This is a genomic window from Saccharothrix sp. HUAS TT1, assembly GCF_040744945.1.
Taxonomy (GTDB): Bacteria; Actinomycetota; Actinomycetes; order Mycobacteriales; family Pseudonocardiaceae; genus Actinosynnema.
In genome coordinates this window covers 7695485-7809873 of the sequence record NZ_CP160453.1, presented here as the reverse complement: position 1 = coordinate 7809873, position 114389 = coordinate 7695485, and the positions used below count along the sequence as shown (strand labels likewise).

General features: G+C 72.9%; 104 protein-coding genes and 4 pseudogenes (2 of these 108 running past the window's edge). 71 read left to right on the top strand and 37 right to left on the bottom strand.

What is annotated here, in order from left to right:
• Positions 1–942: the 5' portion of an alpha/beta fold hydrolase gene (locus tag AB0F89_RS34210; protein WP_367130110.1), read on the bottom strand. Its footprint begins 417 nt before the window's first position; the window shows 942 of its 1359 coding nt (coding positions 1–942); it begins with the start codon at positions 940–942; its stop codon lies off the left edge, out of view.
• A 90-nt stretch (positions 943–1032) separates the two neighbouring features.
• On the opposite strand from AB0F89_RS34210, the gene AB0F89_RS34205 reads away from it, so the two are divergent.
• Both AB0F89_RS34205 and AB0F89_RS34200 read left to right on the top strand, forming a co-directional pair.
• Positions 1033–2100: a sensor histidine kinase gene (locus AB0F89_RS34205; RefSeq protein ID WP_367130108.1), complete on the top strand. Its 1068-nt coding sequence runs from the start codon at positions 1033–1035 to the stop codon at positions 2098–2100.
• Positions 2097–2726 carry a response regulator gene (locus tag AB0F89_RS34200; RefSeq protein WP_367130106.1) on the top strand — a complete coding sequence of 210 codons (630 nt, stop codon included), beginning with the start codon at positions 2097–2099 and terminating at the stop codon, positions 2724–2726. Before AB0F89_RS34205 ends, AB0F89_RS34200 begins: the two co-directional genes overlap by 4 nt.
• A gap of 44 nt (positions 2727–2770) precedes the next feature.
• Here the strand turns inward: AB0F89_RS34200 and AB0F89_RS34195 are convergent, their stop codons facing one another.
• Positions 2771–3964: a serine hydrolase domain-containing protein gene (locus AB0F89_RS34195; protein WP_367130104.1), complete on the bottom strand. Its 1194-nt coding sequence runs from the start codon at positions 3962–3964 to the stop codon at positions 2771–2773.
• 135 nt (positions 3965–4099) lie between these two features.
• Here AB0F89_RS34195 and AB0F89_RS34190 point away from each other — a divergent pair, with 135 nt between their 5' ends.
• A complete protein-coding gene (locus AB0F89_RS34190) occupies positions 4100–5212 on the top strand; it encodes a sensor histidine kinase (RefSeq protein ID WP_367130102.1) in 1113 nt (370 codons plus the stop codon).
• On the top strand, positions 5209–5883 hold the full coding sequence (locus AB0F89_RS34185) for a response regulator (RefSeq protein ID WP_367130100.1): 675 nt from the start codon (positions 5209–5211) through the stop codon (positions 5881–5883). Before AB0F89_RS34190 ends, AB0F89_RS34185 begins: the two co-directional genes overlap by 4 nt.
• Here the strand turns inward: AB0F89_RS34185 and AB0F89_RS34180 are convergent.
• Positions 5855–6991: a glycosyltransferase gene (locus AB0F89_RS34180; protein WP_367130098.1), complete on the bottom strand. Its 1137-nt coding sequence runs from the start codon at positions 6989–6991 to the stop codon at positions 5855–5857. The genes AB0F89_RS34185 and AB0F89_RS34180 overlap by 29 nt on opposite strands.
• 73 nt (positions 6992–7064) lie before the next feature.
• Here AB0F89_RS34180 and AB0F89_RS34175 point away from each other — a divergent pair, with 73 nt between their 5' ends.
• Complete coding sequence (locus tag AB0F89_RS34175) at positions 7065–7445, top strand: hypothetical protein (RefSeq protein ID WP_367130096.1); 381 nt, start codon at positions 7065–7067, stop codon at positions 7443–7445.
• A gap of 44 nt (positions 7446–7489) precedes the next feature.
• Here the strand turns inward: AB0F89_RS34175 and AB0F89_RS34170 are convergent, their stop codons facing one another.
• Positions 7490–8518 carry a LacI family DNA-binding transcriptional regulator gene (locus AB0F89_RS34170; RefSeq protein ID WP_367130095.1) on the bottom strand — a complete coding sequence of 343 codons (1029 nt, stop codon included), beginning with the start codon at positions 8516–8518 and terminating at the stop codon, positions 7490–7492.
• A gap of 389 nt (positions 8519–8907) precedes the next feature.
• Here AB0F89_RS34170 and AB0F89_RS34165 point away from each other — a divergent pair, with 389 nt between their 5' ends.
• The 4 genes from AB0F89_RS34165 (at position 8908) to AB0F89_RS34150 (ending at position 13469) form a co-directional block, all read left to right on the top strand.
• Positions 8908–10203, top strand: coding sequence for an ABC transporter substrate-binding protein (locus AB0F89_RS34165; protein ID WP_367130093.1), 1296 nt, complete (start codon positions 8908–8910; stop codon positions 10201–10203).
• A complete protein-coding gene (locus AB0F89_RS34160) occupies positions 10200–11126 on the top strand; it encodes a carbohydrate ABC transporter permease (protein ID WP_367130091.1) in 927 nt (308 codons plus the stop codon). The genes AB0F89_RS34165 and AB0F89_RS34160 overlap by 4 nt, the downstream gene beginning before the upstream one ends.
• Complete coding sequence (locus tag AB0F89_RS34155) at positions 11117–11956, top strand: carbohydrate ABC transporter permease (RefSeq protein ID WP_367130089.1); 840 nt, start codon at positions 11117–11119, stop codon at positions 11954–11956. Before AB0F89_RS34160 ends, AB0F89_RS34155 begins: the two co-directional genes overlap by 10 nt.
• Positions 11957–12047: 91 nt before the next feature.
• Positions 12048–13469: an alpha-N-arabinofuranosidase gene (locus tag AB0F89_RS34150; protein ID WP_367139125.1), complete on the top strand. Its 1422-nt coding sequence runs from the start codon at positions 12048–12050 to the stop codon at positions 13467–13469.
• Positions 13470–13514: 45 nt separating this feature from the next.
• On the opposite strand, the gene AB0F89_RS34145 is transcribed toward AB0F89_RS34150, so the two are convergent.
• The 4 genes from AB0F89_RS34145 to AB0F89_RS34130 are packed head-to-tail and all read right to left on the bottom strand — an operon-like array spanning position 13515 to position 17841.
• Positions 13515–15881, bottom strand: a complete 2367-nt coding sequence (locus AB0F89_RS34145; RefSeq protein ID WP_367130087.1) for an ATP-binding cassette domain-containing protein — start codon at positions 15879–15881, stop codon at positions 13515–13517.
• Positions 15882–15926: 45 nt separating this feature from the next.
• Positions 15927–16337, bottom strand: coding sequence for a VOC family protein (locus AB0F89_RS34140; protein WP_367130085.1), 411 nt, complete (start codon positions 16335–16337; stop codon positions 15927–15929).
• Between the two features lie 5 nt (positions 16338–16342).
• On the bottom strand, positions 16343–16786 hold the full coding sequence (locus tag AB0F89_RS34135; protein ID WP_367130083.1) for a helix-turn-helix transcriptional regulator: 444 nt from the start codon (positions 16784–16786) through the stop codon (positions 16343–16345).
• A 29-nt stretch (positions 16787–16815) separates the two neighbouring features.
• Positions 16816–17841, bottom strand: coding sequence for a sigma-70 family RNA polymerase sigma factor (locus AB0F89_RS34130; protein WP_367130081.1), 1026 nt, complete (start codon positions 17839–17841; stop codon positions 16816–16818).
• Between the two features lie 76 nt (positions 17842–17917).
• On the opposite strand from AB0F89_RS34130, the gene AB0F89_RS34125 reads away from it, so the two are divergent.
• Together AB0F89_RS34125 and AB0F89_RS34120 are read left to right on the top strand one after the other, a co-directional pair.
• The gene (locus tag AB0F89_RS34125) at positions 17918–18727 is read left to right on the top strand and encodes an alpha/beta fold hydrolase (protein WP_367130079.1); all 810 of its coding nucleotides are present in this window, start codon (positions 17918–17920) and stop codon (positions 18725–18727) included.
• 190 nt (positions 18728–18917) lie between these two features.
• On the top strand, positions 18918–19430 hold the full coding sequence (locus AB0F89_RS34120; protein WP_367130077.1) for a hypothetical protein: 513 nt from the start codon (positions 18918–18920) through the stop codon (positions 19428–19430).
• Positions 19431–19457: 27 nt separating this feature from the next.
• On the opposite strand, the gene AB0F89_RS34115 is transcribed toward AB0F89_RS34120, so the two are convergent.
• The 4 genes from AB0F89_RS34115 to AB0F89_RS34100 form a co-directional block, all read right to left on the bottom strand.
• The gene (locus tag AB0F89_RS34115) at positions 19458–20660 is read right to left on the bottom strand and encodes an MFS transporter (protein WP_367130075.1); all 1203 of its coding nucleotides are present in this window, start codon (positions 20658–20660) and stop codon (positions 19458–19460) included.
• A 143-nt stretch (positions 20661–20803) separates the two neighbouring features.
• On the bottom strand, positions 20804–22219 hold the full coding sequence (locus AB0F89_RS34110; RefSeq protein WP_367130073.1) for an MFS transporter: 1416 nt from the start codon (positions 22217–22219) through the stop codon (positions 20804–20806).
• A gap of 73 nt (positions 22220–22292) precedes the next feature.
• Entirely contained in the window at positions 22293–22781 is a 489-nt protein-coding gene (locus AB0F89_RS34105; protein WP_367130071.1) for a MarR family winged helix-turn-helix transcriptional regulator, read from the bottom strand.
• Positions 22782–22828: 47 nt separating this feature from the next.
• Positions 22829–24169, bottom strand: a complete 1341-nt coding sequence (locus AB0F89_RS34100) for a glycoside hydrolase family 6 protein (RefSeq protein ID WP_367130069.1) — start codon at positions 24167–24169, stop codon at positions 22829–22831.
• A 153-nt stretch (positions 24170–24322) separates the two neighbouring features.
• Here AB0F89_RS34100 and AB0F89_RS34095 point away from each other — a divergent pair, with 153 nt between their 5' ends.
• Genes AB0F89_RS34095 through AB0F89_RS34085 form a run of 3 tightly spaced genes read left to right on the top strand, consistent with a single transcriptional unit; the run spans position 24323 to position 27462 of the window.
• Positions 24323–25813 carry a serine hydrolase domain-containing protein gene (locus AB0F89_RS34095; protein WP_367130067.1) on the top strand — a complete coding sequence of 497 codons (1491 nt, stop codon included), beginning with the start codon at positions 24323–24325 and terminating at the stop codon, positions 25811–25813.
• A gap of 18 nt (positions 25814–25831) precedes the next feature.
• Complete coding sequence (locus AB0F89_RS34090; RefSeq protein WP_367130065.1) at positions 25832–26809, top strand: sensor histidine kinase; 978 nt, start codon at positions 25832–25834, stop codon at positions 26807–26809.
• Positions 26806–27462: a response regulator gene (locus AB0F89_RS34085; RefSeq protein ID WP_367130063.1), complete on the top strand. Its 657-nt coding sequence runs from the start codon at positions 26806–26808 to the stop codon at positions 27460–27462. Before AB0F89_RS34090 ends, AB0F89_RS34085 begins: the two co-directional genes overlap by 4 nt.
• Here AB0F89_RS34085 and AB0F89_RS34080 read toward each other — a convergent pair.
• Positions 27432–28133 carry a MerR family transcriptional regulator gene (locus AB0F89_RS34080; RefSeq protein WP_367130061.1) on the bottom strand — a complete coding sequence of 234 codons (702 nt, stop codon included), beginning with the start codon at positions 28131–28133 and terminating at the stop codon, positions 27432–27434. The genes AB0F89_RS34085 and AB0F89_RS34080 overlap by 31 nt on opposite strands.
• Before the next feature lie 126 nt (positions 28134–28259).
• On the opposite strand from AB0F89_RS34080, the gene AB0F89_RS34075 reads away from it, so the two are divergent.
• Both AB0F89_RS34075 and AB0F89_RS34070 read left to right on the top strand, forming a co-directional pair.
• Entirely contained in the window at positions 28260–29144 is an 885-nt protein-coding gene (locus AB0F89_RS34075; RefSeq protein ID WP_367130059.1) for an ABC transporter ATP-binding protein, read from the top strand.
• On the top strand, positions 29141–29992 hold the full coding sequence (locus AB0F89_RS34070; protein ID WP_367130057.1) for an ABC transporter permease: 852 nt from the start codon (positions 29141–29143) through the stop codon (positions 29990–29992). Before AB0F89_RS34075 ends, AB0F89_RS34070 begins: the two co-directional genes overlap by 4 nt.
• A gap of 96 nt (positions 29993–30088) precedes the next feature.
• On the opposite strand, the gene AB0F89_RS34065 is transcribed toward AB0F89_RS34070, so the two are convergent.
• Positions 30089–31021 (bottom strand): hypothetical protein, encoded by a 933-nt coding sequence (locus tag AB0F89_RS34065; RefSeq protein WP_367130055.1) that lies wholly within the window; start codon positions 31019–31021, stop codon positions 30089–30091.
• A gap of 81 nt (positions 31022–31102) precedes the next feature.
• Positions 31103–31735: a hypothetical protein gene (locus AB0F89_RS34060; RefSeq protein WP_367130053.1), complete on the bottom strand. Its 633-nt coding sequence runs from the start codon at positions 31733–31735 to the stop codon at positions 31103–31105.
• A 17-nt stretch (positions 31736–31752) separates the two neighbouring features.
• Here AB0F89_RS34060 and AB0F89_RS34055 point away from each other — a divergent pair, with 17 nt between their 5' ends.
• The 5 genes from AB0F89_RS34055 to AB0F89_RS34035 all read left to right on the top strand — a co-directional run bounded on the left by AB0F89_RS34055 (position 31753) and on the right by AB0F89_RS34035 (position 35444).
• Positions 31753–31911: a hypothetical protein gene (locus tag AB0F89_RS34055; RefSeq protein ID WP_367130052.1), complete on the top strand. Its 159-nt coding sequence runs from the start codon at positions 31753–31755 to the stop codon at positions 31909–31911.
• 60 nt (positions 31912–31971) lie between these two features.
• A complete protein-coding gene (locus AB0F89_RS34050; RefSeq protein ID WP_367130050.1) occupies positions 31972–33465 on the top strand; it encodes an amidase in 1494 nt (497 codons plus the stop codon).
• Positions 33466–33499: 34 nt separating this feature from the next.
• A complete protein-coding gene (locus AB0F89_RS34045; protein ID WP_367130048.1) occupies positions 33500–34354 on the top strand; it encodes an NAD(P)-dependent oxidoreductase in 855 nt (284 codons plus the stop codon).
• Between the two features lie 99 nt (positions 34355–34453).
• Entirely contained in the window at positions 34454–34984 is a 531-nt protein-coding gene (locus AB0F89_RS34040; protein ID WP_367130046.1) for a hypothetical protein, read from the top strand.
• Between the two features lie 106 nt (positions 34985–35090).
• Positions 35091–35444 carry a DUF6292 family protein gene (locus AB0F89_RS34035; RefSeq protein WP_367130044.1) on the top strand — a complete coding sequence of 118 codons (354 nt, stop codon included), beginning with the start codon at positions 35091–35093 and terminating at the stop codon, positions 35442–35444.
• A gap of 170 nt (positions 35445–35614) precedes the next feature.
• Here the strand turns inward: AB0F89_RS34035 and AB0F89_RS34030 are convergent, their stop codons facing one another.
• The 3 genes from AB0F89_RS34030 to AB0F89_RS34020 all read right to left on the bottom strand — a co-directional run bounded on the left by AB0F89_RS34030 (position 35615) and on the right by AB0F89_RS34020 (position 36480).
• The gene (locus AB0F89_RS34030; RefSeq protein ID WP_367130042.1) at positions 35615–35908 is read right to left on the bottom strand and encodes a hypothetical protein; all 294 of its coding nucleotides are present in this window, start codon (positions 35906–35908) and stop codon (positions 35615–35617) included.
• A 57-nt stretch (positions 35909–35965) separates the two neighbouring features.
• Positions 35966–36145, bottom strand: a complete 180-nt coding sequence (locus AB0F89_RS34025) for a hypothetical protein (protein WP_367130040.1) — start codon at positions 36143–36145, stop codon at positions 35966–35968.
• Positions 36146–36285: 140 nt separating this feature from the next.
• On the bottom strand, positions 36286–36480 hold the full coding sequence (locus tag AB0F89_RS34020) for a hypothetical protein (protein WP_367130038.1): 195 nt from the start codon (positions 36478–36480) through the stop codon (positions 36286–36288).
• Here AB0F89_RS34020 and AB0F89_RS34015 point away from each other — a divergent pair.
• Positions 36466–36814 (top strand): annotated as a pseudogene (locus AB0F89_RS34015) (cation transporter); the annotation flags it as partial. The gene AB0F89_RS34020 and the pseudogene AB0F89_RS34015 sit on opposite strands and share 15 nt — an antisense overlap.
• 140 nt (positions 36815–36954) lie before the next feature.
• On the opposite strand, the gene AB0F89_RS34010 reads toward AB0F89_RS34015, so the two are convergent.
• Positions 36955–39210, bottom strand: a complete 2256-nt coding sequence (locus AB0F89_RS34010; RefSeq protein WP_367130037.1) for an Ig-like domain-containing protein — start codon at positions 39208–39210, stop codon at positions 36955–36957.
• 208 nt (positions 39211–39418) lie between these two features.
• On the opposite strand from AB0F89_RS34010, the gene AB0F89_RS34005 reads away from it, so the two are divergent.
• From AB0F89_RS34005 to AB0F89_RS33990, 4 genes are all read left to right on the top strand, one after another.
• Positions 39419–40450, top strand: coding sequence for a GDSL-type esterase/lipase family protein (locus AB0F89_RS34005; protein ID WP_367130036.1), 1032 nt, complete (start codon positions 39419–39421; stop codon positions 40448–40450).
• 139 nt (positions 40451–40589) lie between these two features.
• On the top strand, positions 40590–41597 hold the full coding sequence (locus tag AB0F89_RS34000) for an efflux RND transporter periplasmic adaptor subunit (RefSeq protein ID WP_367130035.1): 1008 nt from the start codon (positions 40590–40592) through the stop codon (positions 41595–41597).
• Positions 41594–42343, top strand: coding sequence for an ABC transporter ATP-binding protein (locus AB0F89_RS33995; RefSeq protein WP_367130034.1), 750 nt, complete (start codon positions 41594–41596; stop codon positions 42341–42343). The genes AB0F89_RS34000 and AB0F89_RS33995 overlap by 4 nt, the downstream gene beginning before the upstream one ends.
• On the top strand, positions 42340–43647 hold the full coding sequence (locus tag AB0F89_RS33990; RefSeq protein WP_367130033.1) for an ABC transporter permease: 1308 nt from the start codon (positions 42340–42342) through the stop codon (positions 43645–43647). Before AB0F89_RS33995 ends, AB0F89_RS33990 begins: the two co-directional genes overlap by 4 nt.
• 7 nt (positions 43648–43654) lie before the next feature.
• Here the strand turns inward: AB0F89_RS33990 and AB0F89_RS33985 are convergent, their stop codons facing one another.
• Entirely contained in the window at positions 43655–44206 is a 552-nt protein-coding gene (locus AB0F89_RS33985; RefSeq protein WP_367130031.1) for a DUF4232 domain-containing protein, read from the bottom strand.
• Positions 44207–44568: 362 nt separating this feature from the next.
• Between AB0F89_RS33985 and AB0F89_RS33980 the strand changes: the two genes are divergently transcribed.
• Positions 44569–45381, top strand: a complete 813-nt coding sequence (locus tag AB0F89_RS33980) for a nitroreductase/quinone reductase family protein (protein ID WP_367130029.1) — start codon at positions 44569–44571, stop codon at positions 45379–45381.
• A gap of 139 nt (positions 45382–45520) precedes the next feature.
• On the top strand, positions 45521–46984 hold the full coding sequence (locus AB0F89_RS33975) for a trypsin-like serine protease (protein ID WP_367130027.1): 1464 nt from the start codon (positions 45521–45523) through the stop codon (positions 46982–46984).
• A gap of 350 nt (positions 46985–47334) precedes the next feature.
• Here AB0F89_RS33975 and AB0F89_RS33970 read toward each other — a convergent pair whose 3' ends face one another.
• On the bottom strand, positions 47335–47907 hold the full coding sequence (locus AB0F89_RS33970) for a TetR/AcrR family transcriptional regulator (RefSeq protein WP_367130026.1): 573 nt from the start codon (positions 47905–47907) through the stop codon (positions 47335–47337).
• A 75-nt stretch (positions 47908–47982) separates the two neighbouring features.
• Here AB0F89_RS33970 and AB0F89_RS33965 point away from each other — a divergent pair, with 75 nt between their 5' ends.
• From AB0F89_RS33965 to AB0F89_RS33935, 7 genes are all read left to right on the top strand, one after another.
• Positions 47983–49128, top strand: coding sequence for a hypothetical protein (locus AB0F89_RS33965; RefSeq protein ID WP_367130024.1), 1146 nt, complete (start codon positions 47983–47985; stop codon positions 49126–49128).
• 194 nt (positions 49129–49322) lie between these two features.
• On the top strand, positions 49323–50489 hold the full coding sequence (locus AB0F89_RS33960) for a trypsin-like serine protease (RefSeq protein ID WP_367130022.1): 1167 nt from the start codon (positions 49323–49325) through the stop codon (positions 50487–50489).
• Between the two features lie 150 nt (positions 50490–50639).
• Positions 50640–51938 (top strand): FAD-dependent oxidoreductase, encoded by a 1299-nt coding sequence (locus AB0F89_RS33955; RefSeq protein WP_367130021.1) that lies wholly within the window; start codon positions 50640–50642, stop codon positions 51936–51938.
• A gap of 131 nt (positions 51939–52069) precedes the next feature.
• On the top strand, positions 52070–52297 hold the full coding sequence (locus AB0F89_RS33950; RefSeq protein WP_367130020.1) for a hypothetical protein: 228 nt from the start codon (positions 52070–52072) through the stop codon (positions 52295–52297).
• A 200-nt stretch (positions 52298–52497) separates the two neighbouring features.
• The gene (locus tag AB0F89_RS33945; RefSeq protein ID WP_367130018.1) at positions 52498–53256 is read left to right on the top strand and encodes a hypothetical protein; all 759 of its coding nucleotides are present in this window, start codon (positions 52498–52500) and stop codon (positions 53254–53256) included.
• A complete protein-coding gene (locus tag AB0F89_RS33940; RefSeq protein WP_367130017.1) occupies positions 53253–54398 on the top strand; it encodes a hypothetical protein in 1146 nt (381 codons plus the stop codon). Before AB0F89_RS33945 ends, AB0F89_RS33940 begins: the two co-directional genes overlap by 4 nt.
• Before the next feature lie 138 nt (positions 54399–54536).
• Positions 54537–55685: a DUF418 domain-containing protein gene (locus AB0F89_RS33935; protein WP_367130015.1), complete on the top strand. Its 1149-nt coding sequence runs from the start codon at positions 54537–54539 to the stop codon at positions 55683–55685.
• Positions 55686–55871: 186 nt separating this feature from the next.
• On the opposite strand, the pseudogene AB0F89_RS33930 reads toward AB0F89_RS33935, so the two are convergent.
• Positions 55872–56018, bottom strand: a pseudogene (locus tag AB0F89_RS33930) (hypothetical protein); the annotation flags it as partial.
• Between the two features lie 532 nt (positions 56019–56550).
• On the opposite strand from AB0F89_RS33930, the gene AB0F89_RS33925 reads away from it, so the two are divergent.
• Positions 56551–57408, top strand: coding sequence for a maleylpyruvate isomerase N-terminal domain-containing protein (locus tag AB0F89_RS33925; RefSeq protein ID WP_367139123.1), 858 nt, complete (start codon positions 56551–56553; stop codon positions 57406–57408).
• A gap of 129 nt (positions 57409–57537) precedes the next feature.
• On the opposite strand, the gene AB0F89_RS33920 is transcribed toward AB0F89_RS33925, so the two are convergent.
• From AB0F89_RS33920 to AB0F89_RS33905, 4 genes are all read right to left on the bottom strand, one after another.
• On the bottom strand, positions 57538–59742 hold the full coding sequence (locus AB0F89_RS33920; RefSeq protein ID WP_367130013.1) for a discoidin domain-containing protein: 2205 nt from the start codon (positions 59740–59742) through the stop codon (positions 57538–57540).
• A gap of 127 nt (positions 59743–59869) precedes the next feature.
• On the bottom strand, positions 59870–60913 hold the full coding sequence (locus tag AB0F89_RS33915) for a LacI family DNA-binding transcriptional regulator (protein ID WP_367130011.1): 1044 nt from the start codon (positions 60911–60913) through the stop codon (positions 59870–59872).
• 40 nt (positions 60914–60953) lie between these two features.
• A complete protein-coding gene (locus tag AB0F89_RS33910) occupies positions 60954–63311 on the bottom strand; it encodes a glycoside hydrolase family 3 C-terminal domain-containing protein (protein WP_367130009.1) in 2358 nt (785 codons plus the stop codon).
• A 183-nt stretch (positions 63312–63494) separates the two neighbouring features.
• Positions 63495–64721 (bottom strand): ROK family protein, encoded by a 1227-nt coding sequence (locus tag AB0F89_RS33905; RefSeq protein ID WP_367130007.1) that lies wholly within the window; start codon positions 64719–64721, stop codon positions 63495–63497.
• A 187-nt stretch (positions 64722–64908) separates the two neighbouring features.
• Here AB0F89_RS33905 and AB0F89_RS33900 point away from each other — a divergent pair, with 187 nt between their 5' ends.
• Genes AB0F89_RS33900 through AB0F89_RS33875 form a run of 6 tightly spaced genes read left to right on the top strand, consistent with a single transcriptional unit; the run spans position 64909 to position 72130 of the window.
• On the top strand, positions 64909–66567 hold the full coding sequence (locus AB0F89_RS33900; protein ID WP_367130005.1) for an ABC transporter substrate-binding protein: 1659 nt from the start codon (positions 64909–64911) through the stop codon (positions 66565–66567).
• Positions 66564–67697: an ABC transporter ATP-binding protein gene (locus AB0F89_RS33895; RefSeq protein ID WP_367130003.1), complete on the top strand. Its 1134-nt coding sequence runs from the start codon at positions 66564–66566 to the stop codon at positions 67695–67697. The genes AB0F89_RS33900 and AB0F89_RS33895 overlap by 4 nt, the downstream gene beginning before the upstream one ends.
• Positions 67694–68674, top strand: a complete 981-nt coding sequence (locus tag AB0F89_RS33890; RefSeq protein WP_367130001.1) for an ABC transporter permease — start codon at positions 67694–67696, stop codon at positions 68672–68674. Before AB0F89_RS33895 ends, AB0F89_RS33890 begins: the two co-directional genes overlap by 4 nt.
• A 3-nt stretch (positions 68675–68677) precedes the next feature.
• Positions 68678–69664, top strand: a complete 987-nt coding sequence (locus tag AB0F89_RS33885) for an ABC transporter permease (protein WP_367129999.1) — start codon at positions 68678–68680, stop codon at positions 69662–69664.
• Positions 69661–70671, top strand: a complete 1011-nt coding sequence (locus AB0F89_RS33880; protein WP_367129997.1) for an ABC transporter ATP-binding protein — start codon at positions 69661–69663, stop codon at positions 70669–70671. The genes AB0F89_RS33885 and AB0F89_RS33880 overlap by 4 nt, the downstream gene beginning before the upstream one ends.
• A 46-nt stretch (positions 70672–70717) precedes the next feature.
• Positions 70718–72130, top strand: a complete 1413-nt coding sequence (locus AB0F89_RS33875) for a GH1 family beta-glucosidase (RefSeq protein WP_367129995.1) — start codon at positions 70718–70720, stop codon at positions 72128–72130.
• A 125-nt stretch (positions 72131–72255) separates the two neighbouring features.
• On the opposite strand, the gene AB0F89_RS33870 is transcribed toward AB0F89_RS33875, so the two are convergent.
• Entirely contained in the window at positions 72256–74391 is a 2136-nt protein-coding gene (locus tag AB0F89_RS33870; RefSeq protein ID WP_367129994.1) for a discoidin domain-containing protein, read from the bottom strand.
• 186 nt (positions 74392–74577) lie between these two features.
• Here AB0F89_RS33870 and AB0F89_RS33865 point away from each other — a divergent pair, with 186 nt between their 5' ends.
• From AB0F89_RS33865 to AB0F89_RS33845, 5 genes are all read left to right on the top strand, one after another.
• A complete protein-coding gene (locus AB0F89_RS33865) occupies positions 74578–75492 on the top strand; it encodes a DUF1996 domain-containing protein (protein ID WP_367129993.1) in 915 nt (304 codons plus the stop codon).
• On the top strand, positions 75489–76028 hold the full coding sequence (locus AB0F89_RS33860; protein WP_367129991.1) for a DUF305 domain-containing protein: 540 nt from the start codon (positions 75489–75491) through the stop codon (positions 76026–76028). Before AB0F89_RS33865 ends, AB0F89_RS33860 begins: the two co-directional genes overlap by 4 nt.
• Positions 76029–76225: 197 nt before the next feature.
• The gene (locus tag AB0F89_RS33855) at positions 76226–76975 is read left to right on the top strand and encodes a DUF427 domain-containing protein (protein ID WP_367129990.1); all 750 of its coding nucleotides are present in this window, start codon (positions 76226–76228) and stop codon (positions 76973–76975) included.
• 78 nt (positions 76976–77053) lie between these two features.
• The gene (locus AB0F89_RS33850) at positions 77054–77656 is read left to right on the top strand and encodes a uracil-DNA glycosylase (protein ID WP_367129988.1); all 603 of its coding nucleotides are present in this window, start codon (positions 77054–77056) and stop codon (positions 77654–77656) included.
• 58 nt (positions 77657–77714) lie between these two features.
• Positions 77715–78191 carry a TspO/MBR family protein gene (locus AB0F89_RS33845; protein WP_367129986.1) on the top strand — a complete coding sequence of 159 codons (477 nt, stop codon included), beginning with the start codon at positions 77715–77717 and terminating at the stop codon, positions 78189–78191.
• A 21-nt stretch (positions 78192–78212) separates the two neighbouring features.
• On the opposite strand, the gene AB0F89_RS33840 is transcribed toward AB0F89_RS33845, so the two are convergent.
• Positions 78213–79268, bottom strand: a complete 1056-nt coding sequence (locus AB0F89_RS33840) for an ATP-dependent DNA ligase (RefSeq protein WP_367129984.1) — start codon at positions 79266–79268, stop codon at positions 78213–78215.
• 115 nt (positions 79269–79383) lie between these two features.
• Here AB0F89_RS33840 and AB0F89_RS33835 point away from each other — a divergent pair, with 115 nt between their 5' ends.
• Positions 79384–79893, top strand: coding sequence for a DinB family protein (locus AB0F89_RS33835; protein ID WP_367129982.1), 510 nt, complete (start codon positions 79384–79386; stop codon positions 79891–79893).
• Positions 79894–79916: 23 nt separating this feature from the next.
• Here the strand turns inward: AB0F89_RS33835 and AB0F89_RS33830 are convergent, their stop codons facing one another.
• Entirely contained in the window at positions 79917–80363 is a 447-nt protein-coding gene (locus AB0F89_RS33830) for a cupin domain-containing protein (RefSeq protein ID WP_367139121.1), read from the bottom strand.
• Positions 80364–80376: 13 nt separating this feature from the next.
• The gene (locus tag AB0F89_RS33825) at positions 80377–81900 is read right to left on the bottom strand and encodes a diguanylate cyclase (protein ID WP_367129980.1); all 1524 of its coding nucleotides are present in this window, start codon (positions 81898–81900) and stop codon (positions 80377–80379) included.
• A gap of 181 nt (positions 81901–82081) precedes the next feature.
• On the opposite strand from AB0F89_RS33825, the pseudogene ruvC reads away from it, so the two are divergent.
• The 8 genes and pseudogenes from ruvC to AB0F89_RS33785 form a co-directional block, all read left to right on the top strand.
• Positions 82082–82630 (top strand): annotated as a pseudogene (ruvC, locus tag AB0F89_RS33820) (crossover junction endodeoxyribonuclease RuvC); the annotation flags it as partial.
• 233 nt (positions 82631–82863) lie between these two features.
• Entirely contained in the window at positions 82864–83451 is a 588-nt protein-coding gene (gene ruvA, locus AB0F89_RS33815; protein ID WP_367129978.1) for a Holliday junction branch migration protein RuvA, read from the top strand.
• Positions 83448–84515 (top strand): Holliday junction branch migration DNA helicase RuvB, encoded by a 1068-nt coding sequence (ruvB, locus tag AB0F89_RS33810; RefSeq protein WP_367129976.1) that lies wholly within the window; start codon positions 83448–83450, stop codon positions 84513–84515. Before ruvA ends, ruvB begins: the two co-directional genes overlap by 4 nt.
• Positions 84516–84612: 97 nt before the next feature.
• Entirely contained in the window at positions 84613–84972 is a 360-nt protein-coding gene (yajC, locus tag AB0F89_RS33805; protein WP_367139119.1) for a preprotein translocase subunit YajC, read from the top strand.
• Between the two features lie 140 nt (positions 84973–85112).
• Entirely contained in the window at positions 85113–86963 is a 1851-nt protein-coding gene (gene secD / locus AB0F89_RS33800) for a protein translocase subunit SecD (protein WP_367129974.1), read from the top strand.
• A 1-nt stretch (position 86964) separates the two neighbouring features.
• Entirely contained in the window at positions 86965–88146 is a 1182-nt protein-coding gene (gene secF / locus AB0F89_RS33795; RefSeq protein ID WP_367129972.1) for a protein translocase subunit SecF, read from the top strand.
• Complete coding sequence (locus AB0F89_RS33790) at positions 88143–88661, top strand: adenine phosphoribosyltransferase (RefSeq protein WP_367129970.1); 519 nt, start codon at positions 88143–88145, stop codon at positions 88659–88661. The genes secF and AB0F89_RS33790 overlap by 4 nt, the downstream gene beginning before the upstream one ends.
• Positions 88662–88903: 242 nt before the next feature.
• On the top strand, positions 88904–91204 hold the full coding sequence (locus AB0F89_RS33785) for a bifunctional (p)ppGpp synthetase/guanosine-3',5'-bis(diphosphate) 3'-pyrophosphohydrolase (RefSeq protein WP_367129968.1): 2301 nt from the start codon (positions 88904–88906) through the stop codon (positions 91202–91204).
• A 154-nt stretch (positions 91205–91358) separates the two neighbouring features.
• Here the strand turns inward: AB0F89_RS33785 and AB0F89_RS33780 are convergent, their stop codons facing one another.
• Positions 91359–92219, bottom strand: coding sequence for a peptidylprolyl isomerase (locus AB0F89_RS33780; RefSeq protein ID WP_367129966.1), 861 nt, complete (start codon positions 92217–92219; stop codon positions 91359–91361).
• A 145-nt stretch (positions 92220–92364) separates the two neighbouring features.
• On the opposite strand from AB0F89_RS33780, the gene AB0F89_RS33775 reads away from it, so the two are divergent.
• From AB0F89_RS33775 to AB0F89_RS33765, 3 genes are read left to right on the top strand one after another with little or no spacing between them, the layout of a single operon-like run.
• Complete coding sequence (locus tag AB0F89_RS33775) at positions 92365–93069, top strand: MBL fold metallo-hydrolase (protein WP_367129964.1); 705 nt, start codon at positions 92365–92367, stop codon at positions 93067–93069.
• 5 nt (positions 93070–93074) lie between these two features.
• Positions 93075–94355, top strand: a complete 1281-nt coding sequence (hisS, locus tag AB0F89_RS33770; RefSeq protein ID WP_367129962.1) for a histidine--tRNA ligase — start codon at positions 93075–93077, stop codon at positions 94353–94355.
• Positions 94352–94984, top strand: coding sequence for a hypothetical protein (locus AB0F89_RS33765; RefSeq protein ID WP_367129960.1), 633 nt, complete (start codon positions 94352–94354; stop codon positions 94982–94984). Before hisS ends, AB0F89_RS33765 begins: the two co-directional genes overlap by 4 nt.
• Before the next feature lie 447 nt (positions 94985–95431).
• On the opposite strand, the gene AB0F89_RS33760 is transcribed toward AB0F89_RS33765, so the two are convergent.
• Positions 95432–96295, bottom strand: a complete 864-nt coding sequence (locus tag AB0F89_RS33760; protein WP_367129958.1) for a spermidine synthase — start codon at positions 96293–96295, stop codon at positions 95432–95434.
• A gap of 75 nt (positions 96296–96370) precedes the next feature.
• Here AB0F89_RS33760 and AB0F89_RS33755 point away from each other — a divergent pair, with 75 nt between their 5' ends.
• On the top strand, positions 96371–96733 hold the full coding sequence (locus tag AB0F89_RS33755) for a DUF1304 domain-containing protein (RefSeq protein ID WP_367129956.1): 363 nt from the start codon (positions 96371–96373) through the stop codon (positions 96731–96733).
• On the opposite strand, the gene AB0F89_RS33750 is transcribed toward AB0F89_RS33755, so the two are convergent.
• Positions 96660–98099, bottom strand: coding sequence for a YibE/F family protein (locus tag AB0F89_RS33750; protein ID WP_367129954.1), 1440 nt, complete (start codon positions 98097–98099; stop codon positions 96660–96662). The two genes, AB0F89_RS33755 and AB0F89_RS33750, sit on opposite strands and share 74 nt — an antisense overlap.
• 172 nt (positions 98100–98271) lie before the next feature.
• Here AB0F89_RS33750 and AB0F89_RS33745 point away from each other — a divergent pair, with 172 nt between their 5' ends.
• Positions 98272–98898, top strand: coding sequence for a nitroreductase family protein (locus AB0F89_RS33745; RefSeq protein ID WP_367139117.1), 627 nt, complete (start codon positions 98272–98274; stop codon positions 98896–98898).
• Here AB0F89_RS33745 and AB0F89_RS33740 read toward each other — a convergent pair.
• Positions 98877–99974: an AAA family ATPase gene (locus AB0F89_RS33740; RefSeq protein WP_367129952.1), complete on the bottom strand. Its 1098-nt coding sequence runs from the start codon at positions 99972–99974 to the stop codon at positions 98877–98879. The two genes, AB0F89_RS33745 and AB0F89_RS33740, sit on opposite strands and share 22 nt — an antisense overlap.
• Complete coding sequence (gene pnuC / locus AB0F89_RS33735; RefSeq protein ID WP_367129950.1) at positions 99971–100612, bottom strand: nicotinamide riboside transporter PnuC; 642 nt, start codon at positions 100610–100612, stop codon at positions 99971–99973. Before pnuC ends, AB0F89_RS33740 begins: the two co-directional genes overlap by 4 nt.
• Positions 100613–100658: 46 nt before the next feature.
• Between pnuC and AB0F89_RS33730 the strand changes: the two genes are divergently transcribed.
• Together AB0F89_RS33730 and AB0F89_RS33725 are read left to right on the top strand one after the other, a co-directional pair.
• Entirely contained in the window at positions 100659–102041 is a 1383-nt protein-coding gene (locus AB0F89_RS33730) for a hypothetical protein (protein ID WP_367129948.1), read from the top strand.
• A 90-nt stretch (positions 102042–102131) separates the two neighbouring features.
• Positions 102132–102782 carry an epimerase gene (locus tag AB0F89_RS33725; protein ID WP_367129946.1) on the top strand — a complete coding sequence of 217 codons (651 nt, stop codon included), beginning with the start codon at positions 102132–102134 and terminating at the stop codon, positions 102780–102782.
• Here the strand turns inward: AB0F89_RS33725 and AB0F89_RS33720 are convergent.
• The gene (locus AB0F89_RS33720; protein ID WP_367129944.1) at positions 102779–104167 is read right to left on the bottom strand and encodes an FAD-binding protein; all 1389 of its coding nucleotides are present in this window, start codon (positions 104165–104167) and stop codon (positions 102779–102781) included. The genes AB0F89_RS33725 and AB0F89_RS33720 overlap by 4 nt on opposite strands.
• Before the next feature lie 106 nt (positions 104168–104273).
• Between AB0F89_RS33720 and AB0F89_RS33715 the strand changes: the two genes are divergently transcribed.
• The 8 genes and pseudogenes from AB0F89_RS33715 (at position 104274) to AB0F89_RS33680 (ending at position 113875) form a co-directional block, all read left to right on the top strand.
• Positions 104274–104663, top strand: a complete 390-nt coding sequence (locus AB0F89_RS33715) for a nuclear transport factor 2 family protein (RefSeq protein ID WP_367129942.1) — start codon at positions 104274–104276, stop codon at positions 104661–104663.
• A gap of 203 nt (positions 104664–104866) precedes the next feature.
• Entirely contained in the window at positions 104867–105394 is a 528-nt protein-coding gene (locus tag AB0F89_RS33710; protein ID WP_367139115.1) for a TetR/AcrR family transcriptional regulator, read from the top strand.
• Positions 105391–106140, top strand: a complete 750-nt coding sequence (locus tag AB0F89_RS33705) for a TIGR03084 family metal-binding protein (RefSeq protein ID WP_367129940.1) — start codon at positions 105391–105393, stop codon at positions 106138–106140. The genes AB0F89_RS33710 and AB0F89_RS33705 overlap by 4 nt, the downstream gene beginning before the upstream one ends.
• A gap of 56 nt (positions 106141–106196) precedes the next feature.
• A pseudogene (locus AB0F89_RS33700) lies at positions 106197–107695 on the top strand (acyclic terpene utilization AtuA family protein).
• The gene (locus AB0F89_RS33695) at positions 107692–108843 is read left to right on the top strand and encodes an acyl-CoA dehydrogenase family protein (protein ID WP_367129938.1); all 1152 of its coding nucleotides are present in this window, start codon (positions 107692–107694) and stop codon (positions 108841–108843) included. The pseudogene AB0F89_RS33700 and the gene AB0F89_RS33695 overlap by 4 nt, the downstream one beginning before the upstream one ends.
• Positions 108840–110435 carry an acyl-CoA carboxylase subunit beta gene (locus AB0F89_RS33690; protein WP_367129936.1) on the top strand — a complete coding sequence of 532 codons (1596 nt, stop codon included), beginning with the start codon at positions 108840–108842 and terminating at the stop codon, positions 110433–110435. The genes AB0F89_RS33695 and AB0F89_RS33690 overlap by 4 nt, the downstream gene beginning before the upstream one ends.
• Before the next feature lie 408 nt (positions 110436–110843).
• Positions 110844–112715: a biotin carboxylase N-terminal domain-containing protein gene (locus AB0F89_RS33685; protein WP_367129934.1), complete on the top strand. Its 1872-nt coding sequence runs from the start codon at positions 110844–110846 to the stop codon at positions 112713–112715.
• Between the two features lie 2 nt (positions 112716–112717).
• Positions 112718–113875: an acyl-CoA dehydrogenase family protein gene (locus AB0F89_RS33680; protein WP_367139113.1), complete on the top strand. Its 1158-nt coding sequence runs from the start codon at positions 112718–112720 to the stop codon at positions 113873–113875.
• A gap of 1 nt (position 113876) precedes the next feature.
• Here AB0F89_RS33680 and AB0F89_RS33675 read toward each other — a convergent pair whose 3' ends face one another.
• Positions 113877–114389, bottom strand: partial view of a hypothetical protein gene (locus AB0F89_RS33675; protein ID WP_367129932.1) — the 3' portion only. It continues 417 nt past the right edge of the window; the window shows 513 of its 930 coding nt (coding positions 418–930); its start codon lies off the right edge, out of view; the stop codon is at positions 113877–113879.

Below are 114389 nucleotides of genomic sequence, written 5' to 3'. Positions count from 1 at the left end.
CGGGTCCGCCCGGCCGGGCGGGACGAAGCCGGACGCGTCACCGGCGTCGGCGGCCGTGATGGCGTCCAGCACCGCGCCCCACCGGTTCGGCCCCGGCCGGAGCATGGTGGAGAACAACGCCTGGAGCTGCGTGCCGTCGTAGGCGGCGTTCGCCGCGACGGCCGGGACCGGCTCGCGGTCGGCCCTGGCCACCAGCGCCTGCCAGCGCCGCTCGACGTCGGGGCCGGCCCGGTCCAGGAACCGCCGCGCGAACGCCTCGTTGTCCCGGGCGATGGCGTCGAGCTCGCGGTCCCAGTCGCGCGCGCTGTGGTTGCCGGTGCCGTCGACGTAGACCGCGCGCACCCGGTGCGGGTGCCGCCGGGCGTACGCCTGCGCGATCACGCCGCCGTACGAGGTGCCGATGAAGTTCACCCACCGCTCGCCGAGGGCGACCCGGATCGCCTCGACGTCCCGGGCGTCGGCGCCGGAGTCCATGTGGTCGAACAGGTCCGGGTCGGTGTCGCGGCACCGGTCGCCGCGCTCGCGGTTGGCGGCGGCCAGCCGGTCGAACCCGGCCTGGTCGGCGGGGAAGCGCGGGGTGCGCAGGAAGCTCCAGTCGCAGGCCAGCGCCGGTGCGCTGAGGCCGGGGTAGCCGCGCGGGTCCCACGTGACGACGTCCATGGACTCGCGAATCCGGTCGAAGATCGGCGTTCGGGAGGCCAGGAAGGCGATCTGACCGCCCTGGGGACCGCCGAAGTTGACCATCACGGTCCCTCGGCGGACGCCGGTGGCGGGCAGGCGGGCGACCTTCAGCGTGATGGTCCGGTCGGGGGACGCGGCGACGGGCAGGTCCGCGCACTCGACGGCGACCACGTCGGGGCACGGTCGCCAGTCGGGGGTGCGCGGTGGTGGGCCGGCCGGTGGCGGCGCGACCAGCAGCAGCGGTAGCAGGAGTTTGATCACCCGGTCGACGCTAGGAGGACCAGGCGGCCGGCCGCTGTCCACGATCGTCGTCGGCGTCGTCCACCTGAGTGGATGGCTAGGGTGGCGGCCATGGCGAGGACTGCTCTGCTGCTCGCAGTGGTGGTGGCCGACACCGGGTTGGCGTGGCTGGGCGGCACGGCGGGCCCGGCGTTGGCCGGCGCGGCCGTGCTGACCGCCGTGGTGCTGGTCCTGGCCGCGCGCCGGCCGCTCGCGGCGTTCCCGGTGGCGGTCGCGATGGCGCTGGTGACCGGTGGCTCGCCGGCCCTGCTGGCGGTCACGAGCTACCAGGCCGGTCGACGCGTCGCGTCCCGCCGCGACCTGACCCTGGTGGTGGCGGCCGGGTTCGCGTACCCGGCGTTCCTGGCGCTGTCGACGCAGCGGCCGGCGACCGAGCCGTGGCCCGCGCTGGCCAGGGCGGGGCTGCTGGTGGCCCTGCCGCTGGCCGCGGGCGTGCACTTCACCAGGCAGGCCGAGTGGGAGCGGACGCGGGAGCGGCTGCGCATCGCGGTGGACATGCACGACTCGCTGGGCCGGTGGCTGAGCCTGGTCTCGGTGCAGGCGGCGGCCCTGGAGGTGGCGCCGCTGCCGGACGACCAGCGCCCGGTGGCGCGCGACCTGGCCCATGCCGCTCGCAGCGCGGTGGACGAGCTGCACGCCGTGGTGGCGACCCTGCGCGCCGGCCCGGGGTTGGGCGGGGTGGACGAGGTGGTGGCGCAGTTCCGCCGGGCGGGGGTCCGGGTGGTGGTGGAGCGGTCGGGCGGCGCGCGGCCGATGGCGGGCGACGCGGAGCACGCCGCTTACCGGGTGGTGCAGGAGGGCCTGACCAACGCCGCCCGCCACGCGCCGGGTGCGCCGGTGGCGGTTTCCCTGGCCTGGCAACCGGATGCGCTGCTGGTGGGCGTGACCAACCCGGTGGTCGACGCGGAGGCCGGCGGCTCGGTGGGCGTTCCCGGCGGCGGCACGGGGTTGGCGGGCCTGACCGACCGGGTCCGGTCCGCCGGTGGCCTGCTGCTGGTGCGCGCCGAGCCGGACGCCTTCCGGCTGACCGCGATGCTGCCCCTCGCCCCCGACCGACTCGCCCCCGACCGATCCACCCCCGACCGATCCACCCCCGACCGGCTCGGCGCCGTCACGTGATCAAGGTCCTGATCGCCGACGACGAGCCGCTGATCACCGCGGGCATCCGGACCGTCCTGGAATCGGCCGGTGACATCGAGGTGGTGGCCATCGCCGCCGATGGCCGCGCCGCCGTCGAAGCCGCCCGCCGCCACCACGTGGACGTCGCCCTGCTCGACCTCGCGATGCCGGTGGTGGACGGCCTGACCGCCGCCGCCGCGCTGACCGGCCCCCGGGTCGTGGTGCTGACCGCGTTCGGCGACGAGGCCAACGTCCGCGCGGCCCTGCGCCAGGGCGTCGACGGCTTCGCGCTGAAGAACTGCGCCCCCGACGAGCTGATCCGCGCGGTCCGCGCCGTGCACGCCGGCGAGGCTTACCTGTCGCCCGCCGTGGCGCGGCACGTCCTCGGGATGGTCTCGATCGACGTCCGCGCGGAACCCGCCGCCCGCAGGCTCGCCGCCCTCACGCCCCGCGAGTCCGACATCGTCGCCCTGCTCGCGGAAGGGCTGTCGAACGCCGAGATCGGCCGCCGCGTCCACCTGAGCGAGGCGACCATCAAGACCTACGTCAGCCGCGCCCTGGCCAAGCTCGGCTGCCGGAACCGGGTCGAGGCGGCGCTGCTGGTCCGGGACGCGGCCGGGCGGTAGCGCCGGTGAGGTGGTGGAGCACCGCGCCCCACCACCTCGCCGGATCACCGCAGACCGCAGAGGGCGTGGTCGATCAGGTCCACCGTGACGTCCTTGTCCACCTTGGGCGCACCCGGCCGGGCGACCATGGAGTCCGTGTTGACCGACACCGTGACGCTGCGCGTGCCGTCGGGCGTGACGCCGTTACGGGTCATGAAGCCGTGGATGTTGCCGCCGTGCGACCACTGCCCGCCGCACGAGTTCGGCGTCCACATGATGCCGAGCCCGTACCGGGCACCGGGCCACGGGCCGTCGAACGCGGGCGCGGGCACGGTCTTCGTCATCTCCGCGAGCTGCGCGGGCCGCAGCACCTCGCCGCTCATCAACGCCCTGAGGAACCGGTTGCCGTCGTCGGTGGTGCCGATCATGTCACCGGCCGCGCCGCCCCACGACGGGTTGTAGGTCGTCACGTCGACCGGGTCGCCCCAGCGCGGGTCGTCCGGGTCGGCCTCGATGCCCTTCTCCGCGAACCGCTGGTAGGCGACGGCGTGCGGCCTCGGCACGAACGGCGACGTGCCGGGCAGGTGCGTGTCGCGCAGGCCGAGCGGCTCGACGATCCGGGTCCGCACCTCGTGCTGCCAGGTGTTGCCGGTCACCCGCTCGATGATCATGCCGACCAGGGCGTAACCGGTGTTGGAGTAGCTCCAGTCCTCGCCGGGCGCGAAGTCCGGCGCCTCGGTCATCGCCAGCGCGACGGCCCGCTCCGGCGTCACCGTCCGGAACCTGGACTGCTGGAACCGGTCCTCCAGGAACAGCTGCGGCATCTTGCCGACGTAGTCGGCCAGGCCGCTGGTGTGCTGCAACAACTGCCGCACGGTGATCTTCGACCCGTCGTTGCCGTTGCCCCGCACCACACCGGGCAGCCAGCGCTCGACAGTGTCCTCAAGGGACATCCGCCCCTCGGCGACCAGTTGCAGCACGGTCGCCGCGACGTAGGTCTTGGTGTTGCTGCCGATGCGGAACTTCGCCTCCCACGGCACCGGGGTCCGCCGGTCGACGTCGCCGAAACCGCTGCGCACCTCGACGTCGCCGCGCGGTGTGTCCACTTCGACCAGGACGCCCGGGGCGCCCTGCAGCAGCAACCCGTCCGCGTGCCGCTGGAGGGTCCTGGTGTCGACGCGGGGCCCGGCGCCGGCCGTGCCCGTCGCCGCCGTGAGGCCCAGCACCGCGATCACCACTGTCGCACAGAGTCGTTTCATGTCACCGAACGCTAGGCACCGCGGGCGCCGTCGTCGTCGCCCCACGACGGGATCTTCAGCTACCTCCGAGGGGGTAGCGGCAGATCCTCCTCCGGGGTGGCGACGGGTGAGGCGGTGCGCGACTACCTTGGGCTGGTGCTGGCGAAACTCACACCGATCCGGTTGGACCTGCTGCTCGCGGCGGTGCTGACCTGGTTGGCCGTGGCCACCGCGGTGGAGTACACCGGTGGCGAGCTGACCCGGGTGGCGTACGTGCTGGCCGCGCTGACGGTCGCGCCGATCGCCCTGCGCCAGCTCGCGCCGGTCGCCACGATGGCCGTGATGCTGGCCGCGCTGGCGGTGTACAGCGCGTTCGAGTACGGCGGCCTGCCCAGCGCCGGCGTCGGCGCGCTGGTCGGCATGTTCAGCGTGGCCACCCTGCGGTCCCGCCCCGTGGCCGCGGTCGTGTTCGTGGTGACGCTGGCGGTGGTGGCCGGCGCCCTCGTCCGGGTCGGGGACGCGGTCGCGTGGTCGGAGGTCGTGCAGTCGGTGCTGATCCTGTCGGGCGCCTGGATGCTGGGCGAGGGCACCAGGCGCTGGGCGCACCGCGTCGAGCAGGTGGCCGAGGAGGCGGCGCGGGCGGTCGCCGACGAACGGGTGCGCATCGCGCGGGAGCTGCACGACATCGTCGCGCACCACATGTCGGTGATCTCCCTCCAGGCCGGGGTGGCGCAGTACGTGCTGGACACCGACCTGAAGACGGCCCGCGCGGCGATCACCACCGTCGGCGACACCAGCCGCGAGGCGTTGACCGAGATGCGCAGGCTGCTCGACGTGCTGCGGGTCGACCACGACGACGACTTCCGACCGCAGCCCGGCCTGGCGGCGCTGGACGACCTGGTGGAACGCGCCCGCGGCGCGGGCCTGCCGGTGGACGTCGTGATCACCGGCGAGGCGCGGGAGCTCCAGCCGGGACCGGACCTGTGCGCGTACCGGGTGGCGCAGGAGTCGCTGACCAACGTGCTCAAGCACGCCGGACCGGCCAGGGCGCGGATCGACGTCGACTACGGGGAGCAGACCCTGGTGCTGAAGGTGACCGACAACGGCCGCGCGGCGCCCCAAGAGGGCGCCGACCACCCGTCGCACGGCATCCGCGGCATGCGTGAGCGCGCCGAGCTGTACGGGGGCGTGCTCACCGCGGGCCGGACGGCGGACGGCGGGTTCGGCGTGGTGCTGCGGCTGCCGATGGCCGAGGTGGCGGCCCGGTGACCATCCGCGTGCTCGTCGCCGACGACCAGGCGCTGATCCGCGCGGGCCTGGTCGCCCTGTTCACCGCCGCGCCCGGGTTCGACGTCGTCGGTGAGGCCGCCGATGGCGAGCAGGCCGTCGCCGCGGCGGCCCGGACCTCGCCCGACGTGATCCTGATGGACATCCGGATGCCCGTGCTGGACGGCATCGGCGCGACCCGCCGCATCCTGGCCGAGCACCGCGAGGACCCGCCGCGGGTGATCGTGCTGACCACGTTCGACCTGCCCGAGTACGTCTACACGGCGTTGGGGGAGGGCGCGTCCGGGTTCCTGGTCAAGGACACCCCGCCGGATCGGATCATCTCCGCGGTCCGCACCATCGCCGCGGGCGACATCCTGGTCGCGCCGCACATCACCCACCGGCTGATCGAGACCTACGCCCAGCACCACCGGGCGACCGCCGTCGGCGCGCCGCAGCTGGAGGCCCTGACCGCGCGGGAGACCGAAGTGCTGCGCCTGGTCGGCAACGGGCTGACCAACGGCCAGATCGCGCAGCGGCTCGTGCTCAGCGAGGCGACGGTGAAGACGCACGTCAAGCGGCTGATGGGCAAGCTGGGGCTGTCCAGCCGGGCGCAGGCCGTCGTGGTGGCCTACGAGACCGGCCTCATCGTGCCGACCGGTGGGACCCGGTGACCAGCCGCTCCAGCAGCGGCACCACGGCCGCGGGTTCGGGCAGTTCCAGCATCTCCTGCCGCACCCGTTCGGCGGCCTGCCGGTAACCGGGCTCCGCCAGCACCTCGGCGACCGCGTCCCGCACGTCCCGCGGGGTGGCGGTGACCGGGTGCAGCGCCTTGCCCACGCCCAGGCGCGCGCACTGCTCGGCGTTGTGCGGCTGGTCGGCGCCCATGGGCAGCAGCACCGCGGGCAGGCCGTGCCCCAGCGCGCCCATGACGCTGCCCGAACCGCCGTGCGAGACGACCAGGTCGCAGCGGGGGAGGACGTCGGCCTGCGGCAGGAAGCGGGCGATGCGCACACCGGGCCGCTGCGGGCCGAACTCGGCCGGGTCGACGTGCTCGCCGACCGTGGCGACCACGTCGACCGGCAGGTCGCGCAGCCCGGCCAGGACCCGGGAGAACAGGTCGCCGGACTCCGTGTTGAAGACCGTGCCCAGGGTGAAGTACACGGTCGGCCTGTCGGACCGGCCGGACGGCCCCACGGGCGGCCGGATGGGCACCGCGGTGTCCGGCAGCGGGAAGGCGGGGTCGCGGAAGCTCGGCGGGAACGGCGAGAGCAGCAGGTGCCGGTGCAGCATCACCAGGTCGGGGTCGGGCGGCAGGCCGCGCTCGGCGCGCAGCTCGGCGACGGCCTCCCCGATCACCTCCGGCCGCACGAACGAGCCGGACGCGATCACCTGCGCGTTGGCGTGCGGCAGGCCCAGTTCCTCGGCGGCCAGCACGCTGCCGAAGTCGACCTCCTCGCAGACCACCACGTCCGGCTGCCACCGCTGGAACAGCTCCAGGTAGTCCGGCAGCGCCCGGGCCGCGCCGTGCCGGACGAAGCCCTCGCGCAGGTCGTGCGCCTCCCGTTCCGGGTCGGGCGCCAGCAGCGGACGGCGTTCCGGGGGCCCGTCGCGCCGCTCGCCGACCCCGATCGCGGTGAACCCGGCCGCCTCGATCGCCGCCCGCCGACCGGGGTTCGCCGCGACCGCCACGGTGTGCCCGGCCGCGGCGACCGCCTCGGCCAGGGGGACCAGCGGCCGGAAGTGCCCCAACCCGCCGGCGAAGGTGAACAGCACGCGCATCGGGCCACTGTACAAATCCGGTCGGGCGCCACCCGCCCGACCGCCGCCGCCCGCTTGACCTAGCATCCGGGCCGTGGACAAAACTCGGGTCGGGTGCTGGTCGGTGATCGCGCTGCTCGTCGCGCAGGTGCTCGCCACCCTGCTGTCGGGCGGACCGACCGAACTGCTGATCGTCGGCGTGGTCCTCAACGCCGCCGCGGCGTTCTCCACGTCCCTCATCCTCCGCCGCCCCGACCGCAACCGGTGGCCGCTGGTCGCCTGGACGGCCGCCTTCTTCGGCTGGCACGTCACCGGCATGCTCAGCCTGGCGGGCGTCGCCACGACCGGCCTGGACGCCCTCTTCACCGTCGGCAGCGACCCGCGGCTCTCGATCCTCTACCAGGTCGTGCTCACCACCGTGGCGGCCTTCGCCGTGCACCTGCTCCTCCCCCGCCCGACCCGCACCAACCCCTGAACGCAGGACTCTCGCGAGAGTCCTGCGTTCAGGAGCGCCGAGTTCTACGGTCGGGTGTGGTTGCCCAGAGTGCTCTGGCGGGCGATCAGCCGGTGGGTGGCGCGGACCTCGATGCCGGGCAGCGGCGTGGGGTGGGCGATGCGGGCCAGCAGCCGGTCCACGGCGGTGGCGGCTATGGTCACCTTGTCCGGCGAGATGGTGCTGATCGTCGGGTTGGAGTAGCGGCCTTCCTCGATGTCGTCGTAGCCGATGAGCGCGACGTCCTCCGGCACCCGCAGCCCGCGCTCCAGCACCTCGTGCAGCGCGCCGAGCGCGACCAGGTCGCTGTAGCAGAACACGGCGTCCGGCGGGTCCGGCCGGTCCAGCAGCAGCCGCATGGCGCCCGAGCCGTCGGCCCGGTTGAACCGCGGCGTGCGGATGATCAGCGACTCGTCCACCGGCACCCCCGCCTCGGCGTGCGCCTGCCGGTAGCCGAGCGTGCGCAGCTGGGCCGCCTCACCGGTCGGGTACGGCTGGTCGCCGATCGCCGCGACGCGACGCCTGCCCAGGCCGATCAGGTGCGCGGTCGCCTCGCGCGACGCCGCCACGTCGTCGATGCCGACGTGGTCGAACGTGCCGTTCGACGCCCGTTCGCCGAGCACGACCAGCGGCAGCGCCGGGTCGCCGTCGTCCAGGTCCGCCTGCGCCAGCCCGAGCGGGCTGAAGATCATGCCGTCGAACAGCAGCGCCCGCGCGCCGCGCCGGATCAGCTCGCGCTCGTGCGCCGGGTCGCCGTCGGTCTGGTCGATCAGCACGTTGTAACCGCGCTCCCGCGCCCTGGGGATGATCGCCTGCAGCAGCTCCGCGAAGTACGGCGTGTCCAGGTACGGCACGACCACGGCGATCTGCCCGGACCGGCCGTTGGCCAGGTTGCGGGCCAGGACGTTGGGCCGGTAGCCGAGTTCCGCGATCGCCCGCTCGACCTTCGCCCGGGTCCGCTCGGTCACCCGCGCGTACCCGTTGACGACGTTCGAGACCGTCCGCGCGGACACGCCCGCCAGCTCGGCTACGTCACGCAGCGTGGCGTCGCGCATCGTTCTCCTCCGTCGGACCGGCGCGGCGGCCCCACCGCTACAGCGCTGCGAAGGAGTGTGCACGGCGACCCCAACCGCGACAACCCGGTCGGACGATGATCCGCAACGGTCTCAAATTTCGGGTGGATTAAGTTCGAGTGAGGTCTTGCAGCGCGGCAAAACGGCGTTCATAGTGCTTTGCAGCGCAGCAAGACCCAGTGCCACGGCGACAGCTACCCCCGAACCCGCCGACCCTGGCGCAGCAGCCCGACCGACCGCGGGACACCGGATCGCGCCCCGCCGGTCGCCGCACGCCCCCGCACGTCTCGCTCACGCACCGTGATGGCGATTCCGCACGCCCGGACACGTCCCGCGACGGAAAGGCACACCCAATGCACGGCAGGACATGGTTGACGAAGTTCGGGAAAGCGCTTGCCGCCGGCGGTCTCCTGGCGGTGGCCGCGTGCGGCGGGGCGGCCGACGACGACGGCGGACCGGTGAAGGTGTCCGTCTGGGCCTGGTACCCCGAGTTCAAGGGCGTGGTCGAGGCGTTCAACGCCTCCCACACCGACGTCCAGGTCGAGTGGACCAACGTCGGCACCGGCCCGGACCAGTACGCCAAGCTCAAGACCGCGTTCACCGCGGGCAAGGGCGCGCCGGACGTGGCGATGGTGGAGTTCCAGCAGATCCCGACGTTCGTCATCCTCGACGCCCTGGTCGACATGGGCGAGCACGGCGCCAACGAGGACAAGGGCCTCTACGCCGAATGGGCGTGGAGCCAGGCGTCCGACGGCGACAAGGTCTACGCGATCCCGGTCGACGGCGGTCCCATGGCCCTGATGTACCGCAAAGACCTCTTCGACCAGCACGGCATCCCGGTGCCGACCACGTGGGCGGAGTACGCCGACGCGGCGGCGCGGATCAAGGCGGTCGACCCGGCCGCGCACATCGCGAGCTTCGGCAGCGACGGCGGCTGGATCAACGGCCTGATGTGGCAGGCGGGCTGCCGGCCGTACGGCTACTCGCACGCCGAGGCCAAGACCGAGGTGAAGATCAACCTGACCGCGCCGGAGTGCAAGAAGGTCTTCGACCTCTACGGCGACCTGGTCGACAGGGGCCTGATGGCCAAGGACCCGTTCTTCACCGCCGACGCCACCGCCGCGCTGGACTCGGGCAAGTACTGGACGTGGGCCGCCGCCGGCTGGACGCCCGGTTACGTCGCCGGCTCGCTGAAGAACACGGCGGGCAAGTGGGCGGTCGCGCCGATGCCGCAGTGGACCGCGGGCGCCGACGAGCAGGGCGACTGGGGCGGCTCGACGTTCACCGTGACCAAGCAGGCCAAGAACCCGGCGGCCGCCACCAAGGTCGCCCGCGAGCTGTTCGGCAGTTCGGAGCAGGCGTGGGACATCGGCCTGAACAAGGCCTTCCTGTACCCGCTGGTGAAGGAGGTCGCGGCCGATCCGGCGTTCACCGGCAAGGCGTACGAGTTCTTCAACGGCCAGAAGGTGAACGAGATCTTCGTGCCGGTGTCGGAGAAGCTGGGCGAGTTCCAGTACACGCCGTTCCAGGACTTCGTCTTCGGCGAGCTGAACGACCGCAGCGCCGAGGCGATGTCGGGCAGCAGGCCGTGGAGCACGGTGCTGGAGCAGACGCAGGAGAACGTCGTCGCGTACGCCGAGCAGCAGGGCTTCAAGGTCGGCACGTGACGACGCGGATCGAGAGGTCTCCAGCGGGGCGGCGCGGTGGCCGCCGGGTCACCGCGCACCCGGTGGCGGGCGCGCTGTTCGTCCTGCCGTTCTTCCTCGTCGTGGTCGCGTTCCTGGTGGTGCCGCTGGGTTACGCGTTCTGGCTGAGCCTGTCCAGCAAGAGCCTGGCCCTCGGCACCCGGTTCAGCGGGCTGGACAACTACGCGCGGGCGTTCACCGACCCGCTGCTGCTCGACGGCCTGCTGCGGGTCGTCCTCTTCGGGCTCGTGCAGATCCCGGTGATGCTGGGCATCGCGCTGGCGGGCGCGCTCGCGCTGGACGCCGTCACGACGAAGTTCGCCCTGGCGTTCCGGCTGATCGCGTTCATGCCGTACGCGGTGCCGGCCGTGGTCGGCGCGTTGATGTGGGGCTTCCTCTACAGCCGCACGTTCGGCCCGTTCGCCGACCTGCCGACGCTGGTGGGCGGCGAGCCGATCGACTTCTTCGGCGCCTCGCTGCTGCTGGTGTCGCTGGGCAACGTCGTCACGTGGGCGTGGACCGGCTACAACATGATCATCCTGTACTCGGCGCTGCAGGGCGTGCCGCGCGACCTGCACGAGGCCGCGGTGATCGACGGCGCCACGCCGGTGCAGATCGCGCTGCGGGTCAAGGTGCCCGCGATCAAGCAGGCCATCTCGCTGGCCGCGACCTTCACCGTCATCGGCACCATGCAGTTCTTCACCGAGCCGCAGGTCATGGCCCGGTTCGCGCCGCAGGTCTCGGCCGGGTACACGCCGAACCTCTACGCCTACAACCAGGCGTTCGCCTACTCGGACTTCCACTACTCCGCCGCGATCTCCTTCGCGCTCGGCTTCGTGGTGTTCGTGGCGGCTTACGCGTTCGTGTTCGTCAACCGCAGGAGGGGCAGGGGCAGATGGAGGTGAAGACCCGGCTGCCGCACCTGCTGATGGGTGTGGGCGTCCTGTACTTCCTGGTGCCGCTGCTGTGGGTGGTGATCGCGGCCACCAAGAGCCAGCCCGACCTGCTCGACAGCCCGGCGCTGTGGTTCGCCGAGTTCAACCTGGTGGAGAACGTCCGGCTGCTGTTCCAGGAGGACGACGGCGTCTACGGCCGGTGGTTGCTCAACACGGCGCTGTACTCCGGCCTGAGCGCCCTGGGCGCGACCGCGCTGGCCGCCGCCGCCGGGTACGGCCTCGCGCGGTTCCAGTTCTTCGGCAAGCGGTTGTTCGAGACGGCGCTGTTGGGCATGATCATGGTGCCGGCCACCGCGCTGGTGCTGCCGACCTACCTGATCCTGTCCGAGGTGGAGCTGGTCGACACGATGTGGGCGGTCATCCTCCCCTCGCTGCTCAGCCCGTTCGGCGCGTACCTGGTGCGCGTGTACGTGGCCGAGAGCGTGCCGGTGGAGCTGATCGACGCCGCCCGCGTCGACCGCGCGGGCGAGCTGCGGATCTTCTGGCAGATCGCGGTCCCGCTGATGCGGCCGGCGATCGTCACCGTCTTCCTGTTCACGCTGGTCGCGACGTGGAACAACTACTTCCTGCCGCTGGTGATGCTCAGCGACGCCGAGCTGTACCCGCTGACCGTGGGGTTGACCACCTGGTTCAACACCGCGCAGCAGGAGGCAGGGACCCGGATGCTGTTCAACCTCGTCGTGACCGGCTCGCTGCTGGCCATCGTCCCCCTGATCGTCGCCTTCGTGCTGCTGCAGCGGTTCTGGCGCAGCGGCGCGGCGGCAGGCGCCCTGAAATAGGAGAACAGTGCTCAACGCCTCCCTGGTCCTCAGTCCCGACTACGTCATCGCGCCGGTGCGCCGCCGCCTCTTCGGGTCGTTCGTGGAGCACATGGGCCGCTGCGTCTACACCGGCATCTACGAACCCGGCCACCCGACCGCCGACGAGGACGGCTTCCGCGGCGACGTGCTGGAGCTGACCCGCGAGCTCGGGGTCGAGCTGGTCCGCTACCCCGGCGGCAACTTCGTGTCCGGCTACCGCTGGGAGGACGGCGTCGGCCCGGCGGCGCAGCGCCCGGTGCGCCGCGAGCTGGCCTGGCACAGCATCGAGACCAACGAGGTCGGCGTGGACGAGTTCGCCCGCTGGGCGCGCAAGGCCGACGTCGAGGTGATGTACGCGGTGAACCTCGGCACCCGCGGTGTCGCCGAAGCGCTCGACGTGCACGAGTACCTGAACCACGAGGGCGGCACGCACCTGTCCGACCTGCGCCGCGCCAACGGGACCGAGGCGCCGCACGGGGTGAAGCTGTGGTGCCTGGGCAACGAGCTGGACGGGCCGTGGCAGCTCGGCCACAAGACCGCGCACGAGTACGGCCGGTTGGCCGCCGAGACGGCACGCGCGCTGCGGCAGGCGGAGCCGGACCTGGAGCTGGTCGCGTGCGGCAGCTCCAGCTCGGCCATGCCGACGTTCGGCGAGTGGGAGTCCACCGTCCTGGAGCTGACCTACGACGAGGTCGACCACATCTCGCTGCACGCCTACTACGAGGTCGTCGACGGCGACGTGGACAGCTTCCTGGCGTCGGCCGTGGACATGGACCACTTCATCGACAGCGTGGTGGCCACCGCGGACGCGGTCGGCGCGCGGCTCAAGAGCAGCAAGAAGATCACGCTCTCGTTCGACGAGTGGAACGTCTGGTACATGAAGCGGTTCCAGGCGTCGCCGCGCACCGAGTGGGAGGTCGCGCCGCGGGTCATCGAGGACCAGTACGACGTCACCGACGCCGTGGTCGTCGGCAACCTGCTGATCTCGCTGCTGCGGCACAGCGACCGGGTCGCGGTGGCCTGCCAGGCGCAGCTGGTGAACGTCATCGCGCCGATCCGCAGCGAGCCGGGCGGCGCGGCGTGGCGGCAGACGACCTTCCACCCGTTCGCCCTGACGTCCCGGCTGGCGCGCGGGCAGGTGCTGCGGGTCGAGACGTCCTCGCCGACCTACGAGACCGGGAAGTTCGGCGCCGTCCCGGTGGTCGACGCGGTCGCCACGCACGACGCGGAGACCGGCGCGACGGTGGTGTTCGTGGTCAACCGGCACCGGTCGGAGCCGGTCGACCTGCGGGTGGGCCTGGCCGCGTTCGGCGACGTCGAGGTGGCCGAGGCGTGGGTGGTGCACGACCCGGACGGCTCGGCGACCAACACCGAGGCCGATCCGGACCGCGTCGTGCCCAGGCCGCAGGAGGCCGACGTGGTGGACGGCGAGCTGCGCGCCGTCCTGCCACCCGTCTCGTGGACCGCCGTGCGGCTCGCCCGCCGTTCCTGACACCCCGGACCGAGCGGCACGCCCACGAGCCGCTCGGTCGCGGGTTCAGCCGACGTAGGCCGCCAGGTGCTCGCCGGTCAGCGTGGAGCGCTTGGCGACCAGGTCGGCGGGCGTGCCCTCGAAGACGACCGAGCCGCCGTCGTGCCCGGCGCCCGGACCGAGGTCGATGATCCAGTCCGCGTGCGCCATGACCGCCTGGTGGTGCTCGATGACGATGACCGACCGGCCCGAGTCCACCAGCCGGTCCAGCAGGCCGAGCAGCTGCTCGACGTCGGCCAGGTGCAGGCCCGTGGTCGGCTCGTCCAGGACGTAGACCTCGCCCTTGTCGGCCATCTGGGTGGCCAGCTTGAGCCGCTGCCGCTCACCGCCGGACAGCGTGGTCAGCGGCTGCCCCAGCGACAGGTACCCGAGGCCGACGTCGACGAGCCGGTCCAGGACCTTGTGCGCGGCCGGCGTGCGCGCCTCGCCCTCGGCGAAGAACGCCTCGGCCTCGACCACGGACATCGCCAGCACCTCGGCGATGTTCCGACCGCCCAGCGCGTACTCCAGCACCGCCGCCTGGAACCGCTTGCCCCCGCAGTCCTCGCACGTGGTCTCGACGGTCGCCATCACGCCGAGGTCGGTGTAGATGACGCCCGCGCCGTTGCACGTCGGGCAGGCGCCCTCGGAGTTGGAGCTGAACAGCGCGGGCTTCACGCCGTTGGCCTTGGCGAACGCCTTGCGGATCGGCTCCAGCAGCCCGGTGTAGGTCGCCGGGTTGCTGCGCCGCGAGCCGCGGATCGCGCCCTGGTCGATGACCACGACGCCGTCGCGGCCGGCCACCGAGCCGTGGATCAGTGAGCTCTTGCCGGAGCCCGCCACGCCGGTGACGACGCACAGCACGCCAAGCGGCACGTCCACGTCGACGTCGCGCAGGTTGTGGGTGTTGGCGCCGCGCACCTCCAGCGCGCCCGACGGCGCCCGCACCGACGACTTCACCGACGACCTGTAGTCCAGGTGCCGCCCGGTGAGGGTGTCGGCGCGCCGGAGCCCGTCGACCGTGCCCTCGAACACCACCTCGCCGCCGCCCGTGCCCGCCTTGGGCCCGAGGTCCACCACGTGGTCCGCGATGGCGATCACCTCGGGCTTGTGCTCGACCACCAGCACGGTGTTGCCCTTGTCCCGCAGCTGCCGCAGCAGGTCGTTCATCCGCTCGATGTCGTGCGGGTGCAGGCCGATGGTCGGCTCGTCGAAGACGTAGGTGACGTCGGTGAGCGACGAGCCGAGGTGGCGGATCAGCTTGGTGCGCTGCGCCTCGCCGCCGGACAGCGTGCCCGACGGCCGGTCGAGCGAGAGGTAGCCGAGGCCGATGTCCACGAAGGAGTCCAGCGTCCGCCGCAGGTTCGCCAGCAGCGGCGCCACCGACGGCGCGTCCAGGTCGCGCACCCAGTCGGCCAGGTCGCTGATCTGCATCGAGCAGACGTCGGCGATGTTGCGCCCCTCGATCTTGGACGAGAGGGCTTCCTTGGCCAACCGGGTGCCACCGCAGTCGGGACAGGTCGTGAACGTCACCGCCCGCTCCACGAACGCGCGGATGTGCGGCTGGAGCGAGTCGACGTCCTTGGACAGGTAGGACTTCTGGATCGACGGGATCAAGCCCGAGTAGGTCAGGTTGATGCCCTCGACCTTGATCTTCGTCGGTTCCCTGTGCAGCAGGTCGTGCAGTTCCGTCTTCGTGTACTCGCGGATCGGCTTGTCCGGGTCGAAGAAGCCGGAGCTGCGGAAGATGCGCCCGGACCAGCCGTCCGTGCTGTAGCCGGGGATGGTGAGCGCGCCCTCGTTGAGCGACTTGCTGTCGTCGTACAGCGCCTTCAGGTCGACGTCGTTGACCGACCCCATGCCCTCGCACCGCGGGCACATGCCGCCGAGGCGGTTGAACGTCGCCTTCTCGGCCTTGGTCTTGCCACCGCGCTCGACCGTGATCGCGCCGCTGGCCTTCACCGACGGGACGTTGAACGAGTACGCGTTGGGCGGGCCGATCTGCGGCGTGCCGAGCCTGCTGAACAGGATGCGCAGCATCGCGTTGGCGTCGGTGACGGTGCCGACCGTCGAGCGCGGGTTCGCGCCCAGCCGCTCCTGGTCCACGATGATCGCCGTGGTGAGCCCTTCGAGGACGTCGACCTCGGGCCGCGCCAGCGTCGGCATGAAACCCTGCACGAACGCGCTGTAGGTCTCGTTGATCATCCGCTGCGACTCGGCGGCGACCGTGCCGAACACCAGCGAGCTCTTGCCCGAGCCGGAGACGCCGGTGAACACCGTCAGCCTGCGCTTCGGGATCTCGACGCTGATGTCCTTGAGGTTGTTCACCCGCGCGCCCTGCACCCGGATCAGGTCGTGGCTGTCCGCGACGTGGGGCGCGGTGGCCCTGCTCATCGTGTCTCCATCTGTTGTGCTCGGTGCGGCGTGGTCCGTCCGGACTCAGCGCAGTTCTTGGACCCGGACCAGGTTGCCGGCGGGATCGCGGAAGGCGCAGTCGCGCACGCCGTAGGGCTGCTCGGTCGGTTCCTGGACGACGTCCGCGCCGCTCGCCGCTAGCTTCGCGAACGTGCCGTCGAGGTCCTTGGTGGCGAGGTTGATGGCGGCGTAGGTGCCCTTGGCCATCATCTCGACGACGGTGCGGCGCTCCTCCTCGGTGATGCCGGGGTCGACGGCGGGCGGGTGCAGCACGACGGACGTGCCGGGCTGGCCGACCGGGCCGACGGTGATCCAGCGCAGGCCCTCGTAGCCGACGTCGTTGCGCACCTCGAAGCCGAGGGCGTCGCGGTAGAAGCCGAGGGCGGCCTCCGGGTCGTCCTGGGGGAGGAAGGTCTGGTGAATGGTGATGTCCATGGCGATCACGCTAGGTGCGCCCCGCCGCCGGGCGCTTCTTGATTCCTGACCGGTCTGGTGACCTGCTTGGCCACGCACGCGGGCATGCCCGCCGCGGCGGTCGACCCCTGCCGCCGGTAGGCGCTGGGCGGCATGCCGACCAGTTCGGTGAAGCGGGTGCTGAAGGTGCCGAGCGACGAGCAGCCGACCTCGAAGCAGACCTCGGTGACGCTGAGGTCGCCGCGCCGCAGCAGCGCCATGGCGCGCTCGATCCGCCGGGTCATCAGGTACGAGTACGGTGACTCGCCGTAAGCGCGCCGGAACTGCCGGCTGAGGTGCCCGGCCGACATGCTCACGCCGCGGGCCAACGCCTCGACGTCCAGCGGCTGCGCGTACTCCCGGTCGATCCGGTCGCGGACGCGGCGCAACCGCGCCAGGTCGGTGAGGCGTTCGGCGGGCGTGCTGGTCACCTTGGCGATCGTGCCACACGGACGGCCGGTCACGGCAGCGAAGCGGGCAGGTCGAAGGCCGGGAAGTGCTCCGCGCCGACGAACGACGTGACCTCGCGGATCAGGTGCCCGCGCAGGGTCAGCACGTTGATCGACCACGCCAGGTGCGCGCCCGCGCCCTCGTCCCACAGGTAGCAGGCGACGGCGGGCTGGCCGTTGGCGCCGGTGGGCAGGTGCCGCCACGGCGGGCAGGCGGAGGTGGGCACCCGCGCGACGAAGTCGGTGACCGCCTCGATGCCGCGGTACCAGTGCGGCAGCGGCGGCATGGACCAGGTGACGTCCTCGGTGAGCAGCGCGACCAGGGCGTCGGCGTCGCCGCGTTCCAGCGCGGTGGCGAAGTCGGTCACGACCTGCTTCAGGCGCGCGTCGTCCAGCGCGCGCAACGCCCGCTGCTGCGTGCTCGGCGGCACCCTGTCCGCGACGACCCGGCGCGCCCGCGCCAGCGCGGAGTTCACCGACGTGGTCGTGGTGCCCATCATCCCGGCGATCTCGGCGACCGGGAAGCCCAGCACCTCGAACAGCAGCAGCGCCGCCCGCTGGTTGCCCGGCAGGTGCTGCAGCGCGGCGACGAAGGCCAGCTCCACCGCCTCGCGCTGCGCGTACCGCCCGGCGGGCCCGCTGTCGACCAGGCCCGCGTCCGGGTACGGCCCGAGCCACGCCACGTCGGTCAGCGGCGCGTCGTCGAGCACGGCGCGGTCGCTGGACGGTCCCAGGTCGACCGGCAGCGCCCGCCGGCCGCGGCTGCGCACGGCGTCCAGGCACGTGTGGGTGGCCACTGTGTACAGCCAGGACCGCAGTGAACTGCGGCCCTCGAAGCGGTCCAGCCCGCGCCACGCGCGCAGCAGCGCGTCCTGGAGGGCGTCGTCGGCGTCGTGGGTGGAGCCGAGCACGCGGTAGCAGTGGGCGTGCAGCTCGCGGCGCAGCGGTGCGACGAGGCGGGTGAACGCGGCGGCGTCGCCCCCGCGCGCCCGGTCCAGGTCGGGGTCCTCCACCGCCGCCGGAAGTTGTTCGTCCACGAGCGACGATTCTGCCCCACGGCGGGAGTCACCACCGGCGATCGAGCAGTCCAGCGGAGTTCCAGGAGGTTCCACCATGACCCGCACCGCCGACACCCTGCGCGTGCCGGACGCGCTGCTGCACTACGAGGTGCGCGGCCGGGGTCCGCTCGTCGCGCTGGTGGCCGCGCCGATGGACGCCAGGGCGTTCGAGCCGCTGGCCGACCTGCTCGCGGTCGACCACACCGTGCTGACCACCGACCCGCGCGGCATCTTCCGCAGCCGGGTGGACGACCCGGACCGGGACGCGACGGTCGAGCTGCGCGCCGACGACCTGGTCCGGCTCATCACTCACCTGGACGCGGGCCCGGCGACGGTCCTGGGCTCCAGCGGCGGCGCGGTCACCGTGCTGGCGCTCGTGCAGGCGCGCCCGGACCTGGTGCGCACGGCGATCCCGCACGAGCCGCCGCTGGACCGGCTGGTGGCGGACGGCGAGGACCTGCTCCGGCGCACCGACGAGATGATCGCGACCTACCGGTCCGGCGACCCGGTCGGCGCGTGGCGGCAGTTCATGGCCATCGCGAACATCCGGATGCCCGACGAGGTGGTCGAGCACGTGTTCGGCGGGGAGCGCGACCCGCAGGACCTCGCCGACGAGCGCTTCCAGTACGAGCACATGCTGCGGCCGACCGTGCGCTGGGTGCCGGACTTCGAGGCGCTGCGGTCGGCGTCGACCCGGATCGTGGTCGGCATCGGCGAGGACTCGGGCGGCGAGCTGTGCGAGCGCACGTCGGAGGCGTTGGCCGCGGGGCTGGGCGTCGAGCCGACCAGGTTCCCCGGCGGGCACCTCGGGTTCGCCGACGACCCGACCCGCTTCGCCGCCCGGCTGCGGGAGGTGCTGGGCTGACCGTGCCGGCGCTTGGTCCCGGCGCTCGGGGCCAAGCGCCGGCCGCGGACCCGCACGACATCACCGGGAACGCCGAGCGGAAGTCGAACCCGGGAAAACCGGCGAGGGTCTTCGCCGAACTCCCCCCGTCGGACGATTACCCTGCGCTGAGCGGGCGTTACGCTGCCGATATTCGACCAGGGGAGCGGTCATGGCATTCCGTGAAGTGGTGGCGGCACTGTCCACGTCCGTCGTCGCCGTGGCCGCTCTGGTCGTGGCGGCGCCATCGGCTTCGGCGGCAGCGAAGTACTGCAACTACAACCTGTCCGCGGACGCCGGCGAGTGCTTCTACTCCCACCACGCGTTGGCGCAGCGCAAGGCGGCGCTCGCGCAGGTCGACTACATCCACGTCGTGAACTGGGTCAACTACAACACCGGCGCCGGCGTCCTGGAGATCGGCGGGTCGAGCGCGTGCACCCTGGCGATCGACAACGAGGGCAAGAAGCTGCCCGACCTGACGAAGCTGCGCTACCGGTTGCCCGACGGGAGTGCGGGCGCGACGCTGAACAACTCCATCAGCTCGGTCAAGGTCTACAACGGTTGCGTCGTCCAGTTCTTCGACGGGGTGGGGTACTCGGGGGCGGTTTCCCCGTGGACGGGGGCGAACCCCGACCTGAGCTACATGGGGTTCTACGACCGCGCTTCGTCCCTGGACATCACCTGACGCGCGACCGCGGTGCGCCGGTTCGGATCAGGCGGGCACGCGGCGGCGGTCGACCACGACCGACAGGGCGGCCACCGCCAGCCCGGCCAGGCTCAGCGCCACCCCGACCCAGGCGGTCGACGTGAAGCCCCAGCCCGCGCCGATCGCCAGCCCGCCCAGCCACGCGCCGGCGCCGTTGGCGATGTTCAACGCCGAGTGGTTGGACGACGACGCGAGCGACGGCGCGTCCGGCGAGGCGTCCATCAGCCGCACCTGCAACGCCGACGCCAGCACCTGCGACACGAGCCCGAGCAGGAACACCGTGCCGAACGCCATCACCGGCGAGGTGGCGGTCAGCGCGAACACCACCAGCACCACCGTCACCGCGACCAGCCCGCCGAACACCGTCCCCATCACCGAGCGGTCGACGAACCGGCCGCCGACGGTGGCGCCGAGCGTCATCCCGAGCCCGAACACCGCGAGCACCCACGGCACGGCGGACGCGGACAGGGCGGTGACCTCGGTGGTGATCGGCGAGATGTAGGAGTAGACGGCGAACATGCCGCCGAACCCGACCATGCCGGTGACCAGCGCGAACCACACCTGCGGACGGCGGAACGCGCTCAGCTCGGCGGCCACGCTCGCGTTGCGGGGCGCCGGGACGCGGGGCAGCCACCTGGCCACCGCCAACGCCGTCACGACCTCGATCACCGCCACCGCGAGGTAGGCGACCCGCCACCCGATCTGCTGACCGGCGGCGGTGGCGACCGGCACGCCGACCAGGTTGGCGACGGTCAGGCCGACCATGATCCGGGCGACCGCCGTGCCGCGGCGCTCCGGTGGCACCAGCGTGGTCGCGACGACCGCCGCGATGCCGAAGAACGCGCCGTGCGGCAGCCCGGCCACGAACCGGGCGACCATCAGCAGCCCGGTGTTCGGCGCGACGGCGGACAGCCCGTTGCCGAGGGCGAGCGCGACGGCCAGGGCGATCAGCAGGCCCTTGCGCGGCAGCTTCGCGGCCAGCCCGGCGATGAGCGGCGCGCCGACCACGACGCCGAGCGCGTAGAGGCTGATCGCGTGGCCCGCGGTCGGGATGGAGATGTCGAACGTGGCCGCCACCTGCGGCAGCAGCCCCATGGTGGCGAACTCGGTCGTCCCGATGCCGAAGCCGCCCAGCGCGAGCGCGACCATGGCCGCGCCGCCGTTCTTCCCCCGGCGGCGGGTCGCGGTGGGTTCGACGGTCGCCGTCATGTGCGTCGCTCCTGATCCTCTGTCCCGAGTCGACAGTGACCGCGCGACTGGTTGCTTAGCTACTGAAACGATTTTACCGCCCGAGCACGTCCAGCCCGAACCCCCGACGCGTGCCGCTGCTCACACGCCGTGGGCGGGCGTGGTCAGGGGCGGGACGGCTTGCGCAGCACGACCAGCGCGGCCAGGAACGCGGCGGCCAGCAGGCCCGCGGCGACGGTGAAGGCGACGCGGTAGCCGGCGGTGAGCGCGGCCGGTTCGGCGACGCCGGCCGCCAGGTCCGCCCCGGTCCGGGCGGCGGCCAGCGTGGACAGCACGGCGACGCCCACCGCCATGCCGACCTGCTGCGTGGTGTTGAACAGCCCGGACACCAGGCCCGCGTCGTCCGGCCCGGCGCCGGACATGCCCAGCGACGCCAGGGCGGGCAGCACCAGCCCGGCGCCCGCGACCAGCAGCATGACCGGCAGCAGGTCGGTGGCGTAGTCGGCGCGCACCGGCACGGCGGTGAGCTTCAGCATCGCCCCGAACAGCAGCGCGAGTCCGGCCAGCAGCACCGCGCGCTCACCGAACCGGGTGTTCAGCCTGGCCGAGGCGAACAGCGACACCCCACCGATCGCGACTGCCGCCGGCAGCATCGCCAGGCCGGTGGCCAGCGCGCCGTAGGCGAGCACCTCCTGCATGTAGAGCGCGACGATGACCTGGAAGGCGAACATCGCGGACAGCGTGAGCACCTGCACCAGGTTCGCCCCGACCACGGTGCGCGAGCGCAGGACCCGCAACGGCATCAAGGGCGTCCGCGCGCGGGCCTGGCGGGCGGTGAACGCGGCCAGCAGCGCGGCCGACAGCGCGCCGAGGCCGAGCGTGCGCGCACCGGTCCAGCCGTGCTCCTCGACCTTGACGACGGTGTAGATGCCGAGCATCAGGCCGCTGGTGACCAGTGCCGCGCCGAGCACGTCGGCCCCGGCGGCCAGGCCCGTGCCGCGGTCGGCCGGCAGCACCCGGATCGCCAGCAGCACGGTGGCCACGCCGATGGGCAGGTTGATGAAGAAGATCCAGTGCCAGCTCAGCGCGTCGGTGAGGACGCCGCCGAGCACCTGGCCGAGGGACGCGCCCGCCGCGCCGGTGAAGCTGAAGACGCCGATCGCCCTGGCCCGCTCCGCCGGGTCGGTGAACAGCGTGACCAGGATGCCGAGCACGACCGCCGAGGCCATCGCGCTGCCCGCGCCCTGGAGGAACCGGGCGGCGATCAGCAGGCCGGGGGTGGTGGCCGCGCCCGCCAGCAGCGACGCGGCGGTGAACACGGCGTTCCCGACCAGGAACACGGTCCTGCGGCCGACCAGGTCACCGAGCCGCCCGGCGAGCAGCAGCAGGCCGCCGAACGCGATCAGGTAGGCGTTCACCGTCCAGCTCAGGCCGGCGGGGGAGAAGCCGAGGTCGGCCTGGATGGCGGACATGGCCACGGTGACGATGCTGCCGTCGAGGACGGTCATCAGCATCGCGGCGGACAGCACGACCAGCGCGGACCAGCGGTTCGCGCGGGGCGTTTCGAGCGTGGGCGGCATCGGTCTCTCCTGTCCCGGTGGGTGCAGGAGGAACCGTAGCGGATGGTTTTGTTGTAGACAATCCCTCTCGGACTTACCGGCTGCCCTCGCGGGCCCGGCGAGCCGTCTGGGGAGCCGGCACGGGGGTGGACAGGTGCCCGGTGGCCAGCAGGTTCAGCGCGTGCAGCAGCGCGTCGCGGTCCTCGTCGGGCAGCGAGCCCAGGGCGTCCCGGTGCACGCCGTCGACCACCGCCTGGCTCCGCTCGGCCAGCTCGGCGCCCTTCTCGGTGACGGCGACGATCCGGGCCCGCCGGTCGGTGCCGGAAGGCCGGCGCTCGGCGAGGCCGGCCTTCTCCAGCGCGTCGACGGTGACCACCATCGTGGTCTTGTCCATGTCGCCCAGCTCGGCCAGCTGGATCTGCGTGCGCTCCTGCTGGAGGGCGTGCACGAGCACGCAGTGCATGCGCGCGGTCAGCCCGATCTCGGCCAGCGCCGCCGCCATCCGGGTGCGCAGCACGTGCCCGGTGTGGTCCAGGAGGAACGACAGGTCGGACTCGGTGCGGGCTGGGGCCATGGCGGACATGGCCCCAGTCTAGCTACCGGGACAGCGCTGGATTATCCGCAGAAGACCTAGTTGACCGGCGGGTGGGCGTTGCGCAGCAGCTCCTGGAACTGCGCGGAGTGCCACTGACCGGCCGGCGGCGCGTTCCGCCACGCCCCGGACGGGTCCGGCGTCGAGTCCGGCCGACCGGTGTAGTCGGGGTCGCACATCCGGTTGTGGATCTCGTCGCCGATCGGCAGCGGGATGCTGGCGCCGTCCGACTCGCCCGGCGGCTTCATCCACACGTACGCGTCGACGTTCGGCGCCGGCGCCGCGACCGGCCGCTCGCCCAGACCGGCGCCGGTCTGGTTGCACCAGTTCCCGATCCGCAGCCGGCGGTCGATCCGGCCCTGGTCGACGTAGGTGTCGACGGTGGTCTCCGGGCCCGGTCCGGTCGGCCGGTTCGGGCCGCCCCAGCCGTTGCGCGAGGTGTCGACCAGCACGCCGGCGCGCGCCGGGAAGCCGGCGGCGACCGCCTCGGCCCGGAAAGCCTCCACAAAGGACAGTTCGTCGAGGAACGGGTTCCAGTCCACCCACCTGGTCTGCCGGATGTGCGTGCCGTTGATGACCGTCTTGACGATGTTCACCTCGCGCAGCGCCGAGTAGTCGCGGGTGTTGGCGATGAAGCCGTGCACGCGGTCCAACCCGCTGCCGCCCGAGGTCGCCGCCTTCACCAGCAGCCGCAGCGTCGGCTCGCGCCAGTCGTCCCACCCGATCCGGCCGTGGTGGGCGATGTCGAGGTAGCTGTAGACGTTGCGGATCGCGCCGAACTTCGCCAGCGCGTAGCCGATGCCCTCGGTGTAGGAGCCCGCCGCCTTGACCTGCTCGCAGCTCAGCGTGTACTCCGAGCTGGGCAGGGTGTGCGTGACCAGGAACGGCAGCGAGTCGGGCTCCACCACCGCGACGATCCGCAGCCGCGCGTACGCCGGGTCGGCCAGGATCGCGGCGATCGGGTCGATGAACTCCTGCTTGTAGCGGGGCAGTTCGCCGAAGGCCAGCTCACCGTTGGTGGTGAGCCGGCCGCAGTCGCGGCCGGGCAGGTTCCACAGGGCGAGCTGGACCAGGTTCGCGCGTTGCCGCAGGGCTTCGTCCAGGTGGGCGCGCAGGCCCATCCTCCCGTTCGTGCCGTCGACGGACGCGATGCGGTCCAGCCACACGCCGGTGGGCTGGTTCGCGACGGCCGCGCCACCCGGTTCGGCGGCGGCCCGCGCGGACCACTCCGGGTTCACGTAGGGGCGGGCGCCCAGGTACGGGTTGTCCAGGCGCGGGGTCCAGTGCGGGGCCGCGTCGGCCGGACCGGTGACCGCGAGCCCGGCGGCCGCGACCGCGACCGCCGTCAGCACGCGGCCGACGCGTTTGAGAGACCTCATGAACTGCTACCTCCGGTGATCACGACGATGCGAGGGAGGCGGTGTGCTCCCACCGTACCGCCCGCGCCACCCCGACCCCCGACTTTCGTCAGGGGTGGGCGCCGGTCCGCGGCGTGACGCCCGGGCACGCCACCGGTCCCTAGGTTCGCCGGCATGAGGAAAACCCTGATTGGCGCGGTGATCGTGGCAGCGACCGCGCTGACCCCGGCCGCACACGCCGCCGCGCCGTCGCCGACTGCCGTGCGCGCCGCCGCGCCGTTGCCCACCGCCGCGTACACCGCCGCGTCCTCGCCGCCCGCCGAGCCGTCGCCCGCCGCTATCGACGACTACCTGCGCCAAGTCGTGGCCGACACCGGTCTGCCCGGCCTCTCGGTCGTCGTGACCCGGGGCGATCGGGTCGTGCACGCCGCCGGTTACGGCGAGGACTCCGAGGGCGCGCCGGTCACCGCGGACACGCCGATGCGGATCGCCTCGGTCAGCAAGTCGTTCACCGCCATGGCGGTGATGACCCTGGTGGAGGACGGGCGGATCGCGTTGGACCGACCGGTGGCCGACCAGCTGCCCGGTTTCGCCCTGGCCGACCCGAGGTTCGCCGACGTGACGGTCCGGCACCTGCTGAACCAGACGTCCGGCTTCTCCGACACCACGGTCGACGTGACGGCGCTGGAGTCCGCGACCTCCCTGGCGGACTACGCCGACGGCCTGCGCCCGGCCGCGCTGGCCGCCGACCCCGGCGCCCGCTACGAGTACTGCAACGTCAACTACGACCTGGCCGCCCGCCTGGTCGAGGTCGCGAGCGGCCGGTCGTTCGGCGACTACCTGCGGGCGGAGGTGTTCGGGCCGCTGGGCATGGGGCGCAGCGCGGTGTCGGCGGCCGAGGTCCGACCGGCCGACGGCTACAACTCGGTGTTCGGCGCCTGGCTGAGCCGCCCGGAGCTGCCCGGGTTCCTCGACTCCAGCGGCGGTGGCGGCGTCATCACCACCGCCGCCGACATGGGCCGGTGGCTGATCAGCCAGAACGGGAACGGCGTGCAGCTGGTGTCGCCGGAAGGGCTGCGCACGATGCACACCCCCTCGGCGGTGGACGACTACGCCATGGGCTGGGTCCCGGAGGACGGCGGCGCGCTGGTGCACCCCGGCAACCTGTTCACCTACTCGGCGGTGCAGGCGGTCGTCCCCGAGACCGGGTACGGGTTCGCGGTGCTCACCAACAGCGCGGCGCTGCACGACGACACCTACGACGTCCTCCTGGGGCTGATCGCGCTGAGCGAGGGGCGGCAGCCGGACGCCGCCGGCGGCAGTCGACAGGTGTTCGAGCTGGTGCTGGGCCTGATCCTGGTGGCGGCCGCGGGGCTCGCCGTGCTCGGCGTGCGGCGGTCGGCGCGGTGGGCGCGACGTCGCGCGGACGCCCCGGCGTGGCGGGTGGGACCGCGGTTCCTGCCGCTGCTGGCGCCGGTGGCCGTGCTCGCGGCGTTCCCGGACCTGCTGTCGATCCTGACGAACGGGCGGACCATCACGTGGGAGCAGCTGACGTACTTCGCCGCGCCGTTGACGATCACGGTGGTCGTGGTGGCGCTGGCGGGTGCGGCGACGGCGGTGGCGCGGCTGCTGGGGCTGCTGCGGCTGCGCTCGTCGGTCCACTGAGGACGTAGGGTGCGGGCTGTGCGGAACGGCTTGGTGCTGGCGGTGGTCGCGGGCGCGGCGCTGGCCAACGGCGTGGCCACGGACGCGCTGCCGGCGTGGCGGCAGGTGGCGTACCCGGCGCTGGCGGTGCTGGCCTACCTGATCGGCAGGCGGCTGCCGGCGCCGCGCGGCTGGCTGGTGGTCGGCGCGGCGGCGGCCGGTGGGCTGGTGATCGCCGCGGTGCGGTTGTGGGAGGGCGTCGGCGCGTTGGCGAGCCTGGGCCTGGTGGTGGTGCTGCCGTGGCTCGCCGGCCTGTCCCGGCGGCAGCAGGCCGAGCTGATCGAGGCGGGACGGGAGCGGATCGCGCAGTTGGAGCGGGCGCAGGAGCTGGTCGCGGACCGGGCCGGGCTGCGCGAGCGGGCCCGGATCGCGGCGGACGTGCACGACTCGCTCGGCCACGAGCTGGCGTTGATCGCGCTGCGCGCCGGCGCGCTGGAGCTGACCGCCGCCACCGAGCCGGACCGCCGGGCGGCGGCGGGGTTGCGCGAGTCGGCGGTGACCGCCACCGACCGGCTGCGGCGGACGGTGGGCGTGCTGCGGGAGGGCGCGACGCCGGTGGACCCGCCGGACGAGGCGGTGGAGACCTTGGTGGAGCGGGCCGCGCGGGCCGGCCTGCCGGTGGCGCTGACCCGGACCGGCGACCCGGCCCCGCTGCCCCCGCTGGTGGACCGCGCCGTGCACCGGGTGGTGCAGGAGGCCCTGACCAACGCCGCCCGGCACGCGCCCGGCCTCCCGGTGACCGTGCGGCTGCACCACGCGGCCGACGAGGTCTCGGTCACGGTCGAGAACCCGGTGTCACCCGGTGGTGGGTCACCGGACGGGGCCGGTGACGGCAGTGGGTTGGCGGGTCTGGCCGAACGGGTCCGGCTGGTCGGCGGCACGTTGCGCTCGGGCGCGGCGGCGGGCCGGTTCACCGTGGCGGCGCGGTTCCGCGTCGGGGGAGGCGGGGCGTCGTGATCCGGGTGCTGCTGGCCGACGACGAGGCGATGGTCCGCGCGGGCGTGCGGGCGATCCTCGCCACCGACCCGGGCATCGAGGTGGTCGCCGAGGCCGTGGACGGCCGGGAGGCGGTCGAGCTGGCTCGCGAGCACCGGCCGGACGTCGTGCTGCTGGACGTCCGGATGCCCCGCCTGGACGGCCTGGCCGCCGCCGCCGAGCTGCGCCGCGTCGCGCCGGAGGTCGCGGTGGTCGTGCTGACCACGTTCGACGAGGACGAGCACGTGGCGCGGGCGTTGGCCGAGGGGGCCAGCGGCTTCCTGCTCAAGGCGGCCGACCCGAGGGAGCTGCTGATCGGCGTGCGCGCCGCCGCCGACGGCGCGGCGTACCTGTCGCCGAAGATCGCGCACCGGCTGGTGGCCGACCTGCGCGGTGGGCGGTTCGGCCGCCACGACGACGCCCGCAAGCGGGTGGCCGCCCTCACCGCGCGGGAGCGCGACGTGCTGGCGCTGGTGGGAGAGGGCCTGACCAACCAGGACATCGCCCGCCGCCTGGACGTCGTCGAGGGCACGGTGAAGGCGCACGTCAGCGCGATCCTGCAGCGGCTCGGCGTGGCGAACCGCGTCCAGGCCGCGATCCTCGCCTACGACGCCGGGCTGACCACCTCCAGGTAGCCGTGCAGGGCGGTGGCGGCGGCCAGCATCGCCCTCGCCCGCAGGACCAGGTCGGCCTCCCGGGCGGCGATGGCGGCCCGCAGCGCGTCCGCGCCGCCGGAGCTGCGGAACTCGTCCATGATCGGCTTGATCGCGGGCAGCGGGTAGCGGCCCTGCCGCAGCATGGCGACCAGCCGCGCGTCGCGGACGTCGGTCGGGCCGAAGCGGCGGTGGCCGTCGGTGTCGCGGCCCGGCGCGAGCAGCCCGGCGGCCTCCCACACCCGCAGCGCGGACGGCCGCACGCCCAGCCGGGCGGCCACCTCGCCGACCCGCAGCCCGGTCCGCGGCACGCTGTCCGGCGGGTGCCCGGCCACCGCCTCCAGCGCGACGGCCGTCGCCCGCAGCGCCTGCCGCTGCTCGTGCGCCGCCGCGTGCACCGCGTCGACCCCGGCCAGGGCCACGTCGGGCGAGCCGGTGTGCAGGGCGCGCATGATGGCCTTGGCGGCGTCCCAGCCGTACCCCCGGCCCAGCGCCCGGTACGTCGTCACCGCCTGCCGGTGCCGCTCGTCGAGCACCCGGTACCCGGCGGGCGACCGCTCGGCGGGCGGCAGGACGCCGGCGTCGAGGTAGTTGCGCACCTGCTGGGCCGAGATGCCCGCCGCGCGGGCCAGGTCCACCGGGCGAAGCCCCACGAGCAGTCCTCCGCACGAGCCGACGGGTTCAACGGGAATTTGAAGGTTGTCCGACAGCTCGGACGACTAGCCAGGGACTCACTCGCGCAACCTTAAACAGGGTACTTCAACGATACGGTTGAAGTCATGAATCACGACGACGACCAGCGGGAACAGGTGGTGGTGCACGTGCGGGACCTGCGCATGCGCTACGGCTCCGCCGACGTGCTGAAGGGGGTGGACCTGACCGTCGCGCCCGGCGAGGTGGTGGTGCTGCTCGGGCCCAACGGCGCGGGCAAGACCACCACCATCGAGATCCTGGAGGGCTTCCGCAAGCGGTCGGCCGGCGACGTCCGGGTGCTCGGCGTCGACCCGGACGAGGGCGACGAGGCGTGGCGCGCCCGGCTGGGCGTGGTCCTCCAGTCGTGGCGGGACCACGGCCGGTGGCGGGTGCGCGAGCTGCTGTCCTACCTGAGCCTGTTCTACCGGCCCTACCGCGAGCGGGTGTTCGACCCGGACGAGCTGATCGGGCTGGTCGGCCTCACCGACCACGCCGACCGCCGGGTCGGCGCGCTCTCCGGCGGGCAGCGGCGGCGGCTGGACGTCGCGGTCGGCCTGGTGGGCCGGCCCGACCTGCTGTTCCTGGACGAGCCGACGGTCGGCTTCGACCCCGAGGCGCGGCGCGGGTTCCACGAGCTGGTGCGCCGGCTCACCGGCACCGCGATCCTGCTCACCACGCACGACCTGGCCGAGGCGGAGAAGCTGGCCGACCGGATCGTGGTGCTGGCGGCCGGCCGGGTGGTCGCCGACGGCACGGCGGCGGAGCTGGCCGCCCGGATCGCGGGCGAGGCCGAGGTGCGGTACCGCCTCGACGGCCGCGAGCACGTGCTGTCCGTGGCGGACTCCACCGGTTACGTGCGAGAGTTGTTCGCCGAGCACGGCAGGGCGGTGGACGACCTGGAGGTGCGCCGGGCGAGCCTGGAGGACGTGTACCTGGCGCTGGTGCGCGAGTCCGAGGCGGTGACCGCGTGAACCCCAGGGCGGTGGCGGTGCGCGCCGGTGTGCGGCGCGGCCGGATCGAGTTCGGCCAGACCCTGCGCAACCCCGGCGAGCTGATGGGCTGGCTGTGGATGCCGGTGGTCGCGCTCCTGGTGATGCACGCGTTCGGCGACGGCGCGACGCCCGGCGCGGACTTCCCGCTCGGCGCGCAGGCGGTGCCCGGCATCCTCGCCATGGGCGTGGTCTTCACCGGCCTGATGGGGCTGGCGCTGGCGCTGACCATGGACCGCGAGGACGGCACGCTGCTGCGGGCGCGGGCCACGCCGAACGGCGTGCTCGCCTACTTCGTCGGCCGGGTGCTGGGCAAGGCGGCGCTGACGGTGACCGTGCTGCTGGTCGTCCTGGCGCCCGCGCTGCTGCTGTTCGACGGCCTGGAGCCGGGCCGGGTGTCGACGTGGCTGACGCTGGTGTGGGTGCTGGCGCTCGGGCTGCTCGCGATCCTGCCCATCGGCGCGGTCCTGGGCGCGGTGTTCGGCAGCACCCAGAGCCTCGGCTTCGTCACCCTGCTGATCATGGTGCTGGTGGTGGTGTCGGGCGTGTTCTACCCGATCACCGCGCTGCCGGGGTGGCTGCAGCAGGTCGGCCAGGCGTTCCCGCTGTACTGGACGGGGCTCGGCCTGCGGTCGGCGCTGCTGCCGGACTCGGTGGCGGCGGCCGAGGTCGGCGGCTCGTGGCGGCCCCTGTGGACCGCGGTCGCGCTGGGCGCGTGGGCCGCGGCGGGCCTGGTCCTGGCGCCGGTGGTGCTGCGCCGGATGGCCCGGCGCGAGTCGGGTTCCTCGGTGGCGGCCAAGCGCGAGCAGGTCGCGCAGCGGTTCGACTGAGCGGGGTCGGCCGGACATCGCGGACCAGCTGGACAGCGCGGGTCGGCCGGACAGCGCGGGTCGGCCGGACAGCGCGGGTCGGCCCAACAGCGCGAGTCAGCTGAACAGCGCGGCCAGCTCACCGCGTTGCAACGCCGCGAGCGCCCGGCCGGGCTTGACCTCCGGCGCGGTCGGCGCGAGCACCCGCACCACGCCGGTCTGGTCGGCGGGCAGCTCGACCGCCGCGCCGGGCAGCGCGGTCGACCACGGCGCGGCGTCCAGGTTGGTGCGCACCAGGTCCTCCAGCGCCTTGGGGTTCTCGTCGGGCACGCACACGACCTCGGTGGCCTCGCCCGCCGGGGTCGTGCGCACGCCCGCCGCCACCGGCAGCCCGCTCCGCGGCTTGCTGATCAACGCCGCCGTCACCTCGCCGAGGCACCGGGCCAGCTCGCCGATCATCGGGTCGGCGGCCAGCGACTTCGCGCCCGGTGGCTCGGTGACCCACGTCAGCGCCTCGCCGCCGGGCGCGTGGGCCACCGCGCCCGCCTCGACCCGCACCCGCTGGAACCCGGTCACGATGCCGGCCGCCGCCAGCGGGCCGTCCCGGTCGACCTCGTTGTCGCGGGCGGTCGTCCAGGAGCCGCCGTCGTCCCGCCGACCGCCGAGGGCGGCGAGCTTGGCGTCCACCGCGGCCACGTCGACGTCCATCCGCAGCACCGCGGCCCACGTCGGCGGCTGCCCGACCCGCAGCGCCGTGGTCGCCAGCGCCGGGTCGAAGCCGAGCAGGTCGGGCAGCACCGGGCCGCGCGCGGCGAGGTCGGAGTAGCCGTGGCCGAGCAGCCCGGCGAAGCGCTCGGGGTCCCGCTGCCGCAACGACCGCACCGCCGCCACGTCGCCGTACTCGACCAGGGCGGACGACTCGTCGGTGGCCCGCACCCCCGCCAGCGCGCCCAAGAGCCCGGTCGCCGGCGGCGGCGCGGGCACGTCGGCCTCGGCCGTGCAGCCGACCAGCAGGAGCGCCACCAGCGCCACACCCGAACGGTTGATCACCGGTCGGATGGTAGGGCGACCCGGCGGGCGTTGCGCCTGTTTTCCGGAAGCGGGGGCGTCCGACCGCGCCGGGGCGCGGGTTCAGGCCGGGATCTCCACCGCGATCTCGTCGCCCAGCCGCGCACCGCCCAGCAGGTCCAGCTCGTCACCGCTCCAGAACCGGCCCGGGTCGTACCAGTTGGCCCGGCGGCCCGCGGGCAGCAACCCCATCGCCTCGTACGTCACCGCCACGACCTCCGCGCAGTACGCCGTCTCCAGCGCGGCGTCCGCGGTCCGCCGCACGTTCGGCAGCCGGCCGCGCAGCCACCTGCCCGCCAACCGCGCGGTGGACGGGAACGGCGTGCCGTTCAGCCGCGCCACCGTCTTCAGCACGGCGTCGTCCTCCTCCTGCGTGGTGGCCCGGTCGAGCTGCCGCAACCACGCCCGCTGCCCGTACTTGCGCGCCCACACCAGCACCGCGTCGCGCAGGTCGTGCAGCTGCACGCCCCGGTGGTGCGTGCCGGTCCACACGTCCGGCAGCGAACGGCCCAGCTCGGCGTGCCACATCAGCGGCGGCAGGTCCTCGACCGCGACGGTCATGCCCACGTGGTTGACCGGGCTGTTGGTGGTCACCCGGATCGCGCGGTCGGCCACCGAGCTGCCGCGGAACAGCCACACGTCGCCGGTGCGGGTCAGCTCGACCGCCTCGTCCAGACCGATCTTCGTTCCAGCCATCCCGGTAGCCTAGGCAGATGCGCTGGTGGAAGCTGCTCGGCCTGGCCGGTGTCGCGGGTGTGGCGGCGACCGGGGTGGTGATCGCCCGCGCGGAGCGCAAGCGCCGCGCCTACACACCGGACGAGATCCGCGAACGCCTGCACGCCCGGGTGAACCGCGACGGTGCGGCCGGGTGACCCGAAGTCGCCGACGAACGGCGGGTTGACCCGACCGGCCGGCGGGGCTGGGGTACCAGCATGCGCTCCCTGCTCGCCGCCCTGCTGTGCGTGCTCGTCGTCGCACCGCCGGCCGGCGCCACCACCCGACCGGTCGAGAACCTGGACGCGGCCACCATCCCGCAGCTGGTCCGCCGGATGGACGCGGGCACGCTCACCGCCGTCGACCTGACCCGCGCCTACCTGCGCCGCATCGAGGTGGTGGACCGCAAGGTCGGCTCCGTGGTCGCGGTGAACCCCGAAGCGCTCGCGCAGGCCGCCGAGAGCGACCGCCGACGTCGGCAGGGACGTGCGCGCGGGCCGATGGACGGCATCCCGGTGCTGCTCAAGGACAACATCGACACGAAGGTGATGGGCAGCACGGCTGGGTCGCGCGCCCTCCGCGTGCCGCCGCGCGACGACGCCGAGCTGGTGCGCCGGCTGCGGGCCGCGGGCGCGGTGGTGCTGGGCAAGACCAACCTGTCGGAGTGGGCGAACTTCCGCTCCACCTCCTCCACCTCCGGCTGGTCCGGGATCGGCGGGCAGACCAACAACCCGCACGTGCTCGACCGCAACCCGTGCGGCTCGTCGTCCGGCTCGGGCGCGGCGGTGGCGGCGTCGCTGGCGCAGGTCGCGGTCGGCACCGAGACGGACGGCTCGATCGTCTGCCCGGCCGGGCAGAACGGCGTGGTCGGCCTCAAGCCCACGCTCGGCCGGGTCAGCGGCGACGGCGTCGTGCCGATCTCGGCGCGGCAGGACACCGCCGGTCCGATGGCCAGGCACGTGGTGGACGCCGCGATCCTCATGTCCGCTCTGGAGGGCAGGGGCTTCGACTACGCGCGCGACCTCGGTTCGGCGACGTTGAGCGGCAAGCGGGTCGGCGTGTGGCGCAAGGCGGGCCGCAACGCCGAGGCCGACCGGGTCGTGGAGGAGGCCGTGCGGGTGCTGCGGCGGTCCGGCGCGACCGTGGTCGAGGTGGAGCTGCCCTACCAGGACCAGGTGGACGCGGCCGAGTTCCCGGCGCTGATCACCGAGTTCAAGCACGACCTGGAGCGGTACCTGCGGACCCGGCCGGGCGCGCCGCGCACGCTGGCCGAGCTGATCGCGTTCAACGAGGCCGACCCGGTCGAGCTGAGCCGGTTCGGCCAGGAGCTGTTCCTGGCGGCGGAGCAGGCGCCGCCGATCACCGACCCGGTGTACGTCGAGCAGCGCCGCACCGCGACCTCGCTCGCCCGCCGGTCCCTCGACGAGGTGCTGGCCGCGCACCGGCTGGACGTGGTCATGGCGCCGACCAACGGACCGGCGTGGAAGACCGAGTACGGCCGCGGGGACGCCTACGAGCTGGGCTCCTCGACACCGGCGGCGGTGTCCGGCTACCCGAACGCCACCGTCCCGGCCGGGTTCGCCGGACCGCTGCCGATCGGGGTGTCGTTCATGGCGGGCCACCGCGCGGACGCCGAGGTGCTGCGGTTCGCCGCCGCGTTCGAACGGGCCGCGCCCGCCCGCCGCGCACCGGCGTACCTGCCGACTTCGTGATGCGGCATCCCGCGCGCGGTGGGATCTTGTGCCCATGCGCGTGGTGGTGTTGGGAACGGGCCTGATGGGTGCGGGCATGGCGCGGAGCCTGCTGCGCGCCAAGTTCGACGTGGTCGTGTGGAACCGCAGCCCGGCCAAGGCGCGGGCGCTGGCCGACGACGGCGCCCTGGTCGCCGAGGACCCGAAGAACGCGGTCGTCGGCGCGGACGTCGTGCTGAGCATGCTGTTCGACGCCGACGCGACCGCCGGGGTGATGGCCGAGGCGCTGCCCGCCGTCGAGGACGGCGCGGTGTGGGCGCAGTGCGGCACGGTCGGCCTGGACGGGGGCGCGCACCTCGCCGAGCTGGCCGGGAAGCACGGCGTGCCGTTCGTCGACGCGCCGGTGCTCGGCACCCGCGCGCCCGCGGAGCAGGGCAAGCTGACCGTCCTCGCGGCCGGTCCGGTCGAGCTGCGCGCCGCCGTGGCGCCGGTGTTCGACGCCATCGCCATCCGCACGGTGTGGGCGGGGGAGCGGCCGGGCGACGGCCAGCGGCTCAAGCTGGCCGCCAACTCGTGGGTGCTGTCGATCACCGCCGCCACCGCGCAGGCCGTCGCGCTGACCCGGGGCCTCGGCCTGGACCCGGAGGCGTTCTTCGAGGCCATCGCGGGCGGACCGGTGGACAGCACGTACGCGCAGGTCAAGGGCCGCGCGATGATCGACGCCGAGTTCCCGCCCGCGTTCGGCGTCGACGGGGCGGTCAAGGACAGCGAGCTGATCCTGGCCGCGATGGGCGTCGCGGGCACGGACGACCGGCTCATGCGGCTGCTCAACGAGCACTACCGGACCGCGGCCGAGCGGGCGGGCGACGGCGTCGACATGGCGGCGGTGATCACGGCGTTCGGCTCGTGAGGTGGGGTGACCCGGTCCTGTCCCGCACGACCGGGTGAGGTTTACCGTCTGAGCGGGTACCAGTGGTTGACGGTGCCGGTCGGCGGTGGAGGTGGCTGCGTGGGATCGGGCGGGGTGATCGCCGCCGCGGCGCTGGCCGGGGTGGTCGCCGCGGGCGCGGGCGGGCTCGCCGCGCCGGAGGACCCGGACGAGATGTGGCGCGACCGGGGGCTGCGGGTGGTCGACCGGGCGTCCCGCGCCGACGGCGAGTGCGTCCCGCACTCGTTCGGCCAGGTCCAGGAACTGCTTCGGGCGGTGCCGTGCGTCGCGCTGGACCGGATGCTGCTCACCGTGACCGACGACGAGGGCGGCACGGCCGTGGTGTTCGTCGCCTGGGTCGAGTTCGCCGACCGCGACCAGGCGCGCGAGTTCAAGCGACTGGAGGACGTGCACGGCACCGGCGACATCACACCGCTGTCCGGGTCGTTGCTGCAGGTCGCGGAGGTGCCGTTCACCGCGCTCAACTACGACTCGGACGTGGTCGACGGCGTGACCGTGGTGATCGCCGAGGCGGAGAACGTGGCCGGCGGGTTCACCGCCGAGTACCTGGACGACATCGCCGCCATCGCGGTCGACACCCCTCGTCCCTGACGCGCTGTGACGGCCGGACGAGGAAACGACACTTCCGTGTTTCGACATCCCATGATCGGGCTATCCACGACCTGGTTCGGCACATCGGGGTCAAGGACGGTGGTGCGTGGTGGACTGGGAGTTCGACGATGAGATCGCGGTGCGCGCTCTTCTGGCCTACGTCTCGAACGTGACCCGCGCGCTCGGCCTCAGCGGTGAGTGCTCGTGCATCCAGACCGACGGCTCCCGCCTCGGCGCCTACCTCGCCCTCGACGGCCACCTGCCCGGTTTCGCCGACCGGGACGTCGCCCTGCTCTGGGACGAGGGCCGCGGTTGGGCCGTGGCGGTGGAGAGCGACAGCGCCGAACCGCCGTTCGTGCTGGCCAGGCTGCGCGGCCCGATCCGCCCCGAACCCGCCGCCGTCGCCCGCTGGGTCGACCAGCTGGGGTTGATGCAGGACGAGCTGCTCGCCGCCGGCTGATCTTCGCGCCCCCGGCTGATCTTTGCGCCCCAGTACCTGCCTCTTCGCCCATGTCGCGCGGCCACCGGGGCCCGGTGTGCTCGGCTGTCGCGGGTCCTGTCGAGGTGGCGCACGGGATCGGCCGCACCTCCGCGCCCCCCGGCGACCTCCGGACGCAGGCCGAGGTGCCGTCACCGAGCCCTCGGCCACGGGCGGGAACCGACCGCTCGACGTGCGCCGCCCGCCCCGGTGACCGTCCCCACCCGCTCCAGCTCGGGGTGCTCGGACACCGGCCGGTGCGCCATCACACCCTTGAACCCAACCCCAGACCACGCCCCCGGTGCGCCGACCACTTCCTCCCGACCCGGCGGCAGCTGGTCCGGCTCGTCGACGACGTGGCTGTCCCGCACCACCCGGTAGTACCCGCTCAGGTCGTCCGCGCCCCCTCGCTCCTCGTGGTCACACCCGATCTTCTTGCGCCACAACGAGAACGGGGTCGCAGGCCGTTGCCTGCGACCCCGTCGGGGGACTTCCGACACCTTTCACCGGCCGACCGGTTCGAGGACGCGACCGGACGCCGTCAGGTGCTCCCAGGTCCGACCGCGCTGGCTGGGTGGCGCCTCACCGTCCGCGGTGCAGGTCGGGTAGACGAGGCCGTAGGGAACGGGTTGGTGGAAGAGGTCTCCGCTGCGGATGTCGATCAGGTCGCATGACTGTGCCATCACGACCTCCCGCCGGAAGAGTTGGAGGTGCCCATGTCTCGCTCCTCGCTGAACGGGGGTGGGGAGCCTTCGGATACCCGTTGAGCTGCGGTGATATGCGGTCGGCGCTGCGACGTAAGGGTGAAAACGGACCGTGTCGATCAACGCTCGTGGTGAGCGACTTCCTTCTCGGCGTCGTCGGCGTGGAAGAGTGCTTGCGCCAGAAGGGATTTCACGTGGGCGTTGGCTGCGGAGTAGTAGACGAACGTGCCTTCGCGGCGACCCTTCTCCAGGCAGGCCAACGAAGACTCGCCCTGGAGGGCGGCAAGCGGGGGATGCGAGCTCTGGTTCTTCACCGGCTGGCCGCCACCCGCCGGTTCACCTGCGGGCTGAGCCGGGCGGACACGAGTCGATCTGCGGGCTCCTGGACCCGCAACCGGTGCGGCACCTCTGGGTCGTGGCGGCCGGCGGTGTCGTCGGCTTCCTGGGCAACGAGCTGGTCGCGCGCTACCGGGTGCATGTGGGCCGGGCCATCGGCTCCGCCGCCTTGATCGCCGACGCCTCCACGCCCGCACGGACGGCTTCACGTCGTTGGCCGTGGTGCTGGGCGGCATCGGTGTGGCCCTGGGCTTCCCCGCCGCCGACCCGCTGGCCGGCCTGGGCATGACGGCGGTGATCCTGTTCGTTCTCGGCGGTGGCGCGGCACGTGCCCGGTCGGGGCCGTCGGCGGCGTGGTGATGGGCGAGGTCGTGGAAGAGGTCTTCGAGGACGACGGCGGCTTCGAGGAGTGGTCGGGAAGGGGTGCGGTGGGCGGGGAGCCCGCCGCACCCTCAGACCGCCGGTCGCAGCAGGGTGATCCGGTTCGCGCCCAGCTCGGTCACGTACAGGTAGCCCGTGGTCGGGCTCTGGGCGATGTCCAGCGGCTGGTTGAAGCCGGTCAGGCCGGTGGTGCCGGTCGTCCGGTTCGACAGGGCGCCGGTCGGGGCGACGTCGAAGTGCTGGACGTCCTGCCCGGACGAGTAGCGCACCACCAGCAGCCGCCCGTCCAACCGGCCGCCGAACGCGCCGCCCCGGTACTCGACGGCCCCGTTCGGCGACGCGTGCAGGCCCGCGTCGTACGTGCCCGCCAGGTCGAGGTTGCGGTCCGGCGCGACGCCGACCGGGTACGCCGAGGTCTGGAACGGGTCCGCGCCCGACGTCGGGTTGCCGCCCGCCAGCACCCACTCGCAGCGCACCGGCGCCGGGTGCCCGTAGTACCTGCCCGGCTTCACGTCGAACACGTAATCCGTCTCGGCGCTCGGGTTGTTCGTCACCGCCGGGACCGCCGGGCCGGTGTACGGGCCGTCACGGCGGGACGCGCACGCGGCCGGCAGGGGTGACGGGGTCGCCGGCGCGTTACCGCCCGCCGCCGAACCGTTCGTCGGCACGTACAGGTGCCCGTTGCGGTGCCACACCAGGTCGTACGCGTTGCGCACGCCGGTCGCGTGGATCGTCACGGGCGCGTCGGCCGCATAAGGGTCGTACGAACCGCCCGCCTCGGTGCGCACGTCCACCGGCAGCGCGGCGGGCAGCCGGTCCGGGTGGATCTTCAGCACGGCGGCGCTGAGCAGGTGCTCGGCCCGGTCGCCCCACGTGGTGTCGGGCGCGCCCATGGCGTTCATCGAGCCCTGCGCCAGGTACAGCGCGCCGTCCGGCCCGAACGCGAGCGAGTTCGACTCGTGGTCCTTGACCGAGCGCGGCAGGCCGGTGACGACTTCGGTGTAGACGCCGAGGTCCGGTCCGCTGAGCCGGGCCACCTTGCCGGACCAGTCGGGCGCGTTCGACGTGCCGCCGTGGTTGTCGGTCACCCACAGCACCGGCGCGACGGCGGTGGACGCCGGGTCGAACGCCAGGCCGATCACGGTGCGGTTCGGCGCGCCGGGCAACCCGGCCGCGGTGGCGTGCGCGCGGACGGTCTCGATGACCGCGGCCGGGCCGAGAGTGCCGTCGGCGCCGACCGGGAAGCGGCGGAGCTGCCCGGTCAGCGTGGCCGCGTACAGCCTCCCGTCCGGCCCGAACGCCACGCTGGTGAACGGCGCCCCGGTCGCCACCCCGAACACCTGCTGGAACGCGATGGGCCCGCCGGACGACCCGGCGCCCGTGGTGAACACCGACGAGAACGGCTGGAACGCGTTGCCCGCCACGTCCCGCACGCCGGACGTCACGGTGAACCGGTAGGGCGTGGTCGGCGCGAGCGGCGCCAGCGGCGACAGGTTGACCACGTCACCGCCGCCGCTGGTGATCGCGTTGGCGGGCACGGCCGCGCCGTCCGCGACGCGGGTCAGCCGGACCGTGGCGGACGACAGCGTGGCCGGGTCCACCGCGCCCGCGGGCAGCCGCAGGTCGGCCACCACCGACGTGGTCGGGTCCGCGGCGGTCGCCAGGTTCGCGGGCGTCACGGCGCGCACCGAGGGCGCGCCGTCCGGCAGGCCGTCGACGTCGACATGGTTGAGCTTGGTGTTCGCGCCCGAGCGGGGGGACAACGTCAGCTGGCCGTCGGTCACGGTGACCACACGGGTGGCGGTGGCGTGCTTCGCGGTGGAGGTGGGCTTGAACGCGGCGACGGCGTTCTGGTCCTCGACGCTGAGCCAGTGCGCGCTGTCGGTGGCGGTCCCCGCGTCGCCGACCGCGACCGTGACGGTGTACGAGCCGTTGGGCACGGCGATCTCCCAGCTGCCCGGCGTCGGCACGCCGGGGGAGGTGGCCGGGAGTTGGGCGTGCACCAACGTCGCCAACCGCGGATCACCCGTGCCGCCGCGGTTGCGGCCGTTGCCGACCAGCGAGAGCGGTGTGGTGGCGCCGAGGGACACCCAGCCGTAGGTCCCGCCGGTGGCCCGCGGGCCGTAGGGCTCGCCGAAGTCGCGCGCGTAACCGGCGGCCGGCGTGGTGGCCTGGTCGGAGAAGTCGATCCGCGCGGAGAACGCGGCGGCGTGCGCGACCCCGGCGTGCGCGATCCCGATGTGCACGGCCCCGGCGTGCGGGACCCCGGCGGCGGTCAGGGCGATGACGGAAGCTGTGGCGGAAGCGGTGGCGGCGAGAACTCGCACGGCGGCCCCCAGGCGACGACCTCGGACAGCGGAGTCGACCAGCTTCCCAGGTCACGCCGGCGGGACGACCGCCGAAGGGCGGCCCCGGCGTGCGGACCACCGAAGAAGCCGCGGAACCAGCCGTTCGGCTTGTTGTCGCGGTGTGAACGCGCCTTTACGGTCGGTTGACGTCCCGCCCCGGTCGACGATCACCCTGTGGAGGTCCGCGGTGTCGAGGAAACGAATCTGCGCCGCCGTCGGCGCCCTGCTGCTGACCGGCACCGCGCTGGTCACCGTCCCCACCACCGCCGGCGCGGTCGACGACCGGCCCACCGCGGTCGTGTCGCTGGGCGACAGCGCCATGTCCGGTGAGGGCGCCGGTTCCTACGAGCCGGGCACCGCGGGCGAGAACGGCAACTGGTGCCACCGCTCGACCCAGAGCATGATCCACCGCACCCAGCTGGCCCAGCGCACGATCAACCTGGCCTGCTCGGGCGCGGACTCGGCGAACGTGTCGCTGGCCGACACCGTGCACTACACCGAGGGCTCGCAGGCCCGCCGGCTGATCGACATCGCCCGCCAGTACCGGGTGACCACGGTCGTCGTGCAGGTCGGCGCGAACGACGACGTGCGGTTCGCCGACACCATGGTCGACTGCGTCGCCGCGTGGGCGAACCCGTTCGGCTCCAGCTGCCGCTCCAAGCTGGAGCGCGAGTGGCCCGGCCGGTTGGCCGCGATGGCGCCCAAGGTGGAGAACGCGCTGAGCGACGTCCGGTCCGCGATGTCCCAGGCGGGCTACGCCGCGTCGTCCTACAACCTGGTCCTCACCTCGTACGCCTCGCCGGTGACCGAGAAGATGGACCGCATCCTGCACGGGCCGCAGGGCTGCCCGCTGCGCTTGGCCGACGCGGGCTACGGCCGCACCACCGCCGTGCCGCAGCTGTCCGACGCGCTGCGCGGCGTGGCGTCCCGGGCGGGCGTGAAGTTCCTCGACTTCGCCCGCGCCACCGAGAACCGCGAGGCGTGCAGCAAGGGCGACAGCTCGTCGGGCGAGTGGCAGCGGCGGCTGACCGTCGACCCGTACGCGCTGGTGACCGGTGGCCTCGACGCGATCGGCCTGCACCTGGCCCAGCAGTCGTTCCACCCGAACGCCGCCGGGCACGAGCAGATGGGTCGCTGCATCACCGAGTTCATCAACTCCGGCACGGGTTCGGCCCGCTGCCTGGCCGGGGCGGACGGCAACCTGCACGCCGTCGCCTGAGGTCCTGACCACCGGGAACCGCCCTCGTCCGATTCCGGGCGAGGGCGGTTCTTCCCGTTGGCGCGCAACCCGGTCATCCCCACCGGCGTCATATGGGTAAGTTGACGGAACCGGATAGGGATTCGCTTTGGGGGGACCGGTGTCCAGAAAAACCTTCGTCCGCGCGTGCGGACTGGTCGCGGCGGCGTTGACCGCGGCCTCGTGCACGTCGAGCGGGGCCGAACCGCTCGCCCCGGAGCTGGCTCCGCGCGGCACCGTGCAGACCACGGCCAAGCCCACCCGGCAGGACCTAACGAACAAGGTCAGCCTGACCGGCGCGGTCACGATGAACCCGCTGTTCGGGATCGTGGCCCCGGTCGCGGGCCAGGTGCGGTACTGGACCGTGGCCGAGCCGACCGGCACGCCGACCAGGCCGACCCGGGTCGCCACGGTCTGGGCGGACGGCAAGCCGAACAACGTGGACGTGCCCGCCGGCGCCACGTTCGGCGGCCGTCTGGTCGACGACCTCGCGACGGTCACCGCCGGGATGCCGATCGCGTCGGCGAAGCACGCGGGCTACGGCATCGTCGCCGAGATCAGCGGCGAGCAGGCGTACCAGATCTCCGACGCCGTGCAGGGCGTGGTGCAGGCGCAGATCAAGAACGGGCCGGGCCCGTTCGCGTGCGCCCTGCTCGGCACGATCGCGGCGCTGCCCGCGGGCACCGTGCCCGCGCCGCCGCCCGCGCAGCCGGAGTCCGACGACGACGCCGCCGCCGACGGGACGCCCGTCCGGCAACCGCCGCAGCAGCCGCAGCCGCCCGGCGACTCGTCCGCTCCGACCGGCCTGCGCCTGGTGTGCACCGCGCCCGCCGACGTGAAGCTGATCAACGGCGCGTCGGCCACCCTCGAACTGGTCACCGCGTCCGCGCAGGACGCCCTCGTGGTGCCGGTCGAGGCGGTCGCGGGCGGCCAGGGCAAGGGCAAGGTCGACGTGGTCGGGCCGGACGGCGCCAAGCAGACCACCGACGTCGAGCTGGGCCTCACCGACGGCAAGGTCGTGGAGATCAAGTCCGGGTTGACCGGCGAGGAGACCCTGGCCGTGCCGGGTCCGAACCTGCCGCCCGGCGAGCAGGCCGGTCAGGGACAGCCGGAGGCGGGGCGCAAGTGACCACCTCGCCCCTCCCGCTCCCGCCGCCGGCGGTCCAGCCCGCGGCCCAGCCGCCGCTGATCCACCTCACCGGCGTCACCAAGACCCTCAAGGGCCAGGACGAGCCGCGCACCATCCTCGCGGGCGTCGACCTGGCCGTGCACGCGGGCGACAGCGTCGCCATCCTCGGCCGCTCCGGCTCGGGCAAGAGCACGCTGCTCAGCCTCATCGGCCTGTTCGACCGGCCGGACGGCGGCCAGTACCTGCTGGGCGGCCGGGACATCACCAGGCTGCCCGAGCGCAAGGCCGCCGCGCTGCGCAGCGCCGAGTTCGGGTTCGTGTTCCAGCGCTTCTTCCTGCTCAAGCACCTGACCGCGGCGCAGAACGTGGCCATGGCGCTGGTCAACGGCCAGGGCTGGCTGCCGCGCCGCAAGCGCAGGGCGAAGGTGCTGGCGGCCCTGGACCGGGTCGGCATCGGCCACCTGGCCAAGCACAAGCCGCCCCGGCTGTCCGGTGGTGAGCAGCAGCGCGTCGCCATCGCCCGCGCCCTGGTGCGCGAGCCGCGCGTCCTGCTGGCCGACGAGCCGACCGGCGCGCTGGACACCGACACCGGCAACCTCGTTGTGGAGGTGCTGCGGCAGACCACCGAGCAGGGCTGCGGCCTGGTGCTGGTCACCCACGACCACGACCACGCGGCGAAGATGGGCCGGGTGCTGCGGCTGTCCGACGGCCTGCTGCGCCCGGCCGGTCAGCGGGTGGTCGCGTGATCGGGCTGTCCGGCAAGCTCCGCGCGTCGGTGATCATCGGCGGCCAGGGCATCCGGGCCCGCAAGCTGCGCACGTTCCTGTCGATGGTCAGCCTGTTCCTCGGTGTGCTGGCCGTGGTCGTGGTGCAGGCGGGCGCGGAGATCGCGAACCGCGCCATGCTCGCCGACATCGAGCTGTCCCAGGGCAGGGACGGCACCCGGCAGATGTACCTGTCGCCGGAGGGCCGGGCCGTCCCGGTGGCGCTGGAGGTGCTGGAGGGCCGCACCGACTCGGTCGCCGTCACCACCGCGCGGGCGATCATCGGCGAGCCGGGCGTGAAGCCGATCAACGAGGGCGGCGGCCCGATCGACCAGCCCGGCTACGGCGGTCCGCGGATGACGTGCGACGAGTCCGGCTGCTACCCGGTGGACGACGGCGACAGCGGCGCGCCGCAGGGCCAGGCGATCGAGCTGCAGCTCACCGGCCTCACCGGCGACATCCGCCAGTTCCGGCCGTTCCGCCCGTCGCAGGGCCGGTGGCTGGACTTCGGCGGCGGGCCGTCGCTGTCGCCGCGGCTGGTGCTCAACGAGCAGGCCGCCAAGGCGTTCACCCGCTACCACGTGCCCGCCGAGATGCGGGTCGACGGCGCGACCTCGAACCCCACGCCGCAGATCATCGGCGTGGTGGACGACGGCGGCTACCAGCCCGCCGCCTACGTCCGCTCCGACGAGCTGCTGAACTGGTTGCCGGTCACCAGCATGGGCGACAGCAACTCGGGTCCCGGCCTGCAGGTGCTGATGACGCCGTCCGCGACCGAGGTGGAGCACACCCTGCGGGCCAGGCTGGTCGCGGCGGGCACGCCCGCCGACCGGATCCACGTGAACACGGTGGAGACGCGGGAGCGGATGTCCACCGAGCTGGCGCTGATGCGCTGGATCTTCCTGGGCATGGCGGCGCTGGTGCTGCTGATCGGCGTGGCGGGCATCCTGAACGTCGGCCTGGCCACCGTCGGCGAGCGCATCGAGGAGTTCGCGCTGCGCCGGGCCGTCGGCACGCCGCGGCTGCTGCTGGCGGGCATCGTGCTGGCCGAGACGCTGCTGACCGGCCTGCTCACGTCGGCGCTGGCGATCGGCGTCGGCGTGCTGGGGCTGCAACTGGCGCCGGCGGTGCTCGGCTCGCGGTTCCCGTCGCTGGGCGAGGTGGCGTTCCCGTGGCAGGCGGGGGTGGCCGGCGTGGTCGCCGGTCTGGTGGCGGGCGTCCTCGGCGGCCTGGTGCCCGCCCTGCGCGCCGCGCGCATCCCGATCTCCACGGTGATGCGCGCCTAGCCGGTCGTCAGGGCGCGGCGGTCCACGGCCGCACGCCGAGCCTGCCGGTGCTGCCGAGGTCGACGGTGACGGGGGCGCCGTCCTCGCCGACCGGGGTGAACACCTGCGTCGGGCCGCCGGTGGTGACGGCGAGCACCAGGTGCTCGCCGACCACCGGCGGCGCGGACGTGTCGTCGTAGGTGTTGCGCCACAACAACCCCGTCACCGCCGACCCGCCCGGCCGCACGGAGACCGGCTGCGGCGCGGCGTCGAACGCCTCCACGGCGGAGATCCCGAACGACCCGGGACCGACCGCGACCGCCACCGGCTCGCGGTCGGCGCCCAGGACCGCGACGGACGGGTAGCCCTCCAGCTCCAGCGCCTCCGAGCCGCAGTTGGTCAGCTCCAGCGTGAGCACCCGCAGCCCCGTCGCGGCCTCCTGGCCCGTCACCGCGTACTCCACGCCGGTCGGGCAGGCGTCGGCGGACGGTGACGGCGTCGGCGGGACCGGCGGGGCGGTGGCGCACGCGGACACGGACGCGGACACGGCGAACAACAACAGGAATAGCAGTCGGGGCACGTCGCCGATCCTGGCACAAAAGCGGAAGTTGCCCGACCGCGCATTAACGGGATAAGGTCGACCACGTGACTGCCGGGTCGGCCTTGAGCCACGAGCGAGAGAGTCACCCGGCCGCGTCTTGACCGCCGGGTGGGCCAGGGGCCCGCCGCACACCGGGGTAGTCCGGGTTTCCGCGCAGGTAGGCGCGACGCACCCGCTCCCCACCACCACGCACCAGCGCACTTCGCGGCGCAGTCGCGCGCCCGACCGCGGTCCACCCGGACCGCCGTGCCCGCGCGCCTCCACAAAACCTCCACCGAAAACCACCGTGACGCCCACCGGTGGTCATCCGGTCATGCCCAAAATCAGGAGAAGAACCGCAGATGGATTTCAACCGCCAGGTGATCGACGAGTTCCGCGCCAACGCGGGCCGCGTCGGCGGACCCTTCGAAGGAGGCAGGCTCATCCTGCTGACGACCACCGGCGCCCGCACCGGCGCGGCGCACACCAACCCCGTCGGCTACCTGCCCGACGGCGACCGGATCGTCGTGATCGCCTCGGCCGGCGGCGCGCCGCGCCACCCCGACTGGTTCCACAACCTCGTGGCCAACCCGGTGGTCCGGGTCGAGGACGGCGTCTTCACCTACGAGGCCGAGGCCACCGTCCTCGAAGGCGCGGAGCGGGACCGGCTGTGGGAGCGGGCGCTGGAGACCGACCCGGGCTGGGCCGGGTACCAGGCCAAGACCACCCGGCAGATCCCGATGGTCGCGCTGCGGCAGGTCGCGGGCGGGCCGCCGAACGCGTCGAGCATGGGCGAGGCGCTGAAGCTGCTGCACGACGCGTTCCGCCGCGAGCTGGCCACCATCCGCCGCGAGGTCGCCGCGTCCGGGTCGACCCTGGGCGCGCAGCTCAAGGTCAACTGCCTGACCGCGTGCCAGGGCCTGGGCTTCCACCACAGGTCCGAGGACAACGGCGTGTTCCCGGCGCTGCGCGACCGGTTCCCCGAGCTGGGGCCGACGCTGGACCGCCTCGGCGAGGAGCACGAGCGCCTGGCCGAACTGCTGGCCCGGTTGCAGCGGACCGTCGAACGGGGTGACGCGGCGACGTTGGGCGCGGACGTGGACCGGCTCGTCGGAGAGCTGGAGGCGCACCTGGCCTACGAGGAGGAGAACCTGATCCCCTTCCTCGACGCGTGACGACGACCGGGCGTCCGGGACGGGGCGCGGGTAGGTAGGACTACTCGTCTTCGTCCCGCCCGGCGGGAGTTCGGCGGTGTCGGCGGCTCGCGACCGTTTGAATGACCCTGTTTCCCATCCACCGAGCAAGGAGATGTCCGTGGGTAGAGCAAGGGGCTTGGGGGCCCTGTTCGCCTCGCTGGTCGTCACGGCGACCGCGCTGAGCGCGACCGGGGGAGCCACTGCCGCGCCGTCGGCCCGCACCGCGCTGAACCCGGCGGCGGTCGCGGAGTCCGTGCGGTACCTGGTCGACAACTACGGCGTCAGCGAGCGGGAGGCGCTGCGCCGGCTCGAACTGCAGGACCAGGCCGTCCGGCTGGACGGCCTGCTGCGCAAGGAGAACGCGGGCGAGTACGGCGGCATGTGGCTCGACCAGGACGCCGGCGTGCTGGTCGTGGCCATGACCGAACCGGCCGCCGCCGAGCGGCACCTGGCGGGCCTGCCCGACCGGGCGCGCGTCCGCACGCGGGCCGTCCGGCACTCGCTGGCCGACCTGACCGCCGCCAAGGACCGGATCGCCGCCAAGGTGGGCGCCGGGGCCGACGCGGTGTACCTGCCCGCGGTCAGCGAGCGCGACAACGAGGTCGTCGTCTGGGAGCGCTCGTGGGTCGCGCAGCAGGACTTCTCGGCCGCGTCGGAGGGTGACGCCGCGCGCCGGGCGATCGCCGACGAGGCCGGGGTGGCGGTGCGCGCCGCGGTGCTGCCCAAGCCGAAGCCGATGTCGTCGTCGTGGCCCGACCCCGGCTTCTGCCACCCGCTGAGCTGCGTCGGCCGCGGCCCCATGCGCGGCGGCCTGCGGCTGGACCTGAAGCGGGACAACGGGACCTGGGGCGGCTGCACGGCCGGCTTCAACCTGCGCTCCACCGGCGGCGGCCACCCGGGCAAGGCGTGGGTGCTGACCGCGGGCCACTGCAACTGGAACAAGACCAACAACACGCCGACCGAGCACAACGGCGTCCAGGTGCTCCAGCAGCACGGCATCGAGAAGAACGCCTACCCGTACGACTACGCGGCCCTGCCCTACCTCGACACCGCGACCGCCAACACGTGGCTGGAGAACCACACCGACCGCAACCGGGTGCTGAAGTACTGCCGCAACGGCGGCTGGGACAGCAACTTCGACACGCCGTGCGGCGCGCAGGCCACCTCGGTGGACGAGCCCATCACCGGCATCCACGGCCTGGCCGACGTCAAGGCGGGCTGGGTGGTGTGCGCGTCCGGTTCCGGCTCGCACTCGGGCCTGGACGACTACCCGAACGTGGTCGACACCGGCGCGGGGACCGGCTACCTGGTCGGCACCCGCTGCGGCCGGGTGCTGTCCACCGACGTCGGCATCAACACCGACCTGTGCGCACGTCCGGGCGACAGCGGCGGTCCGCTGTTCAGCCAGGTCGACCACACCGCGCTGGGCATCCTGGAGGGCAGCCAGCAGGAGCGCCAGGGCCCCTGCGAGCCCGGCGAGCTGAACAACTACGTGCCGATCGACACGATCCTGACCGACCTGAGCGCCCGCCTGGCGAGCCAGGGGTCGACGTTCTCGGTGATCACCACGCCGAACGGCTGACCGCGCGGGTGGCCCCGCCCCCCGACCGGAGGGGCGGGGCCCACCCCGGGTGGTCTTCACCGACACCAGGACCAGCGCCCCGAGACCGGCCAGCACTCCGCAGCCACAGCAGGGCGGGCACGCACCACACCCAGTGGTGGTGCCACGAGACGGGGGAGACGAGCAGCGCGGTCAGCGCGCACGTCAGCACCCCGCCCGGTGTCATGGGAAAGCCCTTTCCTCGACGTCGTCGACGAGGCGGCGTGCTCCCGGACGTAGGGACCGGCCCGGCTCCGCGTCAACGGCCCCGGGTCGGTCGGGCGCCGGTCCCGCGTGCCCGTGGGCGACACCGGTCCTGGTGTCCACTGTGGTCAGTAGTGGCGGATGCCGGCCGACAGCGTCCGCGCCCACGGCGCGTCGACCGCGCCCGCGTCCGCCGCCACCACCAGGTGGCACAGCATGCCCCTGGCGAAGAAGCCCTGCACCTGCTCGTCGCTGCCGCCGGACACCCCGCGCACGTACTCCACCGTCCGGGCGTACCCGCGCTGGACGACCTCGCGCACCGGCGGCTCCGACACCGCCGCGCACTGGGCGTGCATCTGGACCAGCAGCAGCGCGTCCTCCTCGGCGATCAACCGGGCGTACGCGTCGCCCATCGCGTCCAGGACCGCTTCCGGCGTGCTGCCGGCGGCCCGGGCGACGCCGTCGGCGAGGCTTTCCCTGATCCGGGCGAAGCAGTGCTCCACCACGGCCAGGAACAGGGCTTCCTTGTCCGGGAACAGGCGGTAGACGTACGCCTGGGAGATGCCGGCGGACTTCGCGACCTCGCCGGTGGTGGTGCCGTAGTAGCCGCGGGCGGCGAACGCGCCGAGGGCGGTGCGCAGGACGGTCCCGCGCCGTTCATCGGCGGTGGACAGTCGACGTTCGCGCGCCGCTCCAGGCATAGGTGTAACCAACCACTCACACCGGTCCAAGTCAAACCGCCCGCCAGGGCCGCGGCAGGCGTTAGGGTCGCCCGCATGTCTCGTGGCGCCGCTGCCGTGGTACCCCTGCTCCTGCTGGCCGCCTGCGCCTCGCCCCCGGCCGCCGCGCCCGTCACCACGACGACAACCACGACCACCACCACTGCCACCACGACGACGACCACCACCGCCGTCCCCACCACCACGACGACGACCACGACGACCCGGTTCACACCACCACCGGCGGGCAACCCGAGCGGCGGCGCGGTGGTGCCGCCCGAGGCCGCCGCCGCGGACACGTCCCGCCCCACGCGGGTGATCGGCGACGGCACGCCGGCGGGCTGCACGTCCCAGGCGGTGGTGGCGGCGGTCGCGGCCGGCGGGGTCGTCACGTTCGACTGCGGCCCCGACCCGGTCACCATCACCCTGACCGCGACCGCGCGGGTGCGCAACGACGCCACGCCGGACGTCGTGCTCGACGGCGGGGGATTGGTCACGCTCAGCGGCGCGGGGCAGCGGCGCATCCTCTACCAGAACACGTGCGACGAGGCGCTGGGCATCACCACCTCCCACTGCCAGGACCAGGACCACCCGCGGCTGACCATCCAGAACCTCACGCTGGCGGACGGCAGCTCGGTCGGCGAGGAGGAGGGCGGCGGCGCGGTGTTCGTGCGCGGCGGGCGCGTGAAGGTGGTCAACTCGACGTTCCTGCGCAACAAGTGCGGCGCGACCGGGCCGGACCTCGGCGGTGCGGCGATGCGCGTGCTCAGCCAGTCGCAGGGGCGGCCGGTGCACGTGGTCGGCAGCACGTTCGACGGCGGCACGTGCGCCAACGGCGGCGCGCTGAGCAGCATCGGCGTCTCGTGGGTGGTGCTGAACAGCGTGCTGCGCAACAACTCCGCGATCGGTCGCGGCGCGAACCCGGCCCGCCCCGGGACGCCGGGGGGCGGCAGCGGCGGCGCGATCTACGCCGACGGCAACAGGTTCGCGGTCCGCATCGCCGGGTCCGCGGTGGAGGGCAACAGCGCCAACGAGGGCGGCGGCGCGGTGTTCTTCGTCAGCAACGACCGCACCGGCACGCTGGCGGTGGAGTCCTCCACTTTGCGCCGCAACCCGAGCGCCGGTTTCGAGACGCCGGGCTACCGGGGCATCTTCTTCCTCGGCGCGGCCGAGCCGTCGGTGTCGGCCTCGACCATCCAGTGAGACCGGCCTGACCGGACACCCGGATCGCGCCGTTCGGCAGCACCGGAAGAACTCCCGTCGATCGTCGGATTGTGAGCAGGGCTTCCGCCACGGACGATGAGTCGCCGGCTGAGGGGCCGGCTGGGTACTCCCTGCGATCTCGACGTCCGGCCACCCTGCGAGCACGACCCGGCCGGGCGCGGGAAGGATCAACCGTGCGCAACACCGCGAGAAGGACGCTCGCCCTGGCCGCGAGCGTCGCCGCCACCCTGGCCGCGTTCGGGGGCCAGGCGGTCGCCGCCCCGCCGCCACCGGACGCGACCACCCCCACGCCGATGGTCGTCGGCGGCACCCAGGCCGCCAAGGGCGAGTTCCCCTGGATGGTCCGGCTGTCCATGGGCTGCGGCGGCTCGATGCTGACCGACCAGCTGGTGCTGACGGCGGCGCACTGCGTCAGCCGCACCGGGAACAACACCTCCATCACCGCCACCTACGGCGTGGCGGACCTCCAGGACACCTCCCGGACCACCCGCACGTCCACCTACGTGCACCGGTCGCCGACCTACGACACCGCCACCGGCGGCGACTGGGCCATCGTCAAGCTGGCCAGCCCCATCACCGGCGCGGCGCTGCTGCCGATCGCCACCACGACGGCCTACAACACCGGCGTGTTCACCGTGGCCGGTTGGGGCGCCACGCGGGAGAACGGCGGCCAGTCCCGCTACCTGATGAAGGCGAACGTCGACTACATCGACGACACCACGTGCAAGAACTCCGATCCGTACTACGCGGACCTGATCCCGGCCGCCGAGCTGTGCGCGGGCAAGCTCGCGGGCGGCACCGACACCTGCCAGGGCGACTCGGGCGGCCCGATGTTCCGCCGCGACAACAACGGCGCGTGGGTCCAGGTCGGCATCGTCAGCCACGGCAACGGCTGCGCGCGCGCCGACAACCCCGGTGTCTACGCCGAGGTCAGCACGTTCGCGGCGGCGATCAACCAGGCGGCGGCCAACCTCGGCGGCACGCCGCAGCCGCCCGGCAAGGTGTTCGAGAACGTCGACAACGTCACCATCCCGGACGCGGGCGCGGCGGTGTTCAGCAACGTGACCGTCAGCGGCGTGGCGGGCAACGCGCCGTCCACCCTGAAGGTCGGCGTGGACATCAAGCACACCTACAGCGGTGACGTGGTGGTCGACCTGGTCGCGCCGGACGGCTCCACCTACCGGCTGAAGAACTCCAGCGGCTCCAGCACGCCGAACGTGGTGACCACCTACACGGTGAACGCCTCGTCCGAGGTCGCCAACGGCACGTGGCGGCTCAAGGCGCAGGACGTCTACCGGCAGGACACCGGCTACGTGGACGCCTGGCGACTCACCTTCTGATCCGCCCTCCCCGACGACCGCGCGCCGAGCACCCGGCGCGCGGTTCGTCGTGCGGCTGCCCGGAACCGGCCCGAAGACGCGGCCCGAAGCGCCGGCAGGTTCGCACGGCGGGAGAAGCACGCGGCCGGGCGACTTTGCCAGAGTCGCCGGATGACGCATGCGGTGGTGCTGGGCGCGAGCATGGGCGGGCTGTCGGCGGCGCGGGCGCTGGTCGGGTCCTACGACCGGATCACGGTCGTCGATCGGGACCCGCTGCCCACGGAGGTCGGGCACCGGCGCGGTGTGCCGCAGGCCAAGCACTTCCACACCATCCTGTCGCGCGGCATGACGGCGCTGGACGGGATGTACCCGGGCCTGTCCGACGAGCTGGTCGCCGCCGGCGCGCTGCGGGTCGGCTTCACCGTCGACTCGCGGTTCGTGCTGGCGGGCCACGCCATGGCGCGCACCGCCACCGGCGCCGGTGACGTCCAGACGACCCGGCCGGTGCTGGAGGGTGCGGTCCGGGCGCGGCTCGCGGACCTGCCCGGCGTCACGGTCGTGCCCGAGTGCGACGTGGTCGGGCCGGTGGTCGAGCGCGGCCGGGTGACCGGGGTCAGGGTCGTCCGCGACGGCGCCGGGGAAGTGCTCGCCGCCGACCTGGTGATCGACGCGATGGGCCGGTCCGGGCGGGCGCGGTCGTGGCTCGCGTCGCTGGGCCTGCCGACGCCCGCCGAGGACCGCATCGACGTCGACATGGTCTACGCGAGCCGGTTGGTGCGGCCGGGGGCGCCGTTCCCGGACAAGCTGGTGCTGGTCGGCCCGGTGCCCGGTCGGCCGACCGGGTTCGCGTTCGCCGCGCAGGAGCACGGCCAGTGGATGGTCACCCAGGTCGGCATGGCGGGCGACCACCCGCCGACCGACGAGTCCGGCTTCCTGGCGTTCCTCGAGCGGTCCGCGCCGCCGGACGTGCAGGACGCCGTGGCCGCCGCCGAACCGCTGACCGGCATCCGCACCCACCGGTTCCCGGCCAGCCTGCGCCGCCGCTACGAACGGCTCCGGCGGTTCCCGGCCGGCCTGCTGGTCTTCGGCGACGCGATGTGCAGCTTCAACCCGATCTACGGCCAGGGCATGACGGTCGCCGCGCTGGAGTCCGAGGCCCTGCGGCGGTGCCTGGACGACGGTGAGGCGAACCTGGCCGCGCGGTTCTTCAAGGCCGCGGCGAAGATCATCGACCCGGTGTGGCAGCTGAACGCCCTCGGCGACCTGGCGCTGCCGGAGATCCCCGGCCACCGCTCGCCGTCCACCAGGGCGCTGAACCGGTACGTCGCCCGGCTGCAACGCGTCGCCGCGCACGACCCGGTGGCCGCGACCGCGTTCATCCGCACGATCGGCCTGCTGCAGCCGCCGACGTCGATCCTGCGGCCGGACGTGCTGGCCCGGGTGGTGTTCGGGGGGATGCGCCGCTACTGAGCCGGGCCGACTGGGCCGGGCCGACTGGGCCGGGCCGACTGGGCCGGGCCGGCCCCGCCGAACGGCCACCTCGGGCGCACGCTGCTGCCGACCGCGATCGTCGCGGTGAGCGCGGTCTTCGTGATCGCGGGGTGATCAGCCGCCGGGTGCAGCCGCGCAACCGGATCGGGTTGCTGTTCGTGCTGGTGGCCAAGGGCCGGCCGTTGCTGCTCGCGCACGTGCTGGTGGCGTTCCCGACCGGCAGGCTGCGCACGCTGCCGCGCCGGCTGGTCCCTGCTCTTGGTGAGGTGAGGCGCGAGCTGTCCCGGGATGCGACGGTCTGTCGCGATAAAGATGACCCCTTCGGGCTAAAGAATTAACTCGATAGGTTGGCCTACTCCGCAAAGGCGCGGTCCTCTTTCGCTCGTCAGGGTGATTTCCGCAGGCCGCATCCCCTGACGGTTTGCCATTTACCGGCACACGGATGAAACTTCTTTCCTCCGATCGGGCGGATCGCTACCTTCCTTAGGCGTGGATTCGGCGGATCGTGGAATTCACCCGGAGTGGCGAAAGGTAGTCGATGAGCATTTACCTCACAGGTCTGCTGTGGGTCGGCGGTGCGGCGGTCGTCGCCGCCGGGTTCGCGTACCTGATCCGCAGGTACGGCGAACTGGAAGGCCGTTCGGCCAACAACGAGGCCGCGGGGCAGGTGTTCACGATCGTGGGCGGCCTGCACGCGGTCCTGGTGGCGTTCGTGCTCATCGCCCTGTTCGACGCGGTCACGGACGCGGCCGACGCCGCCTACCAGGAGGCGGACGGGCTGGTGGCCGCCACCTGGGCCAGCGACGCCGTGTCGCCGGAGACCGGCGCCGAGGTGCGCGAGCTGTCCCGCCAGTACGCCGAGACGGTCATCAACGACGAGTGGCCGGAGATGACCGCGGGCGACGACGTCCAGTCGACCGGTTGGGCCCAGCTCGACCGGCTGCGCCAGGTCGTGGCCGAGGCGTCCGCGGACGACGGCTGGCAGGTCGAGCGCAAGACCGAGGCCGCGAGCAGGCTCTGGCAGGTCTACGAGGCCAGGCAGGTGCGGCTGGACGCGGCGGGCGGCGGGGTCAGCGCGGTGGTGTGGTTCGTGCTGATCGCGGGCAGCGTGCTGTCCGTGTGCCTGCCGCTGCTGTTCGGCGGACCGCGGATCCGCACGCACGTGCTCATCGTCGCCACCCTCGCCGCCACCATCACCCTGCTGCTGTACGCGACCTACCAGCTGCAGAACCCGTTCGGCGGCGGCGCGGGCGTGAGCCCGGACGCCTTCGAGGCCGCGGTGGAGCGGTTGGGATGATCGACGCGCTCGCGCAGGTCGTGTGCACCGCCATCCAGGTGGAGGCGAGCGCGCACGGCCCGTCGACCGCCTTCCGGGTGCGGTTCCCGTCCGGCGAGTCGACGTCGCTCGCCGTGCTGGACGTGCGGTTGAACGCCATTGGCTACTCGGCCGGGCAGAACCTCGTCTACGGCGTGGACCAGCACGGCAGGCTGGTGGCGCTCGACCGGTCCGGGCGGGTGGTCGGCAAGCCGACCCACCCGTCACCGCTGCTGCGCAACGCGAAGGCGGGCGCGGTGGTCGGCGAGCGGCTGGTGGTGCGGATCGGGGAGTGGCTGCACTCGGTGGACATCGACCCGAACAGCCGCCACTACGGGGACGTCGTGCACGAGGCGTGGCTGTGGCCGTGGGTGGGCTTGACCGTCGACGACTTCGACCTCAACCCGGCCGACGGCCTCCTCTACGGCGTCGCCACCCACGTGCGCGGCCACGGCGTCGTCGTCAGCATCGACCCGGGCACGGGCCGGACGAAGGTCGTGCCGGGGGTCGGCCCGCTGCCCGGCGGCACGGGCTACGGCGCCGCGACCCTCGCGCCGGACGGCGCGCTCTACGCGACCAACAACCGCCACGACGGCCGCAGCTCGCTGTGGCGGGTGGCGCTGGACGGCTCGGGCCTGGTCACCGAGATCTCGTCCAAGCAGGCGCTGAACACCATCGACTCGTCCGGCTGCCTACCCGCCCCGCCGCCGATCACGACGACGACCCCCGCCCCGACCACGACCACGACGCCGGCGCCGACGACCACCCCGGCCCCGACCACCACGCCCGCCCCGACCACCACCCCGCCACCGACCACCACGCCCGCCCGCACGCCACCGCCGACGACCACGACGACCACCCCGCCGGCCCCCGAACTCGCGGTGCCCCCACCGCCGTTCACCCTGCCGCCCTACACCCCGCCGTCCCCGTCACCGCACACGCTGCCGCCACCCCCACCCCCACCGCCGCCCCCGCGCGCCCTGGAAGTGCCCGAGCGGCAGCCGGACGAGGTGGCGCTGGTCGACAACAACGTGCGCGACCAGCGGCGTTGGGGCTTGGTCGCGCTCATCATGGTCCTGGGCGCCGGCGCCCTCGCCCGCCAGGCCGCGAGCCGCCGCCGGTAGTCCGGGCGTCCGTCCCATTCGGCGACGACCGCCGCGGCCATCCTCCGAAGGTGCGACACGATCGCGGACCTTCGGCCGACGACCGGTGATCGACCCCCGCCCTACCGTCGACCGCGCAAGCGAGCCGTGGAGGGGGACATGGGCGAACGCATCGCGGCGCTGGACGTGCTGCGCGGGGTGGCGATCCTGGGCACGTTCGGCACGAACGTCTGGGTGTTCACGCACCCGCAGGGGGCATTGGGGTTCTTGACCGACTTCGGCTCCGGCGTCGGCGCGGACGCGGGGGAGGCCGTCGAGTCGCTGCTCCAGCTGCTGACCAACGGGAAGTTCCTCGGGCTGCTGTCGATCATGTTCGGCGTCGGCCTGGCGATCCAGCACGGTTCGGCGGTGCGCCGCGGGCAGCGGTGGCCGGGCTGGTACCTGTGGCGGTCGGCGCTGCTGCTGTTCGAGGGCCTGCTGCACTACGTGCTGGTCTTCGAGTTCGACGTGCTGATGTTCTACGCGGTGGTGTCGGTGCTGGTGGCGTTCCTGGTGGGGCGTGGCCGACGCGTGCAGACCTGGTGGATGGTCGCGATGGGCGCGGTGAACGTGGCCGTCGTCGGCCTGATCACGGTCGCGCTGCTGGCCGGTGGCGCCACCGTCGGCGACCCGGGGTTCGTGCCGGCGACGGACAGCTGGTGGGGCGGCGTGCTGGCCCGCGTCGAGCACTTCGCGCTCTTCCGCTCCGAGGGCTTCCTGGTGCTGCCGCTGAGCGCCGTGCTGTTCCTGGCCGGTGCGCGGCTGTTCAAGGCGGGCGCGCTGGAGGACTCCGCGCGCGGGGCGCTGATCCAGCGGCGGTTGGTGGTGTGGGGGTTGGGCGTCGGCGTGCCGCTGAACGTCGCGACCACGTTGGCGGGCGCGGACTGGTTCGCCGTGGACCGGTACGTGTGCGCGCCGCTGGTGGCGTTCGGGCTGCTCGGCGGCATCACCGCGCTGGTCAACCGGATGCGCGCGGAACCGGGCGTGCTGCGCGGCGGGCTCACGGCGGTCGGCCGGTCGGCGCTGAGCTGCTACGTCGGGCAGAACCTGATCGCGTCCGCGCTGTGCTACCAGTGGGGTCTGGGCCTGGCGCAGCGGTGGGGGAACTCCGGCGCGTGGTTCACCGTCGGCGTGTGGCTGGTGGTCTCGGCCCTGCTGGTGGCGGGGGCGTCGTGGTGGATGCGCCGGTTCGCGCGCGGCCCCGTGGAAGCGGTGTGGGACTTCGCCTACCGCGCGCCGCAGCGACGACCCCACCCGGTCGGCGCCTGACCGGGCGGTCGCGCGCCGGCTCACTCCGGTGCGGCGGCGGGCGCTAGTCGCAAGCCGGCGGGCACGGTGGCGCCCGCCGGCCAGGGAGATGCCGCCACCGGCGAACCGGGCGCGGTCGGACGAGACGACCCCGCCGGCGAACGTCGCACCGGCGAACGACAGCCGACCGGTGATCGTGGCGTCGGCGAACGTGACGACGCCCGCGCCGGCGAACGTCGCGCCGGAGAAGTCGCCACCGTCGAAGACAGCCCCGGTGAAGTCGAAGTCGTGACCGCGCCAGGTCCGCGGATCGTGTTCGGGGAGGTGGAGGTTGTCCCGGATGAGCCGGACCACGGTGAGCCGGACCTGTCGCTCCTGCCTCGGGTCCCGGCTCGCGGTAGCGGGTGCGACCGCGTCGTCCGGCGCGCCCAGCAGCTCGGCGGCCTTGCCGAACCGGTCGAGCAGGACCTTGGCGTCTTCGCGATAGGCGTCCAGCTCGTTGAGCCGCTGCCGTCGGCACGCCACGGCCGGCGCCACGACGGCCCCGGCGCCGCCCACGACCGCCGGCACGACCTTCACCGCGTCGAGCCGGTCCCTCGTGCTCCAGCCGGCCGCCGAGACCCCGGGCCGGTCCAGCAGGCCCACAGCAGGAGCCCCGCGCCACCGCCACCCGCGCCCACCACCCGGGCGCGAGGCTCACCACGGCGGCGACCAGGAGGACCGCCGCCAACCCCCGCCGCACGAGCGGCGTCCGCGGTGGTCCAGCACGGCACGGCTCACTTGCAACGATTGCTCGCTGATACCGGACATCATGGACCGGGGAGCGCGCGGGATCAGCGCAACCGCGAAGAAGCATCCCACTGTTATGGTCACGCTCGTGGCTGAGATGTCCGAGCAGTGGGTGGCGGTGCGCGAGGTGCTGCCCGCCGTCACCGAGCGGTTCGCCGACCTGGTCGTCGCCTCGGAGCCGGGCGCGGCCGCCACGGCCGACTGGACCGTCGCCGACACCGCCGCGCACGTCGTCGCGATCGCCTCGATCTACACCACGCTGCTCGCGCCCGACGGGGCCGAGGTCGTCGACCCCGCCCTGGCCGCCCGCATCCCGACCGTCACGGTGGACACCGTCGCCGACCTCAACGACCTGGCGCTGCGCCGGTTCCGCGAGCGCGACCCCGCGGCCCTGGCCGCCGCCCTCCGGTCACTGGTCGGCGTCATCGTGGACGTGACCGCGAGGACGGACCCGGCGCGGACCGTGCCGTGGCTGGGCGCGTCCCGGGTGCCGGTGGCCGGTGTGCTCGCCCACCTGGTGAACGAGCTGCTGATCCACGGCTGGGACATCGCCCGCGCCGTCGGCGCGCCGTGGGCGATCCCGCCGCACGAGGCCGGGCTGTTCTTCGACCTCTTCATCGTCGGCATGGTCCGCCACGACGTCGGCAGCCTGCTCGACGGCGAGCCGCCGCGCGACCGCCGCATCGCCGTCGCCTTCCGCTCCCGCCACACCAACCCGGTGACGCTCGTCCTGCACCGCGGCCGGGTCTCGGTCGAGGAGCCGGGCGGCCCGGTGGACGTCCGGCTGGGCTTCGACCCGGCCGCGCTGCACCTCGTGCTGTTCGGCCGGGTCAGCCGCACCCGCGCCGCGCTGGCCGGGAAGCTGCGCGTCACCGGCCGCCGGCCGTGGCTGCTGCCCGCGTTCCTGCGCGCCGTCCGGATGCCGACCAACTCCGTGCCGCTGTCCGGGTACTAGCGACGGGCGGCCCGGTCCGACCCCCGCCGAAGGACGAAGAACCGCCCGCCGAGACCACCGGGGCCTCGACGGGCGGTTCACCCGATCAGAGCGATCAGGACCAGCAGGACTACCGGAACTGCCGGGACGTCACGGGTAGTTGACGACGTACCGCTGCTGCGTGGCCATGTTCGCCGCGCCGCCGATGCCGTTGATGACGTTGTCGATCGTGCCGACACCGCCGAGCGACACCGTCACCAGGTCGTGCATCCGCACGCCCGGCCGGTTGGGCACCTCGAAGCCGTTGGCCGTCCGGATGCTCGGGTCGGCCTGGTTGAACGAGTACACCCCCATGCCCCAGCCCTCGTGCGTGGTGACGTGGTCGGCCACCTTGTACCCGGCCCAGCCGAGCTGGGAGCCGTTCATCCACGCGGCCTGGTTCGGCGGGTCGTACGGCAGCTCGTTCTGGTAGAAGTACGTGCGGCCGCCGTTGCCGTTCCACACCGTGTTGTACTGCTGGTAGTGCTCGACGAACAACCCGTAAGCCGTCACGTTGTCGCCGTTGACGATGACGCCGTTGCGGCCGGTGTTGGCGTTCCAGCCGGTCGGGCCCGTGCCGTGGTCGGCGCGCCACACCCAGGTGTGGTCGATGATCACGTTGTCCGAGTTGACCTCCAGCGACACCGTCGCCTTGCCCGCCTGCGGACCGCCGACGCGCAGGTACACGTCGTGGATCGAGGTCGGGTTGGCGGCGTGCGAGGCCGACGAGTTCGCCGGGCCCAGCTGGAGCAGCACGGGGGAGTTCTGCACACCGGCGTCGACCAGGAAGCCGGCCAGCTTCACGCCGTCCACATCGGACACGGCCATCGCGGCCTTGCCGGTGTCGGGGGACAGGGTCGCCAGGCCCAGGCCCAGCACCACGGTGTTCGGCCGGGTCACGTTGATCGTGTCGGTCAGGTGGTGCACACCGGGCGTCAGCAGCAGGTGCTTGCCCTGCGCCAGCGCCGCGTTCGTCGTCGCCACCGGGGTCCCGGGCTTGACGATGAAGAAGTCGGCCAGCGAGAGGGACTGGCCGGCGGGCGCGCCGGACTCCCAGCTGGTGCCGCGGGCGTTCTGCCGCACCGCCGGGACGAACACCTTGTACTCGCCGTTCTCGAAGTACAGGAACGGCTTCTCGCGCACGACCGGCGAGGTGTCGACGGTGGTGTGCGAGGGGTTGGGGAAGTGCTGCGCGGGCGCGCCCTGCGTGCCGACGAACACCATGTTCCACACCGAACCGCTCCAGCCGCCCGCGAGGTTGCTGTTGCGGGTCAGGAACTGCTGCTGCGAACCGGACACCGCGACGCCGTCGATCTTGCTGTCCACGATCAGACCGCCGGACGCCCAGCCGTCGCTGCCGTTCCACAGGTGGATCTGGCCGCTGAGGTGCATGCGCCGGTAGGACGCGGCCTGCGAGACGGCCCACCGCTCGATCTGCCCGGCGGGCAGGTTGACGTGCAGGTTCTCCGCCTGGCGCCAGAAGTTCTGGGTGGCGTTGCCCAGGTTGTTCGGGTTGTCGCCCTGCTGCAGCCAGTCCGCCTCGACGCGCACGTGGCCGTTGAGCCGCACGTCGTCCGGGCGCAGGCCGAGGCCCGCGACCTGGGTGTAGAAGCGGAGGTTGACGTCCGCGTCGTACACGCCCGGCTTGTACAGCACCGCGTACCGCTCGGTGCCGAACTGGTTGGTCTTCATCTGGGTGGAGATCTGGTTCAACCGGTTCTGCATCGCGACCCGGTCGTAGCCCGGCCCGTAGACCAGCACGTTGGGGCCGAAGTCGGGGTTGCGCGGGTCGGTCGGCGGGATGACGATCCCACCGGTGGTCTCGGTGTTGACCGCCACCTCCCAGAGCGAGTAGCCGTAACCGGTGGCGCGAGCGGTGCCGTGGACCCGGACGTAGCGGCCGGAGCCCGCGATGGTCAGGTTCTGCACGCCGCCCGTGCTGGTGGTGGTGGAGTAGGCGTTGTTCCAAGTGGAGCCGTTGTCGGACAGCTGCACCTGGAACGACCGGCCGTACGCGGCCTCCCAGGTCAGCGTCACGCGGCAGACCTGCTGCGTGGAGCCGAGGTCGACCTGGACCCACTGCGGGTCGGCGAACGCGCTGGACCAGCGGGTGCCGGTGTTGCCGTCGAAGGCGGCGGCGGCAGGGGTGCCTCCGTTCTCGGTGGACGACGCGGTCGCGGGCCGGTTCAGCGCGACGTTGGTCGTGCCGCACTCGGCGGCCTGCGCGGACTGGGTGATCACGGGGCTGAGCACCGCGGCGAGGCCGAGCGCCAGCGCGGCGGTCAGCACCCGTGACAGGGAACGGGGAGAGCTCATGGTCCTACCTGACGAGGTAAGGGGCACGAGATGGCCCGGGAGCTGTGCCTCCGTGGCACCGGAGGCGCTGAGAGAGCGCTCTCTCGGAGCGTAACGCCGATGTTGCGAAGACGTCAACGAATGGACGTCAGGCGGACTCCCGGACCACCAGCGAGGGCTCGAAGATCACGGATTTCGGGCGCAGTCCCGGTTCTTCCACCTGTGCCAGCAACAACCGCGCCATCCCGGCCGCCATGTCCTCGACCGGTTGCCGGACGGTGGTCAGCCGCGGTCGGCAGACCAGCGCGGGGTTGCTGTCGTCGAAACCGATCAGCGCCACGTCGTCCGGCACGCGCCTGCCGTGCTTCTGCAGCACCAGCAACGCCCCCTGCGCCATCAGGTCGTTGGCCGCGAACACGCCGTCGATGCCGGGGTGCTCGGCCAGCAGGCGCTCCATCGCCGCCTCGCCGCTGCCGGAGGTGAAGCCGCCCTCGGCGATCGGGACGTACGGGAAGCCGTGGCGCGCCATGGCGTCCCGGAACCCGGTCAGCCGGTCCTGCGACGCGGGCACGTCCAGCGGTCCGGCGATCGTGGCGACCTGCGCGCAGCCGCGGCGCACCAGGTGGTCGGCGGCGAGCTTCGCGCCCGCCTGGTGGTCCAGGTCGACGTAGCTGATCGGCACCGGCCGGGCCGGTCGGGCGAACAGCGCGGACGGCAGCTCCGCCTCCACCAGCCGGGACGGCAGCGGGTCCTCGGCGTGCGTGGAGACCAGCAGCGCGCCGTCCGCGCTGCCCTGGCGCAGGAACGCCAGCACGTCCTCCCTGGCCCGGTCCGTGTCGGCGACCATCAGCACCGGGTGCACGCCGCGGGTGCGCAGGAAGCCGAGCACGCCGCTGGCCACCCGGCCGAAGAACGGGTCGGCGAACACGCGGGCGGCGAACGCGTCCTCCTCGCCGGGCTCGCCCGCCCCGGACACCACCAGCGCGACCGTGCCGGACCGCTTGGTCACCAGCGACCTGGCCGCGCGGTTGGGCGCGTACCCGGTCTGGTCGATGGCCGCGCGCACGACCTCCTGGATCTTCCGGTCGACGTTGCGGGTGCCGTTGATGACCCGGGAGACGGTCGCGCGGGACACGCCGGCGACCCGCGCCACGTCCTCCAACGTCGGCGGGGTCGTCGGCGGTCTGCTCATGCGGGTCATTCTGCCACGCGGTGGAGAGCGCTCTCCGGGATCACCGCCGCGCCGTCAGCGGCGTGTCACCGGCCGACCGCCCGACCAGCAGCGTGAACCGGCCGGGCTCGACCGCCCACCCGTCCGGGGTCCAGTGCCGGTAGGCGCTCTCGGGCACCTCCAAGTCGACCTCGACCGCCTCGCCGGGCTCGGCGGTCACCTCGGCCCAGCCGCCCAGCCAGCGCGCCGGCCGTTCCACCGCGCTGCCCGGCCGCGTCACGTAGACCTGCACGACCTCGCGCCCGGCGCGCTCGCCGGTGTTGCGCACCCGGACCCGCACGCCGGACGCGGTGCGGGTGGCCTGCTCGTACGCCCAGGTCGTGTAGCCGAGGCCGTGGCCGAACCAGTAGGCGGGCCGGACGCCTGCCCGGTGCCACCCGCGGTAGCCGAGGTGCAGGCCCTCGTCGTAGCGCAGCACGCCCCGCTCCGGCGTCACGTTCGACACCGGCAGGTCGCGCTGGTGGGCCGCCCACGTCGTCGGCAGCCTGCCGCCGGGCTCGCGGGCGCCGAACAGCACGTCGGCCAGCCCGTGCCCGGCCTCCTGGCCGGGGAACCAGGTCAGCAGCACCGCGGCCACGTCGTCGCGCCAGGGCAGCTCCACCGGGCCGCCGGAGTTGACCACGACGACCGTGCGGTCGTTCACCGCCCGCACCGCGCGGACCAGCTCGTCCTGCCGGCCGGGCAGGGCCAGCGACGTGCGGTCGAAGCCCTCGCTCTCGATCTCGTCGGTGGTGCCGACGACGACCACGGCGACGTCCGCCACGCGGGCCATCCCGACGGCGCGCGCCAGCTCGTCGGCGTCGCTGAGCCGGGGCGGGTCGGCGGCCAGGACGGTCGCGGTGCCGGTGTGCTCGCGCAGCTCCCGGCGTGCCACGAGGTCGACGGTGGCGCCCGCTTCGAGGTGCGCGGTGGCCTGCCGGTAGGGCGGGGTCAGGTGGATGACGGCGGGGTCGTCGGTGTCCAGCGGCACGTCCTCGTCCACCAGGCGCTCGCCGGCCACGTCCAGGGTGAGGCGGCCGAACCCGGCGACGGAGATCAGCCAGTCGCCGGTCGCGTCCACCGTGAGCCTGCCGCGCACCTCGACCGTGCGCGCGCCGTCGACCAGCGGGACCTCCAGGACGCGGCCGAGGAACCGGTGCTCGGCGGCCAGCTCCGCGCCGTCCGCGTCGAGCAGCCGGACCAGCACGCCGGGCTCGTCGCTGTGCGGGTGGCGGGCGTTGGCGGTGGTCAGCGGGGCCGGTCGGTCCTCCAGCCGGACGCCGGCCGTGTGCACGACCTCGGCGACCTCGGTCAGGCCGTCCAGGAAGGACACGACCGACTCCGGGTAGACGCCCGCGCTGCCGCCGCCCTGGATGCGGGCGGTGGCGGCGTTCGGGCCGAGGACGGCGACCTTCGCGCCGGGGGACAGCGGAAGGGCGCCGTCGTTGCGCAGCAGCACGGTGCTCGCCGCGACGGCTTCGCGCAGCAGCTCCAGCGGGGCGTCGACCTGCGGTTCCTCCGGGGTGGAGCCGTTGAGCGCGCCGACCCGCTCGGCGAGGCGGAGGAGGCGTTCGACCTTCGCGTCCAGGGCGCTCTCCGGCACCTCGCCGCTCTCGACGGCCGCGGCGAGGTCGTTCCAGGGGCTCTCGGGGCCGGGCATGGCCAGGTCCTGGGCGGCGCGCGCGGACGGCGCGGTGGAGCGGATCGCGCCCCAGTCGGAGACGACCAGGCCGTCGAAGCCCCAGGCGCCCTTCAGCGGCTCGTCGAGCAGGGGGCTCTCCGACATGGTGGTGCCGTTGACGCCGTTGTAGGCCGACATCACCACCCACACCCCGGCTTCGACGGCGGCCTCGAAGGGGACCAGGTAGACCTCGTGCAGGGTGCGTTCGTCCAGGTGGGCGTCCAGCGTCATGCGCTCGGTCTCGGAGTCGTTGGCCACGTAGTGCTTGGCGGTGGCCGCCACGCCGCCGCTCTGCACGCCGGTGATGTAGGCCGCGCCGATCCGGCCGGTGAGCAGCGGGTCCTCGGAGTAGCACTCGAAGTGCCGCCCGGCGAAGGGGGAGCGGTGCAGGTTCAGGGTCGGGGCGAGGAGGACGTCGACGCCCTTGCGCCTGGCCTCGGCGGCCAGCAGGACGCCCAGCCTGCGCACCAGGTCGGCGTTCCAGGTGGCGGCGAGGGCGGTGGGGGAGGGCAGGGTCAGCGACGTGCTGCGCTCGTCCCACCCCTGGCCGCGCACGCCGATCGGGCCGTCGGACACCACGATCGGGCGAAGCCCGATGTCCGGCTCGTCGTGCGTCCGCCAGCCGGCGGCCCCCGTCACCAACCGGACCTTGCGCGCCACGTCCAACTTGCCGACCAACCGGTCCAGTGCCTCGTCCACCACAACCCCCTGCCTCGGAGAGCGCTCTCCCGCTCAGCCTCAGCCCCCCGAGCCCTTCGTGTCAACCACCCTGAACGTAGAACTCGGGGTACCGGAACGTAGGACACGCGGGACCTGAACGTACGACTCTCGCGAGAGTCCTACGTTCGGGAGGGGTGAGTTGAACGCTCAGGGAGCGTGGGGTCAGGCGATGTCGGCGCGGGCGGCCGGTTTGCGGGGGTCGGCGGCGCGGTCCAGGAGGGCGGCGACGGGGAGGGTGGCGGCGCCCACGGCGACGGCGTCCGGGCCCAGCCGGCCCAGGGCGATGGAGATCTGCTCGTACGGGTGGCGCAACGCGTGCGCGCGGGTGGCGGCGACGATCCGGTCCAGCTGGTGGGCGCCCAGCGCGAGGCCCGCCCAGCCGCCCAGCACGATCCGCTCCGGGTTGAACAGGTTCACCAGGTTCGCGATGCCGGCCCCGAGGTAGCCGGCGGTCTCCTCCAGCACCCGGGCGGCGGTCTTGGAGCGGGACGCGGTGTCGATCAGCTCGGCCACCGTGGCCTGGTCGTCACCGCCGGGCAGCTCACGGCCGCGCGCCTTGCGGTACCGGTCGAGGATGCCCTCCGCCCCGACGTACGCCTCCAGGCACCCCAGCGCGCCGCACCGGCACGGCCGGCCGCCGTAGACGATCGTCGTGTGCCCCCACTCGCCGGCCGAGCTGGTCGCACCCCGGTAGACGCCACCGTCGGTGACGACCGCCGCACCCACGCCGGACCCGATGAGCACTATGACGACGTGCCTCGCACCGCGCCCGGCGCCGAACCACATCTCGGCCTGGCCCTGCGTCTTCGCCCCGTTCTCCACGTACAGCGGCCACGCGGACTCCGACGCCGAGGCGATCAGCTCCTCCAGCCGCACGCCGTCCCACCCGATGGTCGGCGCGTGCACGACCGCCGTCGCGCCCTGCTCCACCGTCCCGGGCACCCCGACCCCGACGCCGAGCACGGTCGACGGCGGCACGCCCGCCGACTCGACCACCTCCCGGACCGACGACGCGATCAACGACGCCACCGCCGCGGGCGACGACGGCGACAGCGCGTGGTCGAGCGCCGCGAGCTGGGTCAGCGCCAGGTCGAACAGCTCGACCTTGATCCCCGTCTCGCCCACGTCCACCCCCACGACGTGGCCGAACGCGGGGTTGACGCGCAGCAGCACGCGCGGCCGGCCGCCGTCCGAGTCGACCGACCCGGCCTCGACCACGAGCCCGTCGTCCACCAGCTCGCCGGTCACGTTGGACACCGTCGCGGCCGACAGCCCGGACAGCCGGGACAGCTCGTACCTGCTCAAAGGCCCGTCGAAGAAGAGGGTCGACAGCAGGGTCGATCGGTTCTGCCGACGCAGGTCGCGGACGGTGGTGCGCTTCAGGGCCACGCCGCGAACCTTAGTTTGCGACTTAAAATTAGACTAAGTTTGTAACCTGTTCGTTATTGACGTGACTTGTCTCACCAGGGTTGAGTCTGCCTCGACACGAGGACGCCCCACGCGTCCCAACCGCGATGGCACCCGCGGTCCGCACTACCAGAGCGCTCGCCCCTCCCCCGCCCGACAAGGAGAACCCATGCGACTCAGGCGAATTTCCGCACTCGCCGTCGCGGCAGCACTGCTGTTCTCGGCAGCCTGTTCGACCTCGAACCCCGGCGCCAACACGGACAACGGGGGCGTGCTGAACGTCGGCATGCCCAACGGTCCGCAGACCGAGAACAACAACCCGTTCCTCAACACGTCCGCGGCCAGCTCCCTCGGCTACCGCCGGTTGCTGTTCGAGCCGCTGGCGATGGTGAACGAGACCGTGCCGACGGAGAAGCCCAAGCCGTGGTTGGCCACCGAGTGGACGTGGGCGGACAACTACAGCAAGCTGAGCCTCACCATCCGCGACGGCGTGACGTGGTCGGACGGCAAGCCGCTGACCGCGGAGGACGTGGCGTTCACCTTCGGGCTGCTCAAGTCCAACCCCGGCCTGAACGTCGACGGCGTGCCCTACGACGCGACCACGGTCTCGGGCAACAAGGTCGACGTGACCTTCCCGCGTTCGCAGTTCGTCAACCAGAAGAAGATCCTCGAACAGCTGATCGTGCCCAAGCACATCTGGTCGACGATCGCCGACCCGAACACGGACACGGTCAAGACCCCGGTCGGCAGCGGTCCGTACACGCTCAAGACGTTCACGCCGCAGACCGTCACGCTGGCCGTGCGCGACTCGTACTGGCAGGAGCTGCCGAAGGTCAAGGAGGTGCGCTACACCTCCTACAGCGACAACAACGCGCAGACCACCGCCCTGGCGACCGGCGCGTCCGAGTGGAGCTTCGTGTTCATCCCGAACTACGAGGCCGTCTACACCTCGAAGGACCCCGAGCACTACAAGCTCTACTTCCCGCCGGTGCTCGGCATCCACGGCCTGTGGTTCAACACCAAGGTCAAGCCGTGGGACAACGCGGCGCTGCGCCGCGCGGTCAACATGGTGATCAACCGCGATGACATCTTCACCCAGGGCGAGGCCGGCTACTTCTACCCGAAGGTCGACAACATCACCGGCATCCCGACGCCCGCCGGCACGTCGTACATCGCGCCGGAGTTCAAGGACGAGATCGTCACGGTCGACGTCGAGGCCGCGAAGAAGGAGCTGACCGACAACGGCTTCACCTTCGAGGGCGAGACGCTGAAGGACCCGTCGGGCCAGCCCGTCACGCTGAAGATGACCGTGCCGTCCGGCTGGTCGGACTACGTGACGAACCTGGAGATCATCAAGGACAACGTCTCCAAGATCGGCATCACGGCGACGGTCGACCTGCCGAACGCCGACACCTGGACCAAGGCGCTGGACACCGGTGACTTCCAGGCGGCGCTGCACTGGACCAACAACGGCCCGACGCCGTACGACATCTACGAGAACATCATGAACGGCGCGCTGTACAAGCCGATCGGCGAGGGCGGCATCAACGGCAACTACGGTCGTTACGAGAACCCCGAGGCGACCGCGCTGCTCAACGAGTACGCCAACGCCGCCGACGACGCCGCCCGCACCGCGGCCCTGCACAAGATCCAGCAGATCCACGTGCGGGACATGCCGGTCGCCATCACCTCGGCGGCCAACGCGGGTGGTCAGTACAGCACGAAGAACTGGGTCGGCTGGCCGGACCAGGCCAACCCGTACGCGCCGCTCCAGCCCACGCTGGAGAACGCGCTCGACGTCGTCATGCAGCTGAAGCCGGCCGCATGACGACCAGCACCGCACCGTCGGCCTCCGGGACCACTGAGGTGGTCCTGGAGGCCGATGGCCTGACCAAGCACTTCCCGGTCCGCAAGCGCGGGCGAGAGCTGCTGTCCCGGACCACGCGCTCGGTGCGCGCGGTCGAGGACGTGACGCTCAGGCTGCACCGCGGCCGGGTCACCGCGCTGGTCGGCGAGTCCGGTTCGGGCAAGTCGACGGTGGCCCGCCTGCTGGCGCAGCTCTACCCCCAGACCTCCGGGGCGATCCGGCTGCACGGCGAGCCGGTCGACGCCAAGGGCGGCAAGCGCTTCCGGGCGTACAGCAAGCGGGTCCAGATGATCTTCCAGGACCCGTTCGCCTCGCTGAACCCCGTGCACACCGTGCGCTACCACCTCACCAGGGCGTTGAAGATCCACGGCAACGCGGGCGGCAACGCGGCCGAGGAGGAAGAGGCGCTGGCCCACCTGCTGACCCGTGTCCAGCTCACCCCGCCCGAGCGGTACATCGACAAGTTCCCCCACGAGCTGTCCGGCGGCCAGCGCCAGCGCGTGGCCATCGCCCGCGCCCTCGGCGCCGACCCCGAGGTGCTGCTGGCCGACGAGCCGGTGTCCATGCTCGACGTGTCGATCCGGCTCGGCGTGCTGAACCTGCTGCGCGACCTCAAGGAGCGCCTGCACCTGGCGATCCTCTACATCACCCACGACATCGCGTCGGCCCGCTACTTCGCCGACGAGACCTTCGTGATGTACGCCGGGCGCGTGGTCGAGGGCGGCGACAGCGAGACCGTGACCCAGCGGCCCGCGCACCCGTACACCCAGCTGCTGATCGACTCCGCGCCGGACCCCGACCGGCCGGGCGCGGAGGTGAAGGACGGCGGCACCGGCGAACCGCCGTCGCTGATCAACCCGCCCGCCGGCTGCCGGTTTAACCCGCGCTGCCCGCACGCCATGAAGGTCTGCGCCGAACGGGTGCCGCCGCGGTTCGCCATCGGCGACGACAGCGCCGAAGGCGCTCCCGGGCAGCACTTCGCCGCGTGCTGGCTCTACGGCGAGGACCTGTCCGACGCGGACAGGGTCGAGCTGCGCCCGGTCGAGGCGCCGCCCCGGGAGAACAGCGCCGGGGCCGGGGAGGTGCGGTGAGCTTCCTCCTCAAGCGGATCGCGTTCTACCTGTTCACCGCGTGGGCCGCGATCACCATCAACTTCTTCATCCCGCGCGCCATCCCCGGCGACCCGGTGCAGGCGCTGATCACCCGCGCCCGCGGCCAGATGACCAGCGACGCGGTGCAGTCGCTGTACGTGCTGTTCGGGCTGGACAAGAACGCCAGCGTGATCGAGCAGTACTTCAGCTACCTGGGCCAGCTGCTGCGCGGCGACCTCGGCCTGTCGTTCACCTACTTCCCGTCACCGGTGTCGCAGGTCATCGGCGACGGCCTGCCGTGGACGCTCGGCCTGGTCGGCATCACCACCGTGCTCGGCTTCATCGTCGGCACGGCGCTGGGCACCGGCATCGGCTGGCGGCGCGGCTCGTGGGCCGACGCGCTGATCCCGGTGACCACGTTCGTGTCGTCCATCCCGTACTTCTGGCTCGGCCTCATCGCGATCGCCGTGCTCTCCGGGCCGGACAGCTTCTTCCCGGCCTCCGGCGCCTACGACAACGGCCTGGTGCCCAACCCGGACCTGCAGTTCATCGGCAGCGTGCTGCAGCACGGCATCCTGCCCGCGTTCACCATCCTGGTCTCGTCCATGGCGGGCTGGATCCTCTCGATGCGCAACATGATGGTCACGGTGGCCTCCGAGGACTACGTGACCGTCGCGCACGCCAAGGGGCTGTCCGACCGCCGGGTGATGGTGTCCTACGCGGCGCGCAACGCGCTGCTGCCCAACGTCTCCGGGTTCGCGCTGTCGCTGGGCTTCATCGTCGGCGGCACGCTGCTGGTGGAGATCGTGTTCTCCTACCCCGGCCTCGGCCTCCAGCTGTTCCAGGCGGTCGGCGCCAAGGACTACCCGCTCATGCAGGGCATCTTCCTCATCATCACGCTGTCCGTGCTGCTGGCGAACTTCCTCGCCGACGTGGCCTACCTCGCGCTCGACCCGCGCACCCGACGGGAGGGCTGAGCCGTGACCGTTGTTCCCACCACCGGCACGACGACCCCGGTCGCCGCGCCCGTGAAGCGCCGCCGGCTGCGGTTCGTGGCCAACCCGAAGGCGACCGTCGGCCTGGTGCTGCTCGGCTTCTTCGCCCTGCTCGCGATCATCGGGCCGCTGATCGCGCCGTACGACCCGTCCGGCCGCAGCAACGACCTGCTGCAACCGCCGTCCGGCGCGCACTGGTTCGGCACCACCCACCTCGGCCAGGACATCTTCAGCCAGGTCGTGGTCGGCACCCGCAGCGTCATCGTGGTCGGGTTCGTCGCGGGCCTCGTGGCGACCGTGCTGTCGATCCTGGTCGGCGTCACCTCCGGCTACCTGGCGGGCGCGGGCAGCGAGGTGCTGTCCGCGCTGTCCAACGTGTTCCTGGTGCTCCCGGCGCTGCCGCTGATGATCATCATCACGTCGACCCTGCCGGAGACCGGCACCTGGACCATCGCGCTGCTCATCGGCCTCACGTCGTGGGCCTGGGGCGCGCGCGTGCTCAGGGCCCAGACGCTGTCGCTGCGCGGTCGCGACTACGTCGAGGCCGCGCGGGCCACCGGTGAGAAGACCTGGCGGATCATCCTGTTCGAGATCATGCCCAACCTCACCGCGGTCATCGCCTCCGGCTTCGTCGGCACGGTCATCTTCGCGGTGACGCTGGAGATCACGCTGGCGTTCATCGGCGTCGGCGCGGGCGGCGACTGGAACTGGGGCACGGTCCTGTACTGGGCGCAGAGCCAGCAGGCCCTCGCGCAGGGCGCGTGGTGGTGGTTCGTGCCCGCGGGCCTGGCCATCGCGCTGCTGGGCACCGCGCTGTCGCTGGTGAACTTCGGCATCGACGAGTTCGTCAGCCCGCGGCTGCGCGGCGGCGGCAAGACCGACGTCAAGACCGCCGACGGCCGCACGGTCCGGATGCGCGTCGGCTTCACGCCGGTGCTCGGGACCGGGCCAGAGGGAAGGGAGGGGCCGTGACCGACGCGGTGCTGGAGATCCGCGGCCTGAACGTGGACTACGGCCTCGGCGACGAGGCCGTGCACGCGATCCGCGACGTCGACCTCACCCTGCACCGGGGTGAAGTCCTCGGCCTCGCCGGCGAGAGCGGCAGCGGGAAGTCGACCCTGGCCTACGGCCTGACCAGGCTCCTGCCGCCGCCGGGCGTGATCACGAGCGGCCAGGTGCTGTACCACCCGGACGGCGGCGACCCGGTCGACGTGCTCCGGATGGACCACGCCGCGCTGCGGAGGTTCCGCTGGGCGGAGACGGCGATCGTGTTCCAGGGCGCGATGAACTCGCTCAACCCGGTGCACCGGATCTCCACCCAGCTCACCGACGTGATCAGGGCGCACGACCCGGGCGGCAGCGCCGCCGCCCGGCTGGCCCGCGCCCGCGAGCTGCTGCACCTGGTCGGCATCTCCGCCGACCGGCTGGACAGCTACCCGCACCAGCTCTCCGGCGGCATGCGGCAGCGCGTGATGATCGGCATGGCGCTGGCGCTGGAGCCGAAGGTCGTCATCATGGACGAGCCGACCACCGCGCTGGACGTGGTGGTGCAGCGGCAGATCCTGCGCCAGCTGGTCGACCTGCGCGAACGGCTCGGGTTCTCGGTCGTGTTCATCACCCACGACCTGTCCCTGCTGGTCGAGTTCTCCGACCGGATCGCGATCATGTACGGCGGCCGCATCGTGGAGCAGGCGAACTCCGCCGACCTCTACCGCGACCCGCTGCACCCCTACAGCCACGGCCTGCTCAACTCGTTCCCCGCCCTGCGGGGGCCGAAGCGCGAGCTGACCGGCATCCCCGGCTCACCGCCGGACCTGCGGTCGATGCCCTCCGGCTGCTCGTTCCACCCACGCTGTCCGCACGCGATGGAGCGCTGCGGTGTGGAGGTCCCGGTGCTCGGCGTCCCCGCACCGCACGCGGGACCCGCCGACCGCACCGTGGCCTGCTGGCTGCACCCCGTTCACGACAACGGGTTCTGATCCCGTCCACGACAACGGGTTCCGACCTCCAGAGGAGTTTCCCCAAGTGGAGAGTTTCATCGACACCAAGGCGCCGACCGTCGGGCTCGACCCCGCGATCGACACCCTGCCCGCCTCCTTCCGCTGGGGCGTGGCGACCTCCGCGTACCAGATCGAGGGGGCGCACGACGAGGACGGTCGCGGACCGTCCATCTGGGACACCTACTGCCGGACGCCGGGCATGGTGCACAACGACGACAACGGTGACGTCGCGTGCGACCACTACCACCGCATGCCCGAGGACGTCGCGCTGATCGGCTCCCTCGGCGTGGACACCTACCGGTTCTCCGTCGCCTGGCCGCGCGTGCAGCCGGGCGGCAAGGGCCCGGTCAACGCGCCGGGCATGGCGTTCTACGACCGGCTGGTCGACGAGCTGCTGGGCAAGGGCATCGACCCGTGGGTCACGCTGTACCACTGGGACCTGCCGCAGGAGCTGGAGGACGCGGGCGGCTGGCCCGTCCGCGACACCGCCCACCGGTTCGCCGACTACTCGATGCTGGTGTTCGACGCCCTGTCCGACCGGGTGCGCCACTGGACCACGCTCAACGAGCCGTGGTGCTCGGCGATGCTCGGCTACTACGAGGGCCGCCAGGCGCCCGGCAGGCAGGACTTCGGCGCGGCCATCCACGCCGTGCACCACCTGCTGCTCGGCCACGGCCTGGCCACGGTCCGGATGCGCGAGGCTGCCACCGAGCCGATGGAGTTCGGCATCACGCTGAACATGAGCCACGCCAGCCCCGCCACCGACAGCGAGGCCGACCACGACGCGGCCCGCCGGGCGGACGGCCTGTCCCGCCGCATCTACCTCGACCCGCTGGTGCGCGGCCACTACCCGGCCGACGTGGTGGCGGACCTGGCGGCGCGCGGCGTGGAGATCCCGATCGAGCCGGGCGACCTGGAGACGATCAAGCAGCCCATCGACGTGCTGGGCGTGAACTACTACTCCAGCTCGAAGTTCTCCGGCGTGGACGAGGCGGGCAACACCGAGGACGCGGACGGCGTCCCGGTGTGCCGGGAGGTGCGCTTCGGCCGCCCGGTGACCGCGATGGACTGGGAGATCGTGCCCGAGGGCTTCACCAACCTGCTGGTGCAGATCGGCGAGGACTACCCGGGCGTGCCGATGGTCATCACCGAGAACGGCGCGGCGTTCGACGACGAGGCGGACGGCAGCGGGTTCGTCCGCGACGACGACCGCACCGCCTACCTCGACTCGCACATCGCGGCGGTGGCCAAGGCGCGCACGGCGGGCGCGGACGTCCGCGGCTACTTCGCGTGGTCGCTGATGGACAACTTCGAGTGGTCCTACGGCTACGACAAGCGGTTCGGCCTCGTGCACGTGGACTACGACACCCAGGTTCGCACGCCGAAGAGCAGCGCGCTGTGGTACCGGGACACGATTCGCCGCGTCCGCGGCAGCTGAGCTGGTCAGGAGGGGCGTCCTGCGGTCGTGACGCGGGACGCCCCTCCTTCGTGCGCGCGAACCACCACGACGCGCGCGAAGCCGGTGGGTCGGGGAGCGCCCCGACCCACCGGCCGTCTTCGCGGTCAGCGCCGGTAGACGCCGAACTCGTAGAGCGAGTAGCCCCACCCGGTGCCGCGCTGCGTGGCGTGCAGCCGCACGTACCGGCCGGTGGCCGTGACATCGATCGAGTCGACGCCACCGTTACCGGTGGTCGTGCCGTGCACCGGGCGCCACGTCGTGCCGTCGTCGGACACCTGGATCTCGTAGGCCCGGCCGAACGCGCCCTCCCACACCAGCTGGACGTGCTGGAACGTGGTCACCGCGCCCAGGTCGACGCGCAGCCACTGCGGGTCGGACCAGTCGGTGGCCCAGCGGGAGCCCGCGTTGCCGTCCACGGCGTTCGACGGCGGGAACGGCGCGCCGTCGCCCACCTGCTGGTAGGACGAGGCCGTGACGGGCTTGTTCAGGGCCACGTTGGCGCCCGCGGGCTGCGGGGCGACCACCCGGACCGACTTGGTCTCGATGCCGATGTTGCCGCGGCCGTCCTCGGCCATCACGTAGACCTTCCACACGCCGAGCCGGTCGGGTGCGGTCACCGTCAGCCGGTTGCCGTTGACCTGCACCGGGGTGCTCGCCAGGCCGCCGCTGTTGTCGATGTACTTGCTGTTGAACGCCGCCGACCAGGTGATCTGGTCGCCGTTCGGGTCGCTCGCCGCCACGTCGACGTCCAGCCGCGCGCCCGCCGGGACGCTGGTCGGCAGGTTCATCGCGGTGATGACCGGCGGGGTGTTGGCCGGCGTCGCGCCGCCGAACGCCCGCTGCACCGCGTAGAACGACAGCCGCTTCTTGCCCGCCGGCGTCAGGTTGAACCACACCGCGCCGAAGTCGTACTCGGTGCCGTAGTGGAACAGCGTGCCGCCGAACGACACCCCGGTGTGCCCGGTGATGCACTCCCACGCCCTGGTGTACCCGTCCCGCTTCTGCACGTCGGTCGGCTCGCTGGGCACGCCGTTGACGTCGTTGGGGACCTCCCACTCACCGGCCGGACCGGCCTCGGTGAGGATGTACGGCTTGGTGTGGCCGCCGTTGATCCAGTCCTGCCGGACCTGGCAGACGTTGCCGTAGGAGTTCACCGAGTACAGGTCGAGGTCGGGGGCGTGCGCCTTGAGGTAGGCCCACGCGCCGGTCCACGCGTCGGTGTTGGTGACCGGGTGGTTGGTGTCGATGGCGTGGATCGCGCGGGCGGCCTCGTTGACGTACTTGGCGTACGCGACGCGCTGGTTCTCCAGCTCGGCGCCCGAGTAGCAGTTCTGCAGGCCCAGGATGGACTCGTTGCCGACGTTCCACATGAGCACGCCGGGGTGGTCCTTGTAGGCGGTCACCCACTGCTTGATCGTGTTCATCATGTCGTTCTTGTAGGTGGCGTCGGTGACGTAGTTGACGCAACCGCCCGAGCCGGGACCGCCGCCGGGCTGCAACCAGAACCCGGCCATCACCCTGATGCCGTTGGCCGCCGAGGCGTCCAGCAGGGGCTTGGTGGTGGCGTCGGTGCCCCAGGTGCGCAACGTGTTGACGCCCATGGACTTCAGCTCCGGCATGTACCGGGCGGCGTCGGCGGCGGGCGGTCCCCAGGTGAGGCCCTTCACCGTCCACGGCTGGTCGTCCACCATGAGCTGCCAGTTGCCCTGGGAGCCGGTGACGCGGACGCCCTTGCCGGGCGGGGGAGTGGTGCCCTTGGTGCCGTAGACGCGGAACTCCCAGAGGGAGTAGCCGTAGCCGTTGGCGCGCTGGGTGCCGTTCATGCGCACGTACCGGCCGGAGCCGGTGACGGTGAAGCCCTGCTTGCCGCCCGTGCCGGAGGTCGTGGTGTGGACCGTGGTCCACGCGGTGCCGTCGGCGGAGACCTGGATCTGGAACGAGGTCGCGTACGCGGCCTCCCAGTCCAGCTCGACGCGGCTCAGGGTCGCGGTGGCGCCCAGGTCCACCCGCAGCCACTGCGGGTCGCTCCACGCGCTGGCCCAGCGGGTGCCCGGGTTGCCGTCGACGGCCGCCGACGCGGGCGTGCCCGCGCCTTCGGCCGAGGACGCCGTGGCCGGCTTGCCCTGGGACAGCAGCTCGGGTGCGGCGTTCGCCGTGCCCGGCGCCAGCGCGAGTCCTATGAGCAGTGCGAACCCCAGGGATGCGGTGAGCACCCTGCTGGCGGATCGGAGGCGGTACATGGCGTCTCCTGCCGGATTGTCGGATCGAGGTGCGGGAGAGCGCTCTCTCAACCCGGCTCGAAGTGTTACGAACGGACTACGGATCTGTCAATGAGCCGCCCCTTGACACCGTGGCGGGGCAGCGGGCAACCTCATTCGGGAGAGCGCTCTCCCAGCCACGTTCCGCACGTCGGCAGGAGGACAAGGATGTCCCGAAAACTCCGCGCGCTGGCCGCTACTGCTGCGGTCGGCCTCCTGGCCACCGTCCTGGCGGTCGCCACCCAACCGGCCCAGGCCGATGAGCTGGTCACGCACCACGAGTTCCAGGCCAACTGCTCGGTCACCACGCACCGCCCGGACGACCCGATCGTCTACCCGGGCCTGCCGGGCGCGTCGCACATGCACACGTTCCTGGGCAACAACTCCACCAACGCGAGCAGCACCAACAACTCGCTCAAGGCCGGGCAGACCAACTGCAGGACGCCCGACGACAAGTCCGCGTACTGGTTCCCGTCGCTCTACAACGGCGACCAGTTGATCGTGCCGAACTTCCCGCAGGTCATCTACTACAAGTCGGGCATCCTGAAGTACCAGGAGGTCCGGTCGTTCCCGGCCGGCATCCGGTTCGTGGTCGGCAGCCCGAGCGCGACGCAGGACCAGTTCCGCACCGCGCCGGGCGCGGTCGAGGGCTGGGAGTGCGGCAACAGCGCGCACAACTGGGACTTCCCGTCCTACTGCCCGCCGGGCAGCCAGCTCAACGTCCGGTACCAGGCGCCGAGCTGCTGGAACGGGCGCGACCTCGACTCGGCCGACCACAAGTCGCACATGGCTTACCCGGACCGGGCGACGCTGGTCTGCCCGTCCTCGCACCCGGTGCCGGTGCCGATGCTGGAGTTCAAGATCGCGTTCCCGGTCTCGGGGGACATGTCGCGGGTGCGGCTGTCCAGCGGGCGCGGGTACTCGTGGCACTACGACTTCATGAACGCGTGGGACGCGCCCACGCTGCAGGCGCTGGTGAGCCACTGCGTCAACGGCGGCCTGCAGTGCGACCCGCGTGGTTACGACCAGTACAAGCCGCAGCGGGGCGCCGCCCTCGGACCGGACTACCGGCTGCCGCGGTGAAGATGATCACGGCCACCCCAGGGCGCTTCCGGGCGCTCTGGGGCGCCACCCTGTTGCTGCTGCTGGCGGCCTGCTCACCGGAGGCGGCCCCGCCGCCGACCGGGTCGCCCGAACCGTCGCCGTTCAACACCACCGACACGGCGTGGATCCAGCTGATGATCCCGATGAACGAGCAGCTGCTGCCCGCCCTGGACCTCGCCCCGCCGCCGCTCGCGCCGTTCGCGGCCGAGCTGAAGGTGTCGCACGAGCGGGAGTTGACCCGGTTGGTGGAGTTGCGCGAGCGGGCCGGGCTGTCCGGCGACAACCCGCACGCCGGCCACCAGATGCCGGGGCTGCTGTCGGAGGCGGACCTGGCCGGGCTGCGGATGGACCCGGGCGGGTTGGCGGCGGAGCTCAAGGAGCACCTGGAGCAGTCGGCGTTGCTGGCGCGCGGCGAGCAGGACAACGGCGCCGACCCGGAGACCCGGGAGCTGGCCGGCTCGATCGGCACGGCCCGCGCCGCGCAGGCCGCCCGGCTGGCGGAGGTGGCGCCCTAGGCCCGGACGGGGTGGGCGGAACACCGCCGGACCCGGCCGCGCCGCCCGATCGGGCACGGGCACGAAGGCGACCCGAAGCTTCCTCGGCGTCGCCGTTTCGGCGTGCCCGGACGAAGTCCGAGGTGAGCCCCGGGTTGGGCAAGACCGGAGAAACGCGACGACTCCCGCGCCACCGCACTCGGCGTAGCGTCGGAATCATGAGTGCAGAACGCGGACGGGTGCGGGTGGAGACCGGGACCAAGAGGGTCCGGGCCTACCTGGCGGGCGAGCTGGTCGTGGACACCACGCGGCCGGTGCTGGTGTGGGAGAAGCCGTACTACCCCACGTACTACTTCCCGGAGGAGGACGTCCGGGCCACCCTGGCGCCCACCGACGAGGTGAAGCGCTCGCCGAGCCGGGGCAACGGCCAGGTGCTCGACGTGCGGACGGCCGCCGGCGCCGCGCCCGGCGCGGGCCTGCGCTACCCGGACTCGCCGCTGGAGGCGCTGCGCGGCCTGGTCCGGCTGGAGTGGGACGCGATGGACGACTGGTTCGAGGAGGACGAGCCGGTCTACGTCCACCCGCGCGACCCGTACACCAGGGTCGACGCCCTGCCCAGCAGCAGGCACATCCGGGTGGAGGTCGGCGGCGTCGAGGTCGCCAACTCGCACCGGCCGGTGATCCTGTTCGAGACCGGCCTCCCGGCCCGCTACTACCTGCCGATGACCGACGTCCGGCTGGACCTGCTGCGGCCGACCGACCTGCGCACCAGCTGCCCCTACAAGGGCACCGCCGAGTACTGGTCGGTGGTGCTCGACGACGAGACGCACGAGAACGTCGTCTGGGGCTACCGCACGCCGCTGCCGGAGAGCGAGCAGGTCGCCGGCCTGGTCGCGTTCTACAACGAGAAGGTCGACACCTACGTCGACGGCGTGCTGGAGGAACGGCCGCGCACCCACGTGGGCTAGCGGCCCGACCCCGTGATCACCGGTGCCGCCCGGACGGCGGCTGGTAGTGCCTGACCCGTACCGGGACGCTTGCCGACTATGGACGTCTTCCCCTCCACCCCGAGGGCGCACCGCAACCCCGTGGTCGTCGCCCGGAAGAAGGCTCTCCTCACGGCGCCGCACGTGGCGAAGTTGACGGAGTTCGCCCAGCGCATCGCCACCGAGCGCAAGGCGGCCGTGCCGCTGTTCGACCCGGCGGGCGGTGGCGTGAACTCGAAGGTGCTGCTGCTGCTGGAGTCGCCCGGACCCGCCTCGGCGGGTTCGGGCCTGAACTCGCTCGACAACGACGACCCGACCGCGGCCAACGTGTTCGCGGCGATGACCGAGGCCGGGCTGTCGCGCCGGGTGTGCCTGAACTGGAACGTGGTGCCGTGGCACCTGGCCAGCCGCGAGCCGACGCCCGCCGACCTGCGCGCGGCGGTGCCGTACCTGGTGGAGCTGCTGCGGATGCTGACCGCGCTCAAGGCGGTCGTGGTGCTGGGCCGGCCCGCGGGCACCGGCTGGACGCTGTCCGGTCGCGGGCACAAGCTGAAGGTGGTCAACGCGCCGCACCCGTCACCGCTGTCGATCAACCGGGACCGGGCGGGCCGGTGGCCGCAGCTGGTGGAGGCGTTCCGGCAGGCGGCCAAGGCGGCCGGGTGAGCCGGGCCGCCCGCTGATCCGTCGTGCGGACCGCCGCCCACCTTCCTAGCCTGGAGGCATGGCACACGCGGCGACGACGCGACGACCCCTGGTCGGCTTGGCGGTGTTCGCGGCGGCGGTGGCCGCGACGGCGGTGATCGGCTCCCTGTCCGCGATCTCGGCCTCGGCCGAGTACGAGCAGCTGCGCACGCCGTCCTGGGCGCCGCCCTCCTGGCTGTTCGGCCCGGTCTGGACGGCGCTGTACGTGATGATCGCGCTGTCCGGCTGGCTGTTCTGGAAGCGGTGCGGCGTGACCCGGGAGCTGGGCCTGTTCGCCGTCCAGCTGGTGCTCAACGCCGCCTGGACGCCCCTGTTCTTCGCCGCCAACCGGTACGGGCTCGCGCTGGTCGACATCATCGCCCTGGCGGTCGCGGTGGCCGCCCTGATCGTCGTGTTCGGCCGCAAGCACCGGGTCGCGGCCCTGCTGCTCGTGCCCTACCTGGCGTGGGTCGGCTTCGCGACCGCGCTCAACGCGAGCATCGTCGCCCTGAACTGACCTCTTGAGGGGACCGATCGCCTACGAGACGCCGAAGACGTCCGTCAGCTCGGCCGGCGGCACCTCTTCGAGCTGGTCGTACGTGCACGACCGGGGCGTGCGGTCCGCCCGGAAGCGGACCAGCCTGGTCGGGTGCCGGAACCGCCGCGCCCGCAGGTGCTCGTAGCGCACCTCGGCGACCAGCTCCGGCCGCAGCGGCTCCCACGTCAGCTCCTTGGTCGGGTTCCACCGGCTCTGCGCGCCCGGTGTGGTCGGGTCGAGCCCGGCCCACCCCGCCCACGGGTGGCCGACCAGCGCGTCCTCCCGGTACGGGGCCAGCTCGTCCAGCAGCTCCCGGCGGCGCGCGGCGGCGAAGCCGCTGGCCACGCCGACGTGGTGCAGCGCGCCCGCGTCGTCGAACAGGCCGAGCACCAGCGAGCCGACGCCGACGCCGTCCTTGTGCGGCCGGTACCCGGCCACCACGCAGTCCGCCGTGCGCTCGTGCTTGACCTTCCACATCACCCGCTTGTCCTGCTCGTACGGCAGGTCGGTGCGCTTGGCCACCACCCCGTCGAACCCGGCGCCCTCGAACCGGGTGAACCAGTCCTGCGCCTGGTCCGGGTCGTCGGTCGCGGGCGTCAGGTACAGCCCCGGCACGTCCCGCAGCACGTCCTCCAGCAGCCGGCGGCGCTCGCCGAACGGCGTCGCGGTCAGGTCGCGGTCGTCCAGCGCGAGCAGGTCGAACGCGACGAACGCGGCCGGCGTGTCGACGGCGAGCTCGCGCACCCTGGACGCGGCCGGGTGCAGCCGCAGCTGCAGCAGGTCGAAGCTCAGCCCGTCGGGCGTGACGACGACGACCTCGCCGTCCACCACGCACCGGGGCGGCAGCCCGGCGGCCAGCAGCTCGACCACCTCGGGGAAGTACCTGGTCAGCGGCCGGTCGTTGCGCGAGCCGAGTTCCAGCTCGGCGCCGTCGCGGAACACGACGCACCGGAACCCGTCCCACTTCGGCTCGTAGACCAGGCCGGGCTCGCGCGGCACCGAGTGGACGGCCTTGGCGAGCATCGGGCGCACGGGTGGCATCACGGGGAGGTCCACGCCGCCGAGCGTAGGTCGGCCGGACCGATTTCACCGAGCACCCGAATCGAGGGCGATACCTGTCCGCAATTGGTCATAGCGTGGGGTCAACACCGGAACAGAAGGCAGGAACACCATGACCACCGCCACCACCGCCACCGCCTCGACCGAGCTGACCGACCTGCTGTCGGTGCTGGCCACCCACCGCGGCTTCCTCCGCCACACCGTGCGCGGCCTCGACGACGAGCAGGCGCGGCTCACGCCGACCGTCAGCCAGCTCTCCCTCGGCGGCCTCGTCAAGCACGTCCGCAACGTCGAGGAGAGCTGGATGCGCTTCGCCGTCGGCGGCGCGGAGCTGATGGAGAGCGTGCCGTCGGACTGGGAGAACGGGTTCCGGATGGTCGAGGGCGAGACCCTGGCGGGCCTGCTCGCCGACTACGAGGAGACCGCCGCCAAGACCGAGCGGCTGCTGCGCGACCTCGACCTGGACACCTCGCACCCGCTGCCGGTGGCGCCCTGGTTCGAGCCGGGCGCCTCGTGGAGCGTGCGCCGCGTGGTGCTGCACCTGATCGCCGAGACCTCGCAGCACTCGGGCCACGCCGACATCCTCCGCGAGACCATCGACGGCCAGAAGACGATGGGCTGACCGGCACCGGGGCTTCAGGGAGGTCAGAGGCGGCAGAGCCGGCGCACGGCGTCGGCGTGCGAGGGGTAGCGCGGGGCGAGGGTGTCGGCTGCGCCGAACGTGACCACGTCGTCGGTGTAGGGCGGCGCCACCACCGTGCCGACCAGCGACCACGCGCCGTCCGGCTCGCTCGCCTGCCACACCCCGGCGGGCACGACGACCTGCGGGCGCTGCCCCGCCGCCAGGTCCGGCCCGAGCACCGGCGTGGTCACCGAGCCGTCCGGGTGCAGCAGCAGCATCCGCAGCGGCGCGCCGAGGTGGTGGGCGTAGACCTCCACGTGGTCCAGCTTGTGCACGCCGGAGAACTCGCCCTCGCGCAGCAGGTAGTAGATCGCCGACACCTCGGGCGAGCGCCACGACTGCCCGAACCAGCCGCCCTCCACCGGCAGCTCGGCCAGCCCCAGCGCCGCGATGGCCTCCTCCGCGTTCAGCGCGACCTCCCGCTCACGTCAGCTCGGCCTCCACCGAACCGTGCACCACGACCACGCCCTTGCCCAGCCGCTTCGCCGTGTACATCGCCGCGTCCGCCGTGCCGAGCAGGTCGTCGGCGGTCAGCAACGGGTCGAACGCGTCCCGGTGCGAGATCCCGATGGACGCCCGGATCACGTGCGAGCCGGTCGCGGTCCGGTGCGGCTCGCTCATGGCGTCCAGCACCCGCTGCCCGATCTCCTCCGGCGGCTGCGGGTAGCCGTCGACCAGCACGCCGAACTCGTCGCCGCCCAGCCGCGCCACCACGTCCTGCGACCGCACGCACGACTGCAGCCGCGACGCCACGATCCGCAGCACCGCGTCGCCCTCGGCGTGGCCGAAGCTGTCGTTGACGTCCTTGAACCCGTCCACGTCGATGAACAGCACCACCACCGGCGACGGCCCGGCCAGCGCCGCGTCCAGCCGCTCCCGGAACAGCGCCCGGTTCGCCACCCCGGTCAGCGGGTCGTGGTACGCCTGGTGCCGCAGCCGCTCCCGGCTGACCCGCAGCTGCTCCAGCAGCCGGACGTTGTCGATCAGCGTCAGCAGCTGCCGCGCGATCACCAGCAGCACCACGCCGAGCCCGACGTAGACCTCCAGCGGGTTCAGCCGCACCCCGGTCGCCGTGCCGACCACGATGAACAGGCCGGTGACCAGCATCGGCAGGTACGGCACCAGCAGGTGCAGCAGCTCGCCCGCGCGCAGCCGGGCCGCGCCCGCCCGCTCCCGCGCGCCGCCGCCGGGCGCGATGGAGCTGAGGAAGAACAGCGCCGGGCTCACCATGAACCCGATGTCGGCGACCGTCGGGATGGCCGTCGCGCCCTTGCTCACCAGGAAGGCGAACGCCCAGCCGGACGCGGACTGCGCCAGGCCCGCCAGCGCGATGAACAGCACCGGCAGCTGGCGCACCGACCGGTGCGTCCACGACGACACCAGCAGCACGACCAGCATCACCAGGTACGCCGCCGGGTGCGCCACGACGGTCGCGAACCCCGGGCCGGAGGTGGCCCAGGCGCGGACCATCGACTCCAGCAGCGACACCCACGTGAGGACGAACAGCGAGCCGACCACGATCAGCCCGTCCAGCGCGACCACGAGCCTGCTGCGGTGGCCGGGCAGCTTGTCCGAGCCGCCGTGCGCCAGCACCAGGACCGCGCACAGCGTGAGGCAGGGCACGAGCACGAACCCCAGCGGCGCCAGCGTGGACGAGGGCAGCGACACCCCGAGGAACACCTGGCCCCAGATCCACGCGGTCAGCCCGACGACCAGGCTCGCCATCGCCGCGGCCATCCACAGCCGCCAGCGCCGGGCCGCGCCCTGCCGCCGTCGCGCGGCCCGCCAGAACGACACCGCCGCGGCGGTCGCGGCGAGCCACTGGGTGAGCTTGTCGACCGCCACCGCGGCGGGTCGGTCCAGCGCCCCGGACTCGACCAGGCAGACCATGCCGAAGACCAGGGCGCACACGACGGCGGAGACGACGCCGAACCGCCTCAGGGTCATGGCACCCCGCTCACGCAGCCTCTGGAGTCGATCGGATTACCGAGCCACTGTAGTAACCACCGTGACGCTGTGTCGATCGGGGGGTATCTGTTGGTCACCATGCGCGTGTTGCGGACTCCGTTCGCCGCGCCCACCCCTTAAGGTTTCGAACTGGTGTTCGTCGGCGCTTGAGGGGACCAGCGTGCGTGTGTTCGGAGTCGACCCCGGCCTGACCCGGTGCGGGTTCGGGGTGGTCGACGGCGGCCCCGGCCGGACCGTGCGGCCGGTCGCGGTGGACGTGGTGCGCACCCCCGCGGACGCCGACCTCGCGCTGCGGCTGCTCCAGCTGTCCGACGCCGTCGAGCAGTGGCTGGACCGCTACCGGCCGCAGGTGGTGGCCGTCGAACGGGTCTTCAGCCAGCACAACGTGCGCACCGCCATGGGCACCGCGCAGGCGGGCGGCGTCGTCGCCCTGTCCGCCGCCCGGCGGGGCCTGCCGGTGGTGTTCCACACGCCGAGCGAGGTCAAGGCCGCCGTGACGGGCTCGGGTCGGGCGGACAAGGCGCAGGTCACCGCCATGGTCACCAAGCTGCTCGGCCTGAAGACCGCCCCGAAGCCCGCCGACGCCGCCGACGCCCTCGCCCTGGCCATCTGCCACCTGTGGCGCGCGCCGATGCGGTCGAGGCTGGAGGAGGCCCAGGCGAGGGCCGCCGAAATCGCCCGCACGCACCGCGCGAAACTGGCCCAGGCCGGCGCCCGGACACCGGCGCCACCGACCGCTCGGACCAGGACCAAGCCGACCGCTCCGGTCGAGGCGGCGCCCTCTGCGACCGGCAAGGTGGCACCGGCTGCGACCGGCGACAAGGCGGTGCCTACCGTGGCTGTCGGCAAGGCGGCGTTGCCCGCGACCGCGTCGGCAGCAGCGGGGGCGGCGGACGCCGAGGCCATTCCCGCCCGAGCGGCGAAGACCGGAGGAAAGAGCAAGTGATCTCGTCACTGCGCGGACAGGTGCTGTCCATCGGGCTCGACCACGTCGTAGTCGAGGTCGGCGGCGTCGGCTTCGCCGTGCAGGCCACCCCCGCCACGCTGGCCACCCTGCGCCGCGGCGAGGAGACCCAGCTGGCCACGTCGCTGGTGGTGCGCGAGGACTCGCTGACCCTCTTCGGGTTCGCCGACGCCGAGGCCCGCGAGCTGTTCGGCCTGCTCCAGACGGTCTCCGGGATCGGACCCCGGCTCGCCCTGGCCACGCTGGCCGTGCTGGAGCCGGACAAGCTGCGCGCCGCCCTCGCCGAGGGCAACATCACCGTGCTCACCCAGGTGCCCGGCATCGGCCGCAAGGGCGCCGAGCGGCTGATCATCGAGCTGCGCGACAAGGTCGGCCACCTCGCGCCCGCGCCCAGCGCCGACACCGCGGGCCGGGTGCGCACCCAGGTCACCGAAGCCCTGCTCGGCCTCGGCTTCCCGGCCAAGCAGGCCGAGCAGGCCGTGGACGCGGTGCTCGCCGCCGACGGCGCGCTCGGCACCTCCGAAGCCCTCCGCCGCTCCCTGGCGACCCTGGGCCGCAAGCGGTGAACGACTTCGAGGACTTCGCCGACGACGACACCCTCAACCCCCTGCCCGATCCCGCCGAGCGGGACGTCGAGTCCACCCTGCGCCCCAAGGACCTGCACGAGTTCGTCGGCCAGCCCAAGGTCCGCGAGCAGCTGGACCTGGTCCTGCGCGGCGCGATGCAGCGCGGCGCGCCACCGGACCACGTGCTGCTGTCCGGCCCGCCCGGCCTGGGCAAGACCAGCCTCGCCATGATCATCGCCGCCGAGCTGGGCGCGTCGCTGCGGATCACCTCCGGCCCGGCCCTGGAGCGCGCGGGCGACCTGGCCGCGATGCTGTCGAACCTGGTCGAGGGCGACGTGCTGTTCATCGACGAGATCCACCGGATGGCCCGGCCCGCCGAGGAGATGCTGTACCTGGCGATGGAGGACTTCCGGGTCGACGTGGTCGTCGGCAAGGGCCCCGGCGCCACCAGCATCCCGCTCGACATCGCCCCGTTCACGCTGGTCGGCGCGACCACCAGGTCCGGCGCGCTCACCGGGCCCCTGCGCGACCGGTTCGGCTTCACCGGCCACATGGAGTTCTACAGCCCGGACGAGCTGGAGCTGATCGTCCGCCGGTCCGCCGGCATCCTCGGCGTCGACCTGCGCGACGACGGCGGCCGCGAGATCGCGGGTCGCTCGCGCGGCACGCCCCGGATCGCGAACCGGCTGCTCCGGCGGGTTCGGGACTACGCAGAGGTGCGCGCGGACGGCGCGGTCACCCTCGACGTGGCCCGGGACGCCCTGACCGTCTACGACGTGGACGAGCTGGGCCTGGACCGGTTGGACCGGGCGGTCCTGGGCGCGCTGGTCCGGTCCTTCGGCGGCGGACCCGTCGGCGTCTCCACGCTCGCCGTCGCGGTGGGTGAGGAACCGACCACCGTCGAGGAGGTCTGCGAGCCCTACCTGGTGCGCGCCGGGATGCTCGCGCGCACGCCGCGCGGTCGGGTCGCCACCGCCGCGGCCTGGCTGCACCTCGGTCTCCAGCCGCCGCCGAAGGCCCCCGGGGAGGCCACCCGATCGCTGTTCGACGACGCCACCGGGTGATCGGGATTACCCACCTGGCACAATCGGCAGCGGCATCCCAGAAATTCGGACGTTCCGGGCGCTGATCGCGCTCGCCCGTCCGGTTGATCGGAGAATGATGGACCTGTCCTCCTTGATGTTCCCGCTGCTGCTCGTGCTGCTCGCGGTGCCGCTGTTCCTCAGCGCCCGCAAGCAGAAGCGGGCCGTCGCCGAACAGCAGGCGCTGCTCAACTCCCTGGAGCCGGGCGACCGGGTCATGACCACCTCCGGGCTGTACGCGACCGTGGCCGGCGTGAACGACGAAGACAACACGATCGACCTCGAGATCGCCGACGGCGTGGTCACCACCTGGCTGCGCCAGGCCATCCGCGAGAAGGTCGCGGTCGACACCGGGACCGACGCGGTCGTGGACGACGTGGACGACGTCGCCGACGAGACCGTCGCCGTCGAGCCCGCTCAGCAGGAGAGCAAGAAGTAACCCGCAGCAGCCAGCGAACCCCTCGGCCTGGAGCCGGCAACTGTCAACGTGCCGACTCCAGGCAGTGACGCGCAGCTCACACCATCAGGGGTACGCTCCGGCTTCGCTGACCTTGTCAACTATCAGGAGACGGACGGACCGTGGCACCTCCGGCCGGGCAAATCCGCCCCGCGAAGTACCTGGGCGCATTTGTCCTCATCGTGGTCGCGCTGTACTCCCTGGTGTTCTTCACCGGGAACGGCAAGGCGACACCCAAGCTCGGCATCGATCTGCAGGGTGGCACCCGTGTCACGTTGACCGCTCGGGCTCCTGATGGGAAGACGCCGTCGGAGGAGTCTCTCAACCAGGCACGTACCCTGATCGAGACCCGGGTAAACGGCCTCGGCGTGGCCGGACCCGAGGTCATCCGGGACGGCAGCAACCTGGTCATCACGGTCCCCGGCTCCGACAGCGAGGGCGCCAAGCGACTCGGTCAGACGGCGAAGCTGAACTTCCGCAAGGTCATCGGCGCGCCGGTGCCCAACGCGCCGCAGCCCGAGCCGACCCAGAGCAGCGCGCCGCCCACGTCGGGCTCGGCGACGCCGCCCGCGAGCGAGAGCGCCGCCCCGACCGAGACCGCCGGCTCCGTCGCGCCGACCACGACCGCCCAGGGCCGCCCGGCCCCGGCCTTCGAGGCGCAGCCGGAGACCACCGAGCCGCCGGCCGCCACGACGACGCCGCCCGCGGACCCGTCCGCGCCCGCCGAGGAGCAGCCGCCCGCCGAGTCGCAGGTCGACTGCCGCGCGGTGTTCCAGGGCCAGTACTCCGACGACCCGACGAAGGCGATCGAGGAGTCCCGGACCTGCCGCCAGGACCCGCAGCTGACCACGCTGGACGCGCAGACCGTGACGCAGGCGCTCAACGCGTTCACCTGCCCGACGATCGACCCGCTGATCGGCAACGACGACCCGGCGCTGCCGCTGCTGACCTGCGACCAGGACCGCACCGAGAAGTACGTGCTGGCCCCGGTCACCCCGCCGACCGACGGCAGCGTCAAGGACGACGACTTCAGCCTGTACTCGCGGCTGACCGGTGAGGACGTCGACGACGCCGTCGCCAACATCAACCCGCAGGGCGCCGGCTTCGTCGTCAACCTCACGTTCAAGAGCGACGGCGGCAAGAAGTGGGGCCAGTTCACCTCGGCCAACGTCAGCCAGCAGGTCGCGGTGGTGCTGGACAGCCAGGTGGTGTCCGCGCCGAGCATCCGCGACGCGATCCTCGGTGGCAGCACCGAGATCAGCGGCGACTTCACCCAGTCCGAGGCCAACGGCCTGGCGAACGTGCTCAAGTACGGCTCGCTGCCGCTGTCCTTCGAGGCCTCCGAGGCCGAGACGGTGTCCGCGACGCTCGGCCTGGCCTCGCTCAAGGCGGGCCTGATCGCCGGTGGCATCGGCCTCGCGCTGGTGTTCGTGTACTGCCTGTTCTACTACCGCCTGCTCGGCGTGCTGACGATCCTGTCGCTCGTCCTGTCCGGTGTGATCGTCTACGCGGTGCTGGTGCTGCTCGGCCGCTGGATCGGGTTCACCCTGGACCTCGCGGGCATCGCCGGTTTCATCGTGTCGATCGGTATCACCGCGGACTCGTTCGTGGTGTTCTTCGAGCGGTTGAAGGACGAGATGCGCGAGGGCCGGTCGTTCCGGTCCGCGGTGCCCCGTGCCTGGGTCCGCTCGCGTCGCACGATCCTGTCCGCGGACATGGTCAGCTTCCTCGCCGCGGCCATCCTGTACGTGCTCGCCGTCGGCCAGGTGAAGGGCTTCGCGTTCACCCTCGGCATGTCGACCGTGCTGGACCTGGTCGTCGTCTTCCTGGTGACCCACCCGCTGGTCAGCATGATCTCGAAGTCGAAGCGCCTGTCCAACCCGAAGCTCTCGGGCCTCGGCGGCGCCGTCCAGGTCTCGGTCGAGGACCGCGCGCTGTCGGGCGCGAAGAGCACCGCTGTGAAGGAGGTCTGACGTGGCCGAGGCGAAGAAGCGCAACGTTTTCCAGCGGCTCTACGTCGGCAACGGCGCGTTCGACATCGTCGGCAAGCGCAAGCGGTGGTACGCGCTGTTCGGCCTGATCCTGCTGATCTGCATCGCGTCGATCGTGTTCAAGGGCTTCAACCGGGGCATCGACTTCACCGGTGGCACGCGCATCCAGCTGCCCGCGATCAGCTCCTCCGGGGCGATCGGCATCGACGAGGCCAAGGAGTCGTTCGAGAAGGCCCTCGGCAAGGAGCCGGCCGCCACGCAGACCGTCGGCACCGGTGACGCGGCGACCATCCAGATCCGGTCGGAGACGCTGAACGCCGACGAGGTCCTGAAGCTCAAGACCACGCTGAACGACGACCTCCAGCCCAACGGCGGCGTCGACGCCATCAGCGACAGCGCCGTGTCCGCCTCGTGGGGCAGTGAGATCACCGGCCAGGCGCTGATCGCGCTCCTGGTGTTCTTCGTCGCGGTGATGATCTTCCTGGCGCTGTACTTCGAGCTGTCGATGGCGATCGCCGCGCTCGTCGCGGTGCTGCACGACGTGCTGATCACGGCCGGCGTGTACTCGATCGTCGGCTTCGAGGTCTCGCCGGCGACGGTGATCGGCCTGCTCACCATCCTCGGCTTCTCGCTGTACGACACGGTGGTGGTGTTCGACAAGGTCCGGGAGAACACCCGCGGCCTGCTCGGCCTCACCCGCCGCACCTACGGCGAGGCCGCGAACCTGGCGGTCAACCAGACCCTGATGCGCTCGATCAACACCTCGCTGATCGCGGTGCTGCCGGTGCTGGGCCTGCTGGCGATCGGCGTCGGCCTGCTCGGCGTCGGCACGCTGAAGGACCTGGCGCTCGTGCAGCTCACCGGCATCGTCATCGGCGCGCTGTCGTCCATCTACATCGCGACCCCGGTCGCGGTGGACCTGAAGATGCGCGACAGCCGGTACAAGGCCCAGGCGGCCCGGGTGCAGGCGCGCCGGGACAACCTGGCCCGCAGGGCGGGTGGCGAGGCCATCAACGGCGGCGACATCGTGGAGTCCACGGACGACGAGTCGTTGCAGGCCGAGCTGCGCAAGGAGAAGGCCATGGCGGCCGCGGCGGGCGTGCCCTCGCGGACCGGCAAGGCCAGTGACGCGCGGCGCCGCCCGACGGGCAAGAAGCACCGTTGAAGCTGGACCGCGCCCTAGGGCTGCTGCGTGAGGTCCCGGACTTCCCCCTGCCGGGGGTCGTGTTCCGGGACCTCACGCCCGTCCTGGCCGACCCGGACGCGCTGCGCTCGGTGGTCGACGCCCTGCAGGACGAGATCCACCCGGACACCCAGGTCGTCGCCGCGATCGAGTCGCGCGGCTTCCTGCTCGGGGCCGCGCTCGGCTACGGCTGGCACTACGGCGTCGTGCCGCTGCGCAAGCCCGGCAAGCTGCCCGCCGTGGCCCACCGCGTGTCGTACGACCTGGAGTACGGGACGGCGACGCTGGAGCTGCCCGCCGAAGCCATCACGCCTGGTCAGCGCGTCGTCGTGGTAGACGACGTGCTCGCGACCGGCGGCACCGCGGCGGCGGCGTGCGAGCTGGTCGAACGCGCCGGTGGCGTGGTGACGGGCGTGTCCGTGGTGCTGGAGATCCCCGGCCTCGGCGGCCGTGAACGGCTCAAGGGCCACGAGGTTCACGCACTGCTCACCGTCTGACACGGTGGGTAGTCATTCCGCAGAACTGGTGCGCCTGCACGACGGTCGGACGCGACGTCGGCGGCCGAGTGGCGGCACACCGGTGCGCCGACCGCGTTCACGCTGGTGAAAGGGGTGCCGACCGACCCGTCGCGCTGAACGGCGGGTGCTGCTCGTCGTGTGAACCGCACCGCTCATCGGCTCGCCGCCGGAGCCGGCGGCCCAACGGAGTTATCCTCGGTTCCTAGACCCGAGGAGCGTGGTTGAGCCAGGACACCGAACCCGCCCAGACGACGCAGCCCGTGCCCGCGCGGCCGCCGTCGGCGACGAGGCGCGTGCGCGCGCGGCTGGCACGTCGGATCACCGCCCAGCGCGCCGCGCCGGTCAAGCAGGTGCTCGAACCGCTGGCCGCCGTCCACCGCGACCTGCACCCCAAGGCCGACCTGGCGCTGCTCCAGCACGCCTACGACGTGGCCGAGGAGAAGCACCGGCCCCAGCGGCGGAAGTCGGGCGACCCCTACATCACCCACCCGCTCGCGGTGGCGACGATCCTCGCCGAGCTGGGCATGGACACGACCACGCTGGTCGCCGCCCTGCTGCACGACACGGTCGAGGACACCGACTACTCGCTGGACCAGCTGCGGGTCGACTTCGGCAACGAGGTCGCGCTGCTGGTGGACGGCGTGACCAAGCTCGACAAGGTCAAGCTCGGCGCGGCGGCCGAGGCCGAGACCATCCGCAAGATGGTCATCGCCATGGCCAAGGACCCCCGGGTCCTGGTCATCAAGCTCGCCGACCGGCTGCACAACATGCGCACCATGCGGTTCCTGCCGCCGGAGAAGCAGGCCCGCAAGGCCCGCGAAACCCTCGAAGTCCTCGCGCCCCTCGCGCACCGCCTCGGCATGGCGACGGTGAAGTGGGAGCTGGAGGACCTGGCCTTCGCGATCCTGCAGCCGAAGAAGTACGACGAGATCGTGCGCCTGGTGGCCAACCGCGCGCCGTCCCGCGACACCTACCTCGGCGGCGTCATCACCGAGCTGTCGCAGCAGCTGGAGGGCGCCCGGATCACGGCCAAGGTCGAGGGCAGGCCCAAGCACTACTACTCGATCAACCAGAAGATGATCGTGCGCGGCCGGGACTTCGACGACATCCACGACCTGGTCGGCGTGCGCATCCAGGTGGACGAGGTCCGCGACTGCTACGCCGCCATGGGCGTGGTGCACGCGCTGTGGCAGCCGATGCCCGGCCGGTTCAAGGACTACATCGCGCAGCCCCGGTTCGGCGTCTACCAGTCGCTGCACACGACCGTGATCGGCCCGGACGGCAAGCCGCTGGAAGTCCAGATCCGCACCTACGACATGCACCGCACCGCCGAGTACGGCATCGCGGCGCACTGGCGGTACAAGGAGACGCGCGGCACGCACAGCGGCAAGGGCGTCGAGGTCGACGAGATGGCCTGGATGCGCCAGCTCCTCGACTGGCAGCGGGAGGCCGCGGACCCCGGCGAGTTCCTGGAGTCGCTGCGCTTCGACCTCGCCGCGCGCGAGATCTTCGTGTTCACCCCGAAGGGCGACGTCGTCACGCTGCCGACCGGGTCCACGCCCGTCGACTTCGCGTACGCCGTGCACACCGAGGTCGGCCACCGCTGCATCGGCGCCAGGGTCAACGGTCGCCTCGTCGCGCTCGAACGGAAGTTGGAGAACGGCGAGGTCATCGAGATCTTCACCTCGAAGGCCGAGGGCGCGGGCCCGTCCCGCGACTGGCTGTCCTTCGCCGCCTCCCCGCGCGCCAAGGCCAAGATCAAGCAGTGGTTCGCGAAGGAGCGCAAGGAAGAGGCCATCGAGATCGGCAAGGACGCCATCGCCAAGGAGGTCAGGCGCGTCGGCCTGCCGCTCCAGCGGCTGGTGTCGGCCGACTCCATGGGCGCCCTGTCGAAGGAGCTGCACTACCCGGACGTCTCGGCGCTGTACGCGGCGGTGGGGGAGGGGCACACCTCGGCCCGGCACGTCGTGCAGCGGCTCGTCGCCCAGCTGGGCGGCGTCGAGCACGCCGAGGACGAGCTGGCCGACCGCTCCACGCCGTCCACGGTCGCCCGCAGGCGGGTCACCGGCGACGCGGGCGTCATCGTCAAGGACGCGGCCGACGTGTGGGTCAAGCTGGCCCGCTGCTGCACGCCCGTCCCCGGTGACGACATCCTCGGCTTCGTGACCCGGGGCGGCGGCGTCTCCGTGCACCGGACCGACTGCACCAACGCCGACGAGCTGCTGCGGACCCCCGAACGGCTGCTGGACGTCGAGTGGGCGCCGTCGTCGTCCTCGGTGTTCCTGGTCGCGATCCAGGTCGAGGCGCTGGACCGGCACCGGCTGCTGTCCGACGTGACGAAGGTGCTGGCCGACGAGAAGGTCAACATCCTGTCGGCGTCGGTGACCACGTCGCGGGACCGGGTGGCGGTGAGCCGGTTCTCGTTCGAGATGGGCGACCCGAAGCACCTCGGCCACGTGCTGAAGGCGGTCCGCAGCGTGGAGGGCGTGTACGACGTGTACCGCGTGACGTCGGCTTCCTGACGCGAGCCGGCGCCGGCTGCGGTCGCGTCAGCGAAACGTCAGGAGCCGGTGCCACCATCGGCGCGGGTCGGCCTCGCGCCGACCGACGGGGAAGACACAGGGGCCCGGCACTCCTCTCCCGAGTGCCGGGCCCCCGCGTGTCCGCTCCGGTCGGTCAGGCGACCGAGACCGTCTCGAACTTCACTTCCTTGTTCGGCTTCCCGCCACCGGGCGACGGGTCGAACGAGCCGTCGTGGCCCGCGCGCGCCACCTCGTCGACCAGCTTCAGCCCGGCCTCGTCGATGCTGCCGAAGACCGTGTAGTCGGGCGAGAGCTGCGCGTCGCCGTAGACGATGAAGAACTGGCTGCCGTTGGTGCCCTCGCCGGCGCCCGTGCCGCCGGCGTTCGCCATCGCCAGGTAGCCGCGGCCGTAGGTCAGCTCCGGCCAGGTCTCGTTGTCGAACGCGTAGCCGGGGCCGCCGGAGCCGGTGCCCGTCGGGTCGCCGCACTGCAGCATCTGCAGGCCCTCGGTGCCGATGCGGTGGCACGAGCTGCCGTCGTAGTAGCCCTGCTTGGCCAGGCTGACGAAGCTGTTCACCGCGCACGGCGCCAGGGCGCGGTCCAGGGTCAGCTTCAGCTCGCCGATGTTGGCCTTGATGGTGGCGGTCGCGGCGCCGGTGGCGGCGGTGCTCGCCTCGGGGGCCTTCGTGCCCTCCTTGGAGGCGGGCTCGGAAGACGGCCGGTACTCGCACGTCGCGGGGTCCGCGATCGGGGTCGCCCGGGTCGGCAGCGCCTTGACCTCGGTCGGGATCTCGATCGGGGCCGGGGTGGTCGAGCTGGCCGCGGCCGCGTCGTCCCCGGTGCCGCTGAAGTCGGTCGTGGCCAGGAAGTACACCCCGCCCGCGACCACGACGACGGTGACCGCCGTCGCGACCACGGCGATCACCCGGCGCCGCTTCGCGCGCTCCGCCCTGCGGACGAGCTGGCGTTCCAGCTTCCGCTTGGCCTGCTCGCGGCGCTGCACGTTGGTCGGCACCTGCAACCTCCCTGATCTCTGCGTCGACGGCGACGATCGGTGAGCAGTCTAGGGGGCGCGCATGAGACTGGTGTATGCCGGATAGGCTGCTCGCCGGGGTCCGCAGGGATCCGTTGTCGATCCGTTGCCGTCGAGAGGTCATCCCGTGCTGGTGATCGGGTTCCCGGTCGGCGCCCTCCAGGCCAACTGCTTCGTGCTGGCCGCGGGCGCGGGCGAGGCGTGCGTGGTGGTCGACCCCGGCCAGGACGCGGCCGAGCCGATCGCCGAGGTCCTGCGCGAGCACCGGCTCTCACCGGTCGCCGTGCTGCTGACGCACGGGCACTTCGACCACACGTTCTCCGTCGCGCCCGTCTGCGACGGCAACGACATCCCGGCCTGGATCCACCCCGACGACCGCGCGATGCTCGCCGACCCGCTCAAGGGCATGAGCGCCCACTCCAGGGCCTCCTTCTTCGGCGGCGACCTGGAGCTGCGGGAGCCGCGCGAGGTGCGCGAGCTGGCCGACGGCGCCGAGCTGGACCTGGCCGGCCTGAAGCTGACCGTCGACCACACACCGGGCCATACCGGCGGGTCGGTGATGTTCCGCGCCGGCACCGGGGAGGGCGGACGGCTCGTGCTGTCCGGCGACACCCTCTTCGCCGGCTCCATCGGGCGCACCGACCTGCCGGGCGGCAACCACCGCGAGATGCTGACGTCGCTGCGCACCAAGGTGCTGACGCTGGCCGACGACACGGTGGTGCTGCCCGGCCACGGGCCAACGACGACCATCGGCCGCGAGCGCGCGAGCAACCCGTTCCTGCGGGAACTGGGCACCCCCGACGCCCCGGCCGCACCTCACCGAGGACTCTGAGAACAGTGACGACCACGCCTTCCACGACCCCGTTCGCCGCACCCAAGGGCGTGCCGGACTACTTCCCGCCCACCTCCGCGTCGTTCCTCGCGGTCCGCGACGCGCTCGTGGAGTCCGCCCGCCGCGCCGGTTACGGCTACGTCGAGCTGCCGGTGTTCGAGGACACCGCGCTGTTCGCGCGCGGCGTCGGCGAGTCGACCGACGTGGTGAGCAAGGAGATGTACACGTTCACCGACCGCGGCGGCCGGTCCATCACGCTGCGGCCCGAGGGCACGGCGGGCGTGATGCGCGCCGTCATCGAGCACGGCCTCGACCGCGGCCAGCTGCCGGTGAAGCTGGCCTACGCCGGGCAGTTCTTCCGCGCCGAGCAGCCGCAGGCGGGCCGCTACCGGCAGTTCCACCAGGTCGGCGTCGAGGCGGTCGGGGTGGACGACCCGGCGCTGGACGCCGAGGTCATCGCGGTGGCCGACGCGGGGTTCCGGTCGCTCGGGCTGACCGGGTTCCGGCTGGAGCTGACGTCGCTGGGCGACGCCACGTGCCGCCCGCAGTACCGGGAGAAGCTGCGGGCGTTCCTGGCGGAGCTGCCGCTGGACGACGACACCCGGCGGCGGGCCGAGCTGAACCCGTTGCGGGTGCTGGACGACAAGCGCCCCGAGGTGCGGGAGCTGGTCGCCGACGCGCCGCTGATGGTCGACCACCTGTCGGCCGAGTCGCTGGCGCACTACGAGCAGGTGAAGGGCTACCTGGACGACCTGGGCGTGGAGTTCGCGGAGAACCCGCGGATGGTGCGCGGCCTGGACTACTACACCAAGACGACGTTCGAGTTCGTGCACGACGGCCTGGGCGCGCAGTCCGGCATCGGCGGCGGCGGGCGCTACGACGGGTTGATGGAGCAGCTGGGCGGGCAGCCGCTGTCCGGGGTCGGGTTCGGCCTCGGCGTGGACCGGGCGCTGCTGGCGTGCCAGGTCGAGGGCGTGACGCCGGGCGACGTGACGCGGTGCGACGTGTACGGCGTGCCGCTGGGCGAGGTGGCCAAGGCGCGCCTGGTGGCGCTGTCCGCGCCGTTGCGCGCGGCCGGGGTGCGGTTCGACCTGTCGTACGGCGGCAAGGGGCTCAAGGGCGCGATGAAGGGCGCGGACCGGTCGGGCGCGCGCTTCGCGCTCGTGCTGGGCGAGCGCGACATCGAGGCCGGGGTCGTGCAGCTGAAGGAGTTGTCGTCGGGGGACCAGCGCGAGGTGCCCTTGGCGGACGTGGTGACGTCGGTGCTGGAGGCGTTGGGCCGGTGAGCGAGCGGACTGCCCTTGACCTGCTCGACCCGAAGGCGGTGCGCAAGCGCGCCCGGACGGTCGCGCTCGGCGCGCTGATCGTCGCCGCCGCGTTCGGCGGGTTGCTGGGGCTGCTCGCGGGCCGCACCGCCGGCCTGGTCACGGCGGCGGTGTTCGCCGTGCCGCTGCTGCTGCTGGCGTGGTCGGAGGCGCGGCGGCGGGTGTGGCTGGAGGGCAACGTGCTGTCCGTGCGCGCCTTCGGCACGCGTTCGGTGGACCTGCACACCGCCGACCAGCTCGACCTGCTGGTGACCGACGTGCGCGGCGCCCGCACGGTCGGCCTGTTCGTCCGCGGCGGCGGCAAGGCGATCAACCTGGCGCTGGCGATCTACGCCGGCACCGGCGGCCGGGAGCAGGGCGTGCTGCCGCTGCGCAGGCTGGCCGACGTGCTGGCCGGTCGCGGCGACGCGCCGGGCCTGGTGTTCTCCGAGCTGCTGGTCGCGCAGCTGCGCTCGGAGGCCCGCGGCCTGGCGGCGGCCGACCGCCCGCTCTACCGGCTCGGCTCGATGGCCCCGACGGGCCGGCTGGCGCAGAAGCTGACCCCGGAAGCCGTCTCCCGCTTCGTCTCCACGCTCAACGACGGCGACTGAGACCAGGGGCTCCCCGGTCAGTCGTGCGCGGCGGTCCCCGCGACCGGGGGCCTGGTGTCCACCCCCTTGAGCGGGGACAGCAGGCAGGCGGCGAAGACCGCCGGCCGGATCGCCGCCGCCACCGCGAACAGCACCGTGCCGACGACCGGCCCGGTCGAACAGCTCGGCCTGCCCGTCGCGCCACCGGGCGGTCTCCGGCGCGTCGGGGTCCTCCAGCACCCGGTACGGGTCGGGCACCTCCCGCCCGCCGATCCGCTCCACCACGTCGCCGCGCGGCGAGCCGACGACCTTCCCCCCGGGCATCGCCCCTCCTGAACGTCTCCGGCCGCGTCACGCGGACGGGCCACGGCGGATGCCGATGATGGCCGCGCGACCAGTGAGCCGACAGGGTCGTCCGGGGCACGGGGCGGCCGGCGGGAGGTCGTTCGACGGGGTCAGTCGACGGGGTCAGTCGTCGGGGAGGCCCCAGGTGCCCTTCGGCGGTGCGGGGGACTGGGTGGCGGTCGCGTCCGTCGTCGCCGGCACGCCGCCGATGAACCTGGTCAGCGAGGCGTCGTGCTCCACCCGCCCCGGGAACGGGTCACCCGCCGTCAGCCTGGTCAACGCCGCCACCGGCAGCGCCGCGCGCGACCCGACGATCACGAAGTTGCCGAACCGCCTGCCCCGGAACACGCCCGGCTCGGCCAGCACGCACACGTGCGGGAACACCGCGCGGACGGTCGCGGCCTGGGCCTTGGCGAACGCCAGCTTGCCGCCGTCGCCGATGTTGGCCGCGTACACGCCACCGGCGCGCAGCGCGCGTGACGCCAGCGCGACGAACTCGACCGACGTCAGGTGCGCGGGCGTCCGCGCCCCGGCGAACACGTCGGTCACCACCAGGTCGAACGCGTCCTCCGGCGCCTTCGCCAGCACCGCCCGCGCGTCGCCGTTGCGGATCCGCAGCCGCCAGTTGCGGTCCAGCGGCAGCACGCCGCGGACCAGGTCGATCAGCGCCGCGTCGATCTCCACCACCTGCTGGCTGGACCGCGGTCGCGTCACCGCGATGTACCGGGGCAGCGTGAACGCGCCGCCACCGAGGTGCAGCGCCCTGATCGGCTCGCTGCCCGGCGCGACCAGGTCGGCGACGTGGCCGAGCCGGCGCAGGTACTCGAACTCCAGGTGCGCGGGGTCGTCCAGGTCGACGTGCGACTGCGGTGTGCCGTTCAGGCGCAGCATCCACGCCCGCGGCACGTCCGGGTCCGGCACCAGTTCCGCGATGCCCGAGTCGACCTCACGGCTGATGGTCCCGTCGGCTCTCCGGATCCGTCCCACCCGGTGATTATCCCCGGTCGCGCCCGCGCACGGCGCTCGCGGTCCGCCGGGCGCGCGTCGCTACGCTCACCGACCGTGCAGCTCGCCGCAGACGTCCTCACCGCGCTGGTCGCGGCCATCCACCTCTACATCGTCGTGCTGGAGATGTTCCTCTGGAACACGCCGCGCGGCCGTGCGACGTTCGGCACCACGCCGGAGTTCGCCGCCGAGTCGAAGGTGCTGGCCGCCAACCAGGGCCTCTACAACGGCTTCCTGGCCGCCGGCCTGGTCTTCGCCCTGGTCGCCCGCGGCTCGACCGGGTTCGCGTTCGCGGTGTTCTTCCTGGTGTGCGTGATCGTGGCGGGCCTGTACGGCGCGGCGACGGTCAGCCGTCGGATCCTGGTCGTGCAGTCCGCGCCCGCCGCGATCGCGCTGGCGCTGGTGCTGCTGGCCCGGTAGCCGGCCGCCGCCACGGCCCCTTGGCCGGGTCGTACCCGGTGCGCAGGTCGCCCGCCACCCGCCGACGCCACAGCGGCTCGGCGGGCGGCCCGGCCTCCCGGCCAGGCGCTGAGCCTGTGCCGGTGTCAGGGTCGGCACCGGCGCCGGGGGCCGCTTCGAGCTTCGGCACGTCCTCCCGCCCGGCCACGAACGCGGCCAGCGCCGTGGTGATCGGCACCGCCGCCACCAGGCCGATGCTGCCCACCAGGGTCCGCACGACCTCCTGCGCCACCTCCTGCGCGGTCAGGATCTCGCCCAGGTCCCGCCCGGACAGCGAGAACGCCAGCAGCAACGGCAGCGCCGCGCCCGCGTACGCCATCACCAGCGTGTTGACCACCGACGACAGGTGGTCACGGCCGATCCGCGACCCCGCCGCGTACAGCTCGCGGAACCCCAGCGCCGGGTTCGCCCGGCGCAGCTCCCACACCGCGCTGGTCTGCGTCACGGTCACGTCGTCCAGCACGCCCAGCGCGCCGATGAGCGCGCCCGCCAGCAGCAGCCCGCGGGTGTCGATGCCGTGCCCGAGCAGCGACACCAGGTTCGCCGTCTCCTGGTCGAGCCCGGTCAGCTTGGTCAACGCCGAGAACACCGCGCCCAGCAGGCCGATCAGCGCCAGGCTGACCAGCGTGCCCAGCACCGCCGTGGACGTCCGCGCCGACAGGCCGTGCGTCAGGTACAGCACCACGAACATGATCAGCCCCGCGCCGACCACGGCCACCGCCGGCGGGCTCTCCCCGGCCAGGATGGCGGGCAGCACGAACAGCACCAGCACCACGAAGCTCAGCACCAGCGCGCCCAGCGCCGCCAACCCCTGCCAGCGCCCCAGCAGCAGCACGGCGGCGGCGAACAGCACCGCCAGCAGCAGCAGCGGCGTCCCCCGCTGGAAGTCGGCCAGCTGGTAGGACGTGCTGTCATCCGGGTTGCCGCCGCCGAAGGCCAGCACCACCGCGTCACCGACGGCGAACACCGGCGTGCCCGGCTGGTCCGGCACCGGCACCTGGACCTCGCGCCCGGCCGCCGCGCCGTCGCTCATCTCCACGGTCACCAGCACGCACCCGGTCGCGCCCGGGTCCGACGACTCGGGCCCGCACCCGCCCCGGGCCACCGCCGTCACGTCGCCGCGCACCGGCACCTGAGCCAGCCCCACCTCCGAGCCGGTGCGCTGCTCGTGCCCGAACGGGTACAGCAGCAGCGTGCCGACCGCGGTCGCCAGCACGAAGGGCAGCAGGAGGAACAGCAGCAGCTTGCGGACCGGTCGGGAGGCGGGCTCGGCCGGGCCGTGCCCGTGTCCGTGGCCGTGAGCGGCGATCAGGTCCTTGGCGTGCACGCGCACATACTGCCCGCTCACCCGCCGTGTTCGCATGTCGGACAGTTCAGTGCGAACTTCGGGGGAAGTCCTTCAGCTCGACCGCCGTCGGTGCCACGCTCCCCGCGTGACCACGAACTGGACGCCCATCCACGGCCGGGCCTTCGAGCCGGTCCCCTACCGACCGACCAGGATGCCCGCCGAGCAGTCCCTGACCACCGCCGCGGACCTGCGCGACCGGATGCGGGAACGGCGCACCGTGCGCATGTTCTCCACCGACCCGGTGCCCGAGCAGGTCGTGCTCGACGCCATCGCGGTCGCCTCCACCGCGCCCAGCGGCGCCCACCAGCAGCCCTGGACCTTCGTGCTGGTCAAGGACCCCGACGTGCGCCGGCGCATCCGGGAGGCGGCCGAGGAGGAGGAGCGCGTGTCGTACGCGGGCCGGTTGGGCGACGAGTGGCTGGACGCGCTGCGCCCGCTCGGCACCGACGACGTCAAACCGCACCTGACCGAGGCGCCGGAGCTGGTCGTGGTGTTCCAGCAGCGGTTCTACCTCGAACCCGACGGCACCCGCCGCAAGCACTACTACGTGGACGAGTCGGTGGGCATCGCGGTCGGCATGCTGCTGACCGCGCTGCACCTGTCCGGGCTGGCCGCGCTGACCCACACGCCGTCGCCGATGAAGTTCCTCGGCGACGTGCTCGGCCGCCCGCGCAACGAGAAGGCGTTCGCGGTGATCCCGATCGGCTACCCGGCCGACGACTGCGTGGTGCCCGACCTGGTCCGCAAGTCCCTGGATCAGGTCGTGGTCACGGTCTGAGGCTCCAGCGGGTCGGCGAACCGGAAGTGCGCCGCCACCGCTTCGGCGCAGGCCGCCAGGGCTTGGCGCAGCCGCTGCTCCGGCGACCCCGTGACCAGCCGCCACGGCACGCCCCTGGCGGCCAGCCCGGCCCGGAACTCCGCCGTCATCCACTCCCGCAGGTGCTCGCCGTCCCGCCAGCCGTCCTGCTCGAACGGCACGCCGACGTGGTCGGTCAGCAGGTACAGGGCGGGGCGGCGGGCGTCCGGCGCGATGTCGGGGTGCGGCGCGCCCAGGTAGCGGTGACCCCACACGGTCGCCGCCCACGGGTCGTTGTCGCACACCAGGACCGGGCCGTCCACCGCCGCGTCGGCGAGGTCCTGCTGCCGGCGCGCCACGTCCTGGAAGTCGCCGACCGTCCACACCAGATCGTCCACGCCGGCGCCCGGGTCGAACGCGCGGGCGGCGGTCAGCTTCAGCTCGGTGTGCTCACGGCCGTACTCGGGCACCCAAGGCGCGCCCAACGCCGCCGCCAGGTCGCGCGACAACGTCGTGGTGCCCGTGCTCTCCGCCCCCAGCACCACGACCCGGGCGCACAGCCCGACCCTCGTCGCCGGCGCGAGGTCCGCCCACCGGCCGCGCGGATCGGCCCGCACCGCCGTGCCCGACACCGGGTGCGCGGTCCGCTCCCGGTCGACCAGCACGTGCCGGGCGTTGAGCCGCTTGGCCATCTCGTCGCCGTAGTGCTCGCTGGAGAACACCGCGTCGACCGCCGCCGACGCCGGGTCTCCGTCCAGGATGGCCCGTCGCGCCAGCACCGCCCGAGCCACGCCCATGTGCAGCTCCCACACGCGGTCGCTGTGGAAGTCCATCTCGTGGTCGTCCACGTCGCCGAGCACGACCAGGCCGGGCGTGCCCGCGTGCTCGGCGCGCAACCAGGCCACCCGGTCGGCGACCGGGATGGACTCCGCGCTCGACGCCAGCACGGTGACGGTGGTGCGCCTGCTGCGCGCGGCGGCTGTGCGGATGAGGTGGTGGTGACCGGCGTGAGGGGGGTAGAACTTGCCGAGCACCAACGCGTGGTCGAAGTCGGTCACGCGCGGACCGCCTCGTCCTCGCGCAACGCGTTGGTCCAGTTGCGCAGGCCGAGCACGCACAGCGCCATGAAACCCACGTAGAGGATCGCGGTCAGCCACAAGTCCTTGTAGGCGTACAACGGAACGTAGATCACGTCGGCGGCGATCCACAGCCACCAGCACTCGACCTTCTTGCGGGTCTGGCCCCAGGTGGCCAGCAGCGAGAGGGCGGTGGTGGTGGAGTCCGCCCACGGCACGGTCGAGTCGCTGAACGTGGTCAGCACCCACACCAGCACAAGGGTGCCGACCACGCCGGCCGCGAGCAGCCACCACCACTGCGCGCGGGTGGTGCGGCTGACGGGCAGCGGCGAGTGCTCGGCGCCGCCCCGCAGCCACGCCCACCAGCCGTACAGCGCGAGCACGACGTACACGACCTGCAGGCCCGAGTCCGCGTACAGCCCGCTGGTCGCGAACAACAGGAGGAAGGCGAGGTTGTTGAGGATGCCGATCGGCCAGTTCCACGCGTTCTGGCGGGCCACCAGCCACACGCAGAGCGCGCCGGTGACGAAACCCGCCACCTCGCCCCAGCTGGTGGCGGCGCCCGCGAAGGAGAACGCGGTGGTGTTGAAGGGCCACAGGATGACGTCCAGCGGTGACACAGGCACTCCGTTTGACCGTTTATCGAACACGTGTTCGAATGTGGACATGCGATGGGACGGGCAGGAGGACGGGGCGGACCGGCAGCAGGCCCTGCCGGGGTTGCCGGGGCTGGTTCGCAGCGTACGAACTCCGGACTTCGCCGACGTCGTGTTCCACGAGGTGAACGCCAAGTCCGTGCTGAACCGGGCGCCCGGCGACGGGCTGCCGTTCGACTGGACCGTCAACCCGTACCGGGGCTGCACGCGCGGATGCACGTACTGCCTGACCGGTGACACGCCCGTGCTGCTGGCCGACGGCCGCACCAAGCCCATCGCCGAGCTGTCCGTGGGCGAGGAGGTGTTCGGCACCTCGGAGGGCCGGTTCGTGGTCACCAGGGTGCAGGCGCACTGGAAGACCACCAAGCCCGCCTACCGGCTGACGTTGAGCGACGGCACGCAGGTCGTCGCGGGCGGCGACCACCGGTTCCTCACCGACGAGGGCTGGAAGCACGTCACGCCCGGCCGGTGCGACGACTTCGAGGAGCGGCCGTTCCTGGCCAAGGGCGCGCGGCTGGTCGGGACGGGCCGGTTCGCCACGCCGCCCGCGCACGTCGAGCAGTACCGGTCCGGCTACCTGTGGGGCGCGGTGCGCGGCGGTCTGCCCAGCCACCCGGACGTGCTGGCGCGGGTGCGCGAGTTCGCCGGTGGCCGGGTGCCGCGGGAGGGCGAGCTGGTCCGGTGGCCGACCGCGCCGGGGGAGGAGTGGACGAAGGGCTTCCTGGCCGGCCTGTTCGACGCGCGCGGCAGCTCCACCGGCGGCGAGCTGGTGATGTCCAGTTCGGACAGCGCGGTGTTCGACGCGGCGGTGCTGGCCCTGGCCAGGCTGCGGGTGCCGCACGTGGTCGAGGTGCGCGGGCTGCGGGTCGTCGGCGGGCTGGCCGACCGGCTGCGGTTCCTGCACCTGGTCGACCCGGCCATCCCGCGCGGCAACGCGGTCGAGGGCGTGGCGGTGCCGGTGACGCCCCGGCTGGCGGTGGTGTCGGTGGAGTCGCTGGGCGTGGCGCGGACGCTGTACGACATCACCACCGGCACCGGCGACTTCGTGGCCAACGGCCTGGTCAGCCACAACTGCTTCGCCCGCAACACGCACCCCTGCCCCGACCTGGACGCGGGGCGCGACTTCGACACCCGGGTCGTGGTGAAGGTCAACGCGGTCGAGGTGCTGCGGCGGCAGCTGCGGTCCCCGCGCCGGCGGCGCGAGCACGTGGCGATGGGCGCCAACACCGACCCGTACCAGCGGGCCGAGGGCCGGTGCGCGCTGATGCCGGGCATCATCCGGGTGCCGGCGGACTCGGGCACGCCGTTCTCCGTCCTCACCAAGGGCACCGTGCTCGCGCGGGACGCCCCGCTGCCGGTGCGGCACGGCCTGGACCGGCGCACCCCCCTCTGACCGCGAGTCGAACGCCCACGTCCCGCGAGTCGAACGCCCACGACCCCCGAGTTCAACGCTCACGACCGCGAACCGCACTAGGCTCGCCCGATGAGGGTGATCGTGTTCGGCGCCACCGGCATGGTGGGTCAAGGCGTGCTGCGAGAGTGCCTGCTCGACCCGGACGTGACCGCGGTTCTCGCCGTCGGGCGTGGCGGCACGGGCGTGGTCGATCCGAAGCTGACCGAGCTGGTCCACCGCGACTTCACCGACTTCACCCCGGTCGCCGACCGCCTCACCGGCTACGACGCGTGCTTCTTCTGCCTGGGCGTGTCCTCCGTCGGCATGTCGGCGCGCGAGTACGAGCACATCACTCATGACTTCACGCTCGCCGCCGCGCGCGTGCTCGCCGACGTCAACCCCGGCTCGACGTTCGTCTACGTCTCCGGCGCGGGCACCGACACGCACGGCCGGGCGAACTGGGCGCGCGTCAAGGGCCGGACCGAGGACGCCGTGCTCGCCCTGCCCCTGGAGGGCTACGCCTTCCGCCCCGGCTTCATCCAGCCGCTGCACGGCGTCCGGTCGAAGGTCCGCTGGTACCGGGGCCTGTACGCGGTGGCGCGGCCGCTCTACCCGGTGCTGTCCCGGCTGCTGCCGAAGCACACGACGACCACCGAACAGCTCGGCCGGGCCATGCTCGCGGTGGCGGCGCGGGGCGCGCCGGTCCGGCGGCTGGGCAGCGTGGAGATCAACGCCCTCTAGCGCACCGCCTGCGGGAACCGGAGCACGCGGTCCGGGTCGTAGCGGCGTGCGACGGCACGCAGCCGCCGCAGGTTGTGCCGGTACGAGGTGGCCGCCCAGTCCTCCTGCTCCGGGTCCAGGTAGTTGATGTACGTGCCGGTCCCGATCAGCCCCGCCAACGCCGACTGCACGTCGTCCACCTCGCGGGTCACCTGCCCGGGCGGCAGCGAACCGACGGTGCCGAACACCTCGACGGACGTCGGCGCGCCGCGGTGCGGGTAGGCGGTGCCGTTCGGTCCCACGCGGTCGATCGCGCCGCCGAGCGCACCGACGATCAGCAGCGCGCTGTCCTTGCCGCGCAACGCGTCCACCACCGGCGTCGGGTCGTCCCACAGGCGGTCGGCGATGCGCGAGGACGCGCGGAACGCGTTGCGCGACGGGTGACCGGCGGTCATGATCGCCGTCGCGGTCGGGTGGTCGACCTCGCCGTGCTCAAGCGGCCCGTCGACCTGCCGCAGCAGCCGCCCCACCTCGCCGAGCAGCACGGCCTCCGGTCCGACCGCGCACCCGACCAGGTCGACCGAACCGTCCGGCGCGGCCACGCAGGTGCTGGACACCGCCTCCGGCAGCGCCGCGCTCCACGGCTGCCACGCGCCCAGCACGTCCGCCGCCGACCCGGCCGGGTACCGCACCCGGAACACGGTCAGCGCCGCCGGCACGGGCGCGGTGGCGAACTCGAACGACGTGACCACGCCGAAGTTCCCGCCGCCACCGCCGCGCAACGCCCAGAACAGCTCCGGCTCGCACTCGGCCGACGCCGTGACCACCCGGCCGTCCACCGTGACCACGCGCGCCGAGCGCAACCAGTCGCACGCGAGCCCGTAAGTGCGCTGCAGCCAGCCGAGCCCACCGCCGAGGGTGAAGCCCGCGATGCCGACGGACGGGCAGTTGCCCAGCGGCAGGCACCGGCCGGCGGCGGCGAGCGCCGCGTAGACGTCGCCGAGCCGGGCTCCCGCGCCGACCACCGCCGTGCCGTCGGGCCGCACCTCGACCCCGGCCATCGGCGCGAGGTCGACCACCAGGCCCTCGTGCGGCGTGGAGTAGGCGGCGTAGCTGTGCCCGCCGCCGCGCGCCGCCACCGCGATGCCGGACCTGCGCGCCTCCTCCAGGCAGTGCTGGACGTCCTCCACCCGCGCGCACCGGGCGATGGCGGCCGGTCGGTGGTGGTCGAACAGCGAGTTGAACGGCAGTCGCGCCGCTTCGTACGCCGCGTCGCCGGGCACCAGCAGCTCACCGGCCAGGCGGGCCCGCAGCCGCGCCCAGCGCGCCGGCCGCGTCTCCAGCGCGCCACCCGCGGCCACCGCCGCACCGGCCAACCGCAGCACGTTCCGCCGCGAAACCCCCACGCCGACCTCCCCCAGATCCGGGAGACCCATCGAACAAGGACCCGGACCCGGGCGGAACCGCTGTTCGGCCGACCCCTGTCGTACGGCGTACGGTACACTGTACGACATGAGTTCCGCACCGGGTTTCACCCCGACCGATGAAGACGTGGCAGGCGTGCTGGCCTGGTTCGAGCAGTGGGACGCCCTGGCCGTGGCCAAGGACGTGGAGGCGATGGCCGGGATGGCGCTCTTCCCGGTCAACGCGGTGACCGAGGGTTCGGCGCAGTCGTGGGACCGGGAGCGGTTCCTCGCCGACATGGCGGCGAACCTGGGTGACGGCGACGTGCGGATGGAGTCGGTCCGGACGCCGGTCTTCGTGAACGCGAACCTGGTGTTCGTGATCACCGACGCGACCATCACGGTGGGCGAGTTCACGCAGGTCGCGCGGTACGGCGACCTGCTGGTGAAGGCCGACGGCAAGTGGCTGTTCCAGACCATGGTGCAGGGCGGCTGGTAGTCGCCGGGGGCGTGCCGGGCAACTAACAATCAGTCTTGACTGTTTGTTAGTTGCCCGGAACACTCGGCCGCATGGCCACCGACACCGCGCCACCGGAACCCGCACCGCCGGGTTCCGCGCCATCGGAATCCGCGCCATCGGAATCCGCGCCGAGGGAGACCAGGCGCCAGGCCGACCGCAGCCGCGAGACCAGGCGCAAGCTGATGGAGGCCACCGTCGAGTGCCTGGTCGAGCACGGCTGGGCGGGCACGACGACGACGGTGGTCGCCGAACGCGCTGGCGTGTCCCGCGGCGCTCAGCTGCACCACTTCCGCACCCGCGGCGAGCTGGTCGCCGCCGCGGTCGAGCACCTGGGCGCGGAGAGCGTCCTCGACCTCAAGGAACGCGCGCGCAAGGTCAACGGCAGCACGGTCGCCGTGGTCGAGCTGATCGCCGACTTCTACGCCAGCGACCTGTTCACCGCCGCCCTCGAACTGTGGGTCGCCGCGCGCACCGACCCCGACCTGAAGACCGTGGTGGTGCCCCTGGAGGCCCGCCTGGGCCGGGAGACGCACCGCCTGGCCGTCGAACTGCTGGCCGCCGACGAGACCGAGCCGGGCGTCCGCGAAGCCGTGCAGATCACCCTCGACCTGGTGCGCGGCCTGGCCCTGGCCAACCAGCTCACCGACGACGGCAAGCGGCGCAAGCGGATCATCCGGCACTGGGCGGGGATGCTGGAGGACGCGCTGTGATCACCGCACTGCTGGCCGACCTGCGCGCCGAGAGCCGGGTGCTGGACGACCTGGTCGCGCCCCTGCCCGACTGGACCACCCCGACGCCCGCGGCGGGCTGGACGATCGCCAACCAGATCAGCCACCTGCGCTGGACCGACCGGCTGGCCGCGCTCGCCGCCCGCGACCCGGCCGCGTTCACCGACGCCCTGAGCCGCGCCCGGCCCGACATGGTGGACGAGGGCGCGCGCGAGCCGGTCACCCTGGCCGACTGGCGGGCGAGCCGGGCCGAGCTGGCCGACGCCCTCGCGGTGCTGCCGCCGGGCGTGAAGATGCCGTGGTTCGGGCCGCCGATGAGCGCGGCGTCCATGGCCACCGCGCGGCTGATGGAGACGTGGGCGCACGGCCAGGACGTCGCCGACGCGCTCGGCGTCACCCGCGAGCCGACCCACCGGCTCAAGCACGTCGCGCACATCGCGGTCCGCACGTTCGGCTGGTCGTTCGTGGTCAACGGGCTGGCCGCGCCGCAGGTCCCGGTCCGGGTCGAGCTGGTCGCGCCGGACGGCGAGCGGTGGACGTGGGGCCCCGAGGGCGCGGAGGACCGGATCACCGGGCCCGCGCTGGACTTCTGCCTGCTGGCGACCCAGCGGCGGCACCGCGACGACCTGGCCGTGACCGCCGTCGGCGAGGCCGCCAACGCCTGGCTGCCGCTCGCGCAGGCGTTCGCCGGTCCGCCCGGTCCCGGCCGCGACAGGGGGCGGCCGTGATCCGCATCGGCAACGCCTCGGGCTTCTACGGCGACCGGTTCTCGGCCGTCCGCGAGATGCTGACCGGCGGCGACCTGGACGTGCTGACCGGGGACTACCTGGCCGAGCTGACCATGCTCATCCTGGGCCGCGACCGGGCGAAGGACGCGCGCCTCGGCTACGCCCGGACGTTCCTGCGCCAGCTGGAGGAGAACCTGGGCGAGGCGCTGGAGCGCGGCGTGAAGATCGTCTCCAACGCGGGCGGGCTGAACCCCGAGGGACTGGCCGAGGCCGTCGACGCGCTCGGCCTCGGCGCGAAGGTCGCCTGCGTGACCGGCGACGACGTGCGCGACCGGTTCCCGGAGGCGTTGACCGCCAACGCCTACCTCGGCGCGTGGGGCATCGCCGAGTGCCTGAACGCGGGCGCGGACGTCGTGGTCACCGGACGGGTCACCGACGCGTCACTGGTCGTCGGACCGGCCGCCGCGCACTTCGGCTGGGGCCGGGACGACTGGGACGCGCTGGCCGGCGCGACGGTCGCGGGCCACGTGCTGGAGTGCGGCACGCAGGCCACCGGCGGCAACTACTCGGGCTTCACCTCGATCGACGCGACCCGGCCCGGGTTCCCCGTCGCGGAGGTCGAGGCCGACGGCTCGTCGGTCATCACCAAGCACGACGGCACGGGCGGCGCGGTCACCGTCGACACCGTCACCGCGCAGCTGCTGTACGAGATCGGGCCGCCCGCCTACCTCGGCCCGGACGTGGTCAGCCACTTCGACACCATCCGGCTGGACCCGCACGAGCGGGGGGTGCGGATCTCGGGGGTCAAGGGCTCGCCGCCGCCGGAAAACCTCAAGGTCTGCCTGAACACCCTGGGCGGTTTCCGCAACTCCACCACGTTCGTGCTCACCGGGTTGGACGTCGAGGCGAAGGCCGACCTGGTCCGCCGCCAGCTGGAGGCCGCCATCGGGCCTCAAGAGCTGACGTGGACGCTGGCCCGCACGGACCACCCCGACGCGGACACCGAGGAAGCGGCGAGCGCGCTGCTGCACGTCACGGTCAAGACGGCGGACCCGAAGCGGGCCAAGGCGTTCTCCCGCGCGGGCATCGAGCTGGCGCTGGCGTCCTACCCCGGTTTCCACGTCACCGCGCCGCCCGGCGACGGCACGCCGTTCGGCGTCTACCGGGCCGCGTACGTGCCGCGCTCCTCCGTGCGGCACCTGGCCGTGCTGCCGGACGGGAGGGTGGTCGAGGTATGAGGGTTCCGCTGGGCACGATCGCGGGCGCGCGCTCCGGTGACAAGGGCGGTGACGCCAACCTCGGCGTGTGGGTGCGGACTGACGCGCAGTACGAGTGGCTGCGCCGCGAGCTGACCGTGGAGCGGCTGAAGGAGCTGCTGCCGGAGGCGGGCGAGGTCGACCGGCACGAGCTGCCGAACCTCAAGGCGCTGAACTTCGTGCTGCACGGCCTGCTCGGCGACGGCGTCGCCTCGTCCACCCGCTTCGACCCGCAGGCCAAGGCGCTGGGGGAGTGGCTGCGCTCCCGGCACGTCGACCTCCCGGAGGCGCTGCTGTGACCACGTCCGAGCTGTTCGAGACGCCCGAGCGGCGCGACCTGCGCGCCACCGTGCGCCGGTTCACCGAGCAGGAGGTCGTGCCGCACCTGGCCGACTGGGAGCGGGCCGGTGAGCTGCCCCGGTCGCTGCACCGCGAGGCGGCGGGCATCGGGTTGCTGGGCATCGGGTTCCCGGAGGAGGTCGGCGGCGCGGGCGACCTGCTCGACACCGTGGTGGCGACCGAGGAGCTGATCCAGGCCGGCGGTTCGTCCGGTCTGGTCGCCGGGTTGCTCACGCACGGGATCGCGTTGCCGCACATCGTGGATTCGGGGGACCGGGGGCTGGTCGACCGGTTCGTGCGGCCGACGTTGGCGGGCGAGCTGATCGGGGCGCTCGCGATCACCGAGCCCGGCGGCGGTTCGGACGTGGCGGCCCTGCGCACCACGGCCCGCCGTGACGGTGATTCTTACGTGGTCAACGGGTCGAAGGCGTTCATCACCTCGGGTGGTCGGGCGGACTTCGTCACCACGGCGGTGCGCACCGGCGGCCCCGGCTACCAGGGCATCAGCCTGCTGGTGGTCGAGAGGGGCACGCCGGGGTTCGCGGTGGACCGCAGGCTGGAGAAGATGGGCTGGCACTGCTCGGACACCGCCGATTTGTCCTTTGTGGACGCGCGGGTGCCGGCGGCGAACCTCGTCGGCCCGGAGAACGGCGGGTTCGCGCTGGTCATGCGGCAGTTCCAGGTGGAGCGGATCTCGTTGGCCGTGCAGGCTTACGCGACGGCGCAGCGGTGCCTGGACCTGGCGGTGGCGCACGCGCGGCAGCGCGAGACGTTCGGCAAGCCGCTGATCGCGAGGCAGGTCGTCAGCCACCGGTTGGTGGAGATGGCGCAGCGCGTGGACCTCGCGCGCACGTACACCCGCGAAGTGGCGGTGAAGGTGGCGCAGGGGCAGGAAGTCGTGGCGCAGGTGTGCTTCGCGAAGAACGCCGCCGTGGAGGCTTGCTCGTTCGTGGTGGACGCGGCGGTCCAGCTGCACGGCGGAAGTGGTTATCTCCGCGTTACGGAGGTCGAGCGACACTACCGGGACGCGCGCATCCTCGGCATCGGGGGCGGGGCGACCGAGGTGATGGCGGAGCTGGCGGCACGGAGATTGGGGTACACGGCATGACCGCGTTGCGCACGGCGGTGGACGGCCGGTCGGCCGAGTACGCCGCGAACCGGGAGGCGCTGCTGGCCCGGTTGGCGGAGCTGGAGGCCGAGCAGGCCAAGGCGCTGGCCGGCGGTGGGCCGAAGTACACCGAGCGGCACCACGCGCGGGGCAAGCTGCTGGCCCGGGAGCGGATCGAGCTGCTGGTCGACCAGGACAGCCCGTTCCTGGAGCTGTCGCCGCTGGCGGCGTGGGGCACCGACTACCCGGTCGGCGCGAGCGTGGTCACCGGCATCGGGGTGGTCGAGGGCGTCGAGTGCGTGGTCGTGGCCAACGACCCGACCGTGCGCGGCGGCGCCAGCAACCCGTGGACGTTGCGGAAGACGTTCCGGGCCAACGACATCGCGCTGCAGAACCGGCTGCCGCTGATCGGGCTGGTCGAGTCCGGCGGCGCCGACCTGCCGAGCCAGAGCGAGATCTTCATCCCCGGCGGGCGGGCGTTCCGCGACCTGACCAGGCTGTCGGCGGCGGGCATCCCGACGATCAGCACGGTGTTCGGCAACGCCACGGCGGGTGGCGCGTACGTGCCGGGCATGTCCGACTACGTGGTGATGATCAAGGAGCGCTCGAAGGTGTTCCTGGGCGGTCCGCCGCTGGTGAAGATGGCCACCGGCGAGGAGTCCGACGACGAGTCGCTGGGCGGCGCGCGGATGCACGGCGCCACGTCCGGGCTGGCCGACTTCGTCGCCGAGGACGAGGTGGACGCGATCCGCCTCACCCGGCGGGTGGTGGCCAGGCTGAACCGGCGCAAGCTCGGCCCCGCGCCCAAGCCGGTGGAACCGCCGGTGCACGACGAGGAGGACCTGCTGGGCCTGGTGCCGACGGACCTGCGCGTGCCGTTCGACCCGCGCGAGGTGATCGGCCGGATCGTGGACGGGTCGCGGTTCGACGAGTTCAAGCCCGACTACGGCGCCAGCCTGGTGACGGGGTGGGCCGACCTGCACGGCTACCCGATCGGGGTGCTGGCCAACGCGCGCGGCGTGCTGTTCAGCGAGGAGGCGCAGAAGGCCGCGCAGTTCATCCAGCTGGCCAACGCGAGCGACACGCCGCTGCTGTTCCTGCAGAACACGACGGGGTACATGGTCGGCGCGCAGTACGAGCAGGGCGGCATCATCAAGCACGGCGCGATGATGATCAACGCCGTGTCGAACAGCCGGGTGCCCCACCTGACCGTGGTCATGGGCGCGTCCTACGGCGCGGGCAACTACGGCATGTGCGGCCGGGCCTACGACCCGAGGTTCCTCTTCACCTGGCCGAACGCCAAGTCGGCCGTGATGGGCCCGAAGCAGCTGGCGGGGGTGCTCTCCATCGTCGCCCGCCAAGCCGCCGCCGCGAAGGGCCAGGCCTACGACGACGAGCACGACGCCGCGATGAGGCAGGTGGTGGAGGGCCAGATCGAGCAGCAGTCCCTGGCCGCCTTCCTCTCCGGCCGGCTCTACGACGACGGCGTGATCGACCCCCGCGACACCCGCACGGTCCTCGGCCTGTGCCTGTCGGCGATCCACAGCGGACCGATCAAGGGCGCCGACGGCTACGGCGTCTTCCGGATGTGAGGCCCCGATGACCGACCGACCACCAACCCACCCCTCACCACCCCGGAGCCGGGCCACCCACCGACCTCCCCGCCCCAGCCCTCCCACGCCCAACAAACCCCGCTCCCCGCTCACCCGCCTCGCTGTCTCGACCTGCTCGCACCCGGCCTGGTCTGCCTGTCGGCTCGTCGGGTTCGCCGCCTCGGCCCGCTCGTGCCCGGCCTGGTCTGCCCGCCTGCCCATCGGCCTCGCCGTCTCGACGCGCCCGCCCCTGCCCGCTCGTCGGGCCACCGGGTTCAGCGCCGTGGACCGCTCGTGCCCGACCCCACCCATCCACCGGATCGAGGAGCGGGCCGGGCGTGAGGTCGTCGGGTTCGGTGGTGCGGTCCCGGCAGGTTCGAGCCGTTGTCCCTTCGAAGTGAGGACGCGATGATCCGCACACTGCTGATCGCCAACCGGGGCGAGATCGCCCGGCGGGTGATCCGGACCTGCCGCGAGGTCGGCGTGTCGCCGGTGGCCGTGTTCTCCGATCCCGACGAGCGCTCACCGCACGTCCGGGAGGCCGACGCCGCCGTCCGGCTGCCCGGCGCCACCCCCGGCGAGACCTACCTGCGCGCCGACGCCCTGGTCGCCGCCGCCCTGGCCGCCGGCGCGGACGCGGTGCACCCCGGCTACGGGTTCCTGTCCGAGAACGCCGCCTTCGCCCGCGCCGTCCAGGCCGCCGGGCTGACGTGGGTCGGCCCGGACCCCGGCGTGATCGACGCGATGGGCGCGAAGGTCGCGGCCAAGGAGCTGATGGCGGCGGCCGGGGTGCCGGTCCTGCCCGAGCTGGACCCGGAGTCGGCCTCCGAGTTCCCGCTGCTGGTCAAGGCGTCCGCCGGCGGCGGTGGGCGCGGGATGCGGGTGGTGCGATCGGCGGCCGAGCTTCCCGGCCAGGTGGCCGCCGCCCGGCGCGAGGCCGAATCGGCGTTCGGCGACGGCACCGTGTTCTGCGAACCGCTGCTGGAGCACGCCCGCCACGTCGAGGTGCAGGTCCTCGCCGACGCGCACGGCACGGTGTGGGCGTTGGGCGAGCGCGAGTGCTCCATCCAGCGCCGGCACCAGAAGATCATCGAGGAGGCGCCGAGCCCCGCCGTGACGCCGCAGGCCCGCGCCTGCCTCTTCGCCGCCGCCACCAGGGCCGCCGAGGCGATCGGGTACGTCGGCGCGGGCACGGTCGAATTCCTCTTCACCGACGACGGCTCGTTCCACTTCCTGGAGGTCAACACCCGCCTCCAGGTGGAGCACCCGGTCACCGAGGAGGTCTTCGGCGTCGACCTGGTCGCCTGGCAGCTCGCCATCGCCGAGGGCGCCCGCCTGCCCGCCGAACCGCCGACGCCCACCGGCCACGCCGTCGAGGCCCGGCTCTACGCCGAGGACCCGGCGCACGACTGGCGGCCGTCGAGCGGCGTCCTGCACCGGTTCGCCCTCCCGCCCGGGGTGCGGGTGGACAGCGGTGTGGAGGACGGCAGCGAGGTCGGCGTGCACTACGACCCGATGCTGGCCAAGGTGATCGCGTGGGCGCCGACCAGGCACGCGGCGATCCGCAAGCTCGCCGCCGCGCTGGACCGCGCCGAGCTGCACGGCCTGGTGACCAACCGCGACCTGCTGGTCCGCACCCTGCGGCACCCGGCGTTCGCGGCCGGTGACACGCACACCGGTTTCCTCGACCAGCACGGCCTCACCACGCCGCCGCCGCTCGACGTGCGCCCCGCCGCCCTCGCCGCCGCCCTCGCGCTGGCCGAACGGCGGCGCACCGCCCTGCCGCTCGGCTGGCGGAACCTGCCGTCCCAGCCGCAGCGGACCGCGTTCGAGCACCGCGGCGAGGTGGTCGAGGTCGACTACCGGCACACCCGCGCGGGCGTGGTGACGAGCCTCGACCTGGCGGTCGTCGACGCCACGCCGGACGCGGTCACCTTCGAGCGGGACGGGGTGCGCACGACGCACCCGGTCGCGGTGCACGGCAACCGGGTGGAGGTCGGCCCGGTGTCCCTGGAACTGCGGCCCCGGTTCCCCGAGCCGCGGGCCAAGGTCGCCGAGGGCGCCACCGTCGCGCCGATGCCCGGCACGGTCGTGCGGGTCGCCGTCGAGCCGGGGCAGCGGGTCGGGGCGGGCGCGGAGCTGCTGGTGCTGGAGGCGATGAAGATGGAGCACCGGGTGCTGGCCGCCACCGGCGGCGAGGTGGCCGAAGTGCTCGTGCGGGCAGGTCAGCAGGTCGATGCGGGCGACGTGCTCGCGGTAGTAGTGGAGGACGCGTCGTGACGATCAACTTCACCGAGGGCGAGGAGCGGCGGGCGTTGCGCCGGGCCGTCGCCGACATGGCGGGCAAGTACGGCCACGACTACTTCACCGCCAAGGCGCGGGCCGGCGAGAAGACGCACGAGCTGTGGGCCGAGGCGGGCCGGCTCGGCTACCTCGGCGTGGCCGTGCCCGAGGAGTACGGCGGCGGTGGCGGCGGCATCGGCGACCTGGCCGCCGTGTGCGAGGAACTGGCCAGGGCGGGCTGCCCGCTGCTGCTGACCGTCGTCTCGCCCGCCATCTGCGCCACCGTCATCGCCCGCTTCGGCACCGCCGAGCAGAAGCGGCGGTGGCTGCCCGGGTTCGCCGACGGCACCACGAAGATGGCGTTCGCCATCACCGAGTCCGACGCGGGCTCCAACTCGCACAAGCTCACCACCTCCGTCCGGCGCGACGGCGACGAGTGGGTCCTGTCCGGCGGCAAGACCTACATCTCCGGCGTGGACGAGGTCGAGGCCGTCATGGTGGTGGCGCGCCACGTGGACGCGACCGGCCGGCGGCTGCTCCCCTCGTTGATGGTCGTGCCGACGAACGCGCCCGGCTTCACCCACCAGCACATCCCGATGGAGGTGCTGTCCCCGGAGAAGCAGTTCACCTGCTTCTTCGACGACGTCCGCCTGCCGTCCGACGCGCTGGTCGGCTCGGAGGACGCGGGGCTGGCCCAGCTGTTCGCCGGGCTGAACCCGGAGCGGATCATGGCGGCGTCCTTCGCCACCGGCATGGCCCGCCGCGCACTCGACCAGGCGAGCGAGTACGCCCGCACCAGGACCGTCTGGGACGCGCCCATCGGCGCGCACCAGGGCATCGCGCACCCGTTGGCGCAGTGCGCGATCCAGGTCGAGCTGGCGAGGCTGATGACCCAGAAGGCCGCGGCTCTCTACGACGCTGGGGAGGACCGGGCTGCTGGTGAGGCGGCCAACATGGCCAAGTACGCGGCGGGGGAGGCGGTGGCGGGAGCGGTGGACCAGGCCATCCAGGTCCACGGCGGCAACGGGCTGTCGTCCGAGTACGGACTGGGCGCCATGCTGGCCGCGTCCCGGTTGTCCCGGATCGCCCCGGTCAGCCGGGAGATGATCCTGAACTTCGTGGCGCAGCACACCCTGGGGCTGCCGCGCTCCTACTGAGTCAGGCCCATTCCCAGCGCAGGCCGACCACGCCGGGACCGAAGTCGAGCGCGACCGCGTACGCGTAGCCCCAGGTGTCCACCGGGGTCTCGCGGACGTCGGTCGGCTCGCCGCCGGTCAGACCGGTCGTGAACTGCTCGCAGCGCGCGGGCCGGCACCGGGAGTCGTACCGGACCTCCAGCACGTACTCGCGGACGGGGTGGCGGAAGCGGCGCGAGTGGGTGTTGTCGAACGTCGGGTGGTGCGGCGCCACGTGGATCAGCTCGTACTCGACGGCGGTCCGCTCACCCCGGCGCAGCGGGCGGTCGAGCAGCAGTTCGGCGACCATCAGACCGTTGCGCGGGTCGGCGGACACCCGCCCCAGTCTGCACGACCGCAGCGTGCCGATCACCGGCAGCGGGTCGCCGGGCAGCCGGGTGTCGTAGCCGAGCAGCACCCGGTCGACGCCCGAGCGCTCGGCGCGCAGCACCTGCCGCGAGCGCACCCGGCGGGTGCTGCCGTCCATCGCCAGCTC

What these genes read in the sequence shown, in the direction of transcription:
- AB0F89_RS34205 (WP_367130108.1), top strand. Translation starts at nt 1,033, where the DNA reads ATGGCGAGGACTGCTCTGCTGCTCGCAGTGGTGGTGGCCGACACCGGG.
- AB0F89_RS34195 (WP_367130104.1), bottom strand. Translation starts at nt 3,964, where the DNA reads ATGAAACGACTCTGTGCGACAGTGGTGATCGCGGTGCTGGGCCTCACG.
- AB0F89_RS34180 (WP_367130098.1), bottom strand. Translation starts at nt 6,991, where the DNA reads ATGCGCGTGCTGTTCACCTTCGCCGGCGGGTTGGGGCACTTCCGGCCG.
- AB0F89_RS34170 (WP_367130095.1), bottom strand. Translation starts at nt 8,518, where the DNA reads ATGCGCGACGCCACGCTGCGTGACGTAGCCGAGCTGGCGGGCGTGTCC.
- AB0F89_RS34155 (WP_367130089.1), top strand. Translation starts at nt 11,117, where the DNA reads ATGGAGGTGAAGACCCGGCTGCCGCACCTGCTGATGGGTGTGGGCGTC.
- AB0F89_RS34150 (WP_367139125.1), top strand. Translation starts at nt 12,048, where the DNA reads ATGGGCCGCTGCGTCTACACCGGCATCTACGAACCCGGCCACCCGACC.
- AB0F89_RS34145 (WP_367130087.1), bottom strand. Translation starts at nt 15,881, where the DNA reads ATGAGCAGGGCCACCGCGCCCCACGTCGCGGACAGCCACGACCTGATC.
- AB0F89_RS34140 (WP_367130085.1), bottom strand. Translation starts at nt 16,337, where the DNA reads ATGGACATCACCATTCACCAGACCTTCCTCCCCCAGGACGACCCGGAG.
- AB0F89_RS34125 (WP_367130079.1), top strand. Translation starts at nt 17,918, where the DNA reads ATGACCCGCACCGCCGACACCCTGCGCGTGCCGGACGCGCTGCTGCAC.
- AB0F89_RS34120 (WP_367130077.1), top strand. Translation starts at nt 18,918, where the DNA reads ATGGCATTCCGTGAAGTGGTGGCGGCACTGTCCACGTCCGTCGTCGCC.
- AB0F89_RS34115 (WP_367130075.1), bottom strand. Translation starts at nt 20,660, where the DNA reads ATGACGGCGACCGTCGAACCCACCGCGACCCGCCGCCGGGGGAAGAAC.
- AB0F89_RS34110 (WP_367130073.1), bottom strand. Translation starts at nt 22,219, where the DNA reads ATGCCGCCCACGCTCGAAACGCCCCGCGCGAACCGCTGGTCCGCGCTG.
- AB0F89_RS34105 (WP_367130071.1), bottom strand. Translation starts at nt 22,781, where the DNA reads ATGTCCGCCATGGCCCCAGCCCGCACCGAGTCCGACCTGTCGTTCCTC.
- AB0F89_RS34100 (WP_367130069.1), bottom strand. Translation starts at nt 24,169, where the DNA reads ATGAGGTCTCTCAAACGCGTCGGCCGCGTGCTGACGGCGGTCGCGGTC.
- AB0F89_RS34095 (WP_367130067.1), top strand. Translation starts at nt 24,323, where the DNA reads ATGAGGAAAACCCTGATTGGCGCGGTGATCGTGGCAGCGACCGCGCTG.
- AB0F89_RS34075 (WP_367130059.1), top strand. Translation starts at nt 28,260, where the DNA reads ATGAATCACGACGACGACCAGCGGGAACAGGTGGTGGTGCACGTGCGG.
- AB0F89_RS34060 (WP_367130053.1), bottom strand. Translation starts at nt 31,735, where the DNA reads ATGGCTGGAACGAAGATCGGTCTGGACGAGGCGGTCGAGCTGACCCGC.
- AB0F89_RS34055 (WP_367130052.1), top strand. Translation starts at nt 31,753, where the DNA reads ATGCGCTGGTGGAAGCTGCTCGGCCTGGCCGGTGTCGCGGGTGTGGCG.
- AB0F89_RS34050 (WP_367130050.1), top strand. Translation starts at nt 31,972, where the DNA reads ATGCGCTCCCTGCTCGCCGCCCTGCTGTGCGTGCTCGTCGTCGCACCG.
- AB0F89_RS34045 (WP_367130048.1), top strand. Translation starts at nt 33,500, where the DNA reads ATGCGCGTGGTGGTGTTGGGAACGGGCCTGATGGGTGCGGGCATGGCG.
- AB0F89_RS34025 (WP_367130040.1), bottom strand. Translation starts at nt 36,145, where the DNA reads ATGGCACAGTCATGCGACCTGATCGACATCCGCAGCGGAGACCTCTTC.
- AB0F89_RS33980 (WP_367130029.1), top strand. Translation starts at nt 44,569, where the DNA reads ATGGATTTCAACCGCCAGGTGATCGACGAGTTCCGCGCCAACGCGGGC.
- AB0F89_RS33970 (WP_367130026.1), bottom strand. Translation starts at nt 47,907, where the DNA reads ATGCCTGGAGCGGCGCGCGAACGTCGACTGTCCACCGCCGATGAACGG.
- AB0F89_RS33965 (WP_367130024.1), top strand. Translation starts at nt 47,983, where the DNA reads ATGTCTCGTGGCGCCGCTGCCGTGGTACCCCTGCTCCTGCTGGCCGCC.
- AB0F89_RS33955 (WP_367130021.1), top strand. Translation starts at nt 50,640, where the DNA reads ATGACGCATGCGGTGGTGCTGGGCGCGAGCATGGGCGGGCTGTCGGCG.
- AB0F89_RS33945 (WP_367130018.1), top strand. Translation starts at nt 52,498, where the DNA reads ATGAGCATTTACCTCACAGGTCTGCTGTGGGTCGGCGGTGCGGCGGTC.
- AB0F89_RS33940 (WP_367130017.1), top strand. Translation starts at nt 53,253, where the DNA reads ATGATCGACGCGCTCGCGCAGGTCGTGTGCACCGCCATCCAGGTGGAG.
- AB0F89_RS33935 (WP_367130015.1), top strand. Translation starts at nt 54,537, where the DNA reads ATGGGCGAACGCATCGCGGCGCTGGACGTGCTGCGCGGGGTGGCGATC.
- AB0F89_RS33925 (WP_367139123.1), top strand. Translation starts at nt 56,551, where the DNA reads ATGTCCGAGCAGTGGGTGGCGGTGCGCGAGGTGCTGCCCGCCGTCACC.
- AB0F89_RS33920 (WP_367130013.1), bottom strand. Translation starts at nt 59,742, where the DNA reads ATGAGCTCTCCCCGTTCCCTGTCACGGGTGCTGACCGCCGCGCTGGCG.
- AB0F89_RS33915 (WP_367130011.1), bottom strand. Translation starts at nt 60,913, where the DNA reads ATGAGCAGACCGCCGACGACCCCGCCGACGTTGGAGGACGTGGCGCGG.
- AB0F89_RS33900 (WP_367130005.1), top strand. Translation starts at nt 64,909, where the DNA reads ATGCGACTCAGGCGAATTTCCGCACTCGCCGTCGCGGCAGCACTGCTG.
- AB0F89_RS33895 (WP_367130003.1), top strand. Translation starts at nt 66,564, where the DNA reads ATGACGACCAGCACCGCACCGTCGGCCTCCGGGACCACTGAGGTGGTC.
- AB0F89_RS33870 (WP_367129994.1), bottom strand. Translation starts at nt 74,391, where the DNA reads ATGTACCGCCTCCGATCCGCCAGCAGGGTGCTCACCGCATCCCTGGGG.
- AB0F89_RS33865 (WP_367129993.1), top strand. Translation starts at nt 74,578, where the DNA reads ATGTCCCGAAAACTCCGCGCGCTGGCCGCTACTGCTGCGGTCGGCCTC.
- AB0F89_RS33855 (WP_367129990.1), top strand. Translation starts at nt 76,226, where the DNA reads ATGAGTGCAGAACGCGGACGGGTGCGGGTGGAGACCGGGACCAAGAGG.
- AB0F89_RS33850 (WP_367129988.1), top strand. Translation starts at nt 77,054, where the DNA reads ATGGACGTCTTCCCCTCCACCCCGAGGGCGCACCGCAACCCCGTGGTC.
- AB0F89_RS33845 (WP_367129986.1), top strand. Translation starts at nt 77,715, where the DNA reads ATGGCACACGCGGCGACGACGCGACGACCCCTGGTCGGCTTGGCGGTG.
- AB0F89_RS33835 (WP_367129982.1), top strand. Translation starts at nt 79,384, where the DNA reads ATGACCACCGCCACCACCGCCACCGCCTCGACCGAGCTGACCGACCTG.
- AB0F89_RS33825 (WP_367129980.1), bottom strand. Translation starts at nt 81,900, where the DNA reads ATGACCCTGAGGCGGTTCGGCGTCGTCTCCGCCGTCGTGTGCGCCCTG.
- yajC (WP_367139119.1), top strand. Translation starts at nt 84,613, where the DNA reads ATGGACCTGTCCTCCTTGATGTTCCCGCTGCTGCTCGTGCTGCTCGCG.
- AB0F89_RS33745 (WP_367139117.1), top strand. Translation starts at nt 98,272, where the DNA reads ATGCCCGCCGAGCAGTCCCTGACCACCGCCGCGGACCTGCGCGACCGG.
- AB0F89_RS33730 (WP_367129948.1), top strand. Translation starts at nt 100,659, where the DNA reads ATGCGATGGGACGGGCAGGAGGACGGGGCGGACCGGCAGCAGGCCCTG.
- AB0F89_RS33725 (WP_367129946.1), top strand. Translation starts at nt 102,132, where the DNA reads ATGAGGGTGATCGTGTTCGGCGCCACCGGCATGGTGGGTCAAGGCGTG.
- AB0F89_RS33715 (WP_367129942.1), top strand. Translation starts at nt 104,274, where the DNA reads ATGAGTTCCGCACCGGGTTTCACCCCGACCGATGAAGACGTGGCAGGC.
- AB0F89_RS33710 (WP_367139115.1), top strand. Translation starts at nt 104,867, where the DNA reads ATGGAGGCCACCGTCGAGTGCCTGGTCGAGCACGGCTGGGCGGGCACG.
- AB0F89_RS33690 (WP_367129936.1), top strand. Translation starts at nt 108,840, where the DNA reads ATGACCGCGTTGCGCACGGCGGTGGACGGCCGGTCGGCCGAGTACGCC.
- AB0F89_RS33685 (WP_367129934.1), top strand. Translation starts at nt 110,844, where the DNA reads ATGATCCGCACACTGCTGATCGCCAACCGGGGCGAGATCGCCCGGCGG.